We start from the raw sequence: 93,040 nt of genomic DNA, 5'->3' as shown, positions 1-93,040 counted from the left end.
CTAATACGAAACCCCGTCTCAATGAGACGGGGTTTTTTTATGCCCGCAAGAAAGGCTTATGTTGGGCGTTTAGGCTGGTTGGGTTGATCGTCGGTTATAAATGCCGAAGGGTGAAAGCAGTAGGACGGTTTTTTTCTTACAAATTGCTATTCGGCTGATCAAAAGTGTGCAGAAAGGTATAGTTATAGCAATCAATAACGAGGTGGTGATGTGGATAACTCTACGCTGATTAACTTTTTTTCTGATGGTGAATGGCATAGTGGTGTTGAGCTGGCTGAGTTACTGGGTGTGAGCCGAGCCGCTATCTGGAAACGGCTGCAAAAACTCGAGTCAGTAGGGCTAAGAATCGAGCGAGAGCAAAGCAAAGGCTATCGCTTGAGTTATTCATTTAAGCCGCTTAACGAGGCCTTACTTAAGGTTGAAGGGCTCGATATCAGATTGAATGCAATAACTGGTAGTACCAATACAGATGCACAACAAGCTGTCGCAGAAAAAGCTACACAGTGGCCGGATAACTTCAGTGTTGCCCTTGCTGAGCAACAGACTGCTGGCAGAGGGCGCAGAGGGCGTAATTGGATTAGTCCTTATGGGGCGAATTTATATATGTCCTGCGCGGCGGCATTGCCTGTGGGGGCAGCGTCCCTTGAGACGCTAAGCCTTGAAGTAGGTATCAGCGTGGCTCAGGTGTTGGAATCAAAAGGCGTGCAGGATGTTAAGGTTAAATGGCCCAACGATATTTATGTGGGCGGGAAAAAGTTAGCCGGTATTTTGATTGAAGTTGATGGTGATCTTTCGAGTCAGTGCAATGTCGTTATTGGCACAGGAATCAATTTCACTGCTGCAAGCCTGCCGGAAGAGGATATAGGTCAACCCTTCACCGCTGTTGATCAGCACACGGATGCCCGTCGTGAAGAAGTGGCTACGGCGCTCATTGGACGTATTTATGAGCGCCTTAATCAGATCGTTATGGGGGATTTCGGGAGCGCATTGTCAGAGTGGGACAGATATGACTTTTTAACAGGTAAGCCAGTGACAGTCTTCCTGGGGGCTCTAGAGATAGAAGGGCAAGCTGAAGGGCTTGATGAGCGCGGCAACATTTGCGTTCGTCTGGAGGACGGAAGTTTGCGCACGTTCGCAGGTGGAGAAGTCAGTGTCAGAGCTCAATAATATCTTGTTAGTGGATGTCGGTAATACGCGTATCAAATATATGCGCGGTCATGACTCTCAGATCCGCTATGTCAGCGATTTAAATTCTCTCCCCTGCAATGAATTTGACGAAGTACGTATTGCCACAGTGTCCCGTACCCATGAAATTGAAGCATGGGGGCAATCGATACCGGCGCGTGTACAGATCGCAAAGGTCAGAAAGGAGCATAGAGGTTTATCTGTTGCTTATGAAGATGTATCCCGGCTAGGAGTTGATCGTTGGCTTGCTATGTTAGCTTTGTGGGTGGAAAGGAACCGGGCTTTTGGTGTTGTTGATCTGGGGACAGCAATCACTGCAGATTTTGTTGATAGTTCAGGTAATCATTCTGGTGGTTATATTGTGCCGGGTTACCGGCTAATGAAGCAGGCGCTTGGAAAAAATACAGATCAGGTTGGTTTCGGTGGAAATTCTTCTGAGCAAAAATTGGGTTTAAATACAGAAGAGTGCGTCGACCATGGAATAAATCGACTGGTTTACTCCTTTCTGACCGACCTGATAAAGACAGAAGGTGACGGTAGCGCATTTGTTTTGACCGGTGGGGATGCAGAAAAGGTTATGAGAACCGGATCTGTTACCAATACTGAAATTGACGAAAGCCTCGTCATTCGTGGCTTGCGCTACTGCTTTGAATAAAAAAGAAAAAAAAGTGAAAAAAAGGTTTGCCAGAGGGTAAAGGGGTTGGTATAGTACGCCCCGTTGCCGCAAGAGGCACAAGCGAAAAGCCTGATAGCTGTAGTATTGAGTTGTCATCAAGGTTTAAGCTCGGAGGGGTTCCCGAGTGGCCAAAGGGAGCAGACTGTAAATCTGCCGGTTCGCCTTCGAAGGTTCGAATCCTTCCCCCTCCACCATTTCTTGCGGGCATAGTTTAGTGGTAGAACCTCAGCCTTCCAAGCTGATGATGCGGGTTCGATTCCCGCTGCCCGCTCCAAGGCTCATGTAGCTCAGTCGGTAGAGCACTTCCTTGGTAAGGAAGAGGTCACCGGTTCAAATCCGGTCATGAGCTCCAGTTTTAAAAAGCAGACGGTTTATCCGTCTGTTTTTTTCTGTGTAGCTTTTAGTATTTCGGCTTGCAAGTCGCGATACTCAAGAGTAGAATGCTCGGGCTGTTTTTTTGGCTCAGCGAGCAAGTGTTAGGCCAGTAGTTCAATTGGTAGAGCACCGGTTTCCAAAACCGGCTGTTGGGGGTTCGAGTCCCTCCTGGCCTGCCAGTATCTCCCCGTCTGGTATATCCTTCTCGGCAGCCGCCGAAATCTAAGGAGTTCATCATGAAAAGCAACGCGGAAGCCCAGTCGTCTAATTTTGATGGCGTTAAATGGGGTTTGGTTGTTCTGCTTGTCTCTGTTGCAGTGGCGGGAAATCTCTATTTTAAAGAGTATTCGCCTTTATATCGTGTTCTTGGTGTCCTGGTTGTTGCTGCAATCGCTGGTTTTGTCGCCCTAAAGACAGACAAAGGTCGCCGTTTTATCGATATGGCTGCAGAGTCTCGCACTGAGATCCGCAAAGTTGTCTGGCCGACCCGTCAGGAAACAACTCAGACAACCCTGATTGTTCTGGCTGCAGTTCTGTTTATGGGGCTGGTGCTTTGGGGTATCGATACCCTTTTAGGCTGGTTAGTCTCTATGGTTGTTAATTGATCGAGGAATAGACATGTCGAAGCGTTGGTATGTTGTACATGCCTATTCAGGTTACGAAAAGCACGTTATGCGTTCTCTGCAGGAGCGTGTGAAGCTTCACGGTGTTGAAGATCTGTTTGGCGAGATTCTTGTGCCGACAGAAGAAGTAGTTGAAATGCGCGACGGTAAGAAGCGCAAGTCTGAGCGTAAGTTCTACCCGGGTTATGTTCTGGTGCAGATGGAAATGAATGATTCTGCATGGCACCTGGTGAAAGAAACGCCACGAGTTTTAGGCTTTATTGGCGGTACTGCTGAGAAGCCGGCTCCGATCACCGAGCGTGAAGCGGATGCCATTCTACAACGTGTTGCTGATCGTACAGATAAGCCGCGTCCTAAGACGCTGTTCGAGCCAGGTGAAGTGGTTCGTGTTATTGATGGTCCATTTGCGGACTTCAATGGTGTTGTAGAAGAAGTGAATTACGAGAAGAGTAAGCTGCAGGTTTCTGTGCTGATCTTCGGTCGTTCTACTCCGGTTGAGCTTGAGTTCGGCCAGGTAGAAAAAGACTAAAAATTTCAGGTGCATTGCACCTTCACGGGAAGCTGAAAAGCGTTATACCCAATTAGGAGAAAAAAATGGCTAAGAAAGTTGAAGCCTATATCAAGCTGCAGGTTGGTGCAGGTAAGGCAAACCCAAGTCCACCAGTTGGTCCAGCTCTGGGTCAACACGGTGTTAACATCATGGAATTCTGTAAAGCATTCAACGCTGCTACTCAAGAAGTAGAAGCGGGTCTGCCGATTCCTGTTGTTATTACTGTATATGCTGACCGTAGCTTTACTTTCGTAACTAAGACTCCTCCTGCATCAGTTCTGCTGCTGAAAGCTGCTGGCCTGAAGAGCGGTAGTCCACGTCCTAACACTCAGAAAGTTGGTACTGTGACTCGCGCTCAACTTGAAGAGATCGCTACCACTAAACAGCCTGACCTGACTGCAGCTGATATGGATGCAGCAGTTCGTACAATCGCTGGTACTGCCCGTAGTATGGGTCTGAACGTGGAGGGTCTGTAAGATGGCTAAGTTAACTAAGCGCGCTAAGCTGATCCGTGAAAAAGTAGACGCAGAAAAAGCATACACTGTTGCTGAAGCTGTTGCTCTGCTGGCTGAACTGTCTACTGTTAAGTTCAAAGAGTCTGTAGAAGTTGCTGTTAACCTGGGTGTTGATCCTCGTAAATCTGACCAGGTTGTTCGTAGCGCTACTGTTATGCCTAACGGTACTGGTAAAGACGTTCGCGTTGCTGTGTTTACACAGGGTGCAAACGTTGAAGCTGCTAAAGAAGCAGGTGCAGATGCTGTAGGTATGGACGAGCTGGCTGCTGAAATGAAAGGCGGCGACCTGAACTATGACGTAGTTATTGCTTCTCCTGATGCAATGCGCGTTGTTGGTCAGCTGGGTCAAATCCTGGGTCCACGTGGTCTGATGCCAAACCCTAAAGTTGGTACTGTAACTCCTGACGTTGCTAACGCGGTTAAAAACGCTAAGTCTGGTCAGGTTCGCTACCGTACTGACAAGAACGGTATTATCCACGCTGGTATCGGTAAAGTGGATTTCACCGCTGACGCTATCAAAGGTAACCTGGAAGCGCTGGTTTCTGATCTGAAGAAACTGAAGCCGTCTTCTTCTAAAGGTGTTTACCTGAAGAAAATTACTCTGTCTTCTACCATGGGTCCTGGTCTGACTATCGATATGTCTGATCTGGCGGTTTAAGATAGAAACTGAACTTTGCGGGGCTCTGAGGGCTGCTGATTAGCGGTCATCAGAGTTTCGTCAAAGACCGCAGGAGCTTAGGCTTAATTTTAGATTTCGATCTGAGTCCTGCGCAGATGGAATGGCCCGCCAGATTTTCTGGTGCCCAACCATCGTTACTTCCCTGAAAAGGGGTGGTGGTAATTAAACTCTTAACTGAGTTTTAAGCTTAGGAGCAAACAAAGTGGCACTACGTCTCGAAGACAAAAAAGCAATTGTTGCTGAAGTCAACGAAGCTGCCAATTCTGCTCTTTCTGTAGTAGTTGCCGATTCACGTGGTGTTACTGTAGGTGCAATGACTGCCCTGCGTAAAGATGCCCGTGAAGCCGGTGTACAGCTGCGTGTTGTTCGTAACACGCTGGCTCGCCTAGCTGTTGAAGGTACTTCTTTTGAGTGCCTGAAAGAGAGCTTCGTAGGCCCAACCCTGATCGCTTTCTCTATGGAGCATCCGGGTGCGGCAGCACGTCTTCTGAAAGATTTTGCTAAATCTGAAGAAGCGTTCGAAGTTAAAGCTCTGGCGTACGAAGGAGAGCTGATCGCAGCGGGTGATATTGACCGTTTGGCAACTCTGCCGACTTACGACGAAGCTATCGCACGTCTGATGATGACTATGAAAGAAGCATCTGCAGGCAAGCTGGCTCGTACTCTGGCAGCTATTCGCGATCAGAAAGAAGAAGCAGCAGCTTAATTGCACTGTTTATTCTATCGATAAAGAATTTTGGTTTTAACGAGCGACAATTGCTCTACAACGTTGGGAAGCTAAGATAATGGCTCTGACTAAAGAAGATATCATCAATGCAGTTGCAGAAATGTCCGTAATGGACGTTGTTGAACTGGTTGAAGCAATGGAAGAAAAATTCGGCGTTTCTGCAGCTGCAGCTGTAGTTGCTGGTGGCGCTGCTGGCGGCGAAGCTGCTGCTGAAGAGAAGACTGACTTTGACGTTGTTCTGGCATCTGCTGGCGACAAGAAAGTTAACGTAATTAAAGCAGTACGTGCAATCACTGGTCTGGGCCTGAAAGAAGCTAAGGCTATGGTTGACGGTGCTCCTGCTGTTGTTAAAGAAGGCGCATCTAAGGATGACGCTGAAGCAGCTAAAGCCGAGCTGGAAGCTGCTGGTGCAACTGTAGAGCTGAAGTAATAAGCTTTGCAGTACAGCAGACGCTGCTGAAAATTGCAGTGGGCTGGTGGCGATTCGCCGCCGGCCTTTTTCTGTTCATAATATCCTTGACTGCTTTTAAACACGTTACTGCTTAATCAGCGGTGTGAAGACTTATCGACAGTGATCACAGGAATTGTAGATCCTTGTCGTGGCCTGATCAGATGAACAAGCTGGGGAATACTGATGGCTTACTCATATACTGAGAAAAAACGTATCCGCAAGGATTTCGGTAAACTACCCCATGTCATGGATGTGCCGTATTTGCTGGCCATCCAGCTGGACTCCTATCGATCCTTCCTGCAAGAAGATAAAACTATAGAACAGCGGGAGGATTTAGGCCTTCACGCTGCGTTTAAATCGGTATTCCCAATCGAAAGCTATTCCGGTAACGCATCTCTGGAATATGTTAGCTATCGTCTGGGCGCGCCGGTATTTGATGTTAAAGAGTGTCAACTGCGTGGTGTAACTTACGCAGCACCTCTGCGCGTAAAAGTGCGCCTTGTCATTTATGACAAAGAGTCATCAAACAAGGCAATCAAGGATATTAAAGAACAAGAAGTCTACATGGGCGAAATGCCTCTGATGACTGAGAACGGTACCTTTGTAATCAATGGTACTGAGCGTGTGATCGTATCTCAGCTTCACCGTTCTCCGGGTGTATTCTTCGACCACGATAAAGGTAAGACTCACTCTTCCGGTAAGCTGTTGTACTCAGCTCGTGTGATTCCTTACCGTGGTTCATGGCTGGACTTCGAGTTCGATCCGAAAGATAGCGTATTCGTTCGTATCGACCGTCGTCGTAAACTGCCTGCCTCCGTACTGCTGCGCGCTCTGAACTACTCCTCAGAGCAGATGCTGGACATGTTCTTTGACACCAACAAGTTCTTCTTTGAGCGTGATGGTCTGTACATGGAACTGGTTCCTTCACGCCTGCGTGGTGAAACCGCGTCCTTCGATATCTGCGACAATGATGGCAACGTTATTGTTGAGAAAGATCGTCGTATCACGCCTCGTCATATCCGTCAGATCGAAAAAGCAGGTCTGGACAAGCTGAAAGTACCTGTTGAGTACACCTTCGGCCGCGTAATCGCGAAAGATATGGTTGATGAGAAGACCGGTGAACTGATCTGCGAATGTAACGCTGAGATCAACAACGAGATTCTTGAGAAACTGGCTCAGGCAGGTTGCAAGGTTATTGAAACTCTGTACACCAATGATCTGGACTGTGGCCCGTTCATCTCCGATACCCTGCGTATCGACAGCACCCGTAACCAGCTGGAAGCTCTGGTAGAAATCTACCGCATGATGCGTCCTGGTGAGCCACCAACGAAAGAATCTGCAGAAGCTCTGTTCGAGAATCTGTTCTTCAGCGAAGACCGTTATGATCTGTCTGCGGTAGGTCGTATGAAGTTCAACCGTCGTCTGGGTCGTTCAGAAGACACAGGTTCCGGCGTTCTGAGCCACGATGACATAATCGATGTGCTGAAAGAGCTGATCAACATCCGTAACGGTAAAGGTGAAGTTGACGATATCGACCACCTGGGTAACCGTCGTATCCGTTCGGTTGGTGAAATGGCAGAAAACCAGTTCCGTGTAGGTCTGGTTCGTGTTGAGCGTGCTGTTAAAGAGCGTCTGTCACTGGCAGAGAGCGAAGGCCTGATGCCTCAGGACCTGATCAACGCTAAACCTGTTGCTGCAGCAATCAAAGAATTCTTTGGTTCTTCTCAGCTGTCCCAGTTTATGGATCAGAACAACCCGCTGTCTGAGGTAACTCACAAGCGTCGTGTTTCTGCATTGGGCCCCGGTGGTCTGACCCGTGAGCGTGCTGGCTTTGAAGTACGTGACGTACACCCGACTCACTATGGTCGTGTATGTCCGATTGAGACCCCTGAAGGTCCAAACATTGGTCTGATTAACTCGCTGGCAACTTATGCCCGTACCAACGATTACGGTTTCCTGGAAACTCCATACCGTAAAGTTGTTGATGGCATGGTGACTGACGAGCTGGTTTACCTGTCTGCAATTGAAGAAAGTCAGTTCATCATTGCACAGGCTTCTGCAACCATTAAAGACGGTCAGCTGGTAGACGAACTGGTACAGGTACGTCACAAAGGTGAAACCACCTTTATGACTCCGGATCAGGTTACCCTGATGGACGTATCTCCGCGTCAGGTTGTATCCGTTGCAGCGGCACTGATTCCGTTCCTTGAGCACGATGATGCTAACCGTGCATTGATGGGATCGAACATGCAGCGTCAGGCTGTTCCTACTCTGCGTGCTGATAAGCCGCTGGTTGGTACCGGTATGGAGCGTTTCGTAGCCCGTGACTCCGGCGTATGTGCTGTTGCACGTCGTGGCGGTGTAATCGACTCTGTAGACGCAAGCCGTATCGTTATTCGCGTAAACGACGAAGAAACCAACGTAGGTGAAGCAGGTGTAGATATCTACAACCTGACTAAGTACACCCGTTCTAACCAGAACACCTGTATCAACCAGCGTGCCATTGTACGCCCTGGTGATGTGGTTGCCCGTGGCGATATTCTGGCCGATGGTCCTTCTGTTGACCTGGGTGATCTGGCTCTGGGTCAGAACATGCGTATCGCGTTTATGCCTTGGAACGGTTACAACTTCGAGGATTCCATCCTTGTTTCTGAGCGTGTTGTTCAGGAAGACCGTTTCACTACGATCCATATTCAGGAACTGACCTGTGTATCCCGTGATACTAAGCTGGGTCCTGAAGAGATCACGTCCGATATCCCGAACGTGGGCGAAAGCGCACTGGGTAAACTGGACGAGTCCGGTATTGTTTACATCGGTGCTGAAGTAGGCCCTGGCGACATTCTGGTCGGTAAAGTAACACCTAAAGGTGAAACTCAGCTGACTCCTGAAGAGAAACTGCTGCGTGCGATCTTCGGTGAGAAAGCATCTGACGTTAAAGATACCTCTCTGCGCGTATCGACCGGTACCAAGGGTACGGTAATCGACGTTCAGGTCTTCACTCGTGACGGTGTTGAGAAAGATGCTCGTGCACGTTCTATCGAGCAGTCTCAGCTGGACGAAGTTCGTAAAGATCTGCAGGAAGAATACCGCATCGCTGAAGAGGCTACTTTTGAGCGTCTGGGTCGTCAGCTGGAAGGACAGGAAGTACTGAGTGGTCCTAAGCTGCTGAAAGGCGACAAGCTGACCTCTGATTACCTGGCTGAACTGCCACGTAAAGACTGGTTCAAACTGTCTCTGACAGATGAATCTCTGAACGAAGCTCTGCAACAGGCTGATGAGCAGCTGCAGCAGCGCCGTAAAGAGATGGACGAGAAGTTTGAAGACAAGAAGAAGAAGCTGCAGCAAGGTGATGACCTGGCTCCGGGCGTTCTGAAGATTGTTAAGGTTTACGTTGCTATCAAACGTCGTATCCAGCCTGGTGATAAGATGGCGGGTCGTCACGGTAACAAGGGTGTAATCTCTGCGATTATGCCGATTGAAGATATGCCGTACGACGCGAAAGGCGAGCCTGTAGACATCGTACTGAACCCGCTGGGTGTACCATCCCGTATGAACGTGGGTCAGATTCTGGAAACTCACCTGGGTATGGCAGCAAAAGGTCTTGGTGACAAGATCAACGAAATGCTGCTGGAACAGCGTGACAACCAGGTTCAGGAAATCCGTGGATTCCTGGACAAAGTCTACAATCAGGTTGGCAACCACAAAGAAGATATCGACAGCCTGACTGACGAAGAAGTGATCGCACTGGCTCAGAACCTGCGTAAGGGTGTTCCTATTGCAACGCCTGTATTCGATGGTGCTCCAGAGCCTGAGATCAAAGAACTTCTGCGTCTGGCAGACATTCCTGACAGTGGTCAGGTTTGGCTGCGCGATGGCCGTACCGGTGAACAGTTCGACCGTCCTGTGACCGTAGGTTACATGTACATGCTGAAACTGAACCACCTGGTCGATGATAAGATGCACGCCCGTTCCACAGGTTCTTATAGCCTTGTAACGCAGCAGCCTCTGGGTGGTAAAGCTCAGTTCGGTGGTCAGCGTTTCGGTGAGATGGAAGTGTGGGCACTGGAAGCATACGGCGCGGCTTATACCCTTCAGGAGATGCTGACTGTTAAGTCGGATGACGTGAACGGTCGTACCAAGATGTATAAAAACATCGTAGATGGTGACCATCGCATGGAACCGGGTATGCCAGAATCCTTCAACGTACTGGTGAAGGAAATCCGTTCTCTGGGTATCGACATTGACCTGGAAAGCTAATTAGCAAACAGGTTTTAGCAGATGAATTCCGATGCGGGCTGCGGCCCGCATCAGTAACTCCATTTGGAGCAGTGGCCGATGAAAGATCTAGTTAATGTGCTGAAAGCACAGGGACAAAGCGACGAATTCGACTCGATTAAGATCACGCTGGCATCGCCAGACATGATCCGCGCTTGGTCCTTTGGCGAAGTTAAAAAGCCAGAGACCATCAACTACCGTACCTTTAAGCCGGAGCGTGATGGTCTGTTCTGTGCCAAAATTTTTGGTCCGGTAAAAGACTACGAGTGTTTGTGCGGCAAATATAAGCGCATGAAGCACCGCGGTATTATTTGTGAAAAATGTGGTGTAGAGGTTACACAGGCTAAAGTGCGCCGTGATCGTATGGGTCACATTGAACTGGCGTCACCTGTTGCACACATTTGGTTCCTGAAGTCTCTGCCATCACGTATCGGTCTGTTACTGGACATGACTCTGCGTGACATCGAGCGGGTACTGTACTTCGAATCTTTCGTAGTGATCGATCCGGGTATGACCACTCTGGAACGTGGCCAGCTTCTGAACGACGAGCAGTACTACGAAGCACTGGAAGAATTCGGTGACGACTTCGACGCTCGTATGGGTGCTGAAGCGATCCAGGAGCTGATGAAAGACATCGAGCTCGAGGAAGAGATCAATCACCTGCGTGAAGAGATTCCGCAAACCAACAGTGAAACCAAGATCAAGAAGCTGTCCAAGCGTCTGAAACTGCTGGAAGCCTTCTTCAAGTCCGGTAACAAACCGGAGTGGATGATCATGGAAGTACTGCCTGTACTGCCACCTGATCTGCGTCCACTGGTTCCTCTGGATGGTGGTCGTTTCGCGACTTCAGATCTGAACGATCTGTACCGTCGTGTGATCAACCGTAACAACCGTCTGAAGCGTCTGCTTGATCTGAACGCTCCGGACATCATCGTACGTAACGAGAAGCGTATGCTGCAGGAGTCTGTTGACGCCCTGCTGGATAACGGTCGTCGTGGTCGTGCGATTACAGGCTCTAACAAGCGTCCTCTGAAATCTTTGGCAGATATGATCAAAGGTAAGCAGGGTCGTTTCCGTCAGAACCTTCTGGGTAAGCGTGTTGACTACTCTGGCCGTTCGGTAATTACCGTAGGTCCGCAGCTGAAACTGCACCAGTGTGGTCTGCCAAAGAAAATGGCACTTGAACTGTTCAAGCCGTTTATCTTTGCACGTCTGGAAGCCAAAGGTATGGCGACAACCATCAAAGCTGCGAAGAAGATGGTTGAGCGTGAGCTGCCGGAAGTATGGGATATCCTGGCTGAGGTAATCCGTGAGCACCCAGTACTGCTGAACCGTGCACCAACACTGCACCGTCTGGGTATTCAGGCATTCGAACCTCTGCTGATTGAAGGTAAAGCGATTCAGCTGCACCCACTGGTTTGTGCGGCCTATAACGCTGACTTCGACGGTGACCAGATGGCGGTTCACCTGCCTCTGACCACCGAAGCACAGCTTGAAGCTCGTGCACTTATGATGTCGACGAACAACGTACTGTCTCCTGCGAACGGTGAGCCAATTATCGTTCCTTCTCAGGACGTTGTACTGGGTCTGTACTACATGACCCGTGACCGTATCAATGCGCTGGGTGAAGGTATGGTATTCAGCGGCGTTGATGAAGCTGAGCGTGCACTGGGTGCTGGTAAAGTACACATGCAGGCGAAAGTTAAAGTCCGTATCCACGAATTCGTTCTGAACGAAGAAGATGTAATGGAAGAGAAGACTTCCATTATTGATACGACTGTTGGTCGTGCGATGCTGTACCGTGTTCTGCCGAAAGGTCTGCCATTCGGTCTGGTTAACCAGCCAATGACTAAGAAAGCGATCTCTCGACTGATCAACAATTCTTATCGTCGTGTTGGTCTGAAAGATACTGTTATCTTTGCTGACCAGCTGATGTACACCGGTTTCCGTCAGGCAACTCTGTCTGGTGCATCCATTGGTGTAAACGACTTCGTTATTCCGGAAGCAAAAGCACAGATTGTTGCTGCAGCCGAAGCAGAAGTTAAAGAAATTGAACAGCAGTTCTCTTCCGGTCTGGTAACCCAGGGCGAGAAATACAACAAGGTTATCGATATCTGGTCCAAAGCAAACGATAAAGTTGCTAAGGCGATGATGGAAGGTATCTCTAAAGAGACTGTTGTTAACCGTGAAGGTAATGAGGAAGAGCAGGACTCTTTCAACTCAGTATTCATGATGGCCGACTCCGGTGCTCGTGGTAGTGCTGCACAGATTCGTCAGCTGGCGGGTATGCGTGGTCTGATGGCTAAGCCGGATGGCTCCATCATCGAGACGCCGATTGTGGCGAACTTCCGTGAAGGTCTGAACGTACTCCAGTACTTCATCTCCACTCACGGTGCTCGTAAAGGTCTTGCGGATACCGCACTGAAAACCGCTAACTCCGGTTACCTGACCCGTCGTTTGGTTGACGTGGCGCAGGATCTGGTTGTTACTGAGCATGACTGTGGTACCGAAAACGGTCTGACCATGCATCCTCTGATTGAGGGTGGTGACATCGTTGTACCTCTGGCACAGCGTGTTCTGGGGCGTGTTGTTGCTCAGGATGTTGTTAAGCATGATTCCGGTGAGGTTCTGATTCCTCGCGGTACTCTGCTGGACGAAGGCTGGTGTGACCGTCTGGATACCATGGGTATCGACGAAATCATCGTTCGTTCTGCGATCTCCTGTGACACCCGTTACGGTGTATGTTCGAGCTGCTACGGTCGTGATCTGGCTCGTGGCCACCTGGTTAACGTGGGTGAGGCTGTTGGTGTTATCGCAGCACAGTCCATCGGTGAGCCGGGTACCCAGCTGACGATGCGTACGTTCCACATTGGTGGTGCGGCATCCCGAGCTTCTGCGATCGATAACGTACAGGTTAAACACGGCGGTACCGTTCGTTTCCACAACATCAAAGTTGTAGAGCGTAAAGACGGCAAGCTGGTTGCTGTATCCCGTTCGGGTGCACTGGCAGTAGCTGATGAAACCGGTCGCGAGCGTGAGTACTACAAGCTGCCATACGGTGCTGAAATCAGTGTTCGTGAAGGTGATGCAGTTGAGTCCGGTCAGATTCTGGCGAAATGGGATCCGCACACGCACCCGATCGTTGTAGAAATGGGTGGTCGTGCGAAGTTCATCCAGATGGAAGACAGCATTACTATTACCCGTACTCAGGACGAGCTGACTGGTCTGTCCTCTATTGAGGTAATCGACCCATCTGCACGTCCGGCTGCTGGTAAAGACCTGCGTCCAATGATTATGCTGCTGGATGAGGCGGGCAACGAACTGTCTATGCCTAACTCTCAGACTCCGCTGCAATACCTGCTGCCAGGTAATGCGGTAGTTACCGTAGAAGACGGTAAAGAAGTCGGTGTTGGTGAGATTATTGCCCGTATTCCTCAGGAATCCAGTGGTAACAAAGATATTACCGGTGGTCTGCCACGAGTGGCCGACCTGTTTGAAGCGCGCCGTCCGAAAGAGCCTGCACTGCTGGCTGAAGTTTCCGGCGTTGTGACCTTCGGTAAAGAAACAAAAGGTAAGCGTCGTATCCAGATTACTCAGGATAACGGTGAGACCTATGAAGTACTGATCCCGAAATGGCGCGTGATGAACGTGTTTGAAGGTGAGAAGGTTGAGCGTGGTGAAGTGATCTCTGATGGTCCATCTAACCCGCACGATATTCTGCGCCTGCTGGGCGTCAGCAAACTGGCTGAGTACATTACCAGTGAAGTGCAGGAAGTTTACCGTCTGCAGGGTGTAGGCATTAACGATAAGCACATCGAGGTAATTGCCCGTCAGATGCTGCGTAAAGCAGAAATCACTGAATCCGGTGATTCCAGCTTTATCCACGGTGATCAGGTAGAAGTTTCTCAGGTTCTGGAAGAGAACGAGATTCTGGATAAAGCGGGCAAATTCCCGGCTAAATTCGATCGCGTTCTGCAGGGTATTACTAAAGCGTCTCTGGCAACTGAGTCCTTTATCTCTGCGGCTTCTTTCCAGGAAACAACACGCGTACTGACCGAAGCTGCCGTAACCGGCAAGCGCGATCAGCTGCGTGGCCTGAAAGAAAACGTTGTTGTTGGTCGTCTGATTCCGGCAGGTACCGGTCTGACTTACCACAACAACCGTAAGCAAAAACTTCAGGAAGCTGAAGCAGCTGTAGCTGGCCCTACTGCCAGCGAAGTTGAAGCAGCTCTGAGTGAGATGCTGAACAGCGAAGAATAAGAAATAATTCTTTGTTGTGAAGTGAGTGAAGGCCGGATGATGTCCGGCCTTGACTGTATCTGGGAGGCAACATACAATGCGCCTCCTTAAATTAGTATGGCGGTGGTTTAACCACTGTCTTCTTTGTGTACAACGTGGAGTCTGCTTTCATGGCAACCATCAATCAGTTGGTACGCAAACCTCGTAAGCGTAAAGTTGAGAAGAGTGACGTACCTGCTCTTCAAAGCTGCCCGCAAAAACGCGGTGTATGTACTCGTGTATATACGACTACTCCTAAGAAGCCTAACTCAGCGCTTCGTAAAGTATGTCGTGTACGTTTGACTAACGGTTTTGAAGTTTCTTCATACATCGGCGGTGAAGGTCACAACCTTCAGGAGCACTCTGTTGTTCTGATCCGCGGTGGTCGTGTGAAGGATTTGCCTGGTGTTCGTTATCACACAGTTCGTGGTAGCTTGGACACTTCTGGCGTTCAAGATCGTAAGCAGGGCCGTTCCAAGTACGGAACCAAGCGTCCTAAGTCTTAATAATTTAATTTCTGTCTGATAAGAGTAAGGCCGGAGTAAATTCCGGATTTACCTGAAGACCTGGAAGAGGGCTTATCAATGCCTAGACGTCGCGTCGCAGCGAAGCGTGAGATCATCCCGGATCCTAAGTTCGGTAATGAGCGCCTAGCGAAGTTTATGAACCATGTAATGGTTAGCGGTAAGAAATCTGTTGCTGAAAAAATCGTTTACGGTGCTCTGGATAAAGTAGAAGAGCGCAGCAAAGAGCAACCGCTGGAAATGTTTGAAAAAGCACTTGAATCTATCCAGCCTCTGGTGGAAGTAAAATCCCGCCGTGTGGGTGGTGCTACATATCAGGTACCCGTTGAAGTGCGTCCTGCCCGTCGTCTGGCTCTGGCCATGCGTTGGTTGGTTGATGCAGCACGTAGCCGTGGCGAGAAGTCCATGGATCTGCGTCTTGCTGGTGAAATTCTTGATGCAGCCGAAGGTAAAGGCGCTGCAGTTAAGAAACGTGAAGACGTTCACCGCATGGCAGAAGCGAACAAGGCGTTCTCGCACTACCGCTTCTAATATAACGGGAGATATGTCGTGGCACGTAAGACCCCAATTGACCGCTACCGTAACATCGGTATTTGTGCTCACGTTGATGCTGGTAAAACTACCACAACTGAACGTGTGCTCTTCTACACCGGCCTGTCTCACAAGATAGGCGAGGTGCACGATGGCGCGGCGACTATGGACTGGATGGAGCAAGAGCAGGAGCGTGGTATTACCATTACTTCTGCTGCTACTACCTGTTTCTGGTCAGGTATGGATCAACAGTTTGATCAACACAGAGTTAACATTATTGACACGCCTGGGCACGTAGACTTCACCATTGAAGTTGAGCGTTCTCTTCGTGTTCTTGATGGTGCTGTGGTGGTTTTCTGTGGTTCATCTGGTGTTGAGCCACAGTCTGAAACGGTTTGGCGTCAGGCGAACAAATACGAGGTTCCCCGTATTGTATTTGTTAACAAGATGGATCGTACCGGCGCGGATTTTCTGCGCGTGGTTGACCAGATTGAGAGTCGTCTGAATGCGACACCGGTTCCGATTCAGCTGAATATCGGTGCAGAAGAAGAGTTTGAAGGCGTTATCGATCTGATGCGCATGAAGGCTATCTACTGGAATGAAGCCGATAACGGTATGACTTATGAGTTGCGTGATGTTCCTGCGGAGCATGTTGCGCGTGCTGAAGAGTACCGTGAGAAGATGATTGAAGCTGCGGCTGAAGCATCTGAAGAGTTGATGGACAAGTATCTCGAAGGCGAAGAGCTGTCGATCGAAGAGATCAAGGCAGGTCTTCGTTCCCGTGTTCTGAATAATGAAATCGTACTGGCGCTTTGTGGTTCTGCATTTAAGAACAAAGGCGTGCAGGCGGTTCTGGATGCTGTTGTAGAGTATCTGCCAGCTCCAACGGAAGTTAAGGCGATTGAAGGTACGCTGGACGATGGTGAAACCATCGAAACCCGCGAGGCAGATGATTCTGCGCCTTTCTCTGCCTTGGCTTTCAAGATTGCTACCGACCCATTCGTGGGTGCGCTGACCTTTGTTCGCGTTTATTCCGGTGTCCTGAATTCCGGCGACAGTGTATTTAACTCTGTCAAAGGCAAGAAGGAGCGTGTGGGCCGTATGGTTCAGATGCACGCTAATGACCGTGAAGAGATCAAAGAAGTTCGTGCAGGTGATATCGCTGCCCTGATCGGCATGAAAGATGTCACTACCGGTGACACCCTATGTGATGCGGATGGCAAAATCATCCTTGAGCGTATGGAGTTTCCAGAGCCTGTTATCTCTGTTGCTGTTGAGCCTAAAACTCAGGCAGATCAGGAGAAGATGGGTGTAGCGCTGGGTAAGCTTGCTCAGGAAGACCCGTCCTTCCGCGTACAAACTGACGAAGAAACCGGCCAGACCCTGATTTCGGGTATGGGTGAGCTTCACCTTGATATTATCGTTGACCGCATGCGTCGCGAATTTAAGGTGGATGCTAATATTGGTAAGCCACAGGTCGCGTACCGCGAAACCATCCGCTCTTCTGTTGAGCAGGAAGGTAAGTTTGTGCGTCAGTCCGGTGGTCGTGGTCAGTTTGGTCACGTTTGGCTACGTATTGAGCCTTTGGTTGACAAAGGTGAAGACGGCGAAAAGATCTACGAGTTCAATAGTGAGGTCGTAGGTGGTGTGGTGCCTAAAGAATACATTCCTGCCGTAGACAAAGGCTGTGCTGAGCAGCTGCAGAATGGTGTTCTGGCCGGTTACCCAATGATCGACGTTAAGGTTACATTGTTTGATGGTTCTTACCACGATGTGGACTCCAATGAGATGGCGTTCAAAATCGCAGGTTCTATGGCTGTCAGACAAGGTTGTATCAATGCAGATCCTGTTCTTCTTGAGCCTGTAATGAAGGTTGAGGTGGTAACACCTGAAGATTACATGGGTGATGTAATGGGCGACCTGAACCGTCGTCGTGGTTTGGTTCAAGGTATGGATGATACCGTTTCGGGGAAAGTCATTCGTGCCCTGGTACCGCTAGGTGAAATGTTCGGTTATGCAACCGACCTGCGCTCTGCAACTCAAGGCCGTGCCAGCTACAGCATGGAGTTTGAGAAGTATGCAGAAGCACCTTCAAGCATTGTTGAAGCTGTTATTAATCATAAATAACCGCTAAATATGAAAAGAGGTTTTAGCTGTGTCTAAAGAAAAATTTGAACGTTCCAAACCGCACGTAAACGTTGGTACTATCGGCCACGTTGACCACGGTAAAACTACTCTGACTGCTGCTCTGACTCGCGTATGTGCAGAAGTTTTCGGTGGCGAAGCGGTTGCTTTCGACGGTATCGATAATGCTCCTGAAGAGCGTGAGCGTGGTATTACCATCGCAACTTCTCACGTTGAGTACGATTCCACTGATCGTCACTACGCGCACGTAGACTGCCCAGGACACGCTGACTATGTTAAAAACATGATCACCGGTGCTGCTCAGATGGACGGTGCAATCCTGGTTTGTGGTGCGACTGACGGTCCTATGCCTCAGACTCGTGAGCACATCCTGCTGTCTCGTCAGGTAGGTGTACCTTACATCGTTGTATTCCTGAACAAAGCTGACCTGCTGGCTGAAGATTGTGGCGGCGTTGGTACTGAAGAATACGCAGAGATGCTGGAACTGGTTGAAATGGAAATCCGTGACCTGCTGTCTACTTACGACTTCCCAGGTGACGACACTCCAATCATCGCAGGTTCTGCACTGATGGCACTGAACGGCGAAGACGCTGACGAGCTGGGTACTACTGCTGTTAAGAAACTGGTTGAAGCTCTGGATTCTTACATCCCTGAGCCTGAGCGTGCTATCGATCAGCCGTTCCTGATGCCAATCGAAGACGTATTCTCTATCTCTGGCCGTGGTACTGTAGTAACTGGTCGTGTAGAGCGTGGTATCGTTAACACTGGTGAAGAAGTAGAAATCGTAGGTATCAAAGAAACTACTAAGACTACTTGTACTGGTGTTGAAATGTTCCGTAAGCTGCTGGACGAAGGTCGTGCAGGTGAGAACATTGGTGCTCTGCTGCGTGGTACTAAGCGTGATGAAGTTGAGCGTGGTCAGGTTCTGTGTAAGCCAGGTTCTATCCTGCCTCACACTGAATTTGAAGCAGAAGTATACGTTCTGTCCAAAGAAGAAGGTGGTCGTCACACTCCTTTCTTCAAAGGCTACCGTCCACAGTTCTACTTCCGTACTACTGACGTAACTGGTGCTTGCGAGCTGCCAGAAGGCGTTGAAATGGTAATGCCAGGTGACAACGTTCAGCTGCGCGCTACTCTGATCGCTCCTATCGCGATGGAAGAAGGTCTGCGTTTCGCGATTCGTGAAGGCGGCCGTACAGTAGGTGCTGGTGTTGTTGCTAAAATCATCGAGTAATATTACTCCTTGATTCAGGCTGGAAAGGGATCCCGATTAATTCGGTGATCCCTTTTCGTCTATGCTTGACATCTGATTTCCCTCCTCTTACAATGCGCTTCCTTTTTATCAAGGGTGAGCTCATTACGCTCGTTTCCAACTGGGGTTTTTGGAATGCAAAACCAGAAAATTCGAATTCGTCTGAAAGCATTCGATCATCGTCTGATCGATCAGTCCGCGCAGGAGATTGTTGATACTGCAAAGCGTACTGGTGCTCAGGTGCATGGTCCAATCCCGCTGCCGACCCGCAAAGAGCGTTTTACTGTTCTGATTTCTCCTCACGTGAACAAAGACGCGCGTGATCAGTACGAAGTTCGTACTCATAAGCGTGTTCTTGACATCGTTGAGCCTACAGAAAAGACAGTAGACGCACTGATGAAGCTGGATCTGGCTGCTGGTGTTGATGTGCAGATCAGTCTTGGCTAATTAGCCAATTTTAAAATTAGGCGCTCGTCGCGAGACGACACACAATTTATCAGTGGAATGCAATGAAAAGTGCAGCCATAGCGGGTGATAGCCCCGTACACTAAGGAGTCGAAATATGACTATCGGTCTTGTCGGTAAGAAAAGCGGTATGACCCGCGTATTTACCGAAGATGGTGTATCCGTACCTGTAACTGTTATCGAGGTTTCTCCAAACCGCGTAACACAGGTTCGTACGCTTGAAAAAGACGGCTATGCTGCGATCCAGGTTACTTCTGGTGAGCGTAAAGCAAAGCATCTGACCAAAGCAGAAGCAGGTCACTTCGCGAAAGCGGGTGTTGCGGCTGGTAAAGGTCTGGTTGAGTTCCGTCTGGCTGAAGGTGAAGAAGCACCTGAAGTTGGTGGTGAGCTGAACGTATCCCTCTTTGAAGCTGGTCAACTGATTGATGTGACCGGTTCTTCCAAGGGTAAAGGTTTCCAAGGTGCTGTTAAGCGTTGGAACTTCCGTACCCAAGATGCCACGCACGGTAACTCTCTTTCCCATCGTGCTCCAGGTTCTATTGGTCAGTGTCAGACCCCAGGTCGCGTTTTCAAAGGTAAGAAAATGGCCGGTCACATGGGTGCTGAGCGTAAAACTGTTCAGAGTCTGGAAGTTGTTCGTGTAGATGCAGAACGCAACCTGCTGCTGGTTAAAGGCGGTATTCCTGGTGCTCCAGGTAGTCAGGTTATTGTTCGTCCAGCAGTTAAAGCTCGCGGCTAAGGGGTAAGAGAATGAATCTGAATCTTGCAGGCGGAGCAGCAGGTACCGTTGAAGTATCTGAAGCAACTTTTGGTAAAGAGTATAACGAAGCTCTGGTACACCAGGTTGTTACTGCGTATCTGGCAGCAGCCCGTCAAGGCACTCGTGCACAGAAAACCCGCTCAGAAGTGAGTGGTGGTGGTGCTAAACCATTTCGTCAGAAAGGTACTGGTCGAGCTCGTGCGGGTACTATTCGTAGCCCAATCTGGCGTTCCGGTGGTACTACTTTCGCAGCTAAGCCTCAGAACTTTGAGCAGAAAGTGAACAAAAAGATGTACCGTGCAGCAATGCGCAGCATCCTGTCTGAGCTGGCACGCCAAGAGCGTCTGGTTGCAGTAGAAGAGTTCACTGTAGATGCGCCAAAAACCAAAATTCTGGTGAACAAGCTGAATGACATGGATCTGAACAAAGTTCTGATCGTGACTTCAGAAGTTGATACTAACTTGTTCCTGGCCGCTCGTAACATCCCTAACGTAGAAGTTGTTGATGTTGCAGCAGCAAGCCCGGTTAGCTTGGTAGCTTACGAAAAAGTGCTGGTAACTGTACCTGCTCTGCGTCAGTTCGAGGAGAAGCTGGGATGAACCAAGAGCGCATTTTCAAGGTTCTGCTAGGACCTCACATTTCTGAAAAAGCGGCTATCGTTGCTGATGCAAACAATCAGTACGTATTTAAAGTAGCTGCTGATGCGACTAAACCAGAAATCAAAAAGGCTGTAGAAGCTCTGTTTGAAGTTAGCGTTACCGGTGTTAGCACTGTAAACGTTAAAGGTAAAACTAAGCGTACTGCCCGTGGTATCGGTCGTCGTAAAGGTTTCCGCAAGGCTTATGTGTCTGTAGCGGAAGGTCAAGAAATCGACTTTGCTGGCGCTGAATAAGCGAGGAGTTGGGACAATGGCTATTGTTAAATCTAAACCCACATCAGCAGGTCGTCGCCACGTTGTTAAAGTAGTTAACAGTGATCTGCACAAAGGTGCTCCTTATGCACCACTGCTGGCTAAAAAACAGAAAACTGGCGGACGTAACAACAACGGTCGTATCACCACTCGCCACATTGGTGGTGGTCATCGCCAACACTACCGTCTGGTAGATTTTCGTCGTAACAAAGACGGTATCCCAGCGGTTGTTGAGCGTATTGAATACGATCCGAACCGTACTGCGCATATTGCACTGCTGAAGTATGCGGACGGTGAGCGTCGTTACATCATTGCACCAAAAGGTGTAAAAGCAGGTGATCCTGTACAGTCTGGCGTAGATGCTCCGATCAAACCGGGCAACACTCTGCCACTGCGCAACATCCCTGTTGGTAGCGTTATCCACTGTATCGAACTGAAACCAGGTAAAGGTGCACAAATTGCACGTTCTGCTGGTGCTGCAGTTCAGCTGGTAGCTCGTGAAGGTGCTTATGCAACTCTGCGTCTGCGTTCCGGCGAAATGCGCAAAGTACTGGTTGAATGTCGTGCAACTCTGGGTGAAGTTGGTAACTCTGAGCACAGTCTGCGTCGCCTGGGTAAAGCAGGTGCTACACGCTGGCGTGGTGTTCGTCCAACTGTTCGCGGTGTTGCAATGAACCCTGTTGATCACCCACACGGTGGTGGTGAGGGTCGTACCTCTGGTGGTCGTCATCCAGTAACCCCATGGGGTGTGCCGACTAAAGGTCATAAGACACGTAAGAACAAGCGTACTGATCGACTGATTGTCCGTCGTCGCGGTTCTAAGTAACAGTTATTAAGAGGATACAGCTGTGCCACGTTCACTGAAAAAAGGTCCATTTATTGACCTGCATCTGTTGAAGAAGGTTGAAGCTGCACTGGAAAACAACGAGCGTCGTCCTATTAAGACTTGGTCTCGTCGTTCCATGATCCTGCCAGAAATGGTAGGTCTGACCATTGCAGTTCATAACGGTCGCCAGCACGTGCCTGTACTTGTCTCTGAAGAGATGGTAGGCCACAAGCTGGGTGAATTCGCTGCTACTCGTACCTATCGTGGTCACGTAGTAGACAAGAAAGCCAAGCGTTAAGCCGAGGGGAATAAGAGATGGAAGTAGCCGCTAAATTACGGGGTGCTCGCTTATCCGCACAGAAGGCGCGTTTGGTAGCTGACCAGGTTCGCGGAATGCCAGTAGCAGATGCACTGAATCTGCTGACCTTCAGCCCGAAAAAGGCTGCGGCGCTGGTTAAGAAAGTTCTTGAATCAGCAATTGCCAATGCCGAGCACAATGAAGGTGCGGATATCGATGAGCTGCGCGTATCAACAATTTTTGTTGATGAAGGTATGACCATGAAGCGTATCAGACCACGTGCTAAAGGCCGTGCTGATCGCATTCTTAAGCGCACTTGCCATATCACGGTTAAGGTAGCAGATAAGTAGGAGACGACCAGATGGGTCAGAAAGTACATCCAACTGGCATTCGACTGGGTATTGTTAAAGATCACACTTCTACGTGGTTCGCAGAAGGTCGTGACTACGCTGACAACCTGAATAACGATCTTCAGGTTCGTGCGTTCCTGCAGGATCGTCTGAAGCAGGCTTCTGTAAGCCGTATTCAGATTGAGCGCCCAGCTCAGAATGCTCGTATCACCATTCACACTGCTCGTCCGGGCATCGTGATTGGTAAGAAAGGCGAAGATGTTGAAAAACTGCGCAACGAAGTCACTAAGATGATGGGCGTGCCTGTACATATCAACATTGAAGAAGTTCGCAAACCTGAACTAGACGGCAAACTGGTTGCAGAATCTGTAGCTAGCCAGCTGGAGCGTCGTGTTATGTTCCGTCGCGCTATGAAGCGTGCGGTACAGAATGCAATGCGTCTTGGTGCTAAAGGTATCAAGATCCAGGTATCTGGTCGTCTGGGTGGTGCTGAAATTGCACGTTCTGAGTGGTATCGCGAAGGCCGTGTGCCTCTGCACACGCTGCGTGCTGACATTGACTACGCGACTGCTGAAGCGCACACCACTTACGGTGTGATCGGTGTAAAAGTCTGGATCTTCAAAGGCGAGATCCTGGGCGGCATCGAAGAAGTTCGTGCAAAGCAGAACGCGCCTAAGAAAAAAGGCAAGTAGGAGATAGACAATGTTACAGCCAAAGCGTACCAAGTTCCGCAAGATGATGAAGGGCCGCAACCGCGGTCTGGCTCGCGGACATAATGTGAGCTTCGGTGAATTCGGTCTGAAAGCAACAGGTCGCGGCCGTATTACCGCACGTCAAATTGAAGCGGCACGTCGTACTATGACGCGTCACATCAAGCGTGGTGGTAAAATCTGGATCCGCGTATTTCCTGATAAGCCGATCACTGGTAAGCCTCTGGAAGTGCGTCAGGGTAAAGGTAAGGGTAACGTTGAATACTGGGTTTGCCAGGTTCAACCAGGCCGTGTCCTTTACGAGATGGAAGGGGTATCTGAACAGCTGGCTCGTGAAGCATTTACACTGGCAGCTGCTAAGCTCCCTGTGTCAACCACCTTTGTTAAGCGGACGGTGATGTAATGAAAGCAGCAGAACTACGTGAAAAGTCTGTTCAAGAGCTAAACGAACAGCTGGAAACTCTGCTTCGTGATCAGTTCCAACTGCGTATGCAGAAAGGCACTGGTCAGCTGAATCAGACTCACCTGCTGCAACAGGTTCGTCGTGACATCGCTCGCGTTAAGACTTTGCTGAAAGAAAAAGCAGGTAACTAAGATGGCTGATACAGAAAAAAATACCCGTACCGTTACCGGTAAAGTGGTAAGCAACAAGATGGACAAGTCCATCACTGTACTGGTTGAGCGTCGTGTAGCACACCCCATCTATGGTAAGTATGTCCGCCGTTCAACCAAGCTGCACGCTCATGACGCAGATAACTCTGCAAACATGGGTGATGTAGTTACGATCCAGGAATGTCGTCCTATTTCTAAGACTAAGACCTGGACTTTGGTGAGCATCGATGAGCGTGCTGTTGAGCTGTAATAGCTCTGGCACAAATCGAAGTTTAGTTAGCGTATTTGGTTTGGAGAAGAACCGATGATTCAAACGCAAACCATGCTTGATGTGGCCGACAACAGCGGCGCTCGTCGTGTAATGTGTATTAAGGTGCTTGGTGGTTCTAAGCGTCGTTATGCACGAGTTGGTGACATCATCAAAGTTACCGTTAAGGAAGCAATTCCTCGCGGTAAGGTTAAAAAAGGTCAAGTCCTGAAGGCTGTAGTAGTTCGTACACGTCAGGGTATTCGTCGTCCGGACGGTTCTGTGATCCGTTTCGATGGTAACGCAGCAGTAATGCTGAATGCTAACGATGCCCCGATCGGGACCCGTATCTTCGGCCCTGTGACACGTGAACTGCGTGGCGAAAAGTTCATGAAGATTATTTCCTTGGCGCCAGAAGTGCTGTAGGGAGCGAGAGACCGGCTATGCGTAAAATTAAACGTGAAGACGAGGTAATCGTCATTGCGGGTAAGGATAAAGGCAAGCGCGGCACCATTAAGCGTGTTCTTAAAGATGGTCGCATTGTTATTTCAGGTGTGAATATGGTTAAACGTCACACCAAGCCAAACCCGATGTTAGGCACACAAGGTGGTATTGTTGAGCGCGAAGCGCCCATCCATTCCTCAAATGTTGCCATTTATAACAAAGAAACTAACAAAGCAGATCGCGTTGGTTTCAAGGTCTTGGAAGATGGTTCCAAGGTTCGGATTTACAAGTCGACCCAGAAAGAGATCGACGCCTAATCGAGTCAGGTAACATCATGGCGAGACTGAAAGAGTTATATAAGTCAGAAGTTGTAGCCAAGTTGCAGGAGCAGTTTGGTTACAAAAATGTGATGCAGGTTCCCCGCATCACAAAGGTGACTCTTAACATGGGTATCGGCGATGCAACCAGCGATAAAAAGCTGATTGATAACGCACTGGTAGACCTTGAAGCACTGAGTGGCCAAAAACCAATCGTAACTAAAGCACGCAAATCTGTTGCTGGCTTTAAGGTACGTGAAGGTTGGCCGATCGGTTGCAAGGTGACCATGCGCGCTGATCGTATGTGGGAGTTCCTGGATCGTCTGGTAGACATTTCTATTCCGCGTGTTCGTGACTTCCGTGGTCTGAACCCGAAATCGTTTGACGGTCGTGGCAATTACAGCATGGGTGTTCGTGAACAGATCATCTTCCCTGAAATTGAATACGACAAAGTGGATCGTATCCGCGGTTTAGATATCACTATCACTACCACTGCGGAAACTAACGAGGAAGGTTTAGCACTTCTGAGTGCTTTACAGTTCCCGTTCAAGAAATAAGGGTAGGATCATGGCAAAAGTTAGTATGGTTCAGCGTGAGCTGAAGCGCGCCAAGCTGGTTCAGAAATTCGCTGCAAAGCGTTCTGAACTGAAAGCACTGATCGCTAACCCAGCGACTTCTGAAGAAGATCGTTGGGAAGCACAGCAACAGCTGCAGAAACTGCCACGTGACTCCAGCCCAGCACGTCAGCGTAATCGCTGTCGTGTGACTGGTCGTCCGCATGGCTTCTACAACAAGTTCGGCCTGAGCCGTATCAAGTTGCGTGAAGCTGCCATGCGTGGTGATGTTCCTGGCCTGCGTAAAGCAAGCTGGTAACCGCGTATATTTAGGAGCGCGAACCTAATGAGCATGCAAGATACACTGGCGGATATGTTCACTCGTATCCGTAACGCACAAATGGTAGCTAAGGAGTCCGTCTCCATGCCTTCATCAAAACTGAAGGTTGAGCTGGCACGTGTGCTGAAGGAAGAAGGTTACATCACAGATTATTCTGTTGCAGGTGACGTGAAGCCTTCACTGACTGTTGAACTTAAGTACTTCGAAGGCAAGCCGGTTATTGAAAAAATCGAGCGTGTTAGTAAGCCGAGTCTGCGCCAGTATAAAGGCGTTGAAGCTCTGCCGAAGATCGAAGGTGGTTTGGGTGTAGCGATCGTGTCCACCTCTAAAGGTGTTATGACCGACCGTGCAGCACGCCAGGCCGGTGTTGGTGGCGAAGTCATCTGCACCGTATTCTAGGAGATCGAAATGTCCAGGGTAGCAAAAAGTCCTGTTGAACTGCCGAGCGGCGTTGAATTCAAGCAAGAAGGTCAGCTGGTTACTGTTAAAGGTAAGCAGGGTGAACTGAAGCTGGATCTGCACGCAGACGTAGTAGTTGAACAAAACGATAACGTGCTGACCTTTGCCCCGGCGTCTGAGAAAGCATCATGGGCACAGGTGGGTACCGCTCGTGCCTTGATCAACAACATGGTGGTTGGTGCTAGTGAAGGTTTCACTAAGACACTGAACATCCTTGGTGTTGGTTACCGTGCTCAGGCTAAGGGCAGTGAACTGAGTCTGGCTCTAGGTTTCTCCCACCCGGTAGACTACAAGCTACCTGAAGGTGTGAGTGCCGAGACGCCAAGCAATACTGTTATCGTACTGAAAAGTGCTGATAAACAGCTGCTGGGCCAGGTTGCTGCAGAGATTCGTGCTTACCGTCCACCTGAGCCTTATAAAGGTAAGGGTATCCGTTATGCGGACGAGCAAGTACGTCGCAAAGAAGCTAAGAAGAAGTAAGGCAGGGTTATGAGCGCTAAAAAAGAGTCTCGTTTACGTCGCGCGCGTCGTGCACGTGCCAAAATGCGTGAGCTCGGCGTACACCGCCTGTGTGTGAACCGCACCCCGCGTCACATTTATGCTCAAATCATCAGCCCAGACGGCGGCCAGGTTCTGGCTGCTGCATCTACTGTAGATGCAACTCTGCGTGATGGCGCAACGGGCAACGTTGAAGCGGCAGGCAAAGTAGGCAAGCTGATTGCTGAACGCGCAAAAGAAGCAGGTGTAACTAAGGTTGCATTTGATCGCTCCGGCTACAAGTATCACGGCCGTGTTAAAGCGCTGGCAGATGCTGCCCGTGAAGGCGGTCTGGAATTCTAAGGGTAAAAGCGATGGCGAATATCGAACAGAAAGGCGGTGAGCTGCAGGAACGTTTAGTTCAGGTTAACCGCGTCGCCAAGGTAGTTAAGGGTGGTCGTATTTTCGGCTTCACAGCTCTGACTGTCGTTGGTGATGGCAATGGCCGTGTAGGCTTTGGCCGTGGTAAAGCTCGCGAAGTGCCTGTTGCTATTCAAAAAGCAATGGAACAAGCACGCCGCAATATGGTTCAGGTTCAGCTGGACGGCAACACGCTGCAGTATCCTGTGAAAGCACGTCATGGTGCTTCCAAGGTTTACATGCAGCCAGCATCTGAAGGTACCGGTGTAATTGCTGGTGGCGCGATGCGTGCTGTTCTTGAACTTGCTGGTGTACAAAACGTTCTGGCTAAGTGCTATGGCTCTACTAACCCAGTGAACGTTGTTCGTGCGACTGTTAAAGGTCTGGCGAACATGAACGCTCCTGAAGATGTAGCAGCTAAGCGTGGCAAGACTGTTGCGGAAATCCTGGGGTAAGTATCATGGCAAAAATCAAGGTAACTCTTACCCGTAGCCCGATCGGCATCCTGCCTAAGCACAAACTGTGCGTTAAAGGTCTGGGTCTGCGTCGTATCGGTCACACAGTTGAGCTGGAAGATACACCATCCGTTCGCGGTATGATCAACAAGGTTAACTACCTTGTTAGTGTTGAGGGAGAGTAATCATGAATCTGAATACTCTGAGCCCGGCTCCGGGTTCCAAGCCAGCTAAAAAACGTGTTGGTCGTGGTATCGGTAGTGGTCTGGGTAAGACTGGTGGTCGCGGCCACAAAGGTCAAAAATCCCGTTCCGGCGGTTCTGTTAAGCCAGGTTTCGAAGGTGGTCAGATGCCACTGCAGCGTCGTCTGCCGAAATTTGGTTTCACTTCACGTCAGGCTGCATTCAAAGCTGAAGTTCGTCTGCACGAACTGGCTAAAGTTGATGCTGCTGTGATCGATATCGCTGCTCTGAAGCAAGCTGATATCATCAAGGATAACATCGAACGCGTTCGCGTTATCCTGTCTGGCGAGATTGACAAGGCAGTTACTGTAAGTGGCCTGGAAGTAACCAAAGGTGCACGTGCAGCAATTGAAGCCGCAGGCGGAAAGGTCGAAGAATAATGGCTAAATCAGGATCAGTACCAGCAGGAGCACAAAAAGGTTTGGCGGAACTTTGGTCCCGCTTACGGTTTGTGTTTATCGCCATCGTGGTTTACCGCATTGGCGCTCATATCCCTGTTCCTGGTATCAATCCTGAGAGACTGGCTGCTTTATTCCAGCAGAGCGAAGGTACCATTCTGAGCTTGTTTAACATGTTCTCAGGTGGTGCCCTCGAACGCATGTCGATCCTGGCACTAGGCATCATGCCTTATATTTCTGCCTCGATTATCATGCAGCTGCTGACGGTGGTTTCCCCGACTCTTGAACAACTCAAGAAGGAAGGGGAAGCCGGCCGTCGCAAAATCAATCAATACACCCGCTATGGCACAGTTGTGTTGGCAACGGTGCAATCGATTGGTATGGCAGTTGGTCTTGCTAGTCAGGGCGTCGCTTTTGCGGCGGATTTCAGCTTCTACTTTGTAGCAGTTGTTACCCTGGTTTCAGGTGCGATATTCCTGATGTGGCTTGGTGAGCAAGTTACCGAGCGTGGTATCGGAAATGGTATTTCCATTCTGATTTTCGCTGGTATCGTTGCAGGTCTACCAGGCGCCATCGGCCAGTCATTCGAACAGGCGCGTCAGGAGAACATCAATATCCTGGCTCTGTTAGCGATTGCCGTTCTGGCAGTACTGACTGTTGCATTTGTTGTATTCATGGAACGCGGCCAGCGTCGCATTACTGTGAACTACGCAAAACGTCAGCAAGGCCGTAAAGTCTTTGCTGCCCAATCCAGTCACCTGCCCCTGAAAGTGAACATGGCTGGTGTTATCCCGCCAATTTTTGCTTCCAGTATTTTGTTGTTCCCGGCCTCTATTGGTCAGTGGTTCGGACAAAATGAAAGTATGGCATGGTTGCAGGAAGCTTCTTTAGCTTTGGCACCAGGTCAACCGTTGTATATCTTGCTTTTTGCGCTCAGTGTTGTATTCTTCTGCTACTTTTATACAGCACTGGTATTCAACCCCAAAGATGTCGCTGACAACCTGAAGAAATCAGGTGCGTTCATTCCTGGCATCCGCCCCGGGGAGCACTCAGCTCGCTATATTGATGGTGTAATGTCTCGCCTGACATTGTTCGGAGCGTTGTACATTACTGCTGTGTCTTTAATGCCACAGTTCCTGGTAGTTGCCTGGAGTGTACCGTTCTACTTCGGTGGTACTTCCCTGCTGATTGTTGTAGTCGTGGTCATGGACTTTATGGCTCAGGTGCAGTCGCATCTGATGAGTCATCAGTATGAGTCCCTGATGAAAAAATCGAACTTGAAAGGTTACGGTAGCGGCGGCATGCTGCGCTAAGACCTTAAACTGGAGTTGGTGATGAAAGTTCGTGCATCCGTAAAAAAGATCTGCCGTAACTGCAAGATCATTCGTCGCCGCGGCGCAGTGCGTGTGATCTGCACTGAGCCTAAGCACAAACAACGTCAGGGTTAATCCTGACTTTGGGTTACGAAAGGCGATACTCCTTGATATTTCTGATATCAAGGAGTATTCTTTTGCGCCCTTCGTGGACAATAAACTGAAAGAGCGATTGCTCGTATATCGGAGATAGCTGAATGGCCCGTATTGCAGGTGTCAATATTCCCGACAATAAGCATGCGGTGATCTCGCTGACCTATATCTATGGTATTGGTGGAACCACTGCTAAAAGCATTCTTGCTGCAGTAGGTGTTGAGCCTACCACTAAGATTGCTGAACTGTCTGAAGACGTTCTGGACCAGGTTCGTAACGAGGTAGGCAAGTACACTGTTGAAGGTGACCTGCGCCGCGAAATTAGCATGAACATCAAGCGTCTGATGGACCTTGGTTGCTATCGTGGTCTGCGTCACCGTCGTAGCCTTCCCGTTCGCGGTCAGCGCACCAAGACTAACGCGCGTACTCGTAAAGGTCCGCGTAAACCGATTCGCAAGTAATTTTGTGAAGCTTTTTACAGGAAACATACATTATGGCTAACCCAGCACGTAACCGTAAAAAAGTTAAAAAGACAGTAGTGGACGGTGTTGCACACATCCACGCTTCTTTTAACAATACGATTGTTACGATTACTGATCGCCAGGGCAACACCCTATCTTGGGCAACTGCCGGCGGTTCGGGTTTTCGTGGTTCTCGTAAGAGTACCCCGTTCGCAGCTCAAGTAGCTAGTGAACGTGCTGCAGCTGCAGCAGCCGAATATGGTGTTAAAAACGTTGATGTTTTAGTTAAGGGTCCAGGACCAGGCCGTGAGTCTGCTGTTCGTGCGCTTAACGCTGCTGGCTTCAAAGTTGGCAACATTACTGACGTGACACCTATTCCGCACAACGGTTGTCGCCCACCCAAGAAACGTCGTGTGTAAGGAGGCGGATTAGATGGCACGTTATATTGGCCCTAAGTGCAAGCTTTCACGTCGTGAGGGCGTAGACTTATTCCTGAAGAGCGGTGTAACCGCTTTTGACAATAAGTGTAAATCAGAAACGGCTCCTGGCCAGCACGGTCAGCGTCGTGGACGTCTGTCTGAGTACGGTCTGCAGCTGCGTGAAAAGCAGAAAGTTCGTCGTATGTACGGCGTACTGGAAAAGCAGTTCCGCAACTACTACAAAGAAGCAGCTCGTCTGAAGGGCGCAACTGGTGAAAACCTGCTGCAGCTTCTGGAAAGTCGTTTGGACAACGTTATTTATCGTATGGGCTTTGGCTCCACTCGCGCTGAAGCACGTCAGCTTGTTAGCCACAAGGCTATTCAGGTAAATGGCCGCACGGTGAACATCGCTTCTTACCAAGTTAAAGCAGGTGATGTTGTTTCAGTTCGTGAGAAAGCAAAGAACCAGCTGCGTATCCAGAACGCGCTGCAACTGGCTTCTCAGCGTACTGACGTACAGTGGGTTGATGTTGATAGCAAGAAGATGGAAGGTACGTTCAAGTCTAAGCCTGAGCGTTCTGAACTGTCTGCAGATATCAACGAGTCCCTGATTGTTGAGCTGTACTCCAAGTAATCTCTGAGTATTCATCTGGCAGCTAAGTAAAGGTAGTTCTATGCAGCGTTCAGTGACAGAATTTCTCCGTCCACGCGAAATCAAGGTCGAAGAAGTAAGCGCTACTCGTGCGAAAGTAATTCTCGAACCATTTGAGCGTGGCTATGGTCACACTCTGGGTAATGCTCTTCGTCGCATTCTTTTGTCTTCTATGCCGGGTTGTGCCGTAGTAGAAGCTGAGATCGAAGGCGTTCTGCATGAGTACAGTGCGGTTGAAGGTGTTCAGGAAGACGTAATTGAAATCCTTCTGAACCTTAAAGATGTTGCAATTCTGTTGCACGGCCGCGATGAAGCTGTACTGACGCTGAATAAGAAAGGTCCTGGTGCAGTGACAGCTGGAGATATCCAGCTGGATCATGATGTTGAAATCGTTAATCCAGAGCACGTAATCGCTCACCTGAATGCAGATGCTGAAATCAAAATGCAGCTTCGTGTTCAACGTGGTCGTGGTTATGAGCCAGCTGATGCACGCCAATCCCCTGAAGACGAAAGCCGTTCTATCGGTCGTCTGCAGCTGGATGCGACCTTCAGCCCGGTACGTCGTGTTTCTTACGTTGTTGAAAGCGCTCGCGTTGAGCAACGTACTGACCTCGACAAACTGATTATCGATCTGGAAACAGATGGCACTTTAGATCCTGAAGAGGCAATCCGTCGTTCTGCGACTATCCTTCAGGAGCAGTTGGCTGCCTTTGTTGATCTAGAGACTGACAAAGAGCAAGAACCTGAAGAAGAAGAAGATCAAATCGATCCGATCCTTCTGCGTCCGGTTGATGATCTGGAACTTACTGTTCGCTCTGCAAACTGTCTGAAAGCCGAGAACATCTACTACATTGGTGACCTGATCCAGCGCACTGAAGTAGAACTGCTGAAGACCCCGAACCTTGGTAAGAAGTCTCTGACTGAAATCAAGGACGTTCTGGCGTCTCGTGGTTTGTCTCTGGGCATGCGGTTGGAAAACTGGCCGCCAGCAAGTTTGAAGGGTGACGATAAGGCTTCTGCCTGATTCAGTCATCACGGTTTGGTAAGGAACTGAAAAATGCGTCATCGTAAGAGTGGTCGTAAATTTAATCGTAATAGTTCACACCGTAAGGCTATGTTCAAGAACATGGTTGTTTCCCTGGTTGAACATGAACTGATTAAAACTACACTGCCTAAAGCTAAAGAACTGCGTGGCCACATTGAGCCACTGATCACTTTGGCTAAGAACGACTCTGTAGCAAACCGCCGTCTGGCATTTGCACGTACTCGTTCTGATGCAGCTGTAGGTAAGCTGTTTACTGATCTGGGTCCTCGTTACCAGAATCGTCCTGGCGGTTATGTTCGCATCCTGAAATGCGGCTTCCGTGCAGGCGACAACGCGCCAATGGCGTACGTTGAACTGGTAGATCGCCCAGTAGCAGCTGAAGAAGAGTAAGTTTTACTCTGCTTCACCAAAAACCGGCCTATATGGCCGGTTTTTTTATGCCTGAATTTTAGTCAGAAATTTCAGGCATAAAAAAGCCGCTCTTTGAGCGGCTTTGATTTCTCTATTTCTTCATAAGAAGTGGCGCCAGGAAGCGTCCGGTGTGTGAGTGTTTCACCTTGGCCAGTTGCTCTGGTGTGCCCTCGGCGATGATCTGACCACCGCCGCTGCCGCCTTCTGGTCCCAAATCAATCAGCCAGTCCGCTGTCTTAATCACATCAAGGTTGTGTTCGATGACTACCAGGGTATTGCCGTGGTCTCTCAGGCGCTGAAGTACCGTCAGTAGCTGCTGAATATCAGCAAAGTGTAAACCTGTAGTGGGTTCATCCAGAATGTAGATGGTTTTACCGGTATCCCGTTTGGATAGCTCTTTCGCGAGCTTGACCCGCTGAGCTTCACCGCCTGATAGCGTTGTGGCACTTTGCCCCAGTCGTATATAGGAAAGACCCACATCGATTAGCGTTTGAAGTTTGCGTGCAAGAGCAGGAACCGCGCTGAAAAACTCCAGCGCATCTTCCATGGTCATATCCAGCACTTCATGGATACTTTTGCCTTTATAGCGAACTTCTAATGTCTCTCGATTGTAACGCTTACCCTTACAAACATCGCAAGGTACATAGATATCAGGCAGGAAGTGCATCTCAACTTTGATAAGACCATCGCCCTGGCAGGCTTCGCAGCGACCACCTTTGACGTTAAAGCTGAATCTTCCCGGTTTGTATCCACGGGAGCGTGCTTCCTGTGTGCCTGCAAACAGTTCCCGGATTGGCGTAAACAAACCGGTATAGGTTGCTGGATTTGAACGTGGGGTTCTGCCGATTGGGCTTTGATCGATATCGATAACCTTATCAAACAGGTCCAGGCCTTCGATCTCATCGAATGGCGCAGGTGTTAGCGTTGTATTCCGGTTTAGCTCACGAGCGAGCAGTGGATACAGGGTGCCATTGATCAGTGTTGACTTCCCTGAGCCGGAAACACCAGTGATACAGGTGAATAGCCCTGCAGAAATCGTCAGGTCGACATCCTTCAGGTTATTTCCTTTCGCACCTTTAAGCTTTAACTGTTGCTCAGGGTGCGCTGGAATACGGAATTTAGGTACAGCAATCTCTTTCTCACCACTCAGGTACTGGCCGGTCACTGAGTTCTTATTCGCGATAACCTCATCCGGAGTTCCGGCTGCGACGACCTGGCCGCCATGAACACCTGCGCCCGGACCGATATCCAGCAGATAATCTGCTGAGCGAATAGCGTCCTCATCGTGTTCCACGACGATTACCGTATTGCCCAGATCTCTTAAGTGAGTCAGGGTCTGGATAAGGCGCTCGTTGTCCCGTTGATGTAGTCCAATGGAGGGTTCATCAAGGATGTACATCACACCTACAAGACCAGCTCCGATCTGGCTTGCAAGCCGGATTCGCTGCGCCTCACCGCCTGACAGGGTTTCTGCGCTACGCTCCAGAGTCAGGTAATCCAGACCTACATTGACAAGGAACTGTAGTCGCTGACGAATCTCGGCCAGAATTTTGTCGGCGATCTCACCTTTACGCCCTTCAAGCTGCAGTGTCTCGTAGTAGCTGAAAGCGTCGCCAATTGGCATCTGCACAACATCCTGAATATGCTTGTCGGCAACGCTCACAAAGCGTGCTTCCTCGCGTAGGCGTGCGCCATCACAGCTTGGGCAGGGCTGAATGCTCAGATATTTAGCCAGTTCTTCCCGAACCATCTGAGACTCTGTTTCCCGGTAGCGACGCTCCATATTAGGAATAACGCCTTCAAAGGGATGCGAGCGGGTAACCTTATCGCCGCGATCGTTGATATAGACGAACTCGACCTTGGTGCTGCCGGTGCCCTGTAAAACCAGTTTCTGGTGTTCTGCAGGCAGATCTTTCCAAGGGGTTTCCAGCTTAAAGCCAAATTGCTTTGCTACAGAGGAGAGCATAGAGAAGTAATACACGCTGCCTCTGTCCCAGCCCCGAATTGCGCCTTCCGCAAGACTGAGTTCATTGTTGGTGATCAGCTTCTCCTGATTGAAGAACTGGTGCGTCCCCAGTCCATCACAAGTCGGACAAGCCCCTGCCGGATTGTTGAAAGAAAAAAGACGTGGTTCCAGATCCTGAATGGCATAACCACATTCCGGGCAGGCAAATTTTGACGAGAAACTGATGTCCGGCTGTTCTCCATCCATAAAGTGGATGATGGCAAGGCCATCGGCAAGCTGCAGAGCGGTTTCGAAAGACTCTGCCAGACGCTGTTGTTGATCCGGGCGAACCTTAATACGATCAACCACAACTTCCAGTGTGTGCTTCTTGTTCTTATCCAGTACAGGAACATCATCCAGTTCGTAGACAGTGCCATCAATACGGATACGGACAAAACCTTGACTACGCAGCTCGCCTAGCAGATTCAGGTGTTCACCTTTACGAGCTCTGACAACCGGAGCCAGCAGCATCAGCTTGCTGCCCTCGGGTAATGCCAGAACATGATCCACCATCTGACTGACTTCCTGTGCTTCTAACGGCAGAGCGTGCGTCGGACAGTGTGGCGTGCCTGCGCGTGCAAACAGAAGGCGCAGGTAATCATAAATCTCGGTGATCGTTCCCACGGTGGAGCGCGGGTTATGGGAGGTGGATTTCTGTTCAATGGAGATAGCGGGAGACAGACCTTCGATATGGTCAACATCCGGTTTTTCCATCATGGACAGGAACTGGCGGGCGTAAGTTGAAAGTGACTCAACATAACGTCGCTGGCCTTCTGCATAGAGGGTATCAAAAGCAAGAGAGGACTTGCCTGATCCGGACAGGCCGGTGATCACCACCAGTTTGTCCCGTGGGATCTCAATGTTGACGTCTTTCAGGTTGTGAGTACGAGCACCGCGAACCAGTATCTTATCCATGGACCTTCCGCTGAATCTGAGAAAAGGTGGCATTGATGAAATGGAAGAGCACCAATGTTTCAGGGCTAAGCATTATAGAGAGACACTGGATGTTAGAACAGGGGTTCGGCAGCCTGCCTCTGAATTTATCGAGGTGGTAATACTCCCCTGATCAGGAGTAAAATGTCCGGCTATTCGAAAACAGCACTAATGGAAGTGCTGTGAATTTTCTCGATTTCTATGGGGTAAACAAGCCGGATGAGTATTGAGTCGATGACAACCGGTGAACGCCGTGCGGTTACCGGACTGGCGGGCTTATATGTGCTGCGAATGCTGGGACTTTTTATGGTTCTGCCGGTACTGTCGATCTACAGTTCTGACCTTGAAGGGGCGACCCCTGCACTGATCGGTATGGCGATTGGTGGTTATGGCCTGACGCAGGCTCTGCTACAAATTCCGTTTGGTTTCCTGTCCGATAAAATTGGCCGCAAAACAGTGATCGTTTTTGGTCTCTTGCTCTTTATCGCCGGTAGTGTTGTTGCCGCGATGTCTGAGACCATCTATGGCGTAATTATTGGTCGCTGCCTGCAGGGCAGTGGCGCCATTGCCAGTAGTCTTATGGCGCTGCTATCCGATCTGACCCGTGAGCAGATGCGCATGCGCGCGATGGCTGTGGTTGGTATGAGTATCGGTATTTCGTTCTCTGTTGCGCTGGTTCTGGGACCACTGATTTCTCAGCCTTTTGGTCTTGAAGGTCTGTTCTGGTTTACTGCCTTCCTTGCCAGCATGGGACTTGGTGTAATCTGGAAATGGGTGCCAACCCCTCAGCGTTATGATCAGCACCGTGATACCGGTGTACAGAAAGGTCAGCTTAAGAAGATCATCCGTCACCCTGAGCTGTTGCGACTGGATTTTGGTATCTTCATTCTGCATCTGGTGATGACGGCAACCTTTGTTGTGGTGCCGCTGCGCATGGTAGAGCTGGGTCTTGCCACTGCCAGCCACTGGATGGTTTATCTGCCGATTATGATTCTCTCTTTCCTTGCGATGGTGCCTTTCATCATCGTTGCGGAGAAAAAACGCAAGATGAAGCCGATTTTCATCTTTGCGATCACCCTTGTCGCGGCTTCTCAGTTGCTGATGGGTGGCCTTACGGCGGAAAGCCGTAATGCGCTTTTTGTTCTGTTATTCCTCTACTTTATGGCTTTCAACCTGCTTGAAGCGAGTCTGCCATCGCTGGTGAGTAAGATCTCTCCGGCTGGACAGAAAGGGGCTGCTATGGGGGTTTATTCCAGTAGCCAGTTTCTTGGAGCTTTCGTTGGTGGTGCAGCCGGTGGCTGGCTCTACGGAGAGTGGGGAATTGATGCGGTGCTGATGGCCTGTGGTTTGCTGGCGCTACTTTGGGCTGCGGTAGTTTTGCCGATGGCTCCACCTAAGCATTTGACCGGTAAAGCGGTCTCTTTGCCAGAGCATTGGATACAGGATAAAGAAGGTTTTGTAGAACGCCTTTTGGCACTGCCGGGCGTTGAAGAGGTTGTTGTCATCGCTGATGAAAAAGCAGCCTATATGAAAATTGATAAAGCACACTTTGATGATCAGGCGCTGGCAGCAGCCATCGCCTGATAAAATTGAAGACAGATTTCTGGAGTAAATTATGTCCCGTGGTATTAACAAGGTCATTCTGGTTGGTAATGTCGGCCAGGACCCTGAAGTACGTTACCTGCCAAATGGCGGTGCTGTAGCCAATGTAACGCTGGCAACCAGTGAGAGCTGGATGGATAAAAACAGCGGCCAGCGTCAGGAAAAGACTGAATGGCACCGTGTTGTGTTCTTCGGCAAGCTGGCTGATGTGGTCAGTCAGTATGTGAAGAAGGGTTCCAAGCTGTACGTGGAAGGTAAACTGCAGACGCGTAAGTGGCAGGACCAGAACGGTAATGACAAATACACCACTGAGATCGTGATCGATGGCTTCAGCGGTCAGATGCAGATGCTGGACGGTCGTGGCGGTGACAACAGCGGTGGTTACAACGGTGGCGCTAACATGGGCGGTGCTCAGGGCGGTATGGGTGGCAACCAAGGTGGTTATGGCAACAATCCTGCGGCACAACCTATGGCTCAGCCACAGCAGAATAATTTCCAGCAGCAGGCACCTCAGCAAGCGGCTAACCCATATCAGCAACCGGATTACAGCCAGGCCGCTCCTCAACAAGCGCCTCAGCAGCCTCAGGGCGGTAACTTCGGTTCTCCGGCCAGTGCACCGGCACAAGGCTTTGATGACTTCGATGACGATATCCCGTTCTAAGCCTAACGACGATAACGTTACATCTGAATAATCAGCGGCCTATGGATCTCTCCAGAAGCCGCAAGCACAGGTTCGTGGGAGCGGGGGATACATGCATATCTTTTTGACGGAGCAAGCATCTGGTCTGGCCAAGGGCTTTCTCAGTTATGCTCAGGGGATTCGGGGACTGCGTTGCAGTGTCTTCGAAGGTGATGCTAATGATGCTGTTGAACTCCAGCGTCAGCTGACTGAAGCAGCACCCGATTTTGTCGTTAATACTCTGCAGTTTGATGACCTGACTCTTGTTGAGCAATCCCCGGATCGAGCCTGGCAGCTGAATGCAATTCTGCCGGATCATCTGGCGCATATTTGTCTGGATCTGGGCGCCGCTCTGATTCAGGTTTCTTCTGATGAAGTGATTGGCGAAGTGCGTAACGGTATCTTCCATGAGAAAGATACCGTTCATCCCCTGAATACCTTTGGTGAGACCAAATGGCAGGGAGAAGAAGCGGTTCGTCAACTTCTGAAGCGCCATATCATCCTTCGCCTTGGTACCCTGTTTGAGGCGAGTACAGAAAGCGCTGATGACTGGGTTCACCGAATCCTGTCAGAAGCGGATAAACCGCAGGATATGCAGGAAGCTGCTGATATTACCTTGTCTCCTACCGCTATCTCCGATGCCAGTCGCGTCATTGTTGCCATGATCCAGCAACTTGATGCTGGCGCTGAGTGCTGGGGAACTTATCACTACGCTGGTGTGGAGCCGATCAGTCGTGCTCATTTTGCAGAGCAGGTGATTGAGCTGGCGCAGGAGCGTGGTTTATTGACCGGTGCTGAAATGGTGCGTGGTGTGTCTGCCACAGCTATGGGGCTGGCAGGCAAACAGGCGCTGCATCGCGAGATGAGCTGCCAGAAAATTATGGATCACTACGGAATTAAACAGCGTAGCTGGCGTCCGGCACTGGTTGAGGCGATAGAACAGATCGCTGACCAGAAAGATGCCGACCAGCAGGCTGCGGATGAGAAAGAGGAACCTTCAGTATGATTACGGCCCTTAGAGCCATCGTTTTCTATGTGGGCTATATGTTCGCACTGATTTTCACCAGCTGTATCACCGCCCCTCTGAGCTTCTTTTTACCTTTTACCATCAGAGCCTGGCTGATTACCCGTTTTAACTGGTTTGTTCTGGTTTGGTTGCGCATTACCTGCGGTATACGTACTGAGGTGGAAGGGCTGGAAAACCTGCCCAAGAATCAGCAAATGGTGATCCTGAGTAATCACCAGTCTGAATGGGAAACCATCTACCTGCAGTTAGTTGCTCAACCGATGAGTACCGTGCTCAAGCGTGAACTACTGAAGATTCCTTTCTTTGGCTGGGGATTGAAAGCTTTGAACCCTATCGCCGTTGATCGTGGCAAGCCAGCAGCAGCAATGAAGCAGGTTCTGAAGCAGGGTAAAGCCCGGCTGGAAGAGGGCATGTCGGTTCTGGTTTTCCCGGAAGGCACCCGAACTGAGCCCGGAACCCGTGGCAACCATAAAAAGGGTGGTGCTATGTTGGCGACCAACTCTGGTGTTCCTGTTTTGCCGGTGGCGCATAACGGTGGTGAGCACTGGACTTCAAGCCCGCTGCAGAAAAAATCCGGCACGATTAAGGTCGTGTTTGGCCCGCTAATTCAGACCGAAGGCCGTCATGTGAATGAGGTTCACGCAGAGGTTACAGCATGGCTAGAAAGTCAGGTTGACCGACTCTCAGAGCTGCCGGCACCGGAAAAAAAAGCGGAAGATGTTCAGGCTTCAGCTTCCCAAACATCTTCTGAAGAAATCAAATCGCAGGAAGAAAGTTCAAACGAAAGCAAAGCATCTTAAGGATACGCTGCTGTCATCGGGGTTGATGCCAAAGGTGCAAGACTTGGGGCGTCAATCCTGCCTTCCGCAAAGAGCTCACCAGACTGAACGGTGTAGTTCGATACCCGTGTGGTTCTCTCACCTTTTACTTTAAAGCTGATCATCTCAACTGTGCCCGGTTTCAGATCTTTGTGCCAGTGCAGCTGCTGATTACGGCTGTTCAGCATCACCAGACCCGCAAAGCGTTCTTTAAGCTTGAGGTGCCAGCTGGTTAAGGTTGCTGCGCCCTGGTCGACCCGTACACGATAGTAAAATTCGGTCTGATCAGTGGCCTGATGATAGTGCACGCCTACCAGACGGATATCCCAGCCATTGTCCTGAGCGGTTTCCGGAAGGGGAGTCAGGTCTGCAGCCATCAGCTGACCACTGAATACCAAAAGGCAGATGCTCAATAATTTTTTCATAGCGGGTACCTCTTTCACTGCGGGACTGCTGACCCTGTGGGGGAGGCCATCAGCCTTTTCAGCAATCTTATACGTAGCTTGTTACATATCGGATACGTTTCTTAACAGGTATTGTAGATGAAATAATAGCGATGAAAAGTAATTGAGCAAATTAAATATATTTTTGAGAGATTGTTCCGTTATTGCTTTTGGTAGGCATAAAAAAACCGGGCAGACAGAAAATTGTTCTGTATACCCGGTCAAAGTTGTCAGAAAACAACAAGAAAATAGTAAGAGAAAGAGGTTTCTCTACGCCTGATTACAGGCCCAGATTCTTACAGATCGCGCGGTTAGGCTCAGTCTGATTCATGGTGTAGAAGTGCAGGCTAGGTGCGCCACCAGCGATCAGCTGTTCGCACAGACGAGTAATCACTTCTTCACCAAACTGACGGATGCTGGCGCTGTCATCGCCATAAGCTTCCAGCTGCTTACGCACCCAGCGTGGAATCTCGGCACCACAGGCGTCGCTGAAACGAGCCAGGTTGCTGTAATTGGTGATTGGCATAATGCCCGGAATAATCGGAATCTCGATACCCAGCTTCTGGCAGCGCTCTACATAATAGAAATAGCTGTCGGCATTAAAGAAGTACTGAGTGATGGCACTGTTCGCACCGGCATCCACCTTCTTTTTAAAGTTCAGCAGGTCCGCTTCAAAGCTTGCCGCCTGGGGGTGGGTCTCAGGATACGCTGCAACTTCCAGGTGGAAGTGGTCACCGGTTTCCTTACGGATAAACTCAACCAGCTCATTGGCATAGCGCAGCTCGCCCGGAGAACCCATACCGGAAGGTAGGTCGCCACGCAGGGCAACAATACGGTCGATGCCTTTCTCGATGTAGAAGTTCAGTAGATCACGCAGGCTGTCGGTGCTGCTGCCAACACAGGACAGGTGCGGTGCGGTATTGATACCGGCTTCGCGCATCTCCTGCACGGTATTGATGGTGCGTTCCTGAGTGGAACCACCGGCACCATACGTTACGGAGAAGAAGTTAGGATTCATAGCCGCCAGCTCGTCCCGAACAACACGCAGCTTTTCCTGGCCTTGTGGGGTTTTAGGGGGGAAGAACTCAAAACTGATATCGATTGGCTGGCTCATGGCTATATTCCAAAAAAGTTTGTTTGCTTAATTTCTTATTACTTTTTACAGAGTTTGCTGCGGGCACGCCAGTGAAAGTTTTTTTTGTCTTTATGAGTAAAACTCATAGAAATGAAAAACTGTTAAAAACTAATTACTTAAGCAATGTCTTAATCGAAGAGCCGCAGAGAGTTTCTTCCGGTCTTCGGGCATAAAAAAGCCCCGTTTTATCCACAGGGATAAAACGGGGCTTGGGTACTTTATGCTGGCTATGCAATCCGGCTATGCAGAGCGCGGCCGGATTGTCTGAGGCAGAATATTAGTACTTGTAGCTTTCCGGCTTGAACGGGCCTTCAACCGGTACGCCGATGTAGTCAGCCTGTTCTTTAGACAACTGAGTGATCACACCAGAGAAGCCTTCAACCATGTAGCGTGCTACTTCTTCATCCAGCTGCTTAGGCAGAACTTCAACGGTTATGTTCGCCGCTTTCTCTTCTGCTGGCAGGTTAGCGAAGCCAGCCTGATACAGGTGGATCTGAGCCAGTACCTGGTTAGCAAAAGAGCCATCCATGATACGGGATGGGTGACCGGTAGCGTTACCCAGGTTCACCAGGCGGCCTTCAGACAGCAGAATCAGGTAGTCGCTGCTATCCAGGTTCACATCAGTGCCCGGCTTAGCGTCGCGGAATACTTTGTGTACCTGCGGCTTAACTTCTTCCCATGCCCAGTTCTGACGCATGTACGCAGTATCGATCTCGTTGTCGAAGTGACCGATGTTACATACCACAGCACCTTTTTTCAGGGCTTTCAGCATGTTGGCATTACATACGTTGTAGTTACCGGTAGTGGTAACAATCAGGTCGGTTTTCTGCAGCAGAGGTGCGTTGATAGACGCATCAGTACCGTCGAACTGGCCGTTGATAAACGGAGAAACCACTTCGAAACCGTCCATGCAGGCCTGCATTGCACAGATAGGATCCACTTCGGTGACCGATACGATCATGCCTTCCTGACGCAGAGATGCAGCAGAACCTTTACCTACGTCACCGTAGCCGATAACCAGTGCTTTCTTACCGGACAGCAGGTGGTCGGTACCACGCTTGATCGCGTCGTTCAGAGAATGACGGCAGCCATACTTGTTGTCGTTTTTCGACTTGGTTACTGCATCGTTTACGTTGATCGCAGGAACCTTCAGAGTGCCTTTGTTCATCATTTCGATCAGACGGTGAACACCAGTGGTGGTTTCTTCAGAAACACCGTGGATGCTGTCCAGCATTGCCGGGTATTTTTCGTGGATCAGAGCGGTCAGGTCACCACCATCATCCAGCAGGATGTTTGCATCCCAAGGGCTGCCATCTTTATTGATGGTTTGTTCCAGACACCAAACGTACTCGTCTTCGGTCTCACCTTTCCAGGCAAATACAGGAATCTCACCGGCAGCGATAGCCGCAGCAGCGTGATCCTGTGTGGAGAAGATGTTGCACGAAGACCAGCGAACTTCAGCACCCAGCGCGACCAGTGTTTCGATCAGAACCGCAGTCTGAATGGTCATGTGAATACAGCCGATGATTTTAGCGCCCGCCAGAGGTTGCTCTGCACGGTACTTTTCACGGATCGCCATCAGCGCAGGCATTTCAGATTCTGCGATGCGGATCTCGTTACGGCCATAGTCAGCAAGAGTGATATCAGCGACTTTGTAGTCATTGAAGCTCATAGGTTTCTCCATTCGGGTGAATGGGCGCCCTTGCAAGTTTAAGTTGGCACGAGACTGAGCGTAGCGGAGAAGGCTCCGTTGCAGCGCCCCTCAGTCTTGTGTGTGTGTCGCAGCCGGAACTGCCGGTTGCGACCATCTGCCGGCATCTGTTCAGAAAACAGTCAGCCAACAGACCAAAATTCAGATGCAGCAAAGCAGGAGCAAGCTCCTGCTTTGACGGCCCAATCCGATTGGACGGTTGGGCGAAGGCTTGTACGAAAGGATCTTTCGTTCAGAGCCTTAGGTCTTTTCCGCTGCCAGAGGTTTTACCCTTTGGCTTCAGTAAGATCTTACAGGCCGGCAGCGGCACGCAGATCGTCAGCTTTGTCAGTCTTCTCCCAAGGGAAGGCTGTAAAGGTGTCATCACCCACAGTCATCTCAAATGGGTTACGACCGAAGTGGCCATAGGCCGCAGTCAGACGATACATAGGGTGCAGCAGATCCAGCATACGGGTGATTGCGAAAGGACGCAGATCAAAGTGCTCACGAACCAGCTTAATAATGGTGTCGTCAGATACTTTGCCCGTGCCGAAGGTGTTGATGGATACCGAAGTCGGCTCCGCAACACCAATCGCGTAGGACACCTGGATCTCACAACGGTCAGCCAGACCCGCAGCAACGATATTCTTCGCTACATAACGGCCAGCGTAAGCTGCAGAACGGTCAACCTTGGATGGATCTTTACCGGAGAAAGCACCACCACCGTGACGTGCCATACCACCGTAAGTGTCTACGATGATCTTACGACCAGTCAGGCCGCAGTCGCCCACAGGGCCACCGATTACGAAGTTACCGGTTGGGTTGATGTGGAACTGAGTGTCTTTGGTCAGCAGCTCAGCAGGGATCTCCTGCTTGATGATCAGCTCCATAACCGCTTCACGCAGGTCTTTCTGAGAGACTTCCGGATTGTGCTGAGTCGACAGAACAATCGCATCGATCGCAGACACTTTACCGTTTTCATAACGGCAGGTTACCTGAGATTTTGCATCCGGACGCAGCCAAGGCAGCTGGCCGTTTTTACGGGCTTCAGCCTGACGCTCTACCAGACGGTGAGCAAAGGTCACAGGAGCCGGCATCAGAACGTCAGTTTCGTTAGACGCATAGCCGAACATCAGACCCTGGTCGCCAGCACCCTGATCTTCAGGTTTCTGACGATCCACACCCTGTGCAATATCCACAGACTGCTTACCAATCAGGTTGATGATGCCGCAAGTGCTGCCATCAAAGCCTACATCAGAAGAGGTATAGCCAATGTCGTTAATAACGCCACGAACCAGATCTTCCAGGTCGATCCAAGCGGATGTAGAAATTTCACCAGAAACAATGGCAACACCAGTTTTCACCATGGTTTCACAGGCAACACGGGCGTATTTATCTTCCGCCAGAATTGCATCTAACACGGCATCAGAAATCTGGTCAGCGATTTTATCCGGATGGCCTTCAGATACAGATTCAGACGTAAATAAAGAGTATTCGCTCATGATTCTCTTATTACCCTCAAAGGAGTTGAAAATAAGGAATTAGCCAAGGCAGTTTTGTTTGAATATTGATTCAAGGGAAAAACGGCCCGACCTCCTGTAACAGCTAACGACGTTTAGCTGTTGGTTGATTCAGCATGCCCCAGCTTTTGGCCGGTTCTGCCGACAGTAGCGTTTGACCTAGGAAGCTCACTTAAGCCCGCTCAGAACATCGCAAAGACAGACAAAAATGTTGGATGGAACCACTCCGTTGGACGCGCTTAAAGTTAATCGGTAATTGTAGCAACTGTATTCACCTTATACACAGTGAAATTTATTAAAATTCACCTGTGCGGGATTCATTTATACCACCTGAACACGACTTAAGATCATTCACGGGGATCTGATTATTCATTACTTGAAGGATCCTGCAGATAAATAAGTCCTTGGGGTTTGAAGCCTGAGGCCAGATCAGCGACAATACGCGCCTATTTTCCGGTGGTTTGCTTCGATTGTGTGGCTATCTGGGTAAGTCTCTTTTTCTGATGCTGTTTAGTTAACTGAACAAGGTCAAAGACTTAGCCTGATACCTGTACGAAAGGGGCGGATCATGAAACATATTTTGTGGCCTTTGCCACGCACCCTGGAGTCTGGAAAGCATGCCTTCCCGTTCTGATTTAGCTAATGCCATCCGTGCCCTGAGCATGGACGCCGTTCAGAAAGCCAAGTCCGGTCACCCCGGCGCCCCAATGGGGATGGCTGATATTGCTGAAGTACTATGGAACGACTTCCTGCAACACAACCCAAGCAACCCGAACTGGTATAACCGCGACCGTTTTGTACTGTCTAACGGCCACGGCTCTATGCTGCTGTACTCTCTGCTGCACCTGAGCGGTTACGATCTGTCCATCGACGATCTGAAAAACTTCCGTCAGCTGCACGCCAAAACCGCAGGTCACCCTGAGTACGGTTACGCGCCGGGGGTTGAAACCACTACTGGTCCTCTGGGTCAGGGTATTGCTAACGCGGTAGGTATGGCAGTGGCTGAAAAAGCGCTGGCTGGCCAGTTCAACCGTGACGGTCATGAGGTAGTGGATCACTACACTTACACCTTCCTGGGTGATGGCTGCATGATGGAAGGTATCTCCCACGAGGTATGTTCTCTGGCTGGTACTCTGGGTCTGGGCAAGCTGATCGCCTTCTACGACGACAACGGCATCTCTATTGATGGTGAAGTTGAAGGCTGGTTCACCGACAACACTGAACAGCGTTTTGAAGCTTACGGCTGGCACGTGATCAAGGTTGACGGTCACAACGCGGATGAGATCAAAGCGGCTACCGAAGCGGCTAAAGCCGAGTCTGGCAAGCCAAGCCTGATCATCTGTAAAACCATCATCGGTTTTGGTTCACCAAACAAAGAAGGCAAAGAAGATTGCCACGGCGCACCTCTGGGCGATGATGAAATCGCACTGACCCGTGAGCGCCTGAACTGGCCGCACCCTGCATTTGAGATCCCTGCAGATATCGCAGCGGGCTGGAATGCACAGGACAAAGGTGCAGCAGCTGAAAGCGCGTGGAACGAAAAGTTCGCGGCTTACGAAGCTGCTTACCCTGAACTGGCGGCTGAGCTGAAGCGTCGTATGTCTGGCGACCTGCCAGCTGACTTCGCTGATAAAGCTGATGCTTACATCAAAGCCTGTCAGGAAAAAGGCGAGACTGTTGCCACCCGTAAAGCGTCTCTGAACAGCCTGAACGCCTTCGGCCCTGAGCTGCCTGAACTGCTGGGCGGTTCTGCGGATCTGGCACCTTCTAACCTGACCTTCTGGAATGGTGCAAAAGCGATCACTGCTGACGATGCTTCCGGTAACTACATGCACTACGGTGTACGTGAGTTCGGTATGGCAGCCATCATGAATGGTGTTGCTCTGCACGGTGGTTTCGTTCCTTACGGCGCAACCTTCCTGATCTTTATGGAATACGCCCGTAACGCCGTACGTATGGCGGCGCTGATGAAGCAGCGCGCTATCTACGTATTCACTCACGACTCTATCGGTCTGGGTGAAGATGGCCCGACGCACCAGCCGGTTGAGCAGGTTCCAAGTCTGCGTGGCACGCCAAACATGAGCGTATGGCGTCCATGTGATGCAGTTGAAACCGCTGTAGCATGGAAATCTGCTCTTGAGCGTAACGATGGCCCGACTTCCCTGATTCTGTCCCGTCAGAACCTGGATCACCAGCCACGTAACGACGAGCAGCTGGCGAACATTGCCCGTGGCGCATACGTGCTGAAAGATTGCGAAGGCACTGCCGATGCGATCCTGATCGCAACTGGTTCTGAAGTTGCGCTGGCGCTGTCTGCTGCTGAAGAGCTGACCGCTAAAGGCAAGAAGATCCGCGTTGTTTCTATGCCATCTACTGATCGTTTCGACGCTCAGGACGCTGCATACCGCGAATCTGTACTGCCAGCTGACGTGATCACCCGTGTTGCTATCGAAGCGGCTCACAAAGACTTCTGGTACAAGTACGTGGGTCTGGAAGGCGCGATCATCGGTATGGAAAGCTTCGGTGAATCTGCACCGGCTGACCAGCTGTTTGAAGAGTTCGGCTTCACTACCGACAATATCGTGGGTACCGTTGAAGAACTGCTGGAAGAGCTGGACGACTAATCGTTTAACGATCAGTTACCCGCTTTTTAGCGAAAAAGGCAGCCTTCGGGCTGCCTTTTTTCGTATCGGAATTTGTATATAGGGCTATCTGAAAATGGCCGAACTGAAGTTTGGCGAATAACCTCTGTCTAAGTTTGCGCTGCAGCGCTATATGCGGGAAAATACGGCACCTTTTTTCAGCGGTTCGCGGTTATTTTTAAGATATTCCGGCAAGTCGCTGAGATTTTTCATACTGAATTCAAGCAGGTGGAGCTTTGTCTAAGTTCAGATTGGCCATTAACGGTTACGGGCGTATCGGGCAGTGTGTGCTGCGCGCCTGTTATGAGCGTCAGGATTGCGCCGATGTTGAGGTGGTGGCGCTGAATGAGTTGTCTGATCTTGAGACCATTACCTACCTGACCCGTTATGACTCTACCCACGGTCGTTTCCCTGTGCCTGTCAGCTCTGATGAGCAGGGGCTGCTGATCAATAATCAGCCGATTCGGGTGTTAAGTCAGGCGGAACCTGAGCAGCTGCCCTGGGGCGAACTGGATGTGGATCTGCTTTTGGAATGCTCCGGTTCTTTTAAAGACAGAGCCAGTGCCCAGCGTCATATCGACAGTGGTGCCAAGAAGCTGCTGTTCTCTCAGCCTGCAGAAGCCGACGTGGATGCCACCATTGTTTACGGTCTGAATGAGGATGAGCTGAACCAGCAACAAACCATCGTTTCCAGCGCATCCTGTACCACCAACTGTGTGATTCCGATCCTGAAACTGATCGATGATGCCTTTGGTATCGCTCATGGCGTGACTACCACGATTCACTCCGCGATGAACGATCAGCCAGTGATCGATGCTTATCATCAGACTGACCTGCGTCTGACCCGAGCGGCGATGAGCTCCATCGTCCCGGTGGATACCGGCTTGCCGAAAGGTATTGATCGTCTGTTGCCGCATCTGTCCGGCAAGTTTGAATCCCTGCACTTGCGGGTGCCAACCATGAACGTCTCGGCGATGGATCTGACCTTGTGTGTACAGACCGATACCAGCGCTGAAGATGTAAACCGGGTACTGGCTGAGGCGGCGCAGAAACAGCTGTTTGGTCTATTGGGCTATACCGAAGAACCCCATGCCTCGGTAGACTTCAACCACGATCCGCGCTCCGGCATTGTGGACGGAACCCAGACACGGGTTTCCGGCAAGCGCATGGTAAAAATTCTATGCTGGTTTGATAACGAGTGGGGCTACGCCAACCGTATGTTGGATACTGCCCTGAGCTGGCTGAAGAGCCGCTAGCGAGCATAAGAGCAGCCAGGTCTCTTTATAGTCAGATCTGGAAAGATTCCCGGATGATTCCGGAAACCCGCGGGCAGGCTGAAATGCTGCCGGTGGCGGTAAAGACTCACGATTTCTGAAATGACACCCTATTTTTGAAACGACACTCTCTTTTTGAAGTGACACTAACGGCAGGACAAACTCATGACCGTATTAAAAATGACCGATCTGAAACTGACCGGAAAACGCGTACTGATCCGTGAAGATCTGAACGTGCCGGTTAAAGATGGCAAGGTAGCTTCCGATGCGCGTATCCGTGCGTCTCTGCCAACCATCGAGCGTGCTCTGAACGCTGGCGCTAAGGTGCTGGTAATGTCTCACCTGGGGCGTCCGACCGAAGGCGAGTACGCAGAAGAGTTCTCTCTGGCACCGGTAGCGAACTACCTGTCTGAGAAACTGGGTCGTGAAGTGCGTCTGGAAAAAGATTACCTGAACGGTGTTGAAGTTGCCGAGGGTGAGCTGGTTATTCTGGAAAACGTACGTTTCAACAAAGGCGAGAAGAAAGACGAGGACGATTTGTCCCGCGCATACGCGTCTCTGTGTGACATCTTCGTGATGGACGCCTTTGGTACGGCTCACCGTGCACAGGCATCGACTCACGGTGTAGCTCGTTTCGCGCCTGTTGCTTGTGCTGGCCCTCTGCTGGCTGCTGAGTTGGATGCGCTGGAAAAAGCACTGGCAAACCCGGCATCGCCAATGGCGGCTATCGTGGGTGGTTCTAAAGTATCCACTAAGCTGGAAGTACTGAATGCTCTGTCCGGCAAGTGCGATCAGCTGATCGTGGGTGGCGGTATCGCCAACACCTTTATCGCAGCGGCAGGCCACAATGTTGGTAAGTCTCTGTACGAAGCGGATCTGATTCCTGTGGCCAAAGGCCTGATGGAAAAAGCGTCTATCCCGGTTCCGGTTGATGTGGTTGTGGCGAAAGAGTTCAGCGAGTCTGCAGAAGCTGTCGTTAAGAAAGTGAACGAAGTGGCTGATGACGAGATGATTCTGGATATCGGTCCTGAAACTGCTGCAATGCTGGCGGCTCAGCTGAAAGACGCTAAAACCATCCTGTGGAACGGTCCTGTTGGCGTATTTGAAATCGACCAGTTCGGTGAAGGTACTAAGGCTCTGTCTCTGGCGATTGCTGAGAGCGAAGGCTTCTCGATTGCTGGCGGCGGCGACACTCTGGCGGCAATCGACAAGTACGATATCGAAGACAAGGTGTCTTATATCTCTACCGGTGGTGGTGCTTTCCTGGAGTACGTGGAAGGTAAAACCCTGCCAGCGGTTGCGGCACTGGAACTGGCTGCCAAGCTGCAGGCCGGTGATGTGGATACCTGCTGTGGCAATGGCTGCTGCGATTAATCCGCAACGCTGAATAAATAACACGAAAGCCGGTGGCTGAATTTTGGCTGTCCTGAGAGAATTCAGGGTAGACAGACCGAGCCTTACCGGCTTTTTCGCGATACACTAGCGCCCATTACAGCGCCGGAAGGTTTCAGACTCGGATCTGCCTGATTTCAGGCCGATGTTTGCAACCTGTCTGAGTATCGCTTTGCTATTCTTTATTGATTCTTTGACGATTTAAAAAGGAAACAATCATGGCTTTAATTAGTATGCGCCAGATGCTGGATCACGCTGCCGAACACGGTTACGGCGTACCAGCCTTTAACGTCAACAACCTGGAACAGATGCGTGCGATCATGATCGCAGCAGACAAAACCGATTCTCCGGTTATCGTTCAGGCTTCTGCTGGCGCTCGTAAGTACGCGGGTGCTCCTTTCCTGCGTCACCTGATTCTGGCGGCGATTGAAGAGTTTCCACACATTCCTGTTTGTATGCACCAGGATCACGGCACCAGCCCTGACGTTTGTCAGCGTTCTATCCAGCTGGGCTTCAGCTCCGTAATGATGGACGGTTCTCTGATGGACGACGGCAAAACGCCTGCGTCTTACGAGTACAATGTTGATGTAACCCGTCGCACCGTTGAAATGGCACACGCTTGTGGTGTTTCTGTAGAGGGTGAGCTGGGCTGCCTGGGTTCTCTGGAAACCGGTAAAGCTGGTGAAGAAGATGGCGTAGGTGCAGAAGGTACTCTGGATATGGACCAGATGCTGACTGACCCTGAAGAAGCCGCTGACTTCGTTAAGAAAACCGGTGTTGATGCACTGGCTATCGCGATCGGTACTTCTCACGGTGCTTACAAGTTCACTAAGAAGCCTACCGGTGACGTTCTGCGTATCGACCGCATCAAGGCGATCCACGAGCGTATCCCGGATACTCACCTGGTAATGCACGGTTCTTCTTCTGTACCTCAGGAGTGGCTGGCAGTGATCAACGAGTTCGGTGGCGAAATCCCTGAAACTTATGGTGTTCCGGTTGAAGAGATCGTTGAAGGTATCAAACACGGTGTTCGTAAAGTAAACATCGATACAGACCTGCGTCTGGCTTCTACCGGTGCGATCCGTCGCTTCCTGGCAGAAAACCCATCTGAGTTCGACCCACGCAAATACTTCAAAGCGTCTATGGATGCGATGGTTCAGGTTTGTGTGGATCGTTACGAAGCCTTCGGTACTGCGGGCAACGCCAGCAAGATCAACGCTCAGTCTCTGGAAATCATGTATCAGCGCTACCTGACCGGTGAGCTGGATCCTAAGGTAAAATAACCCTTCGGGTGTTATAAGCCTTAAGCGCTATGATTCCGAACCCGTACCGGTATTTGCTGGTACGGGTTTTTTTATTCCGGCAGAATTTGTCTGAACAACAGGAGACACCTGAACTAAAGGGGCAAAAGCCGATGGAAGAATTTATCCACAACCACATCAACGGCATCGTTGTGGTGCTGGCGCTTTTAGTGGTGCCGTTTTATCTGCAGAAGATGCAGCAGTGGCACAAGGCCAGCCAAAAGCGCAAACGGGAACGAAAAAAGCGGCTCCGCTAAGCCGCTTTTCTTCGTGCCTATTCTTCGTAACTGTGTCAAAGCTCGACTTCTTCCTCCGGAATTACTTCCTTCTCCGCCCTGGCATCACGCAGCCACTCCTGATAAGTCTCAAGGGCCAGCACCTGATCGACATAAGCCTGCAGATTTTCCGGCAGCTCAATACCGTAGGTATTAAAGCGGCTGGCGACCGGAGCATAAAAGGCATCAGCGATAGAAAACTCACCCAGCAACCAAGGGCCACCGGAGCGCTCCAACAGCTGTTGCCAGAGGGCGATAATGCGGTCGATATCTTTTTGCGCGTTTTCACTGGCTTTAAAGCCGGTATAACTGCGGCGAACATTCATCGGTAGTTCATGACGAAGCACCAGGAAGCCGGAATGCATCTCGGCTACCGCAGCGCGCCCCAGCGACATCAGCTGCAGATCCTCCGGCCAGCCTTTACCATCCAGAAAGCGCAGATTGATGTATTCGCACACCGCCAGAGAATCCCATACCGCCAAGTCGCCATCCTTAATTACCGGCACCTTATTGCAGGGCGTGTGTTCGGACATCAGTTGCGGCATTTGCTCGGTAAACAGAGGAATGCGGATCTCTTCAAAGTCGATACCAAACTGCTTCAGCAGCAGCCAGGGGCACAGAGACCAGGATGAGTAGTTTTTGTTGCCGATAACGAGTACTGGCTTAGCCATGGAGATCTCCTTTTCTGAATCCGGTAAGAGAGCATTTGTTGGTAACAAGGTTTGTTGATTAAGAAGTTGAATCGAGTGTGCCCCTGAAGCTTTCAGGCAACAAACGAATAAAACTTAAGCCAGCCATAACGCAGGCTTATGCTGCTGGTGGGCGATCTGTTTTTTTGCCACTATTCAGCTCTCTTTCTTGTGCTTTTAGCCTCTACTATTTTTAGTCTTTTAGTTTTTAACGACGCAGGTGATTGTCACGATATGGATACTGAACTGCTCCGAAGTTTTATCGCTGTGGTGGATACCGGCAGTTTTACCCGGGCGGCCCGGCAGATATTCCGCACTCAGGCAGCGGTCAGCCAGCAGATGAAACGGCTGGAACAGAGCCTTGGCAAAACCCTGTTTGATCGTGAGGGCAGGGCGCTGGAGTTAACCGCTGATGGTAAAGCGCTGGTCAGCTATGCCCGCCGGATTCTTAACCTGCATGATGAAGCCTTGCAGAAGCTGCAGCAGGAACCGGAACGTCGACCGCTACGGGTCGGCTGTCCGGATGATTATCTGGTCACTGTGATGCCGAAACTGATCGGCCTGATTCATCAGCATCTGCCGGGGCTTGAGGTGCAGGTTTTTGGCGGTTCCAGCAGTCGCCTGCGGCCCCAGTTGGATGCCGGTGAGCTGGATCTTTCGGTGATGACTCGCCGTGCCGAGACCGATGAAGGCTATCTGTTGTATCAGGATCAGGGCGTTTGGGTTTTGCCACCGGGGAAATCACCCGAGGATTATGACTGCCTGCCGCTAGCGCTGGCAGAGCCGGACTGTAAATTCCACAGTACCGCCCTTGATGGGCTGGATAAACTGGAGCGTGATTATCAGGTGTTGGCGGTGGCTAACAGCACCCTGTTTCTCTCCGAGATGGTGCGCCGCAACAGCATGATTAGTGCCATGATACGCTCCAGTGCGCCGGAAGATTTGACCCTGATCGAAGCAGGCACTCTGTTACCGGAACTGACCTCGGTTTCTGTAGCTCTGGTGATGTCGGCAACAGCCCACCCCAAAATGCCTGCAGCTCTGGTGCAGCAGATCAGCCGGGAGTTTGCTGCGCTCGCCAGCGCCGCTGATTGAGCTTGTGGCTTGGGCTCAGTACACTTGCGCCCTGTGTTTATTTTTTCAGCCTGTGGATAAAACAATGTCATTTGATAAGTTACGAAGCCTTGTCTATTCAACTGAAACTGGCCGCCTGTGCCCGGATTGCGAGCAGCCGGTGGATAGCTGTACCTGCAAGCAGGCCGATGATGTGGTGCCGGAAGGTGATGGCATTGTGCGCCTGAAGCGTGAAACCAAAGGGCGTAAAGGCAAGGGTGTGACGCTGATCGAAGGCGTACCGGTAACCTCTGCGGAACTGAAAAAGCTGGCTAAAGAGCTGAAAACCCGCTGCGGTGTGGGTGGCGCGGTTAAGGACCATGTGATTGAGATTCAGGGTGATCAGCGTGATCTGCTGATGACCTTGCTGACCGATAAAGGCTTTAAGGTGAAAAAGGCCGGTGGCTGATTGGTTTCTCTATGTGATCGAAACCGATGGTGAGCGTCTCTATACCGGAATCACCACGGATGTTGAGCGCCGTTTTGCCGAGCATCAATCCGGCAAGGGCGCACGTTTTATGCGAGGGCGAAAGAACTTTCGCCTCCGCCATCAGCAGCCTGTGGGTGACCGAAGTCTGGCTTCAAAGCTGGAGTATGCTTTTAAGCAGCTAAAGCGTTCGCAAAAGCTGCATTGGATTGAGCTGGGGCATATCCCTTTTGATCCGGAAACAGGCAAAATTGTCGTCAAATCAGAAGCTTAAGCAGGCCAGGTGAATGACAGAACAAGATAAACAAAGCGCGGTTGATAACCGTGCTTACGGCGATGGTGATAAGTCCTTTCAGACGGCTGGTGGCGAAGCCGGAATCAAAAAGCTGGTTGATGCTTTTTACCGTGCCATGGAAACCCTACCGCAGGCGCAACACATTCTTGAGATGCACGATGACGACCTGACGGAATCCAACGATAAGCTGTTCCGCTTTCTCTGCGGCTGGTTGGGTGGTCCAAAACTGTTTCGTGAAAAATATGGCTCTATTGCCATACCCCGTGCCCATGAACATCTGGATATCGGTATCGAGGAGCGGGATGCCTGGCTGGCCTGTATGGAAGAGGCGCTGAAGGAACAGGATTATCCGGCGGACTTTAAAGCCTATCTGATGGAAGCGTTGATGTTTCCGGCCAACCGCTGTCGAAACCGCTGATAGGGTTTATATCCTGAATAAAAAACGCCGCATCAGTTTGATTGATGCGGCGTTTTGCTTTCGGTGGTCGTTATTTTCGGATTCCGGGCCTGTTTCTGACCTCAGGCATCAGAGCGGAATTTCACCATCCCGAATACGGAACCAGACCGCGATGCTATAGCGGGTGTCGTGGGCGGTCAGCACCTCATGGGGAAACTCTTCCGAGAGGAAAGCGGCAACAGTGCCAGCCTTTGGCTGCAGTGTGGTGATCGGCTCTTCGCCTTCTTCCGGATACAGCACAAACTCGCCGCCTTTCTCCGCAGTCCAGTCGTGGTTGAGGTAGAACACCAGTGTCATAATGCGATTGCGCTGACCCTTAAAGCTATCCACGTGCTTCTTATAGAACTGTCCCGGTTCATAGATAGCGTACATAGCTTCATAGTGGTTCATGCCCAGAAACAGGCGTCGGTTCACGGCCGTCATCAGCTGATTCAGCATCTGCATAAAGAGGTTCTGGGTCTCATTGATATTGTCCAGCCAGCAGATGCGGTCTGAGCGGATATCTTCCCGGCGCACAAAGTCCAGCTCGCGGCCAATACCTGCTTTATGAAACTTTTCCTGCTCATCCAGTGCCAGAAGATCTGTTTTCAGCAGATCAACAAAGGGTGCACTGAGAAAGTTCTCGATTACTCCCCAGCCATCCTGATAAAGCGCTGAGCAGATGGTATCGATATCCTGCTGGCTGATCAGCGTGGCGGATTGAGCTTCAGGCTCCAGTTCTGGTGTCAGGATGGGGTTCATAGCAGACCTCGTAAGAAAAAAGCAGGGCAGCGACAGCTCTCAGGCTTTGCTCCGGCTGCATGGCTTATACCCTATGTTGGCGAGGGGGGGAAGTGAGCAAGGTCGTGATAAATCAAAACTGTTTCGCCTACGATGTATTAATTTCCATGATAGATGGCGATATATACCTTTTTGGGTGCTATTTGTGCTTTGTTGTTGTTTTCTGCAGATGTTTATTCTATGTGAACGAAACAATTTTGCTTGATGTCTATCAAGGGGAAAAAAGAGTTTATTAGTAAAGCTAAACATACAGTAAAAATGTGACTTAATACTATATTCCCCGGATGCGGGGGTGCATCCGTGGGCAGATTGATGAATAATGCTGCACCAAGTAATTCAGGTAATAGGGTGGCGATATGCCAGGTGGTAACCGTACGCTTCTGATTGAGAAAGCAAGACGCACTGTCCAGAGAGGACTGGTGGGTTACCTTATGAGGGCGACACTCTGGCCGACACTTTTCTCCGCAGCGCTCTGTTACTGCTTCTATCTGATCGCCAGTCCGGGTTCATTTGAAAATCCGATCGCTGTGGCGCTGCCTGTATTAGCGCCGTTGACAATTACCGCGCTGATCGGCCTGCCAAACTACCGTCTCTTTAAAGCGCTGGCGGAAGAGCATGCGATTCTGGAGCGGGAAGTGCATCGCCGCCGTTCACTGGAGCGCGACCTGCGCATGCAGGCCAATACCGATACCCTGACCGGTTTGTCCAACCGTCGGGCCTTTTTTGAAGAGGGAAGCCGCCGTCTGGAGCTGGAACCTCAAACACTGGTGATTATCGACCTGGATTTCTTTAAACAGGTGAATGACCGTTACGGCCACGATATTGGTGATCATGTACTGGTGCATATCGCTCGTATGTTATCCGATCACTTTGAGCCTGAGGCCTTGTTGGCGCGCATGGGGGGGGAAGAATTTGCGTTGCTTTCCAGCCTGAATGAGAGCGAACTGATTGAACAGCTGCAGTATCTCAACAGTGTGCTGACTGGAGAGCCGCTAATCGTGCTGGGTCGTAAGATCAACACCAGCCTGAGTGCGGGTGTCGTTCAGATAGAGCAGGATGGCAGCTTGCAGGAAGGCATAATTGCCGCCGATACTTACCTCTATAAAGCCAAAGCCAACGGCCGTTGTCAGGTTCAGTCTGCCTAACCGACAGATTTCCCGCTCCGGCAGTCATCGTCAGGAGCTTCCCATGTTTTATCAATTCGCAGAATCCCCGTTAGGTCATCTGATGCTTGCCGAGCAGGAAGCCGGTGCCGGTTTATCTCTGCTCTATATCGGAGATTCCCCGGAGGCTCTGATGCAGGATGCTGAGTCGAACTTCCCGGATCGTCACTGGCAGCAAGCTGATCATCTTACGTCTTATCTGCGGCAGGTTTGCGCTGCGCTTGAAGGCAAGAATCCTTTCCCCAAGCTACCCCTTAATCTGGCTGGAACCGCATTTCAGCAACAGGTCTGGCAGATGCTGCAACAGATCCCTTATGGTGAAACCCTCAGCTACAGCCAGCTAGCGGAAAAGCTGAGTATGCCCAGTGCCGTGCGTGCCGTGGCCAGCGCCTGCGGAGCGAATCAGGTTGCTCTGATTATCCCTTGTCATAGGGTAGTGCGTAAGAATGGCGATCTGTCAGGGTATCGATGGGGCATCGCCCGCAAGCGGCAGTTACTGGTGTTGGAGGCTGGGGCTTAATCCACCCCTCTATAAACCAAAAAGCCCCGACCTTTTCAGGTTCGGGGCTTTGTCAGCTTTAAGCGTCTAACCGGCGATTAAGCCTGTTGTGCTTTCAGCTTCAGACGGCAAGCGTGCAGCAGCGGTTCGGTGTAACCACTTGGCTGCGTGGTGCCTTCAAAGACCAGTTTGCAGGCCGCTTCGAAAGCAACGCCATCGAAGTTCGGTGCCATCGCCGTGTAGGTAGGATCGTTAGCATTCTGACGATCTACAACACCCGCCATGCGCTTCATAGTCTCCATCACCTGCTCTTCAGAGCAGATACCGTGATGCAGCCAGTTCGCGATGTGCTGGCTGGAGATACGCAGGGTTGCGCGGTCTTCCATCAGGCCTACATCGTTGATATCCGGAACCTTGGAACAACCAACGCCCTGATCAACCCAGCGTACAACGTAACCCAGGATACCCTGTGCGTTGTTGTCCAGCTCCTGCTGAATCTCTTCTGCGGACCAGCTTGGGTTTGGCTCAACCGGAATCGTCAGAATGTCATCCAGATTTGCACGGCCACGCACCTTGATTTCACCCTGACGGGCAAAAACGTCAACCTTGTGGTAGTGCAGAGCGTGCAGAGTTGCTGCAGTCGGAGAAGGAACCCATGCGGTGTTCGCACCGGACATCGGGTGACCGATTTTAACGTCCAGCATGTTTGCCATCTGATCCGGGATCGGCCACATACCTTTACCGATCTGGGCTTTACCGCTCAGGCCACACTCAAGGCCCACGTCCACGTTCCAGTTCTCATAAGCACCGATCCAGGCAGCGGCTTTCATGTCGCCTTTGCGGATCATAGGGCCAGCTTCCATGGAGGTGTGGATCTCATCACCGGTACGGTCAAGGAAGCCGGTGTTGATAAATACGGTACGATCTTTCGCCGCGCGGATACACTCTTTCAGGTTTACCGTGGTACGACGTTCTTCGTCCATGATGCCCATTTTCAGAGTGAAGCGCTCCAGACCCAGTGCGTCTTCGATGCGGCCAAACAGTTCGTTAGCAAATGCCACTTCTTCAGGACCGTGCATCTTAGGCTTAACGATGTACATAGAGCCTGTAGTGGTGTTGCTGAACTGGCCCAGACCTTTCAGATCGTGCAGAGCGATCAGAGAGGTGCACATGCCGTCGATGATACCTTCCGGTACTTCGTTACCGTCTTTGTCCAGAATTGCGTTGTTAGTCATCAGGTGACCGACGTTACGCACGAACATCAGGCTGCGGCCTTTCAGTGCAATCGGAGAGCCGTCTTTACCGGTGTACTCGCGGTCACCGTTGATACGACGGGTAAAGGTTGTGCCACCTTTGCTTACTTCCTCGGTCAGGTCGCCTTTCATCAGACCCAGCCAGTTGCGGTAAACCACAACCTTGTCGTCTGCGTCTACGGCAGCAACGGAATCTTCACAGTCCATAATGGTGGTCAGAGCGGATTCCATCACCACGTCTTTAACGCCAGCGGCGTCGTCTTTACCGATCAGGTGAGTACGGTCAACCTGAATCTCAAAGTGCATGCCGTTGTTAACCAGCAGTACAGACTCAGGTGCGTCAGCCGCACCATTGAAGCCAACAAACTGATCAGCGTTCGCCAGACCCACTTCGGAGCCGTCTTTCAGAGTAACAACCAGAGCGCCATCTTTAACCGCGTACAGGGTTGCCTGAGTGTGGTCACCGGAAGCCAGAGGAGCGGCTTCGTTCAGGAAGTTACGGGCAAACTCAATCACTTTTGCGCCGCGAGCCGGGTTGTAAGAGGTGCCTTTTTCCGCGCCACCCTCTTCAGAGATCGCATCGGTGCCGTACAGTGCATCGTACAGGCTGCCCCAGCGTGCGTTGGCCGCGTTCAGCGCAAAACGTGCGTTCATTACCGGTACTACCAGCTGAGGGCCGGCCATGGTGGCCATCTCAGGGTCTACGTTCGCGGTAGTTACGGAGAAGTCTTCACCTTCAGGCAGCAGATAACCGATCTCGCCCAGGAAGGATTTGTATTCGTTCAGGTCGAAGGCCTGGCCTTTACGGGCGCGGTGCCATTCGTCAATTTGTGCCTGAATCTGTTCGCGTTTTTCCAGCAGTTCACGATTGCGAGGCGCCAGATCGTGGACAATCGCATCAAACTGAGCCCAGAACTGTGCAACGTCAACACCTGTGCCGGGTGCTGCATCGTTGTTGATAAAATCGTAAAGCGTTTTTGCAACACTTAAGTTGCCAATCTGAACGCGTTCAGTCATGGAAAGTGCCTCTATCTTTAGTTGTGCCTAGAAAGGTCAATAGGGACCTAAAAAGGTGCTGTCATTAGCAGGAATCTGATGGCTGTCCCATGTGCCGTGGGAGTTGCGCGATTCCGTTGTTATTCCTGTCAGGCTTTTTTGCGCCTGTTAGGGAACTCCGTCTGTCCGATGTGCCGTCTTTCAGAGGGAGTGATGTATGACACAGGTCATACAGTGACCCGTAAAGATACCTGAAAGTGACGGCATTTGTCCCTAGGTGTACGCCTAATGAATAACACCATTGCGACGGATAGGTCACAAAGTGCGCCTCGGCTGATCCGGTTTTTTGCGCGGCAGGTTTTTTATAACGCAGGCTTCTGGGGTAGGATGCTGTAGCTTCAAAAGCCTTGGCTTCAATTTCAGACTTGGGAAGACCCTTCAATCATGACCGCACAACACCTGAAAGCTGATCCTTTTTATGCCGGCGACCTGCGTAAAAGCTTGCTGGCTGAGGTTGCACCGGAAAAGGCGGTCATCGATGGTATTAAGCAAACCTACAGTGATTTTTATGGCTTAAGTCGCCTGCCTGCGGCAGAGCATCTTTGGGGTTGTGTGCGTTCAGATACCTATGAGGTGGTCTATCAGATTTTTACGCCTCGGCTTGAAGAGAATGAGGGTTCCAGAGGCTGCTTCTATCTGCTGCACGGCTACTATGACCATATCGGTCTTTACACCCACCTGATCCGCTTTCTGCTGGAAGAGGGTTATGAGGTGGTTGCCGTGGACTTGCCGGGGCATGGTCTGTCATCCGGGCCAAGAGCATCCATTATCTCCTTTGATGAATACAGCCGGGCGCTTTGGCAGGTTTTGCAGCTGACCGCCCAGCAACGGACAAAACCGTTGAATCTGGTGGGACAGAGTACCGGTGGTGCTGTGATTATCGACTGGTTATTGCGCAGCCCTTTCAAAGAAGAGTTTGCCATCGATAAAGCGGTGTTGCTGGCTCCGCTGGTTAAACCCTGGAACTGGACTCAGGGGCTGATCAGTTTCTATCTGTTGTCTCCCTTTATCTCCCGAATGAAGCGGCGTTTCTCTAAAAACAGTCACGATGAGAACTTTCTGCATTTTCTGAAGGAAGAACCTCTGCAATACAACTATCTGGCGGTGGACTGGGTGCGGGCGTTATCCCGCTGGATTCCGGCCATTGAAGCTGCTGATCCGGTATCGGCTAACTGCCTGATTCTGCAGGGGGAAGAGGACCGAACCGTCGACTGGAAGAACAATATCAGTACCCTGCAGGAGAAGTTCCCTAATGTGGAGGTCTGCCGTTATCCCGGAATCCGGCATCACATGGTTAACGAGAGTGAAGAACTCCGTCTGCAGTGGATGTCTGGTTTGCGCAGTTTTCTGCAGCGGAATTAGCAGAACATTTTACCTGGTATGCCTGCCTTTTAGGTGCTGTTTCAGCGGGCAGAAGTAGATAAACTCAAGATCTTCCTTTGCTTGAGCTTTCTGGCTGTACAAAACTCAGGATCAGATATCAAAAGTGAACTGATAGAAGGGATGTTCGTGTTTTTCAGTTTGTTAAAAAAGAGATCCAGTTCCATGATCAAGCGCTATTTGCTGGCAATTAAGAATCTGCTGGTGCTATCTGTTTTTCTCGTTCTTGCTGGATGCAGTACATACGGTGAAGGACTGGAAGGCGTACTGAATGATATTCGCTCGGAAAATTATACCGGTGCGGATAATGGTGCTAAAGAAGTTCTTTCGCCGTCAGGCAGCGACCGTCTGCTGCACTTTCTTGAACGGGGCATGATCGCGCATCTCGATGGTCGCTATCAGGAAAGTAACAAACTGCTTGAGCAGGCCTACCTTATTTCCGATTCCCTTTACCGAACCAGTGCCGAAGACTGGTTGGCTTCTGCCATGACCCATCCGGGTAATGCTTCCTACAAGGGCCAGCTCTACGAGCGTATCTATCTGCACTACACCAAAATGCTCAACTATCTGATGCTGGCGCAGCAGCAAAAAGCCGGCGGCAAGCAGGATCAGTTGCTGGACAGCGCCCGGGTCGAGAACCGCCGGATACAGATTTTGTTGGATGAAAATGTCTTCAAAACAGGGGATTATGATCAGGCGAAATCGGAGCAGGAAAAACTCTTCAGCAAGATCGCCAAGGTCTTCCGCCAACTGAACGGTGATCCGATCAATCCCGATGAGCTTAAATTCAGAGATCAGGCCTTTGCCCATTATGTGATGGGCGCGCTGTACGAACAGTATGGAGAACTGGATAACGCCCGTATCAGCTATCAGCGCTCTGCGACCCTGTATGAAGAAGGCTATGCCGAGCAGTATGGGCTGGATCAGGCGATGACTCGTCAGGCCTGGAGTGATGTGGTTCGGGTAATGCAGAAAGCTGGTGGTTATGGGGATCGCTGGCGTCAGTTGGTGAAAACCAAAAGTCTCGAATCAGCAGAGCAGGCGGCTGAAAAAACGGATAGCAAAAAGCCCCGGGTTAATGCGGACGATGAGAAAACCGGAGCCGGTGAGCTTCTGGCCACCACTTCAGGTGGCGGTGCCGATAGCGGTGCTGGCACCGCCTACAACTATCAGCCGGATAAAGCGGAATTGCTGATCCTGCAGCATGTGGATCTGTCTCCACAGCGCAAGGTGCTGAATATGCACCTGATGATCAACAGTGACAGTCGTCAGCTGGTGGTTCGTCCTGTGCCAGTGGGTAATCAGCGTGAGCAAAGAGAACAGGCAGCCTGGTTCTATCTGCTGTATGCCGACAAGGGGCTTTATAACATCATTCGGGATTTTTCCGACGGTTCTATCCTGACCAGTGAAGGTGTTTTAGGAAACAGTCAGGCAACGACCCTGCAACCAGTCTGGCCGCTGGTGGAGGATACCGGTCTGGATTATGTGCTGGGTAATGGCGGTGTGCGTATTGCTGTGCCTTATTATCCGATTCCCTATGCGCCGTTAAAGTCGGCGAAGGTGACGGTTTCCTCGGCAGAGGGTGATATCAGTCGTCCTATGATTAAAGCGGATTCCGTGGCTATGCTGGGGTTATTACAGCAGGTTCTGGAGGCCCAGGCAGAGCTGAACAGTGCCATGGCGCGAGAGACCCTGAGAAATCTGGTTACCCAGCAGGCGGTAAAAGATATGGGTGCCCTCGGTATTCTGGGTGGTAAATTACTGACCGCCAGCACCACCAATGCTGATACCCGAAACTGGTTGTCTCTGCCTCACCATATCCGTGTGCAGCGTCTGCAACTGGAACCGGGACAGCATAAAGTTGTTCTGAACAGTGTTTCCGTGAAAGGGCAGAAAATCCGTCAGGAATACAATGTCGATCTTAAAGCAGGTGAGCTTGAGATTCTGACCTTGAGAACCTTCCTGCCGTTTAAGAAAAAAGCAGATTAACAGAAAGCGCATGATTGAATATCGTGCGACCAAACACAGGTTGTTACAGATGGCCGAACCGCAATAAACGGCCATCAATCCAAGCTTCAAGGAGAAATGATATGCGTATGATGGCGAAACTGGGTGCAGCAGCACTGATGGGTAGTGCTCTTTTGTTAGCGGGTTGTGGTGGTCCGTCGGTTGAGCGTGTGGATGCAAATCAGGAGATCGCGCTGACGGATCGCTGGAATGATGAAGATTCCCGTCTGGTAGCCAAGGAGATGATGCAGGACATGCTGACCTTCCCATGGCTGAGCCGTTATAAAATGAGCACTGAAGATGCTCGCCGCCCTACGGTTGTGATCCATTCGATCCGTAATAAAACCAGCGAGCATATCCCGTCCGAAACCTTTATCAACGATATCAAGCGTGAGCTGCTGCGTTCCGGTGAGGTGGACTTTGTGGTCAGCGGTGATGAGCGTGATGAAGTACGTGAAGAGCGTCGCGATCAGGAGCTGAATGCGTCTTCTGAAACTCAGGCGCAAATGGGGCAGGAAACCGGTGCTAACTTTGCCCTGTCTGGCAGCATCAACAGCTTTGTTGATCAGCTGGATGATACCCGTGTTACCAGCTATCAGGTCGATATGAAGCTGATCGACATGACCACTAACCGTGAAGTGTGGAACGGTCAGAAGAAGATCAAGAAAGTGATGAGCCGCTAATTGCGGCACACTTATCATTACGCTGAACGAATAACCTGATCTACTGAGATTCCACAGGAGTGAGAACTTGGCTTCTATTAAACAGACCTCCGGAAAACGTATCTTCGGCAAACAAGGTGGCTTACTGTCGCTGTTGTTTGCCGGGGTAGTCTTGTCCGGCTGTTCCTCCGCACCGGAGAAGAGCAATGGCGGTATGCCGAGTTGGGTGAATACCCTGCCGGAGCGTTCCGGTTACGTCTATGGTGTGGGCAGTGCGGATAACACCGGCAGCGAATCCAATGCCGCTGAGAATTCCAAAGAGCGCGCCCGTGCCGATCTGATTCGTCAGATGCAGGTGCTGATCAGCAGCGAATTCACGACGGAAACTCAGCTGCAGATGAAAGGCGGCGAGACAACGGGCTTTGTCGAGCAGGTGAATGACAAGGTGCGCAGCCGTATTCCTGAGGTTGAGTTACCAGGTTTGAGCTGGAGTGACAGCTGGGTGAATCCGGAAACGAAAACCCATTACACACTGGCGGAACTGAATCGTCGTGCCGCAGAAGCCAAGCTGGCGGAACAGCTGTCGGCCATCGATCTGGAGCTGGAAGAGAAAGAACTGCCGGCAACAGAAACCAAAGATGGTCAGCCGATCAGTCAGATCGATCAGGTTCGTGAAGCGATGCCAGTGCTGGCGCTGTTCGCTAAGCGGGACAAATTGGTGGATCAGCTGAAGTTTGTTGCGGAAACCGGCTTCAGTCGCTTTGCACTGGATGAGGATCTGGTGGAGCTACGTCAGGAGTTGAACAGTCTGATCAGCTCCCTGAAGATCACTCTGTCTCCGGGTAATACCGAGGCTCGTGCTCTGGATGCCTCGCTGGCAGAAGAGATGAGCAAGCTGGGCCTGCGTCTGACCACCTCCGGTGATGCCGATGCGGACCTGCGTCTGACCTACTCTCTGACCATGAGCAGCAAAGAAGTGAACCGCACCCACTATGTTTTTGCCCGCTCGCAGGTGCAGATCCGTGATGATAAAAACCGCATCATGGGGGCTTTTGATCGCGAGGCAAAAGGCGTATCCGGTATGGAAGACCGCGCTCAGCATCTGGCTGCGAAGCAGCTGGGTGGCATTCTGGCGAGAGAAGTGATCGACGCGCTCTTTATTGTTGATTAGTGTCTTGCTCTAAAACGACAGTCGATAAAAAGCCCGCCTTTCATTGCAGAAAGGCGGGCTTTTTTAGTGCTTTATTATGAGCTGACAATCAGCTCATATCGGCAAACGGATTATCCAGCTCAAGGGATACATCCTGAGCGTAACCAGGAATATGCAGCTTGCTGTCGGTCATCTGCAGCTCAGGGCCTTCCAGTACTTCGCGATCACCGAAGTGATACACCACACTGAAACGACCGGCATCCACTTCAGCCTGATACTCTGCGGCACGGGCTTTCTGCTGCTGTACCTTATCTTCCCAGGCGCTGATGGCGGCCTGACCGTGTTTCTTGGCCAGCATCTGCAAGGTCACTTCCGGCGAGAAGATCACACCGGTAGCGTTATTGCCGCCGAAACCTTTGGCGTTGATAAAGGCAGTATCCATCGGACGTTCTGCCAGATCGATCGCCTGCTGAGAGAATTCCAGATTGCTCTGGTGCACGTCATCCGCAATTTTATCGGTAGTGGCGATACCCGGAATCATCTTGTGCGCCCAGGTGCCCAATGCGCTGATGGTCTGATCACCGGCGGCCGTGCCCTGAGAGTGACCCACGTAGCACTTGATGGCAGCAACCGGCCAGCTTTCAATGCTGAACGCCTTGGCGACTTCATTCAGAACGTGGGATTCGGTCACACGGTTTTTCGGGGTGCTGGTGCCGTGGGCGTGAACATAACTGCGCTGACGCAGGGATTCTTCACCCAGCACAGAGCGAACCAGTGCCGCTGATTTTGCCAGCGTGACATAGTTGCCGATGCCTGGGGCACTGATCGATTTCTTAAAGCCATCTGCGTTAACAAACACTTCCGGTACCGAACCGAAGATCTGAGCGCCCAGTTCCAGCGCCAGAGTATCGTCGGTCAGCATCAGGTACTGAGCACCTTCTGCCATGGTGAAACCGCAGTTTTCCGCAAACGGACGACAGGCTTTCTGGTAATCGGCGTCGACCAGTTTTTCCAGTGCATCCAGAGCCATCAGGCTGGCATCGTCTGCCAGCGCACCCATCACGCGGAAACCTTCGATAATCTCAGGGGTAATTGGCGCATCGCTGGTGCCGACAACCGCCAGACGACGACGGCCCAGACGGATATCCGTTACCGCAGCCTGCAGGTTGTACAGGAAGCTGGCGCAGGCACCCAGATGGCCAGCGGTAGAACCTACACTGCCCAGAACGTAAGCGTTGATAAAGTCTGCAGGCATCTGGCCGTAGCCCAGAGGCATCTGCTTGGACGTAGCACGCTTGCCGTTAACAAAGTTCTGCAGCAGACCGCCCCAGCCAAACTGATCCAGCTGGCCGATAGAGTTTCCGGCGTAAACCGCCATCTGATCCGGACGCAGGGTGTCTTTTACCGCATCCCAGTCCAGACCTGTGCTGCCCAGCATGTCAGATGCGGCAAATACCGCCATCTGCAGACCACGCGGGTGGTGCACAGAACGGTAGAATTTACCCGGATCAAAACCCGTCGGCATCTGTGCAGAGGCTTTAACGCCTGCTTCACGGCCATCAGGAATCAGGGCTTCAAAGCTGCCTGTAATGGTGATTTGGTACTGACCGTTTTCCAGCGTCTCAACCTGCCAGTTATCCGGTGTGGTTTCCGGCATCTGACGAGGGCGCAGGGTAAAGCTGATCGCTTCCTGGTCCGGTTTGATGGTTAGCCGTGCATTGGCAGGAATCGCATCCACATCAAACAGATCAGGGTGGGTTTTACGGATCAGGGTGTTATCCAGTACCTGTGAACGTACGCGATCCGCAGCCGCGTTCAGATCCAGACTTTCACCGTCTGATGTGATCCACTGACCCGCTTGTTCCGTCAGCAGTCCCATCATGCAGGCAAGACTCACCAGAGTCTGTGCCTGTTGTTCATTATCAAGACTGTTTAAAACGGTGCGGCGGAAGCTCTGAAAACCTGAACTCCGACCTGCAGCATTAACGCCGCCAAAACCAATAATTACCGGTAACTGTGACAAGCCCCACTCCTCATTACGGTGTCGCAATTTATGCTGCTGCGACGATACTGGATAGCCCGTATGACCGAAAAGTCACGCGATAGCCTAGCTCGTTGGGGATGGCCAAGAGGTGATGAACTACCTGGAAGCCAAACTCTGAGGAACCCTGTTTAAAACAAAACAGAGCCCTGAAAAATTAAGCGAAGAATGTTATCACTTACCAAACAGCGCGGCTATGGCTGAATACCCGCCAAACGTGGATTTTGTGCAGGTTTTTGTGTCTTTTCTGTCCATTATCATAGCTGTATTTTTATCGCTTTTTTACGCAGGGATCAGACTCGACCCGCCGCCGGAAAATGAATACACTCAGTTATTATGTTGCACTGCCGAAATAGATAAATAGCGTCAAATCAATAAGCATTCATCTAAGCAGAAGTCTCAACCGATCAGAGCAGAGGGAAGGTCTATGATCCGCGTGGTATTCAATCAGAAAGGTGGCGTTGGCAAATCCAGTATTACCTGCAATCTGGCGGCGATCAGTGCCTGTCAGGGGCTGAAAACTCTGGTGGTAGACCTTGATCCTCAGGGAAATTCCAGCCACTACCTGACCGGTAAAACTGTGCAGGAGATGGATGACACTTTGTTTGATTTCTTTGAGCAGTGTCTGATGATCTCCTCTCAACGCAAGCCGATGACCCAGCTGATTCAGCCGACCCAGTGGGACAATCTGCATGTATTGCCCGCTCATAGTGAGCTGGAGAGTCTGGAGGCGAAACTTGAATCCCGTTACAAGATCTACAAGCTGAAAGAGATGCTGCAGGAGCAGGCTGAGATCTATGACCAGATCTTTATCGATACGCCGCCCGCGCTGAACTTCTTCTCCCGCTCTGCGCTGATCGGTGCCGAACGCTGCCTTATTCCTTTTGATTGTGATGCCTTCTCCCGTCAGGCTCTGGGGCAACTGTTGGGCAATATCGATGAGATGCGCGCGGATCATAACCCGGATCTGCAGGTGGAAGGCATCGTTGTTAACCAGATGCAGCCTCAGGCGAAACTGCCACAGCAGCTGGTCAATGAACTGATAGAAGAGGGGCATCCGGTGCTGCCGGTACACCTGATGTCATCGGTCAAAATGCGTGAGTCCCATCAGCTGAGCAAACCTCTGGTTCACTATGTGCCTAAACACAAGCTGACTGGCCAGTTTGTCGAGTTGTTCAGCGTACTTTCTGAGTAACAGCTCCGAAAAGTTTGGCAGATAAGGGTATCCGTATGGGGTGCTCTTTATCTGTGTTTTATACTTTTCGGGCATATTCTGATCTGTAAATACCCGCTTTTGTGGGGTGTTTTTCTATTAATTATCAAGCGTTTAAATATTTCTTTTGTCGCGGACTTTGTCCCCCCGCCATAATCTGGCACGCGGTTTTTCCTCTACCCCTAATAACGTCCGGCGGCAACACAACCCACAAGGTTATGCTGACCAACCGGCAGGCCGCACGCTATCTGACAGCTCAATACCCTTAAGCAGCTGGCAACCAAAGCGAACCTATCCTGCAAGCTAACAATCTGGACATGAATATGTTTAAACGTCGTACCCTGATGGCTGCGCTGGCGACCTGTCTGCTGATCAGCCCTTTCGCTCAGGCGGAATACAAAAAAGAATATACCGTTTCTACCGTACTGCCTTCTGCTTTCCCTTGGGGGCAGGCTGCTGATAAATGGGTCGAGCTGGTAAAAGAACGCTCTGAAGGGCGCATCAATATGAAGATCTACAGCAACGCTCAGCTGGTTTCCGGTGATCAGACCAAAGAATTCTCTGCGATGCGTTCCGGTCTGATCGATATGTCTGTGGGCTCGACCATCAACTGGTCGCCACAGGTGCCTGAACTGAATCTCTTCTCTCTGCCATTTCTGATGCCGGATCATGCGGCTATTGATGCCATCACTCAGGGTGATGCGGGTAAGGCGGTATTTAAAGCGATTGAAAAACGCGGTGTAACACCTCTGGCTTGGGGCGAAAACGGTTTCCGTCAGCTGTCTAATTCTAAGCTGAAAGTGGATGAGCCTTCTGATCTGAAAGGCCTGAAGATCCGCGTCGTGGGTTCTCCGCTGTTCCAGGATACTTTCACCGCTCTGGGCGCTAACCCAACTCAGATGAGCTGGGCCGATGCCAAACCTGCGCTGACCACAGGTGCTGTTGATGGTCAGGAAAACCCTCTGTCGGTATTTGATGTTGCCCGTATCGATCAGGTTGGCCAGACCAATCTGACTCGCTGGGGTTATATGGCGGACCCTCTGGTATTTGCGGTAAGCACCCGTGTATGGCGTCAGTTCTCTCCGGAAGATCAGAAGCTGCTGAAGCAGGCGGCTATCGATGCCGGAAAATGGGAGATCGAAAAGTCCCGTGCGGAGCTGGCGGAAACGCTGGAGAAGATCAAAGCCCGTGGCGTTGAAGTAACGGATCTGACCCCTGAACAGCATGCAGCTTTCGTGGCGGCAACTCAATCTGTGTACAAAAAGTGGACACCGCGTATCGGCAAAGCGCTGGTAAAACAGGCTCAGGAAGCCGTTGCTAACCGCAACTAATCCCTGAACCTGATTAACAAAAGCGGCTGTCTGCAAGGGCAAGCCGCTTTTGCTGTTTCCGAGAACCGGCTTCGGCCAGATGCTTTAGCCGGTTTTACACGCGTTTGTTGCTGTTTTGCGGAGCTGTTATGTCCCGTCGTCCAAAATTCCGTCCGGAGGCCTGGTTGGCAAGTCTGGCGCTGATCGCCATCTGCCTGATCAGTCTGGGTAACGTGATTGTGCGTTATGCCACAGATGCTTCCTTTGCCTTCACCGAAGAGTTCTCGGTGTTTTTTCTGGTGCTGTTAACCTTTGCCGGAGCCGCCGTTGCTGCCCGCCATAACCAGCACATCCGTATTGAGCTGATTGAACATCACCTGCCAAAGTCGGCGCTGAAGCTGGTGTATCTCCTGCAATGGATGGCGGGGATGATCGTATTGGGTATTACGCTCTGGTACGGCGCTCAGTTCGCGCTGGAAGAGTATCAGTGGGAATCCCTGTCGCCGGGTCTTGGCCTGCCTAACTGGATTTACGTGGTCTGGCTGCCGCTGATGGCACTGGCCATTATGGTACGAATGACCCAGAACCTGTTCGACCGCTTGCAGGGCAAGCAGGATGAGGAGGTGATCCATGAGTCCTGATATTCTGATGATTGTCAGCTTCCTGCTGGCGCTGCTGCTGGGTGTACCGGTGGCGATTGCGCTGGGCCTGGGTGGTGTTGTCGGCATCGTGACCGGTTTATCACCGGATATGCTGGCGACTCTGGGCACCAACACCTATAACAGTGTTGCCAAGTATCCGCTGATTGCGATTCCGCTGTTTATTCTCACCGGCCTGATTTTCGAACGTGCTGGTGTTGCTGCGAGTCTGGTGCGTTTTGCCCAGGCGATTATCGGTCCCCGTCACGGTGGTCTGGCAGTGGTTGCGGTACTGGTCTGCCTGATTATGGGTGGCATGAGCGGTTCTGGCCCGGCTGATGCTGCTGCGGTGGCTATGGTGATGCTGCCAAGTATGCGTAAAGCCGGTTATCCACAGCCCTTTTCCGCCACTCTGATTGCTGCGTCTTCATCCACAGCCATTCTGATTCCACCTTCTATTGCGCTGATTCTCTATTCGATTGTTGTACCGGGCGTCGATCTGCGGGCACTGTTTGCAGCGGGTCTGTTCCCCGGAGTGTTGGCGGGTCTGTCGCTTTTGGTGCCTGCGTTGTGGTTATCCCGCAAACACGGCTGGGAAGATCCGAACGAATCGGAACGTCCGCCTTTGGGAGAGAGCTTCAAAGCGGCTATTCCGGCACTGTTAGCCCCGGTGATTATTCTTGGCGGCCTGCGCTCCGGCCTATTTACCCCGACTGAAGCTGCCGTTGTCGCTGTGGCTTATGGTGTGCTGGTGGGTACTCTGGTCTATCGCAATCTGAGTTTTAAAACTCTGTTTGAGCTGATTACCGAAGCCGCTGTCACCTCTGGTGTGGTGATGTTCATTATCGCGCTGGCGGGGATTTTCGCCTGGGCGGGAACCACGTTAGGGACTTTCCAGCATCTGGCGGAAGCCCTGCTGTCACTGTCCGATAACGGCTGGGTACTGCTGTTGCTGGTGATGCTGCTGGTTCTGCTGGCAGGTATGCTGCTGGATGCGGTCTCTATCTACCTGATTCTGATCCCGATTCTGCTACCGCTGATGCAGCACTTTGGCTGGAATCCGGTCTGGTTCGGTATCCTGCTGGCGATGAATATCGCCATTGGTCAGTTTACGCCCCCTGTCGCGGTGAACCTGATGGTGACTACCCGTATTGCCGGTATCCGGCTGGAACATACCATCGGCTGGGCGCTGATCTTTATCGCCGCCATGGCCTGCAGTCTGCTGTTGGTGATGCTGGTGCCGGGTATTGCGCTCTGGCTGCCGGATAAGCTGGGTTATGTGGTGGGGCAGTGGTAGTCGTTCTGATGTGATGGGCTCCCACGCAGAGCGTGGGAGCCAGAATATTGCCATTGTGTCATTTCCTTATCCGACTCGTTCCCATGCTCTGCGTGGGAATGTGGGTTAAGGCTGTAGCGGTCTTTTACTCCCGACCGGTTTCAATCGGGCGAACACTGTCTGTGATCCACTCGCTCCAGGAGCCAGCGTAAACGCGCGGTTCCGGCAGACCTGCAATGGTTGCCGCCAGTGCCAGATGGCAGGCGGTGACGCCGGAGCCGCAATAGACAGCAGTCGCTGCATCCGTATCCAGCGCGCTCAGTTTCTCTTTCAGCTGATCCGCAGGCAGGAACATACCTTGCCCATCCACCAGTTCGGTGAAAGGTACGCATTGTGCACCGGGAATATGGCCTGCAACCGGATCAATCGGCTCGACTTCACCGGCGAAGCGCTCGATACCCCGGGCATCCAGCAGTACCGGTTTTTTCAGCAGTAGCTGTTGCGCGCTGATCAGTTTTTCATCCTGCCAGTTCAGTTCCGGTAGTTCGCTCAGAGCGAAATCGCTGCTTTGCTCTCCGGTTTCTGTCGCCAGACCTTCCGCCAGCCAGGCATCCAGACCACCATCCAATACCTGAACCTGTTCGATACCGGCGTAGCGCAGCAGCCACCAGGCACGAGCTGCGGCCATAGCCGCATTGTTCTGGTCATACACCACAACAGAGCGTTCTGGTGTGATGCCCCATTGTTGCAGTTGGCGGGCAAAATTTTCTTTGGTGGGCAGTGGGTGACGACCTGTTACTCCCGCTTCAACCGGGCTGGACAGATGCTGATCCAGATCGGCGTACTGTGCCTTGGCGATATGCAGCTCCAGAAAAGCTTCCTGACCGGCTGCCGGTTCCTGTAGGTAGAAACGGCAATCCAGTACCACAGGGGCATCGGAAGATTGCAGTTGCTGGCACAGCTCTTGAGCATTAATCAGAGAAGGGGTTGTTGCAGACATATCCTAGTCTCCCGAGGAAAAATTTTTCCTAGCATACCCTGCCGTTTCTGCTACGCCTACTGCAGAGGTGCTTTGACGATCCGTAGTAAAGCAAAAGCCATGAGTCTACTAATAGGTAGAAAATGGCTAGTTTTCTGTTTTTATGGATTTTTTCTTATCAAGCGCACTCTTTTGGTTCGCAGGTATGAGTACAGATCATTTTGTGCTGAAAGAGGAATGAAATGACTTCATAGACAGCCTGTTTTCTTGTCTGGAGCCTTGTCGGAAACGGACAATGACGGGGGCTTCAGGTACAATGCCGCCTTTTGCCCTTAGGTTATTCCGTTGGGGAATAAGCTCTGGTTTAACCCCGATTGCGTAGTGATCATTCTTTAAGTTTTTATCGCCTCAGGAGTTCAGTAATGAAGTATATCGGTGCCCATGTCAGCGCCAGTGGTGGTGTCTTTAACGCCCCTTTGAATGCCAAAGAGATCGGTGCCAATGCTTTTGCCCTGTTCACCAAAAACCAGCGTCGCTGGCAGGCCAAGCCGCTGGATGATCTGACCATCCGCAAGTTTAAACACAATTGCGAAAAGCACGGTTTTAAGCCGGAGCAGATCCTGCCCCACGACAGCTACCTGATTAATCTGGGGCATCCTGAGCAGGAAGCGCTGCAGAAATCCCGGGATGCCTTTCTGGATGAGCTCCAACGCTGCGAGCAGTTGGGACTGACCTATCTTAATTTCCATCCCGGCAGCCATCTGAAGAAGATCGATGAAGCGGCTTGTCTGAGCCGTATCGCTGAGTCCATCGACTGGGCGCTGGCGCAGACCGAAGGTGTTATCGCCGTGATCGAATGTACCGCCGGTCAGGGCAGTAACCTCGGCTGGCACTTCGACCAACTGGCAGCAATCATCGATCAGGTTGAGGATAAAAAGCGCGTAGGTGTCTGTCTGGATACCTGTCACATGTTTGCGGCAGGCTATGACATACGCACCGCAGAGGCCTGCGATACCACCTTTACCGACTTTGAACGCACCGTGGGTTTTGATTATCTGTACGGCATGCACCTGAACGATTCCAAGGGCGGGCTGAACAGCCGTCTGGATCGTCACCACAGTCTGGGCAAAGGTGAAATTGGTCTGGAAGGTTTTTGCTGGATGATGCAGGACAAACGCTTTGACGGCATTCCGCTGGTGCTGGAAACCATTGAGCCTGAGATCTGGGCGGATGAGATCCAGATGCTGCGTCGCTTTGAACAGGGCGAAACCCCGGCATGAATTTGAATTCACAGGTGAAGAAGCCAGCAGGCTTCAGGGAGCCACAACGATGAAGCATCGCCCCCACGGCAATAAGAGTTTCGGAAACTCCCGTGAGATCCATACCACTCAGGACGGCCCCCACGAGGAGCTGGTCGATCGTGTCTTTAAACACTGTCGGGTGCCGTTCAAAAAGCCTTATCAGCAGCACAATCTGGATGCCTTCAACAAGGCTGCCAACTGGCTGCGTGGTCAGAACAAACCTCTGATTCTGGACAGCTGCTGTGGTGTGGGTGAAAGCACGCGTCATCTGGCAGAGATGTTCCCGGATCATGCCGTGATTGGTGTCGATCAGTCGGAAGATCGTCTCAGTCGTAAACTGGGGGAACTGCCGGATAATGCTCTGCTGGTGCGCGCTAACCTGCTGGATTTCTGGCGACTGGCGGTGGATGCCGGATGGCAGCCTGTGCGTCATTATCTGTTGTACCCGAACCCTTATCCGAAGAAGAGTCAGTTCAAACTGCGCTGGCAGGGCGGGCCTATGCTGCCTTATATCGCCGAGTTGGGTGGCCGTTTTGAGTGTCGCAGTAACTGGCTGATCTATGTACAGGAGATGGCACAGGCGATTAGTTTGTTGCGTCTGCCTACCAGTGAAACTCTGGATGAAGATCTGGGCGGTATTAAAAGTTCCATGCTGGAACAGGCTGCGTCACAGGTTGTCGCTATTACGCCTGATCCTGTACTGACGCCCTTTGAGCGTAAGTATCTGGGCAGTGGGCAGCAGGTGTATCAGTGGGTGTTTGACCCGTAGGACCATGAATAGCCCAGTAGGATAAAGTCGCGAAGATTAGCGCAGAGAAGCTTTAAGCAGAGAGGGTTTAAGAGCGTATGAGCAGTCAGGATAAAAAACATATTGTGGTACTAAGCGGTGCTGGTGTCAGCGCGGAAAGTGGCATCAAAACCTTTCGCGATGGTGATGGCCTGTGGGAAAACCACAATGTGCAGGATGTCGCAACGCCCCAAGCCTGGCAGCGTGATCCTGAACTGGTACTGCGCTTTTATAACGAACGCCGTCAGCAGATCCGTAAAGCCGAACCCAATGCGGCCCATAAAGCGATCGCCCGATTGGAAGAGGGTTTTAAGGTCTCCGTCATCACCCAGAATATTGATGACCTGCACGAGCGGGGCGGCTCAACCGAAGTGATGCACCTGCACGGCGAGATCGGTAAAGCCCGCAGCACACTGGATGAACGTCTGGTGATTAATCTGGGGCAGAGCGATATCTATCCCGGTGATATGTGCGACAAAGGCAGCCAACTGCGCCCCCATATCGTCTGGTTTGGTGAAGATGTGCCCATGTACCCCATTGCCCATGAGATCACGCAAACTGCGGATCTGGTGATCGTGGTGGGGACGTCTTTGCAGGTTCAGCCAGCCTCGTTCCTGGCCAGTGCTGCGCCTTACCATGTGGCGCGTATTGTGGTTGATCCCAAGGCTTCGGCGGATACGCCAGCGTTTTATCTGCGCGATCCTGCGGGCAGTGCCATGCCGGTACTGGTGGATTATCTGCTGGAGAACGGCATTGAAGATCTGTCCGGTATTCCCGGTTTACAGCACGATTGAAGCCTTTGCCCGGCGTTGTTCTGCATAACCGGTAGTCGGGCCTTAACTCGTTCCCACGCTCGCATGGGAATGCGTAACTTGTTTTAACCTCTAACGCTTATTCTCTAAAAACTCATTCCGCGGAAAGTTACTGAATGTCCAAGCCGTTTTCTCTGCCTATGCCACCTGCGCCGGATATGCCGCGTAAGCCTTTTGCTGCCCGGGGTTCCCGGGTGAACCGCTGTACCGGTTGTCTGATGGCGAAGGATTTCTGCATCTGTGATCTGCGCCCGGAAAACGTCAGTTGCCGGGCTCAGGTCTGGCTGATTATGCATCCGGAGGAGATCTACAAACCGACCAACACAGGTCGTTTGCTGGCGGACTGTCTGCCGGAAACTCAGGTGTTTTACTGGTACCGCACCAGTCCTGATCCTAAGTTGCTGGCGCTGTTGGCTGATGAACAGTATCAGCCCTTTATTATCTTCCCGGATGATATGGAAGATTACGCCCATCGGGTGGTGTCTTTCGAACCGGAGCGGGAAAAGTCACCGGAGAAGGTTCCGGTGTTTATTATTCTGGATGGCACCTGGCGACAGGCACGGCGGATTTTCCGCAAGAGCCCGTATCTGGATAACCTGCCGGTACTGCCGTTAAAAACTGACCGCCTGACCCGTTACGCCCTGCGTAAACCCGCCAGTGACCAGCATCTGTGTACCGTGGAAGTCGGTATTGAACTGCTGCGACAGGCAGGAGAGAGTGAAGCGGTTGATGCTGTGGAAAACTACTTCGCCGCCTTTAACCGCCGCTACGCGGAATCCCGTGGTCTACGGGAAGAAGTGGAAGCGCGTTTGAATCGTTAAGGCTGGTTTTTATCAGGCATAAAAAATCCCCGCGTATTAGCGGGGATTTTTGTTTCTGGCGTTCAGCGGAATATGCTGACTTAACCTTGGCTATCCAGGAAGCGTTCTGCGTCCAGTGCCGCCATGCAGCCGGTGCCGGCTGAGGTGATCGCCTGACGGTAAACGTGATCCATTACATCACCTGCAGCATAAACACCTTCGATGCTGGTTTGGGTGGCGTTGCCTTCCAGACCGGATTGTACTTTCAGGTAGCCGCCGTTCATCTCCAGTTGACCTTCGAAAATGCCGGTGTTTGGCTTGTGGCCGATGGCGATAAACACGCCCATTACGCTGATTTCCTGGGTGGCATCGCCTTCGGTAGCTTTCAGGCGCAGGCCGGTAACGCCCATGTCATCACCCAGAACTTCATCCAGTGTGTGGTTCCAGATCACTTCGATATTGCCGTTGGCAACCTTCTCCATCAGCTTGTCCTGCAGGATCTTCTCAGAGCGCAGGGTGTCGCGACGGTGGATCAGGGTGACTTTCTTAGCGATGTTGGACAGGTACAGGGCTTCTTCAACCGCAGTGTTACCACCACCCACAACAGCCACTTCCTGATTGCGGTAGAAGAAACCATCACAGGTTGCACAGGCAGAAACACCTTTACCCATGAAGGCTTCTTCACTTGGCAGACCCAGATACTGAGCGCTTGCGCCGGTAGCGATGATCAGAGCGTCACAGGTGTAAGTGCCGCTGTCGCCTTTCAGGGTGAACGGACGCTGGGTCAGTTCCACTTCGTTGATGTGATCGAAAACGATTTCAGTGTCGAAGCGCTCGGCGTGTTTACGCATATCTTCAACCAGCTGAGGGCCCTGAATACCGTCAAACGCACCCGGCCAGTTATCTACGTCAGTAGTGGTGGTCAGCTGGCCGCCCATCTGCATACCTGAGATGATCACAGGTTTCAGGTTGGCGCGGGCTGCGTAAACCGCTGCAGTGTAACCAGCAGGGCCGGAACCCAGAATAATCAGTTTCTCGTGACGGATGTCGCTCATGGTGCTCTCCCAGCGAGCCGCTTGCTTGGCTCTTTTGATACTTAAAAAATGATCGGGTGGTGATCCTGTTGCTTGCAGGTCTATATGGGGTCAGCGGTGGTAAATTCCAGCTCATATACCGGATTCGTTTCGCTGACGCTGATAGCTCTGCCAGTGTGATGGCGAAATCTTAACAGAGTCTGAAAACAACCGTGATGCTTTAGGGCAGATTTTAACCAAGCTTTTTGCTCAGGGACTAATGGGTTGCACTGATGACGGTGATAGGGAAAAGCGATCAAAGCCGAGCGGAGATGGTTTTGGGAATGAGCTGATCAGAAATAAGAAAGTCCCGAATAGACACGGCTACACGGGACTTTTTATTGGGTATTAAACACTTGCATTCTGTACTGTACAGACTTGTTAGGCTGCACTTTGATCACTGAGTAATACCGATCAATGTTGATTACCTTGTAAATATTGCTTCATCAAAAAATCTCTTCTCCTCTTTAAGTACAGCGGTTAAGAGAGTTAACGGATTCTGCATCTGAATCTCAGATTCCGTTGGCCATGGCAGTAACTGGTATCGCTTTTTGGTTCCCTGTTATCTTTTTGGCAGTGAATTAGGTCGTTCGGTCTTTTGAAGGAACGCTTCCTTCCATGATGACGCTGAGGTCGGTTAACTGGTGTCGAATGTCACGGTAATAACCTCTTTTCATTTCGTGTCGGCCATGTGTTCAGCTAGTCCTGAAAACAGCGTTCGAAACAACATGGTCAAAATTACGGGTGAAACGTAAAGCTTTGGTTTTGCGTGTCAGACAATCAATAAGTGTGAGTTCAATTTAAATTAAAAGGTTTAGCGGTTAAAAATTTACAGTCAGGAATCATCTTCCCGTTTTAGTTCAACACTGAGCAATTCTCCCTCCATATTCACGTGTACCTGCATATGTATAGGAGCGCAGCAAGTCTGGCAGTCTTCGTAGTAATCCTGATCACCTCCTGTGGTATCAACAGCTGTTTCCAGTGCCGACCCGCAATAGGGACATTGCCCGTAAACCTCAGTGAGCATCGCCTCTAACATAAACGCTCCCTCCGGATCGTTTCTGCTGCTTTTCTCTCTGTCCGCCTAACGCGTATTCAGCGGCAAGGAGGAAAGCCTTGCTTACAATAAAGTGACTTTCTACAAAGCTTCAAAGCAAAGGGTTTAAGCCATCAGCTTTGTGGTACTCAGTTTTACGGTCTTACGGTTTTAAAGCTTACTTCTGGTTTTAAACTAAGTGTTTTATCTGTAGTTAATAGAGTTGTGTGAAACCCGGCGAAGTGATGTGCTTCTGCTGATGATCGCGCAGGAAAGCACTACCGGAGCGTAGTGAGCGTTTGCAATGTCTAACTCCGCCCACAACCTTACTATAGTCAAGATTGCAGAGTGCGCAGTCTTTTTTCTGCCATATTTTTCAGGCTAACCCTCAGGTTTTAATGAAAAAAATTCAGTCTGTGGCGAGGATTAAGCGCTAGTGACTGGCATTATGGGTTCTTGGTCAGATCCGGCAGGTCGACAGAGGCCATATCGGTCAGCTCCTGGGGCAGGGGCTTTTTGATGTTGATATCCAGCTCGGCCAGTTGCTGCGCCTGTCCAACAAGACTGCCGCGCCCCTGACTGAATTTATTCAGGGCATTGTCATAGGTCTGGTGGGCGGTGCTGAGCTGGTTGCCCAGCTTCTGCATATCTTCGGCAAAGCCACGCAGTTTGTCGTACATGCGGCCGGCGCGGCGGGAGATCAGTTGAGCGTTTTCATTCAGGCGCTCGTAACGCCAGATATTCTGAATGGTACGCAGGGCGACCATCATACTAGTGGGGCTGACGATCATAATATTGTGTTCGAAGGCCTCGCGGAACAGATCAGGCTCGGCATCAAAGGCGGTCATAAAGGCGGCTTCCACCGGAATAAACATCAGCACGTAGTCGAGGCTGCGAACCCCTTTCAACTCGCGATAGTCTTTGGCAGAAAGCCCCTTGATGTGATTGCGGATTGCGGCAACGTGGGCTTTCAGATACTGCTGGCGTTCGGTTTTATCTTCGCTGTTGTGGAAGGATTCGTAGGCGTTAAGGGAAACCTTGGCGTCGATAATGACATCTTTGTTGTCCGGCAGATGCACAATCACATCCGGTTGATAGAGCTGGCGTTCCTCATCCCGACGGCTGGCCTGCAGTTCGTATTCGTGACCTTCCCGCAGGCCGGATTCTTCCAGTACCCGCTGCAGAATCAGTTCGCCCCAATTGCCCTGGGCTTTTTTGTCGCCTTTCAGTGCCTTGGTCAGATTCAGTGCTTCCTGACTCATCTGCAGGTTGAGAGCCTTTAGGCTGTGGATCTCCTGCTTGAGCATGGCGCGCTCCTGCGCCTCTTTACCGTAGCTGTCCTGAACCTGCTGACGGAACTGGTTCAGCTGGTCTTTAAAAGGATTCAGCAGACTGGTGAGGGTTTGCTGGTGCTGATGGTTCAGGTGCTTGCTCTTGTCATCAAAGATGCGGTTGGCGAGGTTTTCAAACTGCTGGCTGAGTTTCTGTTCGGCACTGTTCAGGATCTGAATCTTTTCCTGTGAGGCTTTCTGCTCTTCTTCCAAGCGGGTACGGGTGGTCGCCAGTTGCTGTTCCAGAGTCAGCAGTTGTTTCTGCAGCTGACTGATCTGCTGGTCTTTATTGGCCAGTTGATTCTGGCTGCGCTCCACCACTTCATGCAGGTTGTCGAGTGTGGTTTGCTGGGCGGTGCTGTCCTGTTCCACGCTTTGGCGGCGCTGCTGCTCCTCTTCAAAGCGTTGTTCCATACGAGCCAGTTTCTGCTGCAGCTCTTTGGTGTAATGGTTTTGCGCCTGAGCATCGGCGATCTGCTGGCTTTGGCTCTGCTGTAGTTGCTGCAGGCGGTTTAGTTCGGCTTCGCTGGTTTGCAGGCGCTGGCGCAGATCGCTGCTGGTTTCCTGAGTGTGTTGCAGCTGCAGCTGCATCTGTTGCATGGCTGACTGATAGCGTTGCTGAAGCTGTTCGGCCTGAATCTCAAGTTCTCGTTCCAGCTGTTGCTGGTGACGATTACGCAGGATGGCGACACTGATAAGAGAGCCTGCCAGTGCAGAGATCAGTAATAGTGCGGGTAACAGAAGATTGGATAGCGATGACATAGCCGGATGCACCTGATGCAGATAACGATCCGGCTAGTATAAGAAATCGAACTATATTTTTATACAGTGTCTTTGCTGGGGACGACCTTAGGTTCTATTTCAGACTTAACTGCTGCTGACAGCAATCAGGTTTTCCTGCTCCATCTGCAGCTGCTCAATAATCAGCAGGAGTTTGTCCATGGACAGCGGCTTGGTGAAGTATTCCGCAAATCCTGCCTGCAGATGCTGGTTAACCGTTTCGGGCTGGGCATCCTCCGCGATAGCCACAATAGGAATGGTAGCCGTCTGTGGGCTGACCTGAAGAATCTCCAGCATTTCAAGGCCGCTCAGATCCGGCATATCGGTATTCATCAGTATCAGATCAAGAGGGTGCTTCTGTGCCAGATCTACGGCGTAGCTGGCATTGTTTTCGGTGAAAAGACGAATATCTTCACGACTCTGCAGGGCATTTTCCAGCAACTTCAGATGAATCGGGTCGTCATCGACGCAGAGGATATTGAACCGGCTGGCGGTATCCTGAGGTTCCTCTTTGGGGTGGCTGTCCGGCAGGTCGATCCAGAAAATGCTACCGCCATCGGGATTGGGTTTGTAGCCGATCTGGCCGTGCATCATCTCTGCAAGACGTTTGCAGAGCGCAAGACCGATTCCGGTTCCTTCGACATTGGTGCTTTCTGCGCCCAGACGGTTAAAGGCTTCAAACAGATCCTGTTGCTTATCCTCCGGAATACCGATACCGCTGTCGATCACCTGAATACGGACAAAGCCTTTATCCCGGTTCTGCAGGCGGATCTTAACTGTGCCGCCGTGGTGATTGTATTTAATGGCGTTGGAGAGCAGATTAAAGAGCACCTGTTTGATACGAACCCGATCGGTCAGTACCTGCTGATCGGGGTTGGCGCTCAGGTCCACTTCCAGCTTCAGCTGATGTTCTTCCGCCAGAGGCTGAACCAGCAGCAGGCTGCTTTCCAGCTCCTTGGCCAGAGGAACAACCTCGGTATTAAGGCGGACCCGTCCGGACTCAATCCGGGCGAGATCGAGAATGTCGTTCACCATCGCCAACAGATGTTTACCGGCAACGTGGATTTCGTTTACAGATTCCTTCTGCTCTTCTTCCATAGGCTCATCCTGCAAGAGCTGGGTAAAGCCCAGAATGGCATTCAGAGGGGTGCGTAGCTCATGGCTAACGCTGGAAAGCAGATTGGATTTGGCCTGACTGGCTTTTTCTGCTTTGTCGCGAGCCTCAATCAAAGCCTGTTCCGTCAGACGTTTGTTAATCCCCATGCCGAGAACATGTACGATACGGTGGATAAAAGTACGGTTCTCTGTGGTATTCAGAATACGTTCCGGCAGATAAAGCAGAAGAACCGAGGGCTGTCCGGCATGCTGCAGCGGCACCGCATAGGCCACATGATCCTGCTCGATAATACAGTGGGTTGTATCTTCTATATTCATCGGCAGAATCTGCGGAGAGCCTTGGTCGATCACCTTCTGACAGAGTTCCAGTGTCATGGGGATCTTTATGCAGGGATTATTGGCGCAGCCGCCGTGCTGAATCTGAGGTTTCAGGCCGATAGACGTTGGCTGGTATAAAGCGAGAAAACGCCACTGCCAGTTGTGGTGGTGCATGATACGGGCCTGAGACTGACCCAGATACTCGTGCATGGGCACGCTATCCAGACTTAGCGCCATCAGAATACTCAGGGATGATTCTTCCTGAGCTTTACGTTCGAGATAATGCTGGTGCTCGTAGGTTGTGGTCAGGTCTTCGTAGAAAGCAACGTAGTGGGTAAAACGCCCGGTATCATCCTGAACTGCCGTGATATTAACGTGGTGGGGAACATCGCCATTACGGGTCTTGTTCCACATCTCGCCTTCCCAGAAACCCTTATCTTTTAAGCCCAGCCAGAGTTCTTTATAGAAGTGGTCGCCCTGTTTCTCAGAGCGCAGCATACGAATATTGCGGCCAGCCAGCTCATTCAGACCATAACCGGTCAGCTCAGCAAAGGCCTCATTGGCTTTGATGATGATGCCGGAACGATCGATGATCGCAATGGGCTGATGCGCATTAAAAGCTGTTGCCAGCAGTTTGATCTCTTCCGATGAGATATCCGTGTTTGCAACGGCGAACATAGCTGCCTCTGGGTGGGTTGGGTTTAAAGTCCGCATATCTTATAAGGATTAAAGTTCTTTTGTAATACCTTAATTGCCTGTTATCAGAGCGTCAGCTATAGCATCCTGATTGCTATAGTTTTTATCTCTGGCTTTATTTTTTCTGTCATACTCGAACCTCTTTTCCGCACCCTTGTATGACGGTTAAGACCATATCATCTAAAGGGTTTTAAAGAGCGTTTTCTTGTGTAGCTTTCTGTGAGGCAGGTGTATATCTGCCTCGCAAATAGATAAAGACGCAGATCAGGCAGGCTTTTGCAGAAGATTCTGTAGTAGGGGATAAAGTGTCGGATTAGCAACCAGCATCTGCTCGCCGTAAAGGGCTGGTGGGAAGTTATCCGGACAGCCATCGAGATGGCCTGCTAAAGCCCCTGCCTGCAAAGCGATCAGACGCGCTGCCGCAAAATCCCATGGTGATACAGTTTCGTAGTAACCGTCTAAGCGTCCGGCTGCGACATAACAGATATCGATTGCCGCTGACCCCATGCGGCGAATGTCCTGACAGTTATTCAGTACCTGATGCAGGCGCGGCAGTAGTGTCGGTATCAGGGATTTATCATAAGGAAAACCGGTGGCGATCAGGGCTTTTTTCAGTTCTCTGGTTTCGCTGACCTGAATGTCCTCACCATTCAGTTGTGCGGGCTCGCCGGATACCGCTGTGAATAACTCATCCAGAAACGGGTTATACACAACCCCGACTTTAACTTCTCCTTGTTCGGCATAAGCGATGGAAATCGCCACCTGCTGTAAACCGTGAGCGTAGTTTACCGTGCCATCGATCGGATCGATGATCCACATAGGTTTTTGCAGAGCTGCGGTATCGGAGTAATCCGGAGAGGATTCTTCCGACAGAATGTCATGATCAGGAAAGGCCAGTTGCAGCAGGGCGCGGATCAGTTGGTCGGATTTCAGATCGGCACTGGTTACCAGTTCGTGCCCGGCTTTGTAATCCTGTGAGAAGCTTTGCTCCTCTCGGGCAGAGCGAATCAGCTCGCCAGCCTGACGGGCGATGGCGATAGCCTGGCTCAGATATTGCTGTAACTCAGAGGGTTGGCTGGCAGTGATTTCCATGATGAAACTCCGTCGGCTGTTGGGGTTGCCGGTAATCATTATTAGGTTGACGGGAATATTAAGTAAATCGCAATAAGACCTAAAGACCGGAATCCGATAATGCTGATAGGAAACAATTAGTTAGGCTTTATATAGTGAGTATTATGCTGCGCTGCATGGTGACTTGCTGGTCATATTTGCTTGTCGCAGTCGTTACCCTTTGATAGCTTAGCCAGCCAATAAAGCCGTATTTTTGTAAAGGCTATTTCAGAATTGTGCACTAGACTGAAGAGCTAATCGGTTACTAAGCGCTTTCATGGTGCAGGGAAGAAGGATAGAGAAAGGGATGATGACTGCTGCCAGCGGTAATGTGGCCTTAGGCGTAAAAAGCAGGCATAAAAAAAGCCAGACTCCGAAGAATCTGGCTTTCTCTGAATTTGGTAGCGGGGGCCGGATTTGAACCGACGACCTTCGGGTTATGAGCCCGACGAGCTACCAGGCTGCTCCACCCCGCATCAGATGCAGTGCATTATAGGGCTAAATAATTGAATGTCAAAAGTTTTTACGCTGAAAATCAAAATAAACAAATAAAAAGCGTATTTCGATAGTCACACAAGGATTTTTGCCTGTCCGGGCATGATGCCGGTATGTCACCGGCACGTGGTTTGGATGTTTCGGTAAAACTCTGTTTTTCTGTCATGGTGTTGTCACCGTGGGTCAGTAAAACAGGGAATGCGAGAGCGACATCTACAAGCAGAGGGAATGTAAGATGAGTAAGAAGATCGCCTTAGTAACAGGGGGTACCGGTGGTATCGGTACTGCAATTTGCCGTGGTCTGGCTGATGATGGCTATCAGGTTGTGGCGGCCTCAACGAACCAGGAAAAAGCACAGGCTTGGAAGGAATCTGAAAAAGCCGCTGGTTACGATTTTGAGACCGTGCACATCGACGTCGGCAATTTTGATTCCTGTCAGGAAGGTTGCAAGCAAGTGGCAGAAACCCTGGGGCCGATTGCGGTGCTGGTTAACAACGCTGGTATCACCCGTGATGGTTTCATGAAGAAGATGAGTTGGGAGCAGTGGCATCAGGTTCTGCAAACCAACCTGGACAGTGTTTTCAACATGAGTAAAGCCTGTCTGGAAAACATGCTGGAAATGAAGTTTGGTCGCATCATCAATATCTCTTCGATCAATGGTCAGAAGGGGCAGATGGGTCAAACCAACTATTCAGCAGCTAAGGCAGGTATGCACGGTTTCACCAAAGCGCTGGCGCAGGAAACGGCCCGTAAAGGTATTACCGTAAACACTATCTCTCCGGGTTATATCGCAACCGATATGATTATGAAGATCGATGAGCCGATCCGTAATCAGATTATGGAAGGTATTCCGGTAGGGCGTTTTGGTAAGCCGGAAGAGATTGCCCGCACGGTTTCTTTCCTGGCTGCAGAAGATGGTGGCTTTATCACAGGTGCTAATCTGGCAGTAAATGGCGGCCAGCACATGTGCTAACTGTTTTGCGTGATGAAAAGCCGGCAATTGCCGGCTTTTTTTGCATCTGGAATCAGATCATCTTGTATAATGGTTTCAGTTCACACAAATTTACATATCTACTGAAATATTCAGCGAGCTTTCTGTGCATCCAGACCAGCGGGACCAACAAGCAGCCTTCCAGTTTAAGGGCGGTAATCTGACGATCACGACGTTGGAGCTGATGACGGCTGACTGTGCAAAAATCGAACAGGAATTGAGTCGTCAAACTCAGAAAGCGCCCGCGTTTTTCCGTCAGACTCCGGTGCTGCTCTCTTTTGATCAGTTAGAAGAACTGCCAGTGGCGCTTGAGATGATTGTTGATGTCTGCAAGCGCAATGGGCTGATTCCTATTGCCGTGCGTTGCGGTCAGGAAGCGATTAAGAAATCCGCCTGGGCTTTGGGTTTAGGTTGGTTTCCGCCTTTGACCGAGCGTCGCCTGAAAGAAGTGGCTAAAGATAAGGGTTGTATCCAGCGATTGCCGACCCGATTTGTGCGCGGAACAGTTCGTTCCGGCCAGCAAATCTATGCCAGTTGCGCCGATCTGGTTATTCTGGGCGCGGTTAATGAAGGTGCCGAAGTGATTGCTGATGGTAATGTCCAGATCTGGGGGGCACTGCGCGGGCGAGCCATCGCTGGGGCACAGGGGGATACAGACGCCAAAGTTCTGTGTCAGCAGCTCAGAGCGGAGCTGGTTTCTATCGCAGGTGTCTTTCAGACCTTTGATGCCTGCGAGTGGCCGGAAAATAGTGATCTTCCGGTTGAGCTGCGTTTAGAAGATCAGAGTTTAGTTATCGTTTGACAGAGGCGTTTATAACGAATCTGTGCATAAAGAACCGATTTACACTGCTTTATTGTTTTATCTGTATATATAGAACCGATATCTCAATGGAAATAATAAATACTATTAAAGGGGGAAGGGCGCGTGGCTAGGGTAGTCGTGGTAACGTCCGGAAAAGGTGGTGTTGGAAAGACCACCAGTTGTGCATCCATCGGAACCGCTTTGGCCATGCAGGGTCATCGCACGGTGCTGATCGATTTTGATGTAGGTTTGCGAAACCTTGATCTGGTGATGGGCTGCGAGCGTCGGGTGGTTTATGACCTGATCAATGTCACCACAGGTGAAGCCAAGTTAAGTCAGGCACTGATTAAAGATAAGCGTCTTGATGGCCTCTTTATGCTGCCTGCGTCTCAGACCCGGGATAAAGATGCACTGACCTACGAAGGGGTTGGTGAAGTGATCGAGACTCTGAAAGAGGAGTTCGATTTCATCATTTGTGATTCTCCGGCAGGCATCGAGCGTGGCGCAGTCATGGCGATGTATTACGCCGACGAAGCCATTGTGGTGACCAACCCTGAAGTTTCCTCCGTGCGGGATTCGGATCGCATTATTGGTCTGCTGGATTCCAAGACCCGTAAGGCGGAAGAAGGCGAGTCTGTTCGTTCACACCTTCTGATCACCCGATACGACCCTGAGCGGGTTGAGCACGCTGATATGATGTCGGTTCAGGATATTGAAGAGATTCTGGCCATTCCTGTTGTTGGTGTGATCCCTGAGTCACCGGCTGTGCTGCGTGCATCGAATCAGGGGGTTCCTGTGGTGCATGATAGTGACAGCGATGCCGGTCAGGCCTATAGTGATACGGTTGCCCGCTTTTTGGGTGAGGAGCTTCCGATGCGATTTACGGAACTCGAAAGAAAAGGATTATTCAGCCGGATGTTTGGAGGTCGGCGATGAAGCGTTTGCGTGATTTTTTCCAGAAAGAGAGTTGTCAGTCTGCGGATATCGCCAGGGAACGACTGAAAGTTATGATTTCTCAGGACCGCATGCAGCGAAATCAGCCTGATTTCTTGCCTCGCCTGCAAAGCGAGCTGGTTGAAGTGATCCGTCGCTATACCCAGTCTGAGCAGGACGATATTCAGATCAGCTATCACTGTCTGCCCCAGCGTTCTCAGATTGAATTAAATGTATCCTGGCCACGTAATCTGCCCTGATTCGACACCCGAATCTCAGCTCCGGATCTGCCGGAGCTGAGCCGATTACAGGCTACAGGCCCTGATAAAAGTAAGGACCTGAACCTTGAGTTCACAGCCCACGTTATTCTGGCACGATTATGAAAGTTTTGGTGCCGACCCCCGCCGAGACCGACCATCACAGTTTGCTGGTATCCGAACCGATCTGGATCTGAATGAAATTGCAGAACCGGTTGAGTGGTTCTGTCAGCCAGCAGATGACTTTTTGCCTCATCCGGATGCCTGTCTGATCACCGGCATCACGCCACAGGATGCCCAGCGTAATGGTGTGCCTGAGGCGGAGTTTATTGCCAATATTCATCAGGAACTGAGTCAGCCCAACACCTGTGCGCTGGGTTACAACTCCCTGCGTTTTGATGATGAGATGACCCGCCACACCCTGTATCGTAACTTTTATGATGCCTACGGTCGTGAATGGCAGAACGGCAACTCGCGCTGGGATCTGATTGACGTGGTGCGTACCGCTTATGCCCTGCGTCCGGACGGTATCGAATGGCCGTTAAACGATCAGGGCCAGCCCAGCTTTAAGCTGGAACATCTGACTGCGGCCAATGGCATCGCCCACGAGGGAGCGCACGATGCCGTATCCGACGTGCGGGCGACTATCGCTATGGCGCGCCTGATTCGCGATAAGCAGCCTAAGTTGTATCAGCACCTGTTTGATCTGCGCAATAAACATAAGGTTTCCGATCAGCTGGATCTGGTCAGCCGCAAACCGGTACTGCATATCTCAGGTATGTTCGGTGCTGCTCGGGGTAATGCAGCTGTGGTTGTGCCGCTGGCGCAGCATCCGACCAATAAAAACGGCATCATCTGTTACGACCTGATGGCGGATCCTTCCGAGCTGGGCAGTCTGTCCGCTGAAGAGATTCAGCGCCGGGTCTTTACCGCGCAGAGCGAGCTGGATCAGCCGCGTATTCCGCTGAAAGTGATCCACATTAACCGCTGCCCTGTGGTGCTGCCGGTAAGTATGGTGGATGAAAAGGTTGAAGCCCGTACCGGCATCAGTCTGGATACCTGCCGTGGGCATTGGAAGATACTGGCTGGCCTGGGTGATCTGACTGCGAAACTGCAGGCGGTATTCAGCGCACCTGAGTTTGAAGGCGGCTCTGATGATCCGGATCTGATGCTTTATGGCGGCGGCTTCTTTGGTCACCATGATAAAGATCAGATGGAGATGATCCGCGAAACACCGGCAGAGGCGCTGTCTGAACTGCAGCCCACCTTTCAGGACTCTCGTCTGGAAGAGATGTTCTTCCGCTACAAAGCCCGTAACTATAAAGACTGGCTCACCGGTGAAGAGCTGCAGCAGTGGGACGAGTACCGTTGGCAGCGCATCAATGATCCGGCGGTCAGCAGTCTGACGCCAGAGCAGTTTAACCAGCGATTAGTGGAACTGAGCCAGACCGAACTGTCACCCCGAGATCAGAATATTCTGGAAGATGTGGTGTTGTATGTGGAGTCTCTGGTGCCTTCGCACCTGTTTTAAAAGTGCTCTCTTTTAACACAAGCTTGTTTTGGCAAGGCTGCAAAAATGAAAAAAGCGATAACACCTGCGTGTTATCGCTTTTTTTGTACCGGCATTTCAGCAGCTCGGCTTAACGCTGAATCGCCTTAAGCTCCGAGCGCAGTGTGTCCGCCTCGGTAAAGGTTTTACTGCCGGACTGATACTGCACGGTCAGTACGCCGGTTTTCTGATCGGCGATCTCATTCAACAGCTGGCGCAGATCCTCAACCTGAAGTGCCTTTACGGCTTCTGCCAGTTGTTCTCTGCGGTCAAAGCTGATCTCGTCCAGTGCCATCTCGCGCCACAAGCGTTGTGCACGTTCCTGCAAGCGGTCATCGCTGTCGAGAATATTCGCCAGCAGACCCGCTTTCTGCTCAGTGAACTCCTGTTCGCTGATAGCGGCAAAGCTTTGGGCGAAGTTGCCCATAAAAGCATCGCTCAGAGACTGAATCTGCTCCGGCGTATGGCTGGGTGACTGCACCAGCAGGCTCAGCCCCGGTACTTTCAGGGTTGGGTGGTAACTGGCAAAAACCACATAGCCCAATTGCTGCTGGGTACGCATCTCATGGTAATAAGGACTTTGAAGAATATGGGCCAGCAGCATCCAGCGGGCCTGAGATGAATAGCTTTCTGCACCGTCAGTCTCGGCAGGCTGGTAATACTTCAGCCAGGCGTTGTCGTTATGGCTCAGTTCCGGTTTATGCGTCAGGTTTTTGCCTTCAAGACTCATCTCGGTAAGGCGCGGTACCTGATGCTCCGTCAGCGTGGGTTTCAGGGTAGCGGTTACCAAATGCAGATTCTGCTTGGCTTCAGCTTCTGTCATATTGCCGACAATCATCGCTTCCAGATGCAGCCGTGACAGGAAGTGACTGCGGAACTGCTCAAGATCTTTTGCTGTTAGTGGTTCGATAGTCGCCAGCAGCTGTTTTTCGTTCCAGCCCGGTTGCATTAGCACGGAACCCACCTCACCAATGATCTGGCGGTACAGGGGCGCTTTATCGGCATTCTGCCAGCGCTTGATCAGGCTTTGTTTGACCAAGGCGAAACGCTCTTCGCTGATCGCCTTTTTGGTCAGAGTATCCAGCAGCTCTTTCAGCAGTACATCCTGTTTGTCGTCATAACCGCCCAGCTGGAAGGTGATGCCGCGAACATGTTTGTAAACTGTGTAATCAAGGCCTGCAAGACTGGCAGGATAGGCAAACTCGTTGCTGGCTTCATTCAGCCAGCTGGCCAGTAGTTGAGTCAGTACCGCTGTTTCGGCGGATTCGATGCTTACCGGTGACTGCAGGCTGAAATACTGCTGCGCTTTGGGTGTATTGAACTCAGTATCAGCTTTGTACCAAAGCGTAGTGGTTTTGGTATCGCTGATGTTTGCTGGTTTTTCCATGGTGGTGAGGCCAGCCTTCATGCCCAGTGTATCGGCGATAAAGGGGTTGGCCTCCGGCAGGCGGAACCGCTCGGTAGATACCGGTTTAATCTGTTGGCTGTCAAAAGCAGTCAGGCGGTAATCACCTTCAAACCAAGGGGAGACCTGATCGGTTTCAACATCCGGGCTGATGCGGGTTAGCAGCAGGTTTTCGGGCGTCAGATAGCTCAGATACTGGCGCACCAGTCCGGCATCAAAGTTCTCCATGGCGTAAGGGGCGTGTAGCACCTGCTGGACCGGGTAGCGCGGCATATTAAAGGCCAGTCCACTGACAAAGTGGATCGGGGAGCTGGCTTCCATAAAGTTGAATGCCTGCTCAGACAGTGCCTTTTGTTCGTCAAAGCGCCATTGATCGATACCTTTATTCTGCAGCAGGCTGATATAGCCAAAGACTGCATTCGTTACCGCATCACTGTTCTGGAAACCAGTTTCGGTCAGATTGATGCTAATAGAGAACAGGGACTCTTCACCGGTGCTGATACCACTGCCAGCGGACAGACCTGTGGCCCAGCCCTGGGCTTTCAGATAGGACAGCAAACTGCCTTCACCTTCATGACCGATCAGACTGGCCAGATACGAAGCGGGTTTTTTGGTGAAATGCTGAGCCGGGTCCGGCATCGGAAACTGAAGTTTCAGTGCATGGCGTGCCTGCAAGGGTTTGATATCCAGCTGTAGCGGCAGACGACCTTCGGCAAACAGCGGCTTATCGACGCTGAAAGCTTCTGCATTGTGATTCTCAACGGCAGCAAACTTGTTGCGCGCCATCTTCTCCAGTTCATCCAGCGAATCATTACCCAGAATCACCAGTGACATGCGGTTAGCGGAGTAGTGTTTGCGGTAGAACGCCATCATGGCGTCTCGTGCACTTGTCTCTTTATCCGCCAGAGTTTCGATACTACCGGTGCTGAATCCACTGTAGGGGTGCTGCGGATTCAGTGCCTGTTTCAGAATATCGAACTGTTTGCGGCCATCGTCACGCAGTTTTGACTGGTACTCAGAGTGCACTGCATTTTTCTCGCGCTGCACGTAGGCTTCGGTAAACAGGGGGGCAATAAAGAACTGGGCGAAGCGATCAAGGCTTGGTTCCAGATAGTTACTGTCCACTTCAAAGAAGTAGTTGGTGTCTTTATATGAAGTAAAGGCGTTGTGACTGCCGCCATGCTTGCTGATAAAGCTCTGGTATTCACCGGCTTCAGGGTATTTCTCAGTGCCCAGAAACAGCATGTGCTCAAGGAAGTGGGCAAGACCGGCAAAGTCTTCCGGGTCCTGACCGCTGCCAATGGCAACGTTCATAGCTGCGGCGGCTTTGTCCGCTTTCGGGTCGGAAACCAGAATCACGTTCAGCTGGTTATCCAGCGTCAGGGTGCGATAGCTGCGCTGATCATTCTGGCTGATGATTAATGGCTGGTATTCTGTATTTTGTGCGCTATAGGTGCTGTTGTCGGTCGTGCTTTTTATAGACATAGGATTGCAGGCCGTTAGCAAAAGTGAAGAGATCAGGGTGCAGCCGATCAAAATAGGTTTCGGACGCTGTAACAGTTTAGGTGGTCGGTTAGAGCCTGTTGATGACATGGATTACTCGCTTTTATCCAAGCGGAATGTCCGCCGTTAACGGTGACAGATAGAGTTAATTCCTTCTATTGACCCTGATGGTGGGTGCTGGTTCGCAGAAGATCAAGCCAAACTCTGCGGTTCGGCTATCAGTTCATACGGGAATTAAGATTCATTGGTGTAGCGGAATCGATGTCCGCTGGGTTCAGAGACAATGCGTGAGCGGTTGACCGGATTGTTGACCAGAGGGGCAACAGGGTAGTAGTCGAGGTAGTCATTGTCAGCGGCGACCAGATAGGGCGTTGGATCGGTTTTTGGATCAAGCCAAGTATCCGCTTCTTCCCGTGGGATAATTACCGGCATGCGGGCTGCAATATTGCCGATCATCTGATTACTGGGCAAAGTCAGCAGGGCAAAGGTGTCGTAGCCAGTAGCTTCTGAAGTCGCGTAGCGGGTCATGATTCCAGCCAGCAAAAAAGTGCGGTTTTCAGGGCGGCGAACAGCAAATGGTCGCTTATGGCGGGTGTATTGCTGCCACTCATAATATCCGGATACAGGAACAATACAGCGAGTTTCAAGAGCATCTTTAAACATCGCCTTTTCATCCAAAGATTCAACCCGGGCAGAGTAAGGGCTGTTGTCCAGTACCTTTAGCCACTGAGGGCTGTACCCCCAATAACCTTCGCAAAGCTCTTTATCGACAATGCCTTGCTTGATAATGCTGACAAAGCCCTTGGGTGGCAGGTTGTAACTGGTGATCAGAGGCTGTCGGATCACCAAGGGCTCGTTCAAAAGTGTGTCGGTATTAAATGGGGTGACAATCAGACGACCGGGCATCAGGTGCTTACCTTGTTGCGGCCTGCGTGTTTAGCTCTATACAGAGCATCATCCGCAGCTTTTACCACTTGCTCAGGTGTTTTGTTCGCACCCTCCCGTTGAGAAACACCAATACTGATGGTCACAGAAACGGTTGAGCTATCCTGTTTTGCTTTCTTGCCGCGCTTGTTCTTTCCGGTCTGATCGTCCTTTGGGCGATTGTCATCGCGAATCTTCATCGCGTAGTTGGCGATGGTTTCACGGACTGTTTCAAGGTGCGGCAGCGCGTACTGAACATCTCTGTTTGGGAACAGGATAGTGAATTCCTCACCACCATAGCGGAAGGCCTTACCTCCGCCTGTCACCCGTCGGATTTTCGCAGCAACCATCTTCAAAACCTGATCACCGATATCGTGGCCGTAGGTATCGTTAAATTTCTTAAAGTGATCCACATCCATCATAGCGATGGTGTAGTTACGGCCAAGCTTCGCCAGTTGTTCATTAAGGGCTCGCCGACCCGGTAGGCCAGTCAGATCATCTTTGAAAGCCATATTGAAGGTTTCATGGATAATGGCACCGACAAGTAGAAGGCCTGCCAGGAACATAAAGACAGAAAGATAGCCGGGAATCAGAAGTTGTTGACTGACAATAAACAGAATGATCAACGCTGAGAACAGGGCGGCGTTGATAGTAGAGGGCTGCCAGAGCATCAGGCCTGACATAGCCAGGAAAGCGATAATAAAAATGTAGTAGGCAATAGGAGAAACATTTACCCAGTCGGGATGAAGTGATGGCCAGATCATCTGAGTCATAAAGAAGAGGGTTGGCTGGTGCTGATATTCGCATACCAGCCAGATAGCAAATACCTGTGCACCAAGAACCATAAGCTTGGTCGGCAGGTCCGTCACCATAGAGCCCTTTTCCTGCCAGAAAGCGAATAGCACAATGTTCAGAGGGCCAAGAATGGTTACTGAATTGAATACCATCTCAATACTGAACTTTCCCCAGCTCTGGCCCACGGTGCTTAGAAGAGTTGTAAAACTCCAGTAGGCTGTCACCAGTGTCAGCAAGGTCATCAGTACCCGAAGGCGGCCATAAACAAGGGAAAGGGTCGCTGCGGCAGTAAAGACGATATAAGGAGCAAGAGAGATCAGGTCTTTGACTGTCGGAGAAAAAGCGTTATAGCCAAAATGGGCTACAGGGATAGTGATCAACAGAAGCAACAAAGGAACAAGCGCTGATTCTTTCAGCTTTAACAGAATACGATTCACGACAACCTCACTGTTAACCGGAATAGGTAGATTAAAAGCTCAGCCCTGGAAAGCAAGCGCCATAACATGAAGATTTGTTACCTCGATGGCCAGAATCGCATCGTTTTGAAAATATTCAGTTTTTTTGAAACTTTTTTACTT

93 protein-coding genes, 5 tRNA genes and 1 riboswitch are annotated in these 93,040 nt (G+C 51.0%); of the genes, 79 read left to right on the top strand and 19 right to left on the bottom strand.

The window, feature by feature from the left end; translation table 11 throughout:
• The first annotated feature begins 210 nt into the window (after positions 1-210).
• The 46 genes from BV405_RS15950 (at position 211) to rplQ (ending at position 32,503) form a co-directional block, all read left to right on the top strand.
• Positions 211-1,167, top strand: a complete 957-nt coding sequence (locus tag BV405_RS15950) for a biotin--[acetyl-CoA-carboxylase] ligase (protein WP_086481881.1) — start codon at positions 211-213, stop codon at positions 1,165-1,167.
• Positions 1,151-1,840 (top strand): type III pantothenate kinase, encoded by a 690-nt coding sequence (locus BV405_RS15945; protein ID WP_176330194.1) that lies wholly within the window; start codon positions 1,151-1,153, stop codon positions 1,838-1,840. Before BV405_RS15950 ends, BV405_RS15945 begins: the two co-directional genes overlap by 17 nt.
• Positions 1,841-1,971: 131 nt before the next feature.
• Positions 1,972-2,055, top strand: a tRNA-Tyr gene (locus BV405_RS15940).
• A gap of 6 nt (positions 2,056-2,061) precedes the next feature.
• Positions 2,062-2,135, top strand: a tRNA-Gly gene (locus tag BV405_RS15935).
• Between the two features lie 2 nt (positions 2,136-2,137).
• A tRNA-Thr gene (locus BV405_RS15930) sits at positions 2,138-2,213 on the top strand.
• Positions 2,214-2,339: 126 nt separating this feature from the next.
• Positions 2,340-2,415, top strand: a tRNA-Trp gene (locus BV405_RS15925).
• A gap of 57 nt (positions 2,416-2,472) precedes the next feature.
• Positions 2,473-2,841, top strand: coding sequence for a preprotein translocase subunit SecE (gene secE / locus BV405_RS15920; protein WP_086481879.1), 369 nt, complete (start codon positions 2,473-2,475; stop codon positions 2,839-2,841).
• Positions 2,842-2,854: 13 nt separating this feature from the next.
• Entirely contained in the window at positions 2,855-3,388 is a 534-nt protein-coding gene (gene nusG / locus BV405_RS15915; protein WP_086481878.1) for a transcription termination/antitermination protein NusG, read from the top strand.
• Between the two features lie 65 nt (positions 3,389-3,453).
• Positions 3,454-3,885, top strand: a complete 432-nt coding sequence (rplK, locus tag BV405_RS15910) for a 50S ribosomal protein L11 (protein WP_086481877.1) — start codon at positions 3,454-3,456, stop codon at positions 3,883-3,885.
• A gap of 1 nt (position 3,886) precedes the next feature.
• Positions 3,887-4,582: a 50S ribosomal protein L1 gene (rplA, locus tag BV405_RS15905; RefSeq protein ID WP_086481876.1), complete on the top strand. Its 696-nt coding sequence runs from the start codon at positions 3,887-3,889 to the stop codon at positions 4,580-4,582.
• Positions 4,583-4,805: 223 nt separating this feature from the next.
• A complete protein-coding gene (gene rplJ / locus BV405_RS15900; protein WP_086481875.1) occupies positions 4,806-5,309 on the top strand; it encodes a 50S ribosomal protein L10 in 504 nt (167 codons plus the stop codon).
• Positions 5,310-5,388: 79 nt separating this feature from the next.
• Positions 5,389-5,760 (top strand): 50S ribosomal protein L7/L12, encoded by a 372-nt coding sequence (gene rplL / locus BV405_RS15895; RefSeq protein WP_086481874.1) that lies wholly within the window; start codon positions 5,389-5,391, stop codon positions 5,758-5,760.
• A gap of 204 nt (positions 5,761-5,964) precedes the next feature.
• Positions 5,965-10,038, top strand: coding sequence for a DNA-directed RNA polymerase subunit beta (gene rpoB, locus BV405_RS15890; RefSeq protein WP_086481873.1), 4,074 nt, complete (start codon positions 5,965-5,967; stop codon positions 10,036-10,038).
• Positions 10,039-10,116: 78 nt separating this feature from the next.
• A complete protein-coding gene (gene rpoC, locus BV405_RS15885) occupies positions 10,117-14,316 on the top strand; it encodes a DNA-directed RNA polymerase subunit beta' (RefSeq protein WP_086481872.1) in 4,200 nt (1,399 codons plus the stop codon).
• Positions 14,317-14,465: 149 nt separating this feature from the next.
• Positions 14,466-14,840: a 30S ribosomal protein S12 gene (gene rpsL / locus BV405_RS15880; protein ID WP_028304195.1), complete on the top strand. Its 375-nt coding sequence runs from the start codon at positions 14,466-14,468 to the stop codon at positions 14,838-14,840.
• A gap of 78 nt (positions 14,841-14,918) precedes the next feature.
• The gene (gene rpsG / locus BV405_RS15875) at positions 14,919-15,389 is read left to right on the top strand and encodes a 30S ribosomal protein S7 (protein WP_086481871.1); all 471 of its coding nucleotides are present in this window, start codon (positions 14,919-14,921) and stop codon (positions 15,387-15,389) included.
• An 18-nt stretch (positions 15,390-15,407) separates the two neighbouring features.
• Positions 15,408-17,516, top strand: a complete 2,109-nt coding sequence (gene fusA, locus BV405_RS15870) for an elongation factor G (protein WP_086481870.1) — start codon at positions 15,408-15,410, stop codon at positions 17,514-17,516.
• Between the two features lie 28 nt (positions 17,517-17,544).
• Positions 17,545-18,768, top strand: coding sequence for an elongation factor Tu (gene tuf, locus BV405_RS15865; protein WP_086481869.1), 1,224 nt, complete (start codon positions 17,545-17,547; stop codon positions 18,766-18,768).
• Between the two features lie 153 nt (positions 18,769-18,921).
• The gene (gene rpsJ, locus BV405_RS15860) at positions 18,922-19,233 is read left to right on the top strand and encodes a 30S ribosomal protein S10 (protein ID WP_028301416.1); all 312 of its coding nucleotides are present in this window, start codon (positions 18,922-18,924) and stop codon (positions 19,231-19,233) included.
• 115 nt (positions 19,234-19,348) lie between these two features.
• A complete protein-coding gene (rplC, locus tag BV405_RS15855; RefSeq protein ID WP_086481868.1) occupies positions 19,349-19,990 on the top strand; it encodes a 50S ribosomal protein L3 in 642 nt (213 codons plus the stop codon).
• Between the two features lie 11 nt (positions 19,991-20,001).
• Positions 20,002-20,610 carry a 50S ribosomal protein L4 gene (rplD, locus tag BV405_RS15850; RefSeq protein WP_086481867.1) on the top strand — a complete coding sequence of 203 codons (609 nt, stop codon included), beginning with the start codon at positions 20,002-20,004 and terminating at the stop codon, positions 20,608-20,610.
• Positions 20,607-20,903 carry a 50S ribosomal protein L23 gene (gene rplW, locus BV405_RS15845; RefSeq protein ID WP_086481866.1) on the top strand — a complete coding sequence of 99 codons (297 nt, stop codon included), beginning with the start codon at positions 20,607-20,609 and terminating at the stop codon, positions 20,901-20,903. Before rplD ends, rplW begins: the two co-directional genes overlap by 4 nt.
• A 16-nt stretch (positions 20,904-20,919) precedes the next feature.
• A complete protein-coding gene (gene rplB / locus BV405_RS15840; protein WP_086481865.1) occupies positions 20,920-21,747 on the top strand; it encodes a 50S ribosomal protein L2 in 828 nt (275 codons plus the stop codon).
• Positions 21,748-21,769: 22 nt separating this feature from the next.
• A complete protein-coding gene (gene rpsS / locus BV405_RS15835) occupies positions 21,770-22,045 on the top strand; it encodes a 30S ribosomal protein S19 (protein WP_078320631.1) in 276 nt (91 codons plus the stop codon).
• A gap of 17 nt (positions 22,046-22,062) precedes the next feature.
• Complete coding sequence (rplV, locus tag BV405_RS15830; RefSeq protein ID WP_086481864.1) at positions 22,063-22,395, top strand: 50S ribosomal protein L22; 333 nt, start codon at positions 22,063-22,065, stop codon at positions 22,393-22,395.
• Between the two features lie 11 nt (positions 22,396-22,406).
• Positions 22,407-23,087 carry a 30S ribosomal protein S3 gene (gene rpsC / locus BV405_RS15825; RefSeq protein ID WP_086481863.1) on the top strand — a complete coding sequence of 227 codons (681 nt, stop codon included), beginning with the start codon at positions 22,407-22,409 and terminating at the stop codon, positions 23,085-23,087.
• Between the two features lie 10 nt (positions 23,088-23,097).
• A complete protein-coding gene (rplP, locus tag BV405_RS15820) occupies positions 23,098-23,508 on the top strand; it encodes a 50S ribosomal protein L16 (RefSeq protein WP_086481862.1) in 411 nt (136 codons plus the stop codon).
• Positions 23,508-23,699 (top strand): 50S ribosomal protein L29, encoded by a 192-nt coding sequence (gene rpmC / locus BV405_RS15815; protein ID WP_086481861.1) that lies wholly within the window; start codon positions 23,508-23,510, stop codon positions 23,697-23,699. Before rplP ends, rpmC begins: the two co-directional genes overlap by 1 nt.
• A gap of 1 nt (position 23,700) precedes the next feature.
• Entirely contained in the window at positions 23,701-23,967 is a 267-nt protein-coding gene (rpsQ, locus tag BV405_RS15810; protein WP_086481860.1) for a 30S ribosomal protein S17, read from the top strand.
• A gap of 54 nt (positions 23,968-24,021) precedes the next feature.
• Positions 24,022-24,390, top strand: coding sequence for a 50S ribosomal protein L14 (rplN, locus tag BV405_RS15805; RefSeq protein ID WP_028304210.1), 369 nt, complete (start codon positions 24,022-24,024; stop codon positions 24,388-24,390).
• Positions 24,391-24,407: 17 nt separating this feature from the next.
• Positions 24,408-24,725: a 50S ribosomal protein L24 gene (rplX, locus tag BV405_RS15800; protein WP_078320638.1), complete on the top strand. Its 318-nt coding sequence runs from the start codon at positions 24,408-24,410 to the stop codon at positions 24,723-24,725.
• Between the two features lie 17 nt (positions 24,726-24,742).
• Positions 24,743-25,282 (top strand): 50S ribosomal protein L5, encoded by a 540-nt coding sequence (gene rplE, locus BV405_RS15795; RefSeq protein WP_086481859.1) that lies wholly within the window; start codon positions 24,743-24,745, stop codon positions 25,280-25,282.
• A 10-nt stretch (positions 25,283-25,292) separates the two neighbouring features.
• Positions 25,293-25,598 (top strand): 30S ribosomal protein S14, encoded by a 306-nt coding sequence (rpsN, locus tag BV405_RS15790; RefSeq protein ID WP_086481858.1) that lies wholly within the window; start codon positions 25,293-25,295, stop codon positions 25,596-25,598.
• A gap of 27 nt (positions 25,599-25,625) precedes the next feature.
• Positions 25,626-26,018 (top strand): 30S ribosomal protein S8, encoded by a 393-nt coding sequence (rpsH, locus tag BV405_RS15785; RefSeq protein ID WP_086481857.1) that lies wholly within the window; start codon positions 25,626-25,628, stop codon positions 26,016-26,018.
• A 9-nt stretch (positions 26,019-26,027) separates the two neighbouring features.
• Positions 26,028-26,558, top strand: a complete 531-nt coding sequence (rplF, locus tag BV405_RS15780) for a 50S ribosomal protein L6 (protein ID WP_086481856.1) — start codon at positions 26,028-26,030, stop codon at positions 26,556-26,558.
• A 9-nt stretch (positions 26,559-26,567) separates the two neighbouring features.
• Complete coding sequence (gene rplR, locus BV405_RS15775; RefSeq protein ID WP_086481855.1) at positions 26,568-26,918, top strand: 50S ribosomal protein L18; 351 nt, start codon at positions 26,568-26,570, stop codon at positions 26,916-26,918.
• A gap of 11 nt (positions 26,919-26,929) precedes the next feature.
• The gene (gene rpsE, locus BV405_RS15770; RefSeq protein ID WP_086481854.1) at positions 26,930-27,430 is read left to right on the top strand and encodes a 30S ribosomal protein S5; all 501 of its coding nucleotides are present in this window, start codon (positions 26,930-26,932) and stop codon (positions 27,428-27,430) included.
• 2 nt (positions 27,431-27,432) lie between these two features.
• A complete protein-coding gene (rpmD, locus tag BV405_RS15765) occupies positions 27,433-27,615 on the top strand; it encodes a 50S ribosomal protein L30 (RefSeq protein WP_086481853.1) in 183 nt (60 codons plus the stop codon).
• Positions 27,616-27,617: 2 nt separating this feature from the next.
• Positions 27,618-28,052 carry a 50S ribosomal protein L15 gene (gene rplO / locus BV405_RS15760; RefSeq protein ID WP_028304219.1) on the top strand — a complete coding sequence of 145 codons (435 nt, stop codon included), beginning with the start codon at positions 27,618-27,620 and terminating at the stop codon, positions 28,050-28,052.
• Entirely contained in the window at positions 28,052-29,383 is a 1,332-nt protein-coding gene (secY, locus tag BV405_RS15755) for a preprotein translocase subunit SecY (RefSeq protein ID WP_078320646.1), read from the top strand. The genes rplO and secY overlap by 1 nt, the downstream gene beginning before the upstream one ends.
• 21 nt (positions 29,384-29,404) lie before the next feature.
• Positions 29,405-29,518 (top strand): 50S ribosomal protein L36, encoded by a 114-nt coding sequence (gene rpmJ, locus BV405_RS15750; protein WP_028304221.1) that lies wholly within the window; start codon positions 29,405-29,407, stop codon positions 29,516-29,518.
• A 122-nt stretch (positions 29,519-29,640) separates the two neighbouring features.
• The gene (gene rpsM, locus BV405_RS15745) at positions 29,641-29,997 is read left to right on the top strand and encodes a 30S ribosomal protein S13 (RefSeq protein ID WP_078320647.1); all 357 of its coding nucleotides are present in this window, start codon (positions 29,641-29,643) and stop codon (positions 29,995-29,997) included.
• 32 nt (positions 29,998-30,029) lie between these two features.
• Positions 30,030-30,416 (top strand): 30S ribosomal protein S11, encoded by a 387-nt coding sequence (rpsK, locus tag BV405_RS15740; RefSeq protein ID WP_086481852.1) that lies wholly within the window; start codon positions 30,030-30,032, stop codon positions 30,414-30,416.
• 13 nt (positions 30,417-30,429) lie between these two features.
• Complete coding sequence (rpsD, locus tag BV405_RS15735; protein ID WP_086481851.1) at positions 30,430-31,050, top strand: 30S ribosomal protein S4; 621 nt, start codon at positions 30,430-30,432, stop codon at positions 31,048-31,050.
• A 40-nt stretch (positions 31,051-31,090) separates the two neighbouring features.
• Positions 31,091-32,092: a DNA-directed RNA polymerase subunit alpha gene (locus BV405_RS15730; protein ID WP_086481850.1), complete on the top strand. Its 1,002-nt coding sequence runs from the start codon at positions 31,091-31,093 to the stop codon at positions 32,090-32,092.
• 33 nt (positions 32,093-32,125) lie between these two features.
• Positions 32,126-32,503, top strand: coding sequence for a 50S ribosomal protein L17 (gene rplQ / locus BV405_RS15725; RefSeq protein ID WP_078320650.1), 378 nt, complete (start codon positions 32,126-32,128; stop codon positions 32,501-32,503).
• Between the two features lie 112 nt (positions 32,504-32,615).
• On the opposite strand, the gene uvrA is transcribed toward rplQ, so the two are convergent.
• Positions 32,616-35,444, bottom strand: coding sequence for an excinuclease ABC subunit UvrA (uvrA, locus tag BV405_RS15720; protein WP_086481849.1), 2,829 nt, complete (start codon positions 35,442-35,444; stop codon positions 32,616-32,618).
• A 237-nt stretch (positions 35,445-35,681) separates the two neighbouring features.
• On the opposite strand from uvrA, the gene BV405_RS15715 reads away from it, so the two are divergent.
• The 4 genes from BV405_RS15715 (at position 35,682) to BV405_RS15700 (ending at position 39,570) form a co-directional block, all read left to right on the top strand.
• Positions 35,682-37,046, top strand: coding sequence for an MFS transporter (locus BV405_RS15715; protein WP_217895683.1), 1,365 nt, complete (start codon positions 35,682-35,684; stop codon positions 37,044-37,046).
• Between the two features lie 31 nt (positions 37,047-37,077).
• A complete protein-coding gene (gene ssb, locus BV405_RS15710; protein WP_086481847.1) occupies positions 37,078-37,725 on the top strand; it encodes a single-stranded DNA-binding protein in 648 nt (215 codons plus the stop codon).
• Between the two features lie 91 nt (positions 37,726-37,816).
• Positions 37,817-38,749, top strand: a complete 933-nt coding sequence (locus tag BV405_RS15705; protein WP_086481846.1) for an SDR family oxidoreductase — start codon at positions 37,817-37,819, stop codon at positions 38,747-38,749.
• Positions 38,746-39,570: a lysophospholipid acyltransferase family protein gene (locus BV405_RS15700; RefSeq protein WP_245832357.1), complete on the top strand. Its 825-nt coding sequence runs from the start codon at positions 38,746-38,748 to the stop codon at positions 39,568-39,570. The genes BV405_RS15705 and BV405_RS15700 overlap by 4 nt, the downstream gene beginning before the upstream one ends.
• Here the strand turns inward: BV405_RS15700 and BV405_RS15695 are convergent.
• From BV405_RS15695 to metK, 4 genes are all read right to left on the bottom strand, one after another.
• Positions 39,567-40,013, bottom strand: coding sequence for a hypothetical protein (locus tag BV405_RS15695; protein ID WP_086481845.1), 447 nt, complete (start codon positions 40,011-40,013; stop codon positions 39,567-39,569). The genes BV405_RS15700 and BV405_RS15695 overlap by 4 nt on opposite strands.
• Positions 40,014-40,311: 298 nt before the next feature.
• Positions 40,312-41,145, bottom strand: a complete 834-nt coding sequence (gene metF / locus BV405_RS15690; protein WP_086481844.1) for a methylenetetrahydrofolate reductase [NAD(P)H] — start codon at positions 41,143-41,145, stop codon at positions 40,312-40,314.
• A gap of 298 nt (positions 41,146-41,443) precedes the next feature.
• Positions 41,444-42,838, bottom strand: coding sequence for an adenosylhomocysteinase (ahcY, locus tag BV405_RS15685; protein WP_217895682.1), 1,395 nt, complete (start codon positions 42,836-42,838; stop codon positions 41,444-41,446).
• 15 nt (positions 42,839-42,853) lie between these two features.
• A riboswitch (S-adenosyl-L-homocysteine riboswitch) is annotated at positions 42,854-42,936 on the bottom strand.
• A 231-nt stretch (positions 42,937-43,167) separates the two neighbouring features.
• Positions 43,168-44,358 (bottom strand): methionine adenosyltransferase, encoded by a 1,191-nt coding sequence (gene metK, locus BV405_RS15680; RefSeq protein WP_086481842.1) that lies wholly within the window; start codon positions 44,356-44,358, stop codon positions 43,168-43,170.
• A 635-nt stretch (positions 44,359-44,993) separates the two neighbouring features.
• On the opposite strand from metK, the gene tkt reads away from it, so the two are divergent.
• The 5 genes from tkt to BV405_RS17720 all read left to right on the top strand — a co-directional run bounded on the left by tkt (position 44,994) and on the right by BV405_RS17720 (position 51,242).
• The gene (gene tkt, locus BV405_RS15675) at positions 44,994-47,000 is read left to right on the top strand and encodes a transketolase (protein ID WP_086481841.1); all 2,007 of its coding nucleotides are present in this window, start codon (positions 44,994-44,996) and stop codon (positions 46,998-47,000) included.
• Positions 47,001-47,254: 254 nt separating this feature from the next.
• Positions 47,255-48,274 carry a type I glyceraldehyde-3-phosphate dehydrogenase gene (locus BV405_RS15670; protein WP_245832356.1) on the top strand — a complete coding sequence of 340 codons (1,020 nt, stop codon included), beginning with the start codon at positions 47,255-47,257 and terminating at the stop codon, positions 48,272-48,274.
• A gap of 183 nt (positions 48,275-48,457) precedes the next feature.
• Positions 48,458-49,666 (top strand): phosphoglycerate kinase, encoded by a 1,209-nt coding sequence (locus BV405_RS15665; RefSeq protein WP_086481839.1) that lies wholly within the window; start codon positions 48,458-48,460, stop codon positions 49,664-49,666.
• Between the two features lie 236 nt (positions 49,667-49,902).
• A complete protein-coding gene (gene fba, locus BV405_RS15660) occupies positions 49,903-50,967 on the top strand; it encodes a class II fructose-bisphosphate aldolase (protein WP_086481838.1) in 1,065 nt (354 codons plus the stop codon).
• A 131-nt stretch (positions 50,968-51,098) separates the two neighbouring features.
• The gene (locus BV405_RS17720; RefSeq protein ID WP_176330192.1) at positions 51,099-51,242 is read left to right on the top strand and encodes a hypothetical protein; all 144 of its coding nucleotides are present in this window, start codon (positions 51,099-51,101) and stop codon (positions 51,240-51,242) included.
• Between the two features lie 35 nt (positions 51,243-51,277).
• Here the strand turns inward: BV405_RS17720 and BV405_RS15655 are convergent, their stop codons facing one another.
• Positions 51,278-51,931, bottom strand: a complete 654-nt coding sequence (locus BV405_RS15655) for a glutathione S-transferase family protein (RefSeq protein WP_086481837.1) — start codon at positions 51,929-51,931, stop codon at positions 51,278-51,280.
• 252 nt (positions 51,932-52,183) lie between these two features.
• Between BV405_RS15655 and BV405_RS15650 the strand changes: the two genes are divergently transcribed.
• The 4 genes from BV405_RS15650 to BV405_RS15635 all read left to right on the top strand — a co-directional run bounded on the left by BV405_RS15650 (position 52,184) and on the right by BV405_RS15635 (position 54,202).
• Complete coding sequence (locus BV405_RS15650) at positions 52,184-53,044, top strand: LysR family transcriptional regulator (RefSeq protein WP_176330191.1); 861 nt, start codon at positions 52,184-52,186, stop codon at positions 53,042-53,044.
• Between the two features lie 64 nt (positions 53,045-53,108).
• The gene (locus BV405_RS15645; protein ID WP_086481883.1) at positions 53,109-53,471 is read left to right on the top strand and encodes a translation initiation factor Sui1; all 363 of its coding nucleotides are present in this window, start codon (positions 53,109-53,111) and stop codon (positions 53,469-53,471) included.
• The gene (locus BV405_RS15640; protein WP_086481835.1) at positions 53,464-53,763 is read left to right on the top strand and encodes a GIY-YIG nuclease family protein; all 300 of its coding nucleotides are present in this window, start codon (positions 53,464-53,466) and stop codon (positions 53,761-53,763) included. The genes BV405_RS15645 and BV405_RS15640 overlap by 8 nt, the downstream gene beginning before the upstream one ends.
• Before the next feature lie 13 nt (positions 53,764-53,776).
• Entirely contained in the window at positions 53,777-54,202 is a 426-nt protein-coding gene (locus tag BV405_RS15635) for a group II truncated hemoglobin (RefSeq protein ID WP_086481834.1), read from the top strand.
• Between the two features lie 108 nt (positions 54,203-54,310).
• Here BV405_RS15635 and BV405_RS15630 read toward each other — a convergent pair whose 3' ends face one another.
• Positions 54,311-54,982 (bottom strand): 2OG-Fe(II) oxygenase, encoded by a 672-nt coding sequence (locus BV405_RS15630; RefSeq protein WP_086481833.1) that lies wholly within the window; start codon positions 54,980-54,982, stop codon positions 54,311-54,313.
• A 395-nt stretch (positions 54,983-55,377) separates the two neighbouring features.
• Here BV405_RS15630 and BV405_RS15625 point away from each other — a divergent pair, with 395 nt between their 5' ends.
• Together BV405_RS15625 and BV405_RS15620 are read left to right on the top strand one after the other, a co-directional pair.
• Positions 55,378-56,166, top strand: a complete 789-nt coding sequence (locus tag BV405_RS15625) for a GGDEF domain-containing protein (protein ID WP_086481832.1) — start codon at positions 55,378-55,380, stop codon at positions 56,164-56,166.
• A gap of 43 nt (positions 56,167-56,209) precedes the next feature.
• Positions 56,210-56,704, top strand: coding sequence for a methylated-DNA--[protein]-cysteine S-methyltransferase (locus BV405_RS15620; protein ID WP_086481831.1), 495 nt, complete (start codon positions 56,210-56,212; stop codon positions 56,702-56,704).
• A gap of 77 nt (positions 56,705-56,781) precedes the next feature.
• On the opposite strand, the gene BV405_RS15615 is transcribed toward BV405_RS15620, so the two are convergent.
• The gene (locus BV405_RS15615) at positions 56,782-58,953 is read right to left on the bottom strand and encodes a malate synthase G (protein ID WP_086481830.1); all 2,172 of its coding nucleotides are present in this window, start codon (positions 58,951-58,953) and stop codon (positions 56,782-56,784) included.
• 423 nt (positions 58,954-59,376) lie between these two features.
• On the opposite strand from BV405_RS15615, the gene BV405_RS15610 reads away from it, so the two are divergent.
• The 4 genes from BV405_RS15610 (at position 59,377) to BV405_RS15595 (ending at position 64,212) form a co-directional block, all read left to right on the top strand.
• Positions 59,377-60,354, top strand: a complete 978-nt coding sequence (locus BV405_RS15610; protein ID WP_086481829.1) for an alpha/beta hydrolase — start codon at positions 59,377-59,379, stop codon at positions 60,352-60,354.
• A gap of 183 nt (positions 60,355-60,537) precedes the next feature.
• Positions 60,538-62,361 carry a COG3014 family protein gene (locus tag BV405_RS15605; protein WP_140054645.1) on the top strand — a complete coding sequence of 608 codons (1,824 nt, stop codon included), beginning with the start codon at positions 60,538-60,540 and terminating at the stop codon, positions 62,359-62,361.
• 101 nt (positions 62,362-62,462) lie between these two features.
• Positions 62,463-63,062, top strand: coding sequence for a penicillin-binding protein activator LpoB (locus BV405_RS15600; protein WP_086481827.1), 600 nt, complete (start codon positions 62,463-62,465; stop codon positions 63,060-63,062).
• Positions 63,063-63,129: 67 nt separating this feature from the next.
• Positions 63,130-64,212 (top strand): LPP20 family lipoprotein, encoded by a 1,083-nt coding sequence (locus tag BV405_RS15595; protein WP_086481826.1) that lies wholly within the window; start codon positions 63,130-63,132, stop codon positions 64,210-64,212.
• Positions 64,213-64,300: 88 nt separating this feature from the next.
• Here the strand turns inward: BV405_RS15595 and BV405_RS15590 are convergent, their stop codons facing one another.
• A complete protein-coding gene (locus BV405_RS15590) occupies positions 64,301-66,214 on the bottom strand; it encodes a beta-ketoacyl synthase (RefSeq protein ID WP_086481825.1) in 1,914 nt (637 codons plus the stop codon).
• Positions 66,215-66,659: 445 nt separating this feature from the next.
• Between BV405_RS15590 and BV405_RS15585 the strand changes: the two genes are divergently transcribed.
• The 5 genes from BV405_RS15585 to BV405_RS18035 all read left to right on the top strand — a co-directional run bounded on the left by BV405_RS15585 (position 66,660) and on the right by BV405_RS18035 (position 70,799).
• Entirely contained in the window at positions 66,660-67,427 is a 768-nt protein-coding gene (locus BV405_RS15585; RefSeq protein ID WP_086481824.1) for a ParA family protein, read from the top strand.
• A 341-nt stretch (positions 67,428-67,768) separates the two neighbouring features.
• Positions 67,769-68,776, top strand: a complete 1,008-nt coding sequence (locus BV405_RS15580; protein ID WP_086481823.1) for a DctP family TRAP transporter solute-binding subunit — start codon at positions 67,769-67,771, stop codon at positions 68,774-68,776.
• 128 nt (positions 68,777-68,904) lie between these two features.
• Positions 68,905-69,396, top strand: a complete 492-nt coding sequence (locus BV405_RS15575) for a TRAP transporter small permease (protein WP_086481822.1) — start codon at positions 68,905-68,907, stop codon at positions 69,394-69,396.
• Positions 69,386-70,690: a TRAP transporter large permease gene (locus BV405_RS15570; protein WP_086481821.1), complete on the top strand. Its 1,305-nt coding sequence runs from the start codon at positions 69,386-69,388 to the stop codon at positions 70,688-70,690. Before BV405_RS15575 ends, BV405_RS15570 begins: the two co-directional genes overlap by 11 nt.
• Complete coding sequence (locus tag BV405_RS18035; protein ID WP_281251704.1) at positions 70,671-70,799, top strand: hypothetical protein; 129 nt, start codon at positions 70,671-70,673, stop codon at positions 70,797-70,799. Before BV405_RS15570 ends, BV405_RS18035 begins: the two co-directional genes overlap by 20 nt.
• A gap of 15 nt (positions 70,800-70,814) precedes the next feature.
• On the opposite strand, the gene BV405_RS15565 is transcribed toward BV405_RS18035, so the two are convergent.
• Complete coding sequence (locus BV405_RS15565; RefSeq protein ID WP_086481820.1) at positions 70,815-71,669, bottom strand: sulfurtransferase; 855 nt, start codon at positions 71,667-71,669, stop codon at positions 70,815-70,817.
• Between the two features lie 401 nt (positions 71,670-72,070).
• Here BV405_RS15565 and nfo point away from each other — a divergent pair, with 401 nt between their 5' ends.
• From nfo to BV405_RS15545, 4 genes are all read left to right on the top strand, one after another.
• Positions 72,071-72,928: a deoxyribonuclease IV gene (gene nfo, locus BV405_RS15560; protein WP_086481819.1), complete on the top strand. Its 858-nt coding sequence runs from the start codon at positions 72,071-72,073 to the stop codon at positions 72,926-72,928.
• A gap of 49 nt (positions 72,929-72,977) precedes the next feature.
• Positions 72,978-73,718, top strand: a complete 741-nt coding sequence (trmB, locus tag BV405_RS15555) for a tRNA (guanine(46)-N(7))-methyltransferase TrmB (protein WP_086481818.1) — start codon at positions 72,978-72,980, stop codon at positions 73,716-73,718.
• Between the two features lie 77 nt (positions 73,719-73,795).
• Positions 73,796-74,530 carry an SIR2 family NAD-dependent protein deacylase gene (locus tag BV405_RS15550; RefSeq protein ID WP_086481817.1) on the top strand — a complete coding sequence of 245 codons (735 nt, stop codon included), beginning with the start codon at positions 73,796-73,798 and terminating at the stop codon, positions 74,528-74,530.
• 134 nt (positions 74,531-74,664) lie between these two features.
• Complete coding sequence (locus tag BV405_RS15545; protein ID WP_086481816.1) at positions 74,665-75,369, top strand: tRNA-uridine aminocarboxypropyltransferase; 705 nt, start codon at positions 74,665-74,667, stop codon at positions 75,367-75,369.
• 80 nt (positions 75,370-75,449) lie between these two features.
• Here BV405_RS15545 and trxB read toward each other — a convergent pair whose 3' ends face one another.
• The 6 genes from trxB to BV405_RS15515 form a co-directional block, all read right to left on the bottom strand.
• Positions 75,450-76,403: a thioredoxin-disulfide reductase gene (trxB, locus tag BV405_RS15540; protein WP_086481815.1), complete on the bottom strand. Its 954-nt coding sequence runs from the start codon at positions 76,401-76,403 to the stop codon at positions 75,450-75,452.
• Positions 76,404-77,256: 853 nt separating this feature from the next.
• On the bottom strand, positions 77,257-77,448 hold the full coding sequence (locus BV405_RS15535) for a CPXCG motif-containing cysteine-rich protein (protein ID WP_086481882.1): 192 nt from the start codon (positions 77,446-77,448) through the stop codon (positions 77,257-77,259).
• Between the two features lie 455 nt (positions 77,449-77,903).
• Positions 77,904-79,550: a DNA recombination protein RmuC gene (gene rmuC, locus BV405_RS15530; RefSeq protein ID WP_086481814.1), complete on the bottom strand. Its 1,647-nt coding sequence runs from the start codon at positions 79,548-79,550 to the stop codon at positions 77,904-77,906.
• Between the two features lie 105 nt (positions 79,551-79,655).
• Positions 79,656-81,680, bottom strand: coding sequence for a PAS domain-containing hybrid sensor histidine kinase/response regulator (locus BV405_RS15525; RefSeq protein ID WP_176330190.1), 2,025 nt, complete (start codon positions 81,678-81,680; stop codon positions 79,656-79,658).
• A 282-nt stretch (positions 81,681-81,962) separates the two neighbouring features.
• Positions 81,963-82,790 (bottom strand): inositol monophosphatase family protein, encoded by an 828-nt coding sequence (locus BV405_RS15520; RefSeq protein ID WP_086481812.1) that lies wholly within the window; start codon positions 82,788-82,790, stop codon positions 81,963-81,965.
• 417 nt (positions 82,791-83,207) lie between these two features.
• Positions 83,208-83,284, bottom strand: a tRNA-Met gene (locus BV405_RS15515).
• Between the two features lie 254 nt (positions 83,285-83,538).
• Here BV405_RS15515 and phbB point away from each other — a divergent pair.
• From phbB to sbcB, 5 genes are all read left to right on the top strand, one after another.
• Positions 83,539-84,276 carry an acetoacetyl-CoA reductase gene (gene phbB, locus BV405_RS15510; protein ID WP_086481811.1) on the top strand — a complete coding sequence of 246 codons (738 nt, stop codon included), beginning with the start codon at positions 83,539-83,541 and terminating at the stop codon, positions 84,274-84,276.
• Positions 84,277-84,400: 124 nt separating this feature from the next.
• Positions 84,401-85,096, top strand: a complete 696-nt coding sequence (minC, locus tag BV405_RS15505; RefSeq protein ID WP_176330189.1) for a septum site-determining protein MinC — start codon at positions 84,401-84,403, stop codon at positions 85,094-85,096.
• Positions 85,097-85,219: 123 nt separating this feature from the next.
• On the top strand, positions 85,220-86,032 hold the full coding sequence (minD, locus tag BV405_RS15500; RefSeq protein ID WP_086481809.1) for a septum site-determining protein MinD: 813 nt from the start codon (positions 85,220-85,222) through the stop codon (positions 86,030-86,032).
• Positions 86,029-86,289, top strand: a complete 261-nt coding sequence (gene minE / locus BV405_RS15495; RefSeq protein ID WP_086481808.1) for a cell division topological specificity factor MinE — start codon at positions 86,029-86,031, stop codon at positions 86,287-86,289. The genes minD and minE overlap by 4 nt, the downstream gene beginning before the upstream one ends.
• A gap of 85 nt (positions 86,290-86,374) precedes the next feature.
• Positions 86,375-87,817 (top strand): exodeoxyribonuclease I, encoded by a 1,443-nt coding sequence (sbcB, locus tag BV405_RS15490; protein WP_086481807.1) that lies wholly within the window; start codon positions 86,375-86,377, stop codon positions 87,815-87,817.
• A 109-nt stretch (positions 87,818-87,926) separates the two neighbouring features.
• Here sbcB and BV405_RS15485 read toward each other — a convergent pair whose 3' ends face one another.
• The 3 genes from BV405_RS15485 to BV405_RS15475 all read right to left on the bottom strand — a co-directional run bounded on the left by BV405_RS15485 (position 87,927) and on the right by BV405_RS15475 (position 92,899).
• Entirely contained in the window at positions 87,927-90,725 is a 2,799-nt protein-coding gene (locus BV405_RS15485; protein WP_176330188.1) for an insulinase family protein, read from the bottom strand.
• Between the two features lie 252 nt (positions 90,726-90,977).
• Positions 90,978-91,649: an SOS response-associated peptidase gene (locus BV405_RS15480; RefSeq protein ID WP_086481805.1), complete on the bottom strand. Its 672-nt coding sequence runs from the start codon at positions 91,647-91,649 to the stop codon at positions 90,978-90,980.
• Positions 91,649-92,899 (bottom strand): GGDEF domain-containing protein, encoded by a 1,251-nt coding sequence (locus BV405_RS15475; protein ID WP_086481804.1) that lies wholly within the window; start codon positions 92,897-92,899, stop codon positions 91,649-91,651. Before BV405_RS15475 ends, BV405_RS15480 begins: the two co-directional genes overlap by 1 nt.
• Between the last annotated feature and the right edge of the window lie 141 nt (positions 92,900-93,040).

The sequence above is a fragment of the Oceanospirillum sanctuarii genome, from assembly GCF_002150805.1.
Taxonomy (GTDB): Bacteria; Pseudomonadota; Gammaproteobacteria; order Pseudomonadales; family Halomonadaceae; genus Oceanospirillum; species Oceanospirillum sanctuarii.
Note: the sequence above shows the minus strand (reverse complement) of the source record. Positions and strands in the feature narration are given on the sequence as shown.

Excerpts from the sequence above, each read along its gene's own strand:
- secE (WP_086481879.1), top strand. The coding sequence starts at position 2,473 with ATGAAAAGCAACGCGGAAGCCCAGTCGTCTAATTTTGATGGCGTTAAA.
- nusG (WP_086481878.1), top strand. The coding sequence starts at position 2,855 with ATGTCGAAGCGTTGGTATGTTGTACATGCCTATTCAGGTTACGAAAAG.
- rplK (WP_086481877.1), top strand. The coding sequence starts at position 3,454 with ATGGCTAAGAAAGTTGAAGCCTATATCAAGCTGCAGGTTGGTGCAGGT.
- rplA (WP_086481876.1), top strand. The coding sequence starts at position 3,887 with ATGGCTAAGTTAACTAAGCGCGCTAAGCTGATCCGTGAAAAAGTAGAC.
- rplL (WP_086481874.1), top strand. The coding sequence starts at position 5,389 with ATGGCTCTGACTAAAGAAGATATCATCAATGCAGTTGCAGAAATGTCC.
- rpoB (WP_086481873.1), top strand. The coding sequence starts at position 5,965 with ATGGCTTACTCATATACTGAGAAAAAACGTATCCGCAAGGATTTCGGT.
- rpoC (WP_086481872.1), top strand. The coding sequence starts at position 10,117 with ATGAAAGATCTAGTTAATGTGCTGAAAGCACAGGGACAAAGCGACGAA.
- rpsL (WP_028304195.1), top strand. The coding sequence starts at position 14,466 with ATGGCAACCATCAATCAGTTGGTACGCAAACCTCGTAAGCGTAAAGTT.
- rpsG (WP_086481871.1), top strand. The coding sequence starts at position 14,919 with ATGCCTAGACGTCGCGTCGCAGCGAAGCGTGAGATCATCCCGGATCCT.
- rpsJ (WP_028301416.1), top strand. The coding sequence starts at position 18,922 with ATGCAAAACCAGAAAATTCGAATTCGTCTGAAAGCATTCGATCATCGT.
- rplC (WP_086481868.1), top strand. The coding sequence starts at position 19,349 with ATGACTATCGGTCTTGTCGGTAAGAAAAGCGGTATGACCCGCGTATTT.
- rplD (WP_086481867.1), top strand. The coding sequence starts at position 20,002 with ATGAATCTGAATCTTGCAGGCGGAGCAGCAGGTACCGTTGAAGTATCT.
- rplW (WP_086481866.1), top strand. The coding sequence starts at position 20,607 with ATGAACCAAGAGCGCATTTTCAAGGTTCTGCTAGGACCTCACATTTCT.
- rplB (WP_086481865.1), top strand. The coding sequence starts at position 20,920 with ATGGCTATTGTTAAATCTAAACCCACATCAGCAGGTCGTCGCCACGTT.
- rplV (WP_086481864.1), top strand. The coding sequence starts at position 22,063 with ATGGAAGTAGCCGCTAAATTACGGGGTGCTCGCTTATCCGCACAGAAG.
- rpsC (WP_086481863.1), top strand. The coding sequence starts at position 22,407 with ATGGGTCAGAAAGTACATCCAACTGGCATTCGACTGGGTATTGTTAAA.
- rplP (WP_086481862.1), top strand. The coding sequence starts at position 23,098 with ATGTTACAGCCAAAGCGTACCAAGTTCCGCAAGATGATGAAGGGCCGC.
- rpmC (WP_086481861.1), top strand. The coding sequence starts at position 23,508 with ATGAAAGCAGCAGAACTACGTGAAAAGTCTGTTCAAGAGCTAAACGAA.
- rpsQ (WP_086481860.1), top strand. The coding sequence starts at position 23,701 with ATGGCTGATACAGAAAAAAATACCCGTACCGTTACCGGTAAAGTGGTA.
- rplN (WP_028304210.1), top strand. The coding sequence starts at position 24,022 with ATGATTCAAACGCAAACCATGCTTGATGTGGCCGACAACAGCGGCGCT.
- rplX (WP_078320638.1), top strand. The coding sequence starts at position 24,408 with ATGCGTAAAATTAAACGTGAAGACGAGGTAATCGTCATTGCGGGTAAG.
- rplE (WP_086481859.1), top strand. The coding sequence starts at position 24,743 with ATGGCGAGACTGAAAGAGTTATATAAGTCAGAAGTTGTAGCCAAGTTG.
- rpsN (WP_086481858.1), top strand. The coding sequence starts at position 25,293 with ATGGCAAAAGTTAGTATGGTTCAGCGTGAGCTGAAGCGCGCCAAGCTG.
- rpsH (WP_086481857.1), top strand. The coding sequence starts at position 25,626 with ATGAGCATGCAAGATACACTGGCGGATATGTTCACTCGTATCCGTAAC.
- rplF (WP_086481856.1), top strand. The coding sequence starts at position 26,028 with ATGTCCAGGGTAGCAAAAAGTCCTGTTGAACTGCCGAGCGGCGTTGAA.
- rplR (WP_086481855.1), top strand. The coding sequence starts at position 26,568 with ATGAGCGCTAAAAAAGAGTCTCGTTTACGTCGCGCGCGTCGTGCACGT.
- rpsE (WP_086481854.1), top strand. The coding sequence starts at position 26,930 with ATGGCGAATATCGAACAGAAAGGCGGTGAGCTGCAGGAACGTTTAGTT.
- rplO (WP_028304219.1), top strand. The coding sequence starts at position 27,618 with ATGAATCTGAATACTCTGAGCCCGGCTCCGGGTTCCAAGCCAGCTAAA.
- secY (WP_078320646.1), top strand. The coding sequence starts at position 28,052 with ATGGCTAAATCAGGATCAGTACCAGCAGGAGCACAAAAAGGTTTGGCG.
- rpmJ (WP_028304221.1), top strand. The coding sequence starts at position 29,405 with ATGAAAGTTCGTGCATCCGTAAAAAAGATCTGCCGTAACTGCAAGATC.
- rpsM (WP_078320647.1), top strand. The coding sequence starts at position 29,641 with ATGGCCCGTATTGCAGGTGTCAATATTCCCGACAATAAGCATGCGGTG.
- rpsK (WP_086481852.1), top strand. The coding sequence starts at position 30,030 with ATGGCTAACCCAGCACGTAACCGTAAAAAAGTTAAAAAGACAGTAGTG.
- rpsD (WP_086481851.1), top strand. The coding sequence starts at position 30,430 with ATGGCACGTTATATTGGCCCTAAGTGCAAGCTTTCACGTCGTGAGGGC.
- BV405_RS15730 (WP_086481850.1), top strand. The coding sequence starts at position 31,091 with ATGCAGCGTTCAGTGACAGAATTTCTCCGTCCACGCGAAATCAAGGTC.
- rplQ (WP_078320650.1), top strand. The coding sequence starts at position 32,126 with ATGCGTCATCGTAAGAGTGGTCGTAAATTTAATCGTAATAGTTCACAC.
- uvrA (WP_086481849.1), bottom strand. The coding sequence starts at position 35,444 with ATGGATAAGATACTGGTTCGCGGTGCTCGTACTCACAACCTGAAAGAC.
- BV405_RS15715 (WP_217895683.1), top strand. The coding sequence starts at position 35,682 with ATGAGTATTGAGTCGATGACAACCGGTGAACGCCGTGCGGTTACCGGA.
- ssb (WP_086481847.1), top strand. The coding sequence starts at position 37,078 with ATGTCCCGTGGTATTAACAAGGTCATTCTGGTTGGTAATGTCGGCCAG.
- BV405_RS15705 (WP_086481846.1), top strand. The coding sequence starts at position 37,817 with ATGCATATCTTTTTGACGGAGCAAGCATCTGGTCTGGCCAAGGGCTTT.
- BV405_RS15700 (WP_245832357.1), top strand. The coding sequence starts at position 38,746 with ATGATTACGGCCCTTAGAGCCATCGTTTTCTATGTGGGCTATATGTTC.
- BV405_RS15695 (WP_086481845.1), bottom strand. The coding sequence starts at position 40,013 with ATGAAAAAATTATTGAGCATCTGCCTTTTGGTATTCAGTGGTCAGCTG.
- metF (WP_086481844.1), bottom strand. The coding sequence starts at position 41,145 with ATGAGCCAGCCAATCGATATCAGTTTTGAGTTCTTCCCCCCTAAAACC.
- ahcY (WP_217895682.1), bottom strand. The coding sequence starts at position 42,838 with ATGAGCTTCAATGACTACAAAGTCGCTGATATCACTCTTGCTGACTAT.
- metK (WP_086481842.1), bottom strand. The coding sequence starts at position 44,358 with ATGAGCGAATACTCTTTATTTACGTCTGAATCTGTATCTGAAGGCCAT.
- tkt (WP_086481841.1), top strand. The coding sequence starts at position 44,994 with ATGCCTTCCCGTTCTGATTTAGCTAATGCCATCCGTGCCCTGAGCATG.
- BV405_RS15665 (WP_086481839.1), top strand. The coding sequence starts at position 48,458 with ATGACCGTATTAAAAATGACCGATCTGAAACTGACCGGAAAACGCGTA.
- fba (WP_086481838.1), top strand. The coding sequence starts at position 49,903 with ATGGCTTTAATTAGTATGCGCCAGATGCTGGATCACGCTGCCGAACAC.
- BV405_RS17720 (WP_176330192.1), top strand. The coding sequence starts at position 51,099 with ATGGAAGAATTTATCCACAACCACATCAACGGCATCGTTGTGGTGCTG.
- BV405_RS15655 (WP_086481837.1), bottom strand. The coding sequence starts at position 51,931 with ATGGCTAAGCCAGTACTCGTTATCGGCAACAAAAACTACTCATCCTGG.
- BV405_RS15650 (WP_176330191.1), top strand. The coding sequence starts at position 52,184 with ATGGATACTGAACTGCTCCGAAGTTTTATCGCTGTGGTGGATACCGGC.
- BV405_RS15645 (WP_086481883.1), top strand. The coding sequence starts at position 53,109 with ATGTCATTTGATAAGTTACGAAGCCTTGTCTATTCAACTGAAACTGGC.
- BV405_RS15635 (WP_086481834.1), top strand. The coding sequence starts at position 53,777 with ATGACAGAACAAGATAAACAAAGCGCGGTTGATAACCGTGCTTACGGC.
- BV405_RS15630 (WP_086481833.1), bottom strand. The coding sequence starts at position 54,982 with ATGAACCCCATCCTGACACCAGAACTGGAGCCTGAAGCTCAATCCGCC.
- BV405_RS15625 (WP_086481832.1), top strand. The coding sequence starts at position 55,378 with ATGCCAGGTGGTAACCGTACGCTTCTGATTGAGAAAGCAAGACGCACT.
- BV405_RS15620 (WP_086481831.1), top strand. The coding sequence starts at position 56,210 with ATGTTTTATCAATTCGCAGAATCCCCGTTAGGTCATCTGATGCTTGCC.
- BV405_RS15615 (WP_086481830.1), bottom strand. The coding sequence starts at position 58,953 with ATGACTGAACGCGTTCAGATTGGCAACTTAAGTGTTGCAAAAACGCTT.
- BV405_RS15610 (WP_086481829.1), top strand. The coding sequence starts at position 59,377 with ATGACCGCACAACACCTGAAAGCTGATCCTTTTTATGCCGGCGACCTG.
- BV405_RS15605 (WP_140054645.1), top strand. The coding sequence starts at position 60,538 with ATGATCAAGCGCTATTTGCTGGCAATTAAGAATCTGCTGGTGCTATCT.
- BV405_RS15600 (WP_086481827.1), top strand. The coding sequence starts at position 62,463 with ATGCGTATGATGGCGAAACTGGGTGCAGCAGCACTGATGGGTAGTGCT.
- BV405_RS15585 (WP_086481824.1), top strand. The coding sequence starts at position 66,660 with ATGATCCGCGTGGTATTCAATCAGAAAGGTGGCGTTGGCAAATCCAGT.
- BV405_RS15580 (WP_086481823.1), top strand. The coding sequence starts at position 67,769 with ATGTTTAAACGTCGTACCCTGATGGCTGCGCTGGCGACCTGTCTGCTG.
- BV405_RS15575 (WP_086481822.1), top strand. The coding sequence starts at position 68,905 with ATGTCCCGTCGTCCAAAATTCCGTCCGGAGGCCTGGTTGGCAAGTCTG.
- BV405_RS15570 (WP_086481821.1), top strand. The coding sequence starts at position 69,386 with ATGAGTCCTGATATTCTGATGATTGTCAGCTTCCTGCTGGCGCTGCTG.
- BV405_RS18035 (WP_281251704.1), top strand. The coding sequence starts at position 70,671 with ATGTGGTGGGGCAGTGGTAGTCGTTCTGATGTGATGGGCTCCCACGCA.
- BV405_RS15565 (WP_086481820.1), bottom strand. The coding sequence starts at position 71,669 with ATGTCTGCAACAACCCCTTCTCTGATTAATGCTCAAGAGCTGTGCCAG.
- nfo (WP_086481819.1), top strand. The coding sequence starts at position 72,071 with ATGAAGTATATCGGTGCCCATGTCAGCGCCAGTGGTGGTGTCTTTAAC.
- trmB (WP_086481818.1), top strand. The coding sequence starts at position 72,978 with ATGAAGCATCGCCCCCACGGCAATAAGAGTTTCGGAAACTCCCGTGAG.
- BV405_RS15550 (WP_086481817.1), top strand. The coding sequence starts at position 73,796 with ATGAGCAGTCAGGATAAAAAACATATTGTGGTACTAAGCGGTGCTGGT.
- BV405_RS15545 (WP_086481816.1), top strand. The coding sequence starts at position 74,665 with ATGTCCAAGCCGTTTTCTCTGCCTATGCCACCTGCGCCGGATATGCCG.
- trxB (WP_086481815.1), bottom strand. The coding sequence starts at position 76,403 with ATGAGCGACATCCGTCACGAGAAACTGATTATTCTGGGTTCCGGCCCT.
- BV405_RS15535 (WP_086481882.1), bottom strand. The coding sequence starts at position 77,448 with ATGCTCACTGAGGTTTACGGGCAATGTCCCTATTGCGGGTCGGCACTG.
- rmuC (WP_086481814.1), bottom strand. The coding sequence starts at position 79,550 with ATGTCATCGCTATCCAATCTTCTGTTACCCGCACTATTACTGATCTCT.
- BV405_RS15525 (WP_176330190.1), bottom strand. The coding sequence starts at position 81,680 with ATGTTCGCCGTTGCAAACACGGATATCTCATCGGAAGAGATCAAACTG.
- BV405_RS15520 (WP_086481812.1), bottom strand. The coding sequence starts at position 82,790 with ATGGAAATCACTGCCAGCCAACCCTCTGAGTTACAGCAATATCTGAGC.
- phbB (WP_086481811.1), top strand. The coding sequence starts at position 83,539 with ATGAGTAAGAAGATCGCCTTAGTAACAGGGGGTACCGGTGGTATCGGT.
- minE (WP_086481808.1), top strand. The coding sequence starts at position 86,029 with ATGAAGCGTTTGCGTGATTTTTTCCAGAAAGAGAGTTGTCAGTCTGCG.
- BV405_RS15485 (WP_176330188.1), bottom strand. The coding sequence starts at position 90,725 with ATGTCTATAAAAAGCACGACCGACAACAGCACCTATAGCGCACAAAAT.
- BV405_RS15480 (WP_086481805.1), bottom strand. The coding sequence starts at position 91,649 with ATGCCCGGTCGTCTGATTGTCACCCCATTTAATACCGACACACTTTTG.